Source organism: Pseudomonas sp. IT-93MI4 (genome assembly GCF_949767635.1).
Lineage (GTDB): Bacteria > Pseudomonadota > Gammaproteobacteria > Pseudomonadales > Pseudomonadaceae > Aquipseudomonas > Aquipseudomonas putida_A.
This window is the reverse complement of sequence record NZ_CATKPP010000004.1, coordinates 113687-198474: the sequence shown is the minus strand read 5'-3', so window position 1 is coordinate 198474 and position 84788 is coordinate 113687. Positions and strand designations below refer to the sequence as shown.

Here is an 84788-nt window from a genome sequence, read left to right as displayed (position 1 = left end):
CGTGTGTGTGTGTGGAGAACCGGGATTGCTCCTGTAGTTTTGATGGTGTCTGGCAGGCCGCTTTCGCGAGCAAGCCCGCTCCCACAGTTGGAATGAGTGCATTCAGGTGGGAGGTGGTCGGCTGGTAGGCCGCCATCGCTGGCAAGCCAGCTCCCACCATTTGATCGAGTGCACTCAGTCAGGGATTGGTCGACTGTGAGGCCGCTTTCGCGAGCAAGCTCGCTCCCACAGTTGGATTGCGTGCATTCAGGTGGGAATTGGTCGGCTGGTAGGCCGTCATCGCTGGCAAGCCAGCTCCCACAGGAATTTGTGGTGGGTCAGGAGGTGGGTGGGCGCAGCACCAGTGCGAACAACTCGCCATGCCCGTTCACATTGAGCTTGTGATAGAGATTGCGCCGATGCACCTTCACCGTCTCCGGCGAGATGCCCATTTGCTGGGCGATGGCCTTGCTGGAAAAGCCCTGCAGAATCAGCCGCGCGGTGTCGACTTCGCGGGTGGTCAGGCGCGCATCGAAGCGATCGAGCAGCGTTGCCAGATCCCCCGCCACCGGCTCGGTGCCGGTCCCTTGTGGCGGCAACAGCTGCACGTGTCGGCGCATCGCCGCCAACACCCAGTCGCGCACACACAGCAGACGGCCCTGCTCGGCCAGATCGAAAGCCGTCGAGCGTCCGAGTGACAGGCCAAGCACCCCGCCCTCGATGTTGATCATGAACTGCAACTCGTCCTCACCGACCACCGAGCGAAAGTAGCTCTGGTAATACTCGCTGTGCAGAAACTGGTCCGGCGCCACCGAAGCCAGGCTGTGCAGGCCGTCGGCGATGCCGGTCGAGGCGGTTTGATAGAACGGATCAAGCAGGTACATGCCAGCGGTGTAGCTGGCCAGTTCTTCCTGCTCGTCGGCGCGGCCCTTGCTGTCGAAGTCGATCAGCAATTGCGGTGCCTGCCCCGCCTTCATCAGCGCCACCAGCGCGTTGTCCAGCGGCACCAGCAGGCGCAGCGTGTCGACCAGCGCGCGCCAGAAAGCGTCCTGGCCGACGGCGGCAAACACCCGCGCCAGACTTTGATGCACCGGCAACTCCTGCAACAACGCGTCCACGCTCTACCCCTTTTGAGTAACCCATGATGGGAATGGGTCAGGCGTGCCAGCCCCGATAGGCTGAGCACTCCTGTCAATCACCGGCCTGCCGCAGGCCAGGAGTGCCGCATCATGCGTTGTCGTCGTGGCTATATCAACCGGGGCATCAACCTTGGCCTGCTCGCCTGTTTTGGCGTCGCATCCGTCGCCAGTGCCGCCGATGCGCCGAGCGTGCACGTCTACAACTGGTACGACTACATCGGCCCCACGACGTTGGCTGACTTCAAGCGCGACAGCGGCATTCAACCGGTTTACGACACCTTCGACAGCGCCGAAGTGCTCGAAGGCAAACTGCTGACCAGCCGCAGCGGTTACGACGTGGTGGTGGCGAGCAACTTCAGCCTGCCGACGCTGATCAAGGCCGGCGCCCTCGCCCAGCTGCCTCGCGATCAACTGCCGGGCTGGAACAATCTGGACAGCGATCTGCTGAGCAAACTGGCCAACAACGATCCCGGCAATCAATACGCCGTGCCTTATCTGTGGGGCACCAACGGCATCGGCTACAACGTCGACAAAGTGCGCGCCGCGCTCGGCGACAACGCGCCGCTGGATTCGTGGGATCTGGTGTTCAAGGAAGAGAACCTCGCCAAGCTCGGCCAGTGCGGGGTGGCGATGCTCGACTCGCCGTCGGAGATGCTCCCGGTGGCCCTGCACTACCTGGGATTGCCGCCCAACAGCACCAACCCCGAGGACTATCAGAAAGCCGAAGCGCTGCTGCTCAAATTGCGCCCGCACATTGCCTACTTCAACTCGTCGAAATTCATCAGTGACCTGTCCAACGGCAACATTTGTGTGGCGGTGGGCTGGTCCGGGGCGATGCTCGAAGCCAAGACCAACGCCGAGCAGGCGCACAACGGCGTGAAGATCGCCTACAGCCTGCCCAAGGAAGGCGCGCCGGTGTGGTTCGACACGCTGGTGCTGCTCAAGGACGCGCCGAACCGCGCTCAGGGTCTGGCGTTTATCGACTACCTGCTGCGCCCGGAAGTCATCGCGCCGGTCAGTGATCACCTGTCGTACCCCAACGGCAACCGCGCCGCGACGCCATTGGTGGCTGCGGCCACGCGGGATAATCCGGCGGTGTATCCGTCGGCCGCGGCGATGGCCACGTTGTACACCCTGGAACCGCTGCCCAAAGCCACCGAACGCGTGCGCACGCGGGTGTGGAGCAAGGTCAAGAACGGCCAGTAACCCCAACACATTTCCCTGTGGGAGCGAGCTTGCTCGCGAATGCGTCGGGTCAGTCAACATCTCCTTTGAATGACACACCACCTTCGCGGGCAAGCCGCGCTCCCACAGGGTTTCGCGTTCAGTCCCGCTCATTCATTTCTGCCTTTTTATAGAGAGACATCCCATGAAACCCCGTGCCCGTGACCTCAACATCCGTATCGGCCAACTGCAACCCGGCCCGCTCAACGCCATCACCGACGTCCCCGGCGTGCGCGTCGGCCACAGTAACGCGCGTGGCCGCAGCGACAGCGGACGTGACATCTGCACCGGCGTCACAGTGATCGAACCGCGCCGCGGCTCGACCAACCAGCAACCGTGCTTCGCCGGGGTGCATGTGCTCAATGGCAATGGCGATGCCACCGGCCTTGAGTGGATTCGCGAGGCCGGGCTGCTGACCAGTCCCATCGCCTTCACCAACACCCACAGCCTCGGCGTCGTGCGCGATGCGTTGATTGCGCTGGATCGCCAACAGCAACCGGACGACGGGCGCCTTTACTGGAACATGCCGGTGGTGCTGGAAACTTTCGATGGCTTGCTCAACGACATCAATGGTTTTCACGTCAAGCCCGAACATGTCGCCGAGGCGCTGAATTGCGCGCATGCCGGTGCCGTTGAAGAAGGCGCCGTCGGTGGCGGCAGCGGCATGATCTGCCATGAATTCAAGGGCGGCATCGGCAGCGCGTCACGCCGTTTGAGCAGCGCTCAGGGCGGCTGGACGGTGGGCGCGATCGTGCAGGCCAACCACGGCATTCGCAGCGAGTTGCGGGTCGACGGTTATCCGGTGGGTCGCTACATGGAGCAGGTCGATTCGCCGTTCCTGCGGGCTTCGCTGCCGCATCCGGGCATGGGTTCGATCGTGGTCTGCCTGGCCACCGACGCACCGCTGCTGCCGCATCAATGCACGCGTCTCGCGCAACGCGCCAGCCTCGGTCTGGCGCGCAGCGGCGGCGGTAACGAAGACCACAGCGGCGACATTTTCATTGCCTTCGCCACCGGCAACGAGCAGGTGCCATCCGCCGCTTACGAGGGTAAAGGCGCGCCAACCTGCGACGGTTTGCGCATGGTCAACAATGACCACATCAGCGAGCTGTTCCTGGCCGCCACCGAAGCAGTCGAAGAAGCGATCATCAACGCTCTGCTCGCCAGCGAGAGCACCGCGGGCAACGGGCATGCGGTGCAAGGGCTGGATTCAGAAACGCTGCTCGCCGCCCTCGCTAAGGCTGGCTGGCCCGGCGCCCGCTGACCTGTAGGAGCTGCGGCACGCTGCGATCTTTTGATCTTGCTTTAAAAAAATCAAAAGATCGCAGCCTTCGGCAGCTCCTGCAGGAGGTGCGACTCAGGTGAACATCTGGGCGCCGAGGTGCCGTGCCGTCTGCAGATGCTCCTGCGGATCACGCACCTCCGATTCCACCATCAGCGTCGAACTGACCACTGTCGCCCCGCTGTAATCGAAAATCCCGTGTTCGATCTGCGCCTTCATCGCCGGGCCATAACCGTGGCGTTCGTAGGCGCGTTCATCGGCCCCTGCAAGGCCGACCAGATGCACGCGCAGGCGCTGCAGCTTCTTCACATGCTTGAGGTCGCCAGCGAAATCGAACGCCCAGCCGTTGCTGAACACCCGATCAATCCAACCCTTGAGCAACGCCGGCATCGACCACCAGTACACCGGGAATACCAGCACCAGAGCGTCAGCCCGATCAATCCGTGCCTGTTCCGCCAATACGTCGGCTGGCGGCCGCGCCTCACGGTGATGCACGGCGAAATCCGCTGCGCCGAACACCGGCTGAAATCCCTCGGCGTACAGATCGGCGATTTCCCGGGTATTGGCGGGGTTGGCGCGGGTCAGGCCCTCGGCAATCTGCGTTGCCACGCTGTGGGTCAGCGAACGCGGTTCGTGATGCGCCACAACAATCAATGCGTGCATGGTCATTCTCCTGTAAGTTTGCGCTGACCAAGGGCTATATACTCTTGGTAAGTTACGAACAGTAAGTTACGTTTGGTATATAAGCGATGTCAACCATAGAAATGACCGAAGCCGATTCCCCTGCCCAGCCGCGACGTCGCCTGTCGCGCGAAGATCGCAACCGCCAGTTGCTCGACGTCGCCTGGCAGATCATTCGGGCCGAGGGCACCGATGCCCTGACCCTGGGTTATCTGGCGGACAAGGCCGGGGTGACCAAACCGGTGGTCTACGACCACTTCACCACTCGCTCGGGCTTGCTCGCGGTGCTGTATCGCGACTTCGATACTCGCCAGACTGCGGTGATGGATGCAGCGATCGACCAGTGCCCGCCAACGCTGATCGACACCGCGACGGTGATCGCCACGGCGTACGTCGATTGCGTGTTATTGCAGGGCAATGAGATTCCTGGAGTGATTGCCGCGCTGGGCAGCACGCCGGAGCTGGAAAAGATCAAGCGCGACTACGAGGCAATCTTCCTCGAAAAGTGCCGCAGTGTGCTGCAACCGCTGGCTGCTGGCGGGGAAATCACCCAGGCCGGTTTGCGCGCGATGCTCGGTGCCGCCGAGGCGTTGTCGAATGCTGCCGCCAGTGCTGAAATCAGTGCCGGGCAAGCGACGGACGAGTTGATCGCGACCATCATCGCGATGGTGGAACGGGCCGCCGCCCGTGCGACTAGCGGTACTTGAGTCAGCCTCTGCGCGTTCCCATGATGAAGGTACGCAGGCGCTTCACTCCTGAGCGACTGCGTAGGGAACGGGTGTTCTGAACCCCAAATCAAGCCTGTTCCCTGTTTCATGCGCAGCTTGAGCCTCATGGGCTCTACTTCTCCCCATCAAAGAGCCTTGAGGCTCTTTTTTTGTCCGTTTTTTGCGCTGGACTCAGGACTCAGTGCAGCGTCAGGCGCTGACGGACAAATTCTTCGACGTGACGGGTAGTTTGATCCAGATGCCGGTCGCGCTGTTTTTCGGCATCGAGCATTGCGCGCTTGCCGTTTTTCTGCAGCAGGTAGGTGTGGATCTGCTGCACTTCCAGCGAACGATAGATCGGTGTGGTGTCGATGAAACCGCGCAGGCCATTGCTGCGGTAATGCCGGGTGCTCATCAGCACCTGGGTTTCGCGCGCGCCGATCACCTCGAAACCCAGCGCCTCGAAGTACGGCACTTTGCCGACACTGCAGGTCAGCTCGGCGTGCGGATAACGGCTGACCATCTCGCCGATCATCGCTCGCGCCACGCCCTGGCGCCGATAGCCTTCGCGCACGGCCATGTAGGCGACGCTGCACGCTTCCCAATCGCCTTGCACCGGCAGGTACAAGAGGAAACCTATGACCCGCTCCGGGTCGTCCTCGGCCGTCGCCACCAGCAACTCCACCTCAGTGCCCTTCTCGCCATTCAGCGCCTCCAGATACAGATGCATCTCATAGCCGACCGCGTATTGATAGACGTTGTACAGCAGATTGCTCGGGCCAAGACCGACCGCGCTGATGTCGGTCAGGTAATCGACCACCAGTTGCAGAATCTGGCTGTTGACGCTTTCGGGGCATGGGGATTTGTAGTGGGTGATGCGTGGCATGACAACTGAACTCCGGCGGAAAACCGCGACATCATACCGTGTCCCGCCACCTGCTTTATGTAGGAGCTCGCGGTTGACCTGAAGAAAATTTCATCCTCCGTGGAGCGGATCTTTCGTCGATTTGGCGTCCAATTCTTCAGCTGCGTTCACTTTTTTCACGCAGGCCTTGAGGAGTTGTCATGAGCGTTTTGCGTTCACTGTTCAAATGGCGGCAAGCCTTGTTGCTGGTGCCGCTGACCCTGGCAGCGCTGGCCAGCACCCCGGTGTTTGCACAACCCCCGGTTTACATTCAGCAAGCCCCGCCGCCGATGCGCATGGAAGTGATGCCCGGCCCGCGCCCCGGTTATGTCTGGGATCAGGGCCATTGGCGCTGGGAAGGACGCGGCTACGTGTGGATGCCCGGTCATTGGCAACCGGTGAGGTACGGCGCGCACTGGCGACCAGGCCACTGGCAGGCGCGCGGTCCTAACTGGTACTGGGTCGAAGGCCACTGGACCCGTTGAACCCGCTCGGCAACAACAACTTATCTACCGGGAAGACCACCATGTCGCGAAACCTGAAAACCCTGCTCGCCGCCTCACTGGTCGCGATCACCCTGTCGGGCTGCATTGTCGAACCGGTACGGCCGCATCGGCCACCGCCGCCGGTGGAAGTCGTGCCGGTCATGCCAGCGCCCGGTTATCACTGGGTCGCCGGTCACTATCGTTGGGATGGACGTGAGTGGCGCTGGGCACCGGGACACTGGCGCGCCTACTGACCTGACCGGCTGGCGTCACTGCTGTGGCGCCACCACCTTGAACTTGATCGCGATGTCGTTGGACACCACAGTGTCCGCCCACTCCCCCGCCCCGAGTCCGAACTGGTCACGCTTGAGCACCAGTTCACCGTCGAAAATGCCGATCGAACTGTCCGGTTTCAGCTCGACCGGCACCTGCACCTCGCGGGTGATGCCCTTGAGGGTGAGCTGGCCGGCGATCAGATAATGATTGCCCGTGACCCGGGTAAAACGGCTGGACTCGAACACCGCCACGGGAAAGCGCTGCGTATCGAACCACGCCGGTTTCACCAGTTCGGTGTTGGCGTCGGTGCTGCCGGCGTCGATGCTGTTGAGGTCGATGTGCAATGTGGTGTGGGCGTCGGCGAGGTTGTCGCTGTCGAACTGCAGTGTCGCGTCGAACTTGCCGAAGGTGCCGTACATCAGCGAGCCCATCTGGTTGTAGGTAAAGCTGATCTGGCTGGCGGTGGTGTTGACGCGGTTATATTCAGCGGCCTGCGCCGCGCTCGTGACGCACAGGCAGGCAAACAGTGCCACAGCGGTGAATCGGGCACGCATGGGATTCTCCGGACAGGGCAAACCTTCGAGGCCTCGACTGACTTAAGCAAACAACCGGCGAATGCGCCATGTCATTTGTCTGCCGATGTGGCTCGGGCTCAGACCAGCCGCTCGATCTTCTGATGCTGCCAGACCAGTTTGTAATACAGCGTCTGCAACACCAGCATGCCCAGATACGCCACCGGGAACGCCATCCAAACGCCCTGCAAACCGTACTGACCGTCCAGCCAGTAAGCCGCCGGCAACTGCACGCCGACCACGCAGACAATCGCAATAATCACCGGCACCAGCACCGTTCCGCTGGCGCGCATGATGCCGCCGATGATCGCCTGGAAGCCGAACACCAACAGGCTCCACAGCATGATGTGCAGCAAGTGCTCAGCCATCGCCCGGGTCGAATCTTCGGTCAGGAACAGTCCCAGCAACCAGTGCGACAACAGGTAACCGAGCACAATCAAACCGCCGGTCAGGCACACGTTGATCAACAGCCCGGTGCGCAGGATCGCTGCCAGGCGTTGCAGTTGCCCGGCACCAATGGCCTGGGCGCCAAGGATCGAGGCGGTGATGGCAATCGACAGCGCCGGGAACTGTACGTAGTTGACGATCTGCGTCACCGCACCATAGGCCGCTGTCGCCTGCGAGCCGTGCTGGTTGACCAGCGCCAGAATCACCAGCTCCGACAGCGACAACACGATCATCTGCACCCCGGTCGGCAGGCCGATGCGCAGCACCTTGCCGAGAATCGCCGCGTCCAGGCGCAGTGCCGCGAAGAACTCGCGGTCCGGCGCCAGCGGATGGTCCTTGCGAATCAGCCGCCACGCCAGCCACGTCATGGCCGACAGGTTACCGGCCAGGCCGGCGAAGGCGGCACTTTGAATGCCCAACTGCGGCAGACCGAACCAGCCACGAATCAACGCCGGGGTCAGCGCCAGCCCGACCGAGGTCGACACGATCAGCGCCAACAGTGGCGACACGGTGTCGCTGACTCCGCGCAGCAATTGCGTGAACAGCACAAACACCAGCATCGACGGCAGAATCCACATCATCACATGCGCATACGCCACTGCGTCGTCCAGTACATCCGCCGGCGTTCCTAACCCTTGCAATCCCTGACGCGCAAACACGCTGCCGAGTACCGCCGCCAGCAAACCGATCAACCCCCCCAGCAACAGCGTTGCCCCGGCGATCGCCTTGACCATGTGTGCCTCGCGCGCGCCCCACGCCTGGCCGATCAACACCCCGGCGCCCGCGCCCAGGCCGATCACCAACGCGATAAAGAAAAAGATCACCGGAAACATCCCCGACACCGCCGCCAGCGCTTGCGTACCGAGCATCTGCCCAATGTAAATGCTGTTGACCGTGCCCGACATCGATTGCAGGAAGTTGGACAACACCATCGGCGCAAGGAACAGCAGGTAGGTTTGCCAGAGCGGTTTGATGGTGCTGGGGGTTTGCATTGAGGATCGTTCTCGGGGTGGGAGATGCGAGGGATATTACGCTAGATGGGCGGGATAAAGTCGGTCGACATCGCCTCTGCTCAAGGCTTAAATGTCGGCACTATTTTTTGTGGAACGCGCCTGCCCATGACTCCGTTGCGAAATGCCCTGACCTGTTCCCTGCTGGTTCTGTTCAGCCACACTGCCGGCGCCGCCGAGCCCCCTGTTTCCTCCGAATCGTTGCGTCCGTTGCTGACAACCTTGAACGAACGCCTGAACATCGGCGACCTCGTCGCCCTGACAAAATGGGACAGTGGCAAGCCGATTCAGGACAGCCCGCGCGAAGCCCAGGTCATCGCCAATGCCCGCACCCTGGCGACCGAACACCAGCTCGACCCCGAAGAAGTCGCCCAGTTGATCGCTGCACAAATGGAGGCAAACAAACTGGTGCAGTACGGATTGCTCGCGCAATGGCAGGCGGCCGGTGCGGCGCCGGACACCCCGCGACCGGATCTGGCGAAGCAGATTCGTCCGCTCCTGGACGAGCTGCAAACCCGCCTTCTGCGCCAGTACGCCGACTTCGCGCCGCATCGCCGCGACCCGAATTGCCCGGTCTGGCTGGCCAAGGCCCGGCAGGGCCTGACACACGACGCACTGCATGATCTGGCCCTGACCCGGGCCACCGGAGAACTATGCATTCGGGCGCAGAAGCTCTGAATCCGGACTTGCGGCATACATCGCTGGCGTCGATAGTCACCATCACGCCAATGAAGTTCTCATAAAAAATCCGCGGCGTAACATCAGCTCCATACCAACCCAATACACCCCGGAGCACACGATCATGAAACGCCAAACCATCCTCGGCATCGCTTTCTCGGTTCTTGCAGTCAACGCTTTTGCAGCAACACCCGTTCACACCTTGGTCGCTGAAGGCGGCTCGGACAAGTTGATTGAAAGCCGTCTGGCTGAAGGTGGTTCTGATCGTTTGCTGGAACGCCGTGTTGCCGAAGGTGGCTCGGATCGTCTGCTGGAGCGCCGTGTCGCTGAAGGTGGCTCGGATCGTCTGCTGGAGCGCCGCGTCGCTGAAGGTGGTTCGGATCGTCTGCAAGAACGCCGCGTCGCTGAAGGGGGCTCGGATCGTCTGCAAGAACGCCGTGTCGCTGAAGGTGGTTCGGATCGTCTGCAGGAACGCCGTGTCGCTGAAGGTGGCTCGGATCGTCTGCAGGAACGCCGCGTCGCTGAAGGTGGTTCGGATCGTCTGATCGAAAGCCGCAATGCATAAAACAACGGCTCTAAAGCAGTCAAAGAAGCCCGGCCTGATCAGCCGGGCTTTTGCATTTCGTCGTTTGCTGGCGTGGTTCTTTTCAACAACCCGCGTCAGAAAGGATCTTGCCTTTGTAGGGCATTGGCGAAACTTCCGACGGTGCTTATCCGAAGCGACCGACTGGCAGCCCGACGCTTAATGCGCATACCATGCGGCCACAACGTCCAAACAGAATTTGCCTGCCCATGCTCAAAGCCAGTCTGCGAAGTCACCTGACCCTCTGGTTCGCCGGTTTGTCCCTGCTGACCCTGGCGATCGTCGGCTTCTATGTCGGGCATATCGCCACCGAACAGATGAAACAGGTCAGCGGCAATTCACTGCTCAATACCGCGCGTTCTGCGGCAACGTTGCTCGGTGACCAATTACGCGAGCGCCAGCTGGAGGTCTACCTGCTCAGCCGTGCGCCGCATCTGGAACGCGGCGACCTCGACAACCCGGCGATTCTCAAATCGATGCAACTGCGCACCCAGGCCCGGGCCGAGTATGCGTGGATGGGCGTGACCGATGCCGAGGGCCATGTGCATCAAGCGGTCAATAATTTGCTGGTCGGGCAATCGGTGCAGCAACGGCCATGGTTCCAGGCTGGCCTGCGGGGTGAGTACACCGGTGACCCGCACGAAGCGGTGTTGCTGGCCAAACTGCTGCCGGGAACGCCCAACGGCGAACCGCTGCGTTTCATCGACTTCGCCGCCCCGATCCGCAACGCCGACGGCCAGGTGATTGGCGTGCTGGGCGCGCACGCGCACTGGAGCTGGGTGACGCGTATCGTCGAATCGGCAGCGTTCTCGCATAAAAATGCGTCGCCGGATATCGAAGCGCTGATCATCGATCACGACGGCAAGGTGCTGTACCCGGAAGCCCTGATGGGCCAGCAACTGGCGGTGAATGATTCGAAGTCGCCGGGCTGGTCGGTCGGCAACGGTTACCTGACCAGCATGGTCACCGTACCGACGCCTTCAAGTACGGCGTTGTCCTGGTCGATTGCCGTGCGCCAGCCACTGGACACCGCTCTGGAGCCGGCGCGCCTGCTGCTCTATAAATTGTTGCTGCTGGGTGTGGCCGCCGCCGTGGCATTCGGGCTGGTGGCGTACTATCTGGCGCAGTATCTGAGCCGGCCGATCGAGCAACTCGCGCACTCGGCCAAACAGGTGCAGAACCAACAGCCCGGCGCACACTTCCCGCTGCAGCACCCGGTGCGGGAAATCGCCCAGCTTGGGCAGTCGATCGACGCCATGACCCGGTCGCTGCTGGCCAAGGAGCGCGAACTGCAGGAAGCCAACGCCTCACTGGAGGCCACCGTCGCCCAGCGCACCGCGGCACTGATGCAGGCCAATGCCGACCTGTTGAACCTGGCGAGCCACGACGCCCTGACCGGCGTCTACAACCGTCGCCGCTTCGATGAAAAACTCAGCGAATACAGTCTGCTGTTCCGCCGCACCGGGCGACCGTTTGCCCTGCTGCTGATCGACGCCGATCACTTCAAGCGTATCAACGACACCTACGGCCACGCGATTGGCGACGACGTGTTGCAGCAATTGGCGCAGCTCATTCAGGTCAGCGTGCGCGCCACAGACTTCGTCGCCCGTTATGGCGGCGAGGAATTTGCCGTACTGCTGCCGGAAGTCGCCCAGCCTGATACTCCAGAGGTGGTCGCCGAAAAGATCCGTGTCGCCGTGGCCCAGGCGCACTTTCCCGAGATCGGACAGGTCACGGTGAGCATTGGCGTCGCGCTGGCCGACCCGGCGGACAACAGCCACACGATGCTGATCAAACGTGCCGACCAGCAGCTGTATCAGGCGAAAGCGGCGGGCCGTAATCAGGTGGCTTGATCAGCCCTCTTTGACTTCGCAAATGCCGTTGGCCTGGTTTTCCGGGCCGGCCGAGCAAAATCTTTAATTGGAGAACTGCTGCAGATACGCCAGCAAATTATCGATCTTCTCCTCGTCACTCAGCCCCCAGAAAATCATTCGTGTGCCCGGCACCACGCCCTTTGGATCTTTCAGATACGCCGTCAGCGTTTCGCGGTCCCAGGTCTTGCCCGAGTTTTTCATCGCCTCGGAATACACGTAATTGGCCGAGGTTCCGGCCGCTCGACCGATGATGCCGTTGAGTTGCGGGCCGAACCCCGGGCGCGCATCCGGGCCAACCTGGTGGCAGCCGCCGCACAGGCGCGGGAAGATCTTTTCGCCGGCCTGCGGATCGCCTGCGGCGCGGGTGGTCGAGCTGAACAGTACGGCGGTGGCGGTCAAGGCAAGCAAGAGTGCAACGGTGTTTTTCATCTAAGGTTCCGGAACGGCTTGAATCTGGCTGCGCAAGGGTAACATCTGTCCCCCAGGCCTTGTTTTACAGGTAAGCGGCAATGACCTTCCTGACGGTGGTCAAGGCCTGCCGCAACACATCCATTTCCACCGAACCCAGGGCCAGTCGAATCGCATGCGGCACATGCGCCGATACGGCGAACGGCTCGGCCGTGGTGACCGAAATCTGCTTCTGCATCAGCTCCACCACAATCTGATCGGCACGCACGTCTTCCGGCAAGGGCAGCCACAGGAAATACGAGTTCGGATGGGCGACGCATGGCAACCCTTTGAGCAACTCGGCAGCCAGTGCCTGGCGCGCCTGAGCATCGTGGCGTTTTTGCGCTTCCAGTTCGATCACGGTGCCGTCGTCGAGCCAGCCGCAGACGATCGCGGTCATCAGTCCCGGGGTGTTCCAGGTGGTTGCGCGAATCACCCGCTCCAGTGCCGGAACGTGGGCCGCAGGCGCAGCAATGAAACCGACGCGCAGGCCGGTGGCGATGTTCTTCGAAAGGCCCGAGACGTACACCGTGCGCTCAGGCGCCAGGTCGATCAGAGGACGCGGCGGGTCTTCCACCAGAAAAGCGTAGGCCGCGTCTTCGATAAGGGTCAGATCATGCCGCCGCGCGATGGCAGCCAATCCTTCGCGCTGCTCGATTGGCATCACCCAACCAAGCGGGTTATGCAGGGTCGGCATGCTGTACACCGCACGCACCGAGCGACTGCGGCAGAGCTTTTCCAGCGCGGCCAGATCCGGCCCCTGCTCGTTGACCGGGATCGCCACCACTTCCAGATGCAACGCCTCGGCCAGCACTTTGAACCCGGAATAGGTCAGCGCATCGGCGGCGATCACATCGCCGGGCTTGAGCAACGCCATCAGCGTCACCGCCAGCCCCTGCTGGGCGCCGTTGACCAGCAGCACTTGTTCGGCTTCGACGCTGACACCGCGACTGAGCAAATGGCGCGCGACCGAAGCCCGTTCGTGGGCCCGGCCGGCATGGGGCTGATAGCGCAATAACGCTTCCAGATCTCCCGACAACGCTAACTGGCGCAGTGCGGTGCGCAACAATTGCGTCTGACCGGGCAAGGACGGGTAGTTGAAATTCAGGTCGATCATGCCGACGGCCACGTCTTTCTGGTCGATGCCCTGCCCCGGCGACAACGAGGTTTCGCGCACGAAGGTGCCGCGCCCGGTTTCGCCGCTGACCAGCCCCATGGCTTCGAGTTCGGCGTACACCCGCGAGGCCGTGACCAGCGCCAGGCCTTCCTGCGTGGCCAGTTGCCGGTGCGTCGGCAGACGGGTGCCGGGCGCCAGACGTCCGGTGCGAATGTCGGCGGCGTAAGTGTCGACGAGGGTCTTGTAGCGAGAGCGGGACATGTCGGGATGTATCCATGACAATTTTTTGATTGTCCTGATTCTCGATCATAGGATTCTCTCAAAGCAACCCACAATGAGTGTGAATCGTATGGAACGGACTTCAAACGTGAGCAACACGGCACTGGAAAAAACCAGCGGCTGGATCAACGGCTTTATTGGCGTGGTGTGCTTCAGCGGCTCGCTGCCGGCGACGCGCCTGGCCGTGCTGGAGTTTGACCCGGTGTTTCTCACCGTCGCGCGCGCTGCCATTGCCGGCGTCCTGGCCGTTGCCCTGTTGTGGTTGTTCCGTGAGCGGCGACCGTCCAGAGATCAGTGGTTTTCGTTGTTGATCGTGGCATTGGGCGTCGTGCTCGGTTTCCCGCTGCTGACGGCGTTGGCATTGCAGCACGTGACATCGGCACATTCGATCGTCTTTGTCGGCTTGCTGCCATTGGCCACTGCGCTGTTTGGCGTGTTGCGCGGTGGCGAGCGTCCGCGCCCGGTATTCTGGTTCTTCTCGATCCTCGGCAGTGCTCTGGTGGTGGGGTTCGCCTTGTCTCAGGGATTGTCCGCCTCGCCCACCGGTGACCTGCTGATGCTCGCCTCGATTCTGGTCTGCGGTCTGGGTTATGCCGAAGGCGCAAAACTGTCGCGCACCCTGGGTGGCTGGCAGGTGATCTGTTGGGCGCTGGTATTGTCGCTGCCCCCGATGGCAATCGCGAGCCTGTGGCTGGCCCCACCATCCTTCAGCGGCATCAGCGTGTCGGCATGGGTCTGTCTGGGCTACGTTTCGCTGTTCAGCATGCTGATCGCGTTCGTGTTCTGGTATCGCGGTCTGGCCCAGGGCGGGATTGCCGCGGTTGGTCAACTGCAGTTGCTGCAACCGTTTTTCGGCCTGGCGCTGGCAGCGACGTTGCTGCATGAGCAAGTCAGCATCGGCATGCTGGTGGTGACGGTGGGCGTGATTCTTTGTGTGGCCGGGGCGAAGAAATTTTCCCGATAGTGATCTTTGGCATCGCCGCTGTGGGAGCGGGCTTGCTCGAAGGCGTAGTGGCAGTCGATACCGTTTCACCGACATACCACCTTCGCGAGCAAGCCGCGCCCACAACTGCACTCAGTGGTGTTCGACGCCGGCGCGTTTCAACAGCTTCTTGCAGCGCTCGGAGAGATGAAACACCTGCAGCTCCTTGCCCGCCTTTTCGTAACGCTCGCGCAGGGTCTTCAACGCGGCAATCGCCGAGTAATCGACGAAGCTCAAATGCCGGCAATCGAGGGTCACTCGTACTGGGTCATTGGCCGGGTCGAACTGGTTGAGAAACGGCGTGGTCGAGGCGAAAAACAGCGTGCCGTGCAGGCGGTAGAGTTTGCTGCCGTCGGCTTCCAGATGCTCATCGGCGTACAACTCGCGGGCCTGCTGCCAGGCGAAATTCAGCGCGGCGATGATGATCCCGCAGAGTACGGCGGTGGCCAGATCGGTGAACACGGTGATAGTGGTCACGGCGATGATCACCAGTACATCGTTGAGCGGCACTTTGTTCAACACCCGCAACGAGGCCCAGGCGAAGGTCTGCTGCGAGACCACGAACATCACCCCTACCAGTGCCGCCAGCGGAATACGCTCAATCAGCGGCGACAGAAACAGGATGAACAGCAGAATCAGCACCCCCGCCACCACCCCGGACAAACGCCCGCGGCCGCCGGAGCTGAGGTTGATCACGGTCTGGCCGATCATCGCGCAACCGCCCATGCCACCGAATGCGCCGGAGACCACGTTCGCCGCGCCCAGCGCCACGCACTCGCGATCTGGGTAGCCGCGGGTTTCGGTGATTTCGTCGGTGAGGTTCAGGGTCAGCAGGGTTTCCAGCAGACCGACCAGCGCCATCAGAATCGCGTACGGGGCGATGATGCGCAGGGTTTCCAGCGTCCACGGGATGTCCGGCAGCGCGAAGCTCGGCAGACCGCCGGCGATGTGCGCCATGTCGCCAAGGGTGCGCGTCGGCAGACCGAACAGGTAGACCAGCAGGCCCACGCCGAGGATCGCCACCAATGCCGGCGGCACCGCGCGGGTCAGGCGCGGCAGGATGTAGACGATGGCCATGGTCAGCAGCACCAGCCCGGTCATCAGGTACAGCGGCGTGCCGCTGAGCCAATGTTCACCGCTCTTGAAATGCTCCAGTTGCGCCAGTGCAATGATGATCGCCAGGCCGTTGACGAAACCGAGCATCACCGGATGCGGCACCATGCGCACCAGTTTGCCCAGGCGCAACAAGCCGAACGCCATCATGATCAAACCGCCGAGCAACACCGTCGCCAGCAAGTACTGCACGCCGTGCTGCACCACCAGCGCGACGATCACCACCGCCATCGAACCCGCCGCCCCGGAGACCATTCCCGGCCGGCCACCGAACAACGCGGTCAGCGTACAAATGATGAAGGCGCCGTACAGGCCCATCAGCGGATTGAGATGCGCCACCAGCGCGAACGCAATGCATTCGGGCAACAGGGCAAATGAGGTGGTGAGTCCGGCCAGGACATCGGCGCGCAGACGTTTCGGTTTCATGGCTTACCTGACTGAGCGGCCAACGAGGGTGACCGCGGATGTTCGCGAAAATGAGGGGTGCGGATGTTACGGAATAGTTCGGAATCGGGCCAGTGATCGCTGACACCCGTCGACGCGCGATTTATCCTGACGCGCTTCTGCCCCCATCGAGTACGACCATGACTGCATTGCTGACCGCCCGCGACGTTTGCCAGCGCTTGCGCGAGGCTGCGCTGGGCGTGCTGATGTTCAACAGATCCAAGACACCCAGTGATGCCGGACTGATCGCGGTCGATATCGAGGGCTGGCGCCTGTTGCTTGATTTTGAGGGTGGGCACTTGCATCACTGTGAACAGTGCCGCTGCCCGGATGGCCGCGAATGGCAATTCAACAGCCGTTACGGCACCGACCCGGTGAATCTGCTCAGTACCTGGGAACTGGCGCAGATCGAGAATCTGTTGAAGCTCTGAGCGCTTCACGGTGAAGTCGGTTGCTCAATGATGGCACTCTGCCCATAATTCGCCCCCCTTATTCCTCACGCAAGGAAACGCCGTGAAAAAGTCTCTGTTGTTGATCCCGATGCTGGCAGTGCTGCTGCAAGGTTGTGGCATGACCATGACCCGCTATGAGCCGAGCTTCGAAAACGTTCAGAAGCTAAAGCAGACCCCGCCCCTGCAAGCGATCAGCAATCCTCAGGTAACTGCCGAGTCTGGCGAAGGTTCGCTGACTGTGCGGGCCAACCCGGTGCGCTCGCCATCCGGCAGCATCCCGGCGCATATCCAGGACGCGATCACCGAAGAACTGCGCAAGGCCGGTCTGCTTGATCCGCAGGCTCAGCGTCAATTGAAAGTGCTGGTGGTGAAGAACAACCTGTCGGCCGGCATGGGCACGGGCGAAGGCCAACTCGCGGCACGCTTCACCCTGCTCAATGGCCAGAATGTGGTCTACGACGCGACCAAGCATGTCAGCAGCCAGTGGAGCAGCAGCTTCTTTGGTTTCATCGCGATTCCGAACGCGGTCAACGCCTATAACCCGATGCTGCGTGACTTGCTGAAAGAACTGTACAGCGATCCTCAGTTCATCCAGGCCCTGAAGTAAGGGCGAAAAAAGAGCCGCGATTGCGGCTCTTTTTTTTTCCATCAGGCCCGTGGAGTACGGGGCTCGAGTGCCGAGTATTTCAGGTTGTTGTTGTCGATCATCTGCTTGAGCAGCGCATTGACCTGACGGGCGAAGGTGTCGTTGACCGCAGCCTTCGGAGTGTTGCCCATCAGCGGAATGAACCAGATGCCGATCCAGGTACCGACCGCATCATGGTTGCTCGCGGTGGTCAGGGCCTGGCCTGTGCCGTCGACGGCTTCGAGGCTCATGGTGTACTGATCGGTGCCGTACGCCGGGATCACCCCCAGGCTGAAACCACTGATGAAGCCCAGCACCATCGAACCGGCATTCGGCGGATGGTTGTACATTTTCAGACGCAGGCTGTAGTCGCCCGGTTGCTTCTGGAACTCGTCCAGGGTGACACGGCCGAACAGGCCCGAATCGGTCAGAATCTTTTGCAGCTCAGGCTTGAGCTGGTCACGTGCCTGCGGCACTTCTACGGCCGAAGCGCTTTTCGGCTCGCCCTGATAGAAGTCGAAATCCACATACACATTGGGTTTGTTGGCGTAGCTGGCCATCGATGGCAGCTTGACCGGCGCGACTTCGTCTTTGGTGAAACTGGCACAGCCACCGAGCGCAAGCACCAGGCCCAGCGCCAGGATTTTCCCGAATTGCATGTTGTCTTCCCTATGTGAACCGAGCCAAATGATATCAAAGAGCCTCCATTGCGGAGGCCGGGCGGATTCTAGAGAGAGCGCTCGCTTGAGGAAAGACTGAATCAGAAAATTTACACAAAAATATCCGCTCAGCTTTGCCGCAAATCGAGCAGTTAGCTGGTCTCATCGCTATATAGTTTTGTATATTGCGAAACCGAATTTGCCCGAATCTGCCCATGCCTTCTATTCACACCGTGTTCCCATGAGCGCCATCCGCGTACGCAACGAGCAACTGATCCTCGCCGCCGCCAGCGAAGAGTTCGCCGCCAACGGCTTCGACGCGACCCAGACCCGCGACATCGCCGCCCGTGCCGGCGTGCCCAAGGCCAACCTGTATTACTACTTCCAGACCAAGGAAAACCTGTACTCGAAAGTCCTCCTGGGGTTTGTCGAACCGCTGCTGGAAGCCTCGGCAGCGTTGCGCGAAAGCGATGACCCGCTGATCGGCCTGCGCGCCTACATCGCCGCGCGCATCCGCATCGCCCGTGAACACCCGGCGATTGCCAAGGTATTCAGCGGCGAGCTGCTGCTCGGCGGGCGCCAGTTGCCAGACGAATGCCGCGACGTGCTGCACGCCGAAGCCCGACGCAACGTCGAGTGCCTGCGCAGCTGGATCGAGCGCGGCCTGCTGGCCCCGGTGGACCCGGAACACCTGATGCTGTTCATCTGGTCGGCAACCCGCACCTACACCAATATTGGCTGGCAAATGGGCTGCATCACCGGGCGCGCAGTGCCGCAGGATGAGGATTACGCGACGGCAGCCGAGACCATTACGCGCTTGGTGCTGGAGGGCGTCGTGGCCCCGCGGGTTGGGGCGATTCGTGGGGTTCTGTTTGCGACTTGAAGTGTGAGGGCTGCTACGCAGCCGGCGCGAGCAAGCTCGCTCGCCACAGGGAACTCATGCTGGACATGGGAATTGGTGAACACCTTCAATCATTGTGGGAGCGGGCTTGCTCGCGAAGGCGTCGGGTCAGCCAACGCATGCGTCACAGACCTACCGCTTTCGCGAGCAAGCCCGCTCCCACAGGGGATTTGTGCCGGACGTGGGAATTGGTGAACACCATCAAGCAATGTGGAAGCGGGCTTGCTCGCGAAGGCGTCGGGTCAGCCAACGCATGCGTCACAGGCCCACCGCTTTCGCGAGCAAGCTCGCTCCCACAGGGGGTTTGTGCTGGACGTGGGAATCTGTGAACACCACCAATCATTGTGGGAGCAGGCTTGCTCGCGAAGGCGTCGGGTCAGCCCACACATGCTTCACAGGCCCACCGCTTTCGCGAGCAAGCCCGCTCCCACAGGGGATTTGTGCTGGACATGGGAATTGGTGAACCCCATCAATCATTGTGGGAGCGGGCTTGCTCGCGAAGGCGTCGGATCAGCCAACACATGCGTCACAGACCTACCGCTTTCGCGAGCAAGCCCGCTCCCACAGGGGATTTGTGCTGGGCAAGGGAATCTGTGAACACCCTCAATCATTGTGGGAGCGGGCTTGCTCGCGAAGGCGTCGGGTCAGCCAACACATGCGTCACAGACTCACCGCTTTCGCGAGCAAGCCCGCTCCCACAGGGGATTTGTGCTGGACATGGGAATTGGTGAACACCTTCAATCATTGTGGGAGTGGGCTTGCTCGCGAAGGCGTCGGATCAGCCAACACATGCTTCACAGGCTCACCGCTTTCGCGAGCAAGCCCGCTCCCACAGGGGGTTTGTGCTGGGCAAGGGAATCTGTGAACACCATCAATCATTGTGGGAGCGGGCTTGCTCGCGAAGGCGTCGGGTCAGCCAACACATGCGTCACAGGCCCACCGCTTTCGCGAGCAAGCCCGCTCCCACAGGGGTATGCGCTGGTTTTAGAAAGTGATCTCGGCTGCGGGTTTGACGTCGACCCGGGCCGTCGCGCCGGTCAGGTGCGCCAGGTCCTTGTTGTGTTCGGCGATGATGTCTTCGGCGCTCATGGTGCCGTTGTCGACGGTGGAGTGAGCGTCCGCGACGAGCACCACGTCGTAGCCCAGTTCGTGCGCCCTGCGTACGGTGGCGTTGACGCAGTAGTCGGTCTGCAGGCCGCAAATGATCAGGCGTTCGAAGTCTTCGCTGGGCAGCAGTTTGCCCAGCTCGGTCTGATAGAACGAATCCGGGGTGGTTTTACCTACGCGCAGGTCTTCGGCGGTCGTCAGCAATCCGGCGGCGAGTTGCCAGCCTTCGGCCCCACGGGCCAACGGGCTGTCCCTTTCCTCATGCTGAATCAGCACCACCCGCACGCCCGCCTCACGCGCACGCGTGCTGAGCTGGTTAATGGTGTCGATCACACGGTGGATGTCGAAGCACTGATACTCGCCTGAGCAGAGAGCCTGTTGGACGTCGATGATCAGCAATGCGCTAGACATGATGGGCCTTCCTTGATCGATCCTTGAGACAGGGGGCGGAGCCAAGCCCCGCCGCCCTTTTTACGCCGCTCAATAACCCAATGACAACCCGGTATTACGCCGTGGATCGTTGGCCCCGTAGAAACGGTTGTTGCCCACCGGTTTACCGCCCAGCGACGGCGCGCCGACCAGGATCGCGGCGATGTGGTTGGCATCCTGCGGCCCGGCGAACTTGTGGCCCCAGCTCTCGAGGATCTTCTTCGTATCCGGGCTGGCGGCGAAGTCTTCGAGGTTGGTTTCTTCCGGCATCCATTGCTGGTGGAAGCGTGGCGCGTCGACCGCTTCCTGCAGGCCCATGCCGTAGTCGATGACGTTGAGCATGGTCAGCAAGGTCGCGGTGATGATGCGGCTGCCACCCGGCGTACCAACCACCATCACCACTTTGCCGTCCTTGGTGACGATGGTCGGGCTCATCGACGACAGCGGGGTTTTGCCCGGAGCGATGGCGTTGGCCTCGCCCTGCACCAGACCGTACATGTTCGGCACACCGACCTTGGAGGTGAAGTCGTCCATCTCGTCGTTGAGGATCACCCCGGTCTTGCTCGCCATCACCCCGGCGCCGAACCAGTCGTTGAGGGTGTAAGTCACCGACACCGCGTTGCCCCACTTGTCGACGATCGAATAGTGCGTGGTGTTGTTGCCCTCATGCGGGGCAACGCCGGGTTTCAGTTCGGCGGAGATCCCGGCCTTCTGCGGCTGGATCGCGTTGCGCAGCTTGGTCGCGTAGTTCTTGTCCAGCAGGTGCTCGATCGGGTTCTTCACAAAATCCGGGTCGCCCAGATAGCTGTTGCGATCCACGTAAGCGTGACGCATCGCTTCGATCTGGTAGTGCATGCCCTGGGCCGAATGGAAGCCCAGATCCTTCATCGGATAGCCTTCGAGGATGTTCATGATCTCGCAGATCACCACCCCGCCGGAGCTTGGCGGTGGCGCCGAAACCACATGGTAGCCACGGTAATCGCACTCCACCGGGGCCAGTTCGCGGGTCTTGTATTTGTCGAGGTCGGCCTGGGTGATGATGCCCTTGTTGGCCTGACTGGACGTGACGATGGCGTCGGCCACCCAGCCTTTGTAGAAACCGTCAGCACCTTTTTCGGAAATGGTGCGCAGGGTTTTCGCCAGATCCTTCTGCACCAGCTTCTGCCCGACCTGCATCGGCTCGCCGTTGTGCAGGAAGATCGAGCCGGAATCACGCATGTCCTTCTTGAACACATCGGTGGCGTAGTCCAACAGATCGACGTCGCCCTGCTCCAGCTCGAAGCCGTCTTCCGCCAGTTTGATCGCCGGAGCGATCATGTCCTTGCGCGGTTTGGTGCCGTACTTGCTCAGCGCCAGCTCCATGCCCGACACGGTGCCCGGCACTGCCACGGCGAGGTGACCACGGGTGCTCAGATCCGGGACGACGTTACCGTCCTTGTCCAGGTACATGTTGGCGGTCGCCGCCAGCGGGGCCTTTTCGCGGAAGTCGAGGAAGGTCTTGCGCCCGTCCGCCAGTTGAATGGTCATGAAACCGCCACCGCCGAGGTTGCCTGCGGCGGGATACACCACCGCCAGCGCATAGCCCACAGCGACCGCCGCATCCACCGCGTTACCGCCGTTTTTCAACACATCGACGCCTACATGCGAGGCCAGGTGTTGAGCGGTGACCACCATGCCGTTTTCGGCGGCGACCGGGGCCACGGAAGCAGCGTGGGCCATGAGGCAGCTCAGTGCCAGTGACGTCGCGATCAGCGTTTTGGCCAAAGGTTCGTACTTCATGAGTCGATCTCTTTTTTGTTTTCGGGTTCTGTGCAGAGCAGAGGGAAACGCAGCAAAAGCACCAAGCAGTATGGTCGCTATTGCGATTTGCGCCTCCCCGCTCAGGCAGTATGCTGGGCGCTCTCGCCGTACCGATCCGGAGTTCTGCCCATGTCTTACACGTTCATCACCCTGCCCTCACCGGTCGGCGAATTGAAGCTGGTGGCGAACGGCGCACGACTGGCGGCCATCCTCTGGGAAAACGACAAACCGGGCCGGGTGCGCCTCGGGCCGATGACGGAAGCACCGGACAATCCGCTGCTGCAGCGAACCGCGCAGCAGCTTGAGGAATATTTTGCCGGCAAGCGTGATCGCTTCGACCTGGAACTGGATTTTGTCGGCACCGATTTTCAGAAAAAGGTCTGGGCGGCGCTGCTGACCATCCCCTTTGGCGAGACTCGCACTTACAGCCAGATCGCCGAGCAGATCGGCAACCCGACGGCGGTGCGTGCGGTGGGCGCGGCGAACGGGCGCAACCCTATTTCGATTGTGGCGCCGTGTCATCGGGTGATCGGCGCGTCGGGGAAGTTGACCGGGTTTGCGGGTGGGCTTGAGGCCAAGGAGCGGTTGCTGACGCTGGAGGGCGGGGACTGGTCTGATGTCGGTAGAACAGGGGACCTGTTTTAACTCCGTAAATGCCATTGTGTGGCGAGGGCGCTTGCTCCCGCTCCAGTGCGCAGCACGGGCAAAAACCTGGGGCCGCTGCGCAGCCCAGCGGGAGCAAGCTCCCTCGCCACAATGGATTGGCGTTGAATCAGCTGTCGAAAAGATTATTCATCGCCGCATACTGCAACAGCATGATGGTCTTGGCATCGCAGATCTCGCCACGGTGAAATGCAGCCAGTGCTTCATCGAAGCCCCATTCGAGCACTTCCAGCTCTTCGGTTTCTTCTTCCAGGCCGCCGCCCTCGCTGACCTTCGACTTCGCGTCGTATTCGGCGATAAAAAAGTGCAGCTTCTCGGTCACCGAGCCGGGGCTCATGTAGGCCTCGAAGACCTTCTTCACCTCATGCACGCGGTAACCGGTTTCCTCTTCGGCCTCGTCGCGGATCCGCTGTTCCGGCGCCGCACCTTCCAGCAGCCCCGCCGCCACTTCGATCAACAAGCCGTCGTGGCCGTTGACGAACACCGGCAAGCGAAATTGGCGGGTCAGCACCACCGTGCGCTTTTCGCGGTTGAACAACAGAATCGCCGCGCCATTGCCACGGTCGTAGACTTCGCGAGTCTGCCGCTGCCAGTCACCGTTGTTGCGCAGATAGTCGAAGGTGATTTTCTGCAACAGATACCAGTCGTGGGACAACACCTGAGTATCGACAATGTTGACCCGCTCGGCTGTCTTGGTCATGACGCCTGTTCCTTGTGCCATCGGAAAACGCCCATAGTCGAATAATCGCGCGCACAAAAAAAGCCCGGCAATGCTGTCGGGCTTGTTTACTGGTGTTCGCGGATGGTGTCAGAGATCGACCAGGTGCCGGTCGATGCGCATGAGCACGCCTTTGATCAGGTTCATCGCACTGTCGGCGCGAAACGGCAGGTTAAGCGAAGGCTCGCAGATCTCCATTTCCATGATCATCGGCCGACCGTCATAGTCGCGGATCACATCGACCCGGCCGTAGAGCAACGGCAGCTCAAGCCCGAGCACCTCGGCAGAAGCCACCAGCGCCGATAGCGCCACCGCCTGCTCCTCGGCATCCGCCTCGCGCGGCTGGCGAAATTCGGGGGTTGGCACGTTCACCGTACCGTCCGCCATGAGCATGGCACCCTTGCGAATGGAATGGCTGAAGGTGTTATCGAAGAAGGTCAGGTCCGTCTCGCCGTAAGTGTCGATGGTGGTGATGTACGGCTGAATGATCACGTGCGAACCGCGCTTTTGCAGCGCGCGAATGTGCACCAGCGCGGCCTCGGAACCGCCGCGGACAAACCGTTTCACCCCGCGCGAATACGAGCCGATCGTCGGTTTGACGACAAATTCGTGGCTGTCGGTGTTCGCGTCGAGGAAGTCAGCCAGATAACCCTCGGGAGCGTCGTCGGGCGCCAGGAACACACTGGGAATAATCGGCACACCGCGCGCAGCAATGTCCTTCAAGTACAACTTGTTCAAGCCCCACCGGGCCACGGACGGCACGTTCAACAGGCAGGTCAGTGCATGCACCTTGTCGCACCAGGCAAAAAATTCGTCGAGGCTTTCAATGCAGTCCCACGGTGAACGGATCAATACGGCGGTATACGCCGCCCAATCGACTGACGGATCGTCCCAGAAACACACATCGACGTTGATCGACAGTTGCTTGCAGGCTTCAAGCAATGGCGGCATGTCGTAGTCAATGTGCAGGTTCGGCTTATCGGTGACGAGTGCAAGCTTAATCATGAAGAATCCTTTCTACTGAACAGTTAAAAGCAGAAAAACAGCGACGACTCACCAGGGAATCACGCGGTCCTGATGGCGGTAAGTGCCCGTGGGGCCATCGGCACCGATCAATGCCAGCGCGACACTGGTCCGCGCGCCTTCCTGCACATCGAGGTCACCGGCGCCGTCATTCATGCCGGTTTTGGTGTAACCGGGGTGCACGGCATTGACCTTGACGGGCGTGTCGCGAAGCTCGTAAGCCAGATGAACCGTCCACGAATTCACCCCGCTTTTACTGGCGCTGTAGCCCGGCAAGGATTTGAACATCGGTGAATAGGCGTAGGAATCGACGTCGGTATGGGTGGTGAGCGATGCCAGCAGACTGGATACGTTGACGATGCGTCCGGCCGCAGACTGGCGAATCAGCGGCAGACAATGCTGGGTCACCGCGACCATGCCGAACAGGTTGGTTTCAAACGTCTGGCGCCACTGTTGAAGTGGTTGTTGAGAAGGATTCAACCCGTAGGATTCGATACGGATCGCCGCGTTATTGATCAGGATATCCAGTCGGCCGAACTTCGCCTCCAGCAATTTGACCGCCGAGGCGATGCTGTCTTCATCCGTGACATCCAGCAGGCACGGGAACGCCTTCAGGCCCATGCCGACCAACTCGTCGGCCGCCTGAGCGACAGCCTGATAATTCCTGCCACTGAGCACCACCGTCACGCCCTCGGCGGCCAGTTGTCGGGCCACCTCGAAACCGATGCCACGGTTGGCACCGGTCACCAATGCAACCTTGTCAAAATCGTTCATCGTGCAACTCCAGACAACGCTCCGTCCTGCCCGCAGGAAGGACGGAACCAATACGATTCATGAAATGTTCCAGCAGCGGCCCGAACGCCCGCAGATCGGTCAGAAAGGCGTCGTGGCCGTCCGGGCAATCGAGCCGGACAAAGGTCACCTCGGCACCATCCTGCTCGAGCCCTTGAGCGATGTGCTGCTGTTGCGCAACAGGAAACAGCGTGTCGCTCTCGACGCCGACCACCAGAACCTGCTCCAGCCCGGCAGTCTGAAAACCGCCCTGCGGCGGCGTCAGACAGGCATAAAGATCAATCGCGCGGCTTAGCTGCAGATAACTGTTAGGGTCGAAATCCCGCGCGAATCGCCAGGCATTGGCCTGCAGATAATCCTCGACTTCAAAGTCGTGGATCATGCCGGCGGATTTCCCCGCCGCCTGATCGCAGCGGCTGAAACGGCGATTCAATTGCGCGCCGGAGCGATAACTCAACAGGCCGATCTTGCGGGCCAGCGTCATGCCGTGGATCGGGCGCGCATCCGGCGAATACTCGCCACCGGCCCACAGCGGATCACTGCGAATGGCTTCCCGCTGCAATGAACGCAAGGCCGTGGACACGGGAAGCGAACTGGCCGCGCCGCACAGGTTGATGTGATGCCGGACAAACCCCGGATGCCGGGTCAACAGAGCCAGCGCACACATGCCACCCATCGAAGCGCCGATCAGGCAAGTCACTTGCGCCATGCCCAGCGCTTTCACGGCCATGACGATCGTGTCGACGATGTCTTCGATGCTCAGCTCGGGAAAGCGCGACTGGTAAGGCCTGCCACTCGCCCGCTCGGTGGACAGCGGCCCCGTCGAGCCCTTGCAACCCCCCAGATAGTTGAAACAGATCACATACCAGCGGTCTGTATCGATCGGCTTGCCTGAACCGGCAAAGTCCTCCCACCAGCCCGCCTCAGGATCGCGGGCGACACTGCAGACGTGGCTGTTGGCGGACATGCCGGGCAGCACCAGGACGATGTTGTCGCGACGATCATTCAGTTGCCCGAACGTCTCATACGTCAGCCTGAAATCTTCCAGTACACCTCCACGATGCATTGGAAACGGGCGCGCGAACTCGATGTAATCTGCTGCCGGAAGAGTTTCCACCATGATGCTAATCCCTTAGAGCGCCTGCTTCGCCAAGTAACCGGTTGCCTGTTACGGCTCGAGCGACTGCAACCAGTCATCGTCGGAACCTTCGGCGATGCCGTCCATCAGGAAGGTCGAGAGATAACGTTCACCGGTATCCGGCAGCATGGCCAGCAGCACCGAACCGGCCGCTGCGGTCTCGGCAACCTTCAACGCTGCGGCGACCGAGGCGCCCGAAGAAATGCCGACGAAGATCCCCTCCTCCCTGGCCAGGCGCTGCGAAGTGTCACGTGCTTCGTACTCGTTCACGGTCAGGACTTTGTCGATGACGGTCTTGTCCATGATGGTCGGCGTGAAGTTGGGCGCGAGTCCCTGAATCTGGTGCACGCCCCAGGTGCCGCCCGACAGCAACGCAGCATTTTCCGGTTCTGCGGCAACGATCTGCACCGCAGGTCGCGCGACTCGCAGCATCTGGCCAACGCCGGTCAGTGTGCCGCTGGTGCCGAAACCGGTGACAAAGTAGTCCAGGCGTTTACCGGCAAAATCACCGAGGATTTCGGTGGCGGTGGTTTCGCGGTGATAGGAAGGGTTGGCCGGGTTTTCGAATTGTCGCGATCTGAACCAGCCAAACTTCTGCGCCAGTTCATCGGCAATCTGGTTGCCGCCGCTGCTGCCCAGGTGAGCAGGAAACAGCAGAACCTTGCCGCCATAGGCGCGAATTAGCTTGCGCCGTTCGATCGAATAACTGTCGGACATGATCGCCACAAAGTTATAGCCGCGCGCCGCGGCAACCATCGCCAACGCAATGCCGACGTTGCCGGAGGTGCATTCGGCGATCGTATCGCCAGGCTTCAACAGGCCTCTGGCTTCGGCGTCGAGAACCACCGCCAGCGCCAGCCGGTCCTTGACCGACCCACCGGGGTTGAACGATTCGACCTTCACATAAATGCTGACGTGTTCCGGGGCGAGCCTTTGCAGCTTGACGATTGGCGTACGGCCGATCGTGTCCAGAATGCTTTCATACAACGGCATGAGCGAGTTCTCCATCAAATACGAATTCAGCAGGGCCGGAGAGGTACATCGCGGACAAGTCACTCTCCCATGTCACTTCAAGGGTTCCGCCGGGCAGTTCGACATCGACCGAGCGGTCGACCCGCCCGGCCCGCGCCAGCACCGCGACCGCCGCGCAGGCACCGCTGCCGCAGGCCAGCGTCTCGCCTGCGCCGAATTCGTAGACCTTGAGTTTTATCCTGTTGCGCGATTGCAGCTGTACAAACCCGACGTTGACGTCAGGGGAGAAATACCCGGAGTTTTGCAGGGCGCTGCCGACAGCTGGAATCTCATACTGATCACGTTCGGCTTCGATCACCGCATGCGGGTTGCCCATCGATACCGCCGAACACGCCAGGTGTTGCCCGGCGAGTTCGAGTTGATAAGCCGACTGCGCCTGGTCGAAGCCGAACACCGGGATGGCGGCGGGCGAGAAATTCGGTGCGCCCATGCTGATCTGATAGTTGCCGTCCTCCATGACCCGGACCCGGTGGGTACCGGAGGGACTGTCGAGGGTGAACTCGGACGCCTCCGTCAGGCCTGCCCGAACCAGCCATGCGGCGACACACCGCGCGCCGTTGCCGCATTGCCGGGAGGACTCGCCCTGCGCCGTCCAGATATCGAACGAGGCCACGGACGATGGATTGCGCGCAGCCTTGACGCCCAGGACCATATCGGCGCCGATACCTTTATGGCGGTTAGCCAGGTACTTGCACAATTCGCGCGACGGATCCTGCGCATCACGCAGATCGAGAATGATCATGTCATTGCCCGCACCGTGCATCTTGCTGAAACGCAGCCGGGCAGCAGCAGGCGGCTTATGCATGGCACACACTCGCCTCAAGACACGCTTTGGACAGGAGCGGGTCAACGATATCGATGATGCACTGGGTTGCACGCTGTGCCGTCGCCGCATCGCAGGAGGCGTTGAACTCGGCGATTTCCAGGCCGACGATCTGCTCCAGCGGAATCGCTCCCAGGATCGCCGCGAGCTGTTGCGGCAGCAGACCGTCAGGCACTGCGTAGTCGGCGGGCACGTAGCCAGGCTCAAGAGAGTCCCAATCAATGTGCACCCAGACCTTCGATTGGCCGATCGCGCTGCGCACCGCTTCGGCGGTTGCCTGCTGCGGGGAAAGCGTGCGCACATTATTGGCGCTCAGCAGACGCTGCTCTTGCCCGTCGATGTCGCGCGCGCCGACCAGAATGACGTTCTCTGCACGCACGCCGGCACCACAGCCGCTGTCCCAGAGGCCACATAAGGCAGACACCACCATCCCGCCCAGGTAGCCCGTGTCAGTGGTCGTCGGAATATTGAAGTCACCATGGGCATCGACCCACACCAGACAAAGGTCCGGGTAATGTCTGGCAACCGCAGGTACGCTGCCCAGGCTGGCCGGGCAGGTGCCGTTGATGACCACTGTGAGTTGCTGCTCCTCTACCGCACAGGCCACGGCGCGATGCAGCGAATCGATCTGCTCACGTCCTGCCGGCAGACTGACTGTCCAGTCATCGGCCGCCGGCTCGCAGCTGCCGTCACCGATATACAGCGGCGCTACACCGTACTTTGCTTCAAGTGCCGACGCGGCCTTCAACGCGCCGATACGGGTAAATGCCGTGCGGTCTGCCACTCTGCCGTTGGATACAATCAACTTGAACATCAGGCTTCCTCTTTATTTTCATGGCTGGAATGTTTGAACGGGCAAACATCCGTGCGCTCTGCATTTTCTTCAATCAAACCGTATTGCCACCACTCTTTGGCGTCAGAGCCAAACCCGCCCAATTGCAAGGCGTGGGGCACCGAATCATATTTAAGGATGCGTTTGCGAATATTGGCGCGAACATTACGTCCGCCCACGGTATCGCCGGCAAATACATCGAAGCGTTCACGCGGATTAATGACCAACGCAAATCTCGACCCGAGGTTTCTACTCTTGCGAAGTTTGTGTGCGGGAGAACTCATATTCACAAACAATTGCATTCCCGCGAAGCACATCGACCAGAACGGTGACTCCGGGTCGACATCGACGCTGTCCGGCCACGGGCTTTCATCCAGCCAGTGCAGGCTCTGCAGCACGCCCCACCCGGCGGCCTGATACTCCTGCGCGGTACTCGCCGATATCGCATCGGTTGAAAAGAACACGATGAGCGGATAAGCGTCTTCGATTGAACCACTCCATGTTCTGGAAAGCGTTACATACTCTTTTAACCCTTCAGCCAGTTTCGCCAGCCCTTGAGCATCCAAAGTGTCGACAAATACAAACTTGATCGAAGACTTCTTGAATGCATTCTTGGAAAAGATGCAGGGAAAGTCGGACCCTGCTCCAAGTCGCTCTTCCAGTTCATTCAAGGCCTCTTTCTCCCAATCGGCCCCATGATGATTAACCTCATCCTGAGAAAGCATGACCCGATAAGAAACCTGCGCATCAAAGTTCCGCATACTCATTCCTTTATGCTGCACAACTTAGAGAGATGGCCGAGTGTGGCAACCAGCCGTCTGGCACTTTGCGCTGTCACACCTGCCACGAACTTACGTCTGGCATGACAACTTGCTTACTTGATCTGCGTCTGGAATCAGAAGACCGGCCACAGGTCCCGGGCGTTATTCGCCACTCGACGAACGCTCAGGTTGTTGACTGACCTGCTGCTGATGAATCGATGAATCCGCGCCATGGCGTCTTCGATGTCCGGCAGTGCCGGCAACGTGACCACGCGGAAATGGTCGGGCGCGGGCCAGTTGAACGCGGTTCCCTGAACCACCAGCAGCCTTTCCGACATCAGCAGCTCGAGGACAAACTTCTCGTCATCCTTGATCGGGCAAATTTTCGGATCGATCCTTGGAAACGCGTACAGCGCGCCCATCGGCTTGACGCAACTGACGCCGGGAATAGCGTTGAGCAGTTCATGCACCCGGTTGCGCTGTTCGAGCAGGCGCCCCTGAGGCAAGACCAGGTCATTGATACTCTGGTAACCCCCCAGCGCGGTCTGGATCGCATGCTGGGCCGGAACGTTGGCGCACAGGCGCATGTTCGCCAGCATGTCGATGCCTTCGATGTAGCCGGCGGCATGCTGCTTCGGCCCGGAAATCACCAGCCAGCCGGAGCGGAACCCGGCCACCCGGTACGACTTGGACAACCCGTTGAAGGTCAGGCACAGCAGGTCCGGCGCCAGCGAGGCGGTGCTGATGTGCACAGCTTCGTCGTAGAGAATCTTGTCGTAGATCTCGTCGGAGAACACCACCAGATTGTGCTGGCGCGCGATCTCCAGCATTCCCAGCAGCACGTCTCGCGGATACACCGCACCGGTGGGATTGTTGGGGTTGATGATCACCAGCGCTCGGGTGTTGGGGGTGATTTTGGCCCGTATGTCATCGAGGTCCGGCCACCAGTCCTGATGCTCGTCGCACCTGTAGTGCACCGCATTGCCCCCGCCAAGACTCACCGCGGCGGTCCACAACGGATAATCCGGAGCAGGCACCAGCACTTCGTCGCGGTTGTTCAGCAGCGCCTGCAGTGACATCACAATGAGCTCGGAGACGCCATTGCCCAGGTAGATATCGTCGACGCCGACGCCCTCGATCTGCTTCTGCTGACAGTACTGCATGACGGCCTTGCGGGCGCTGAATAAGCCTTTGGAGTCACTGTAACCTTGCGCCGTCGGCAAATTACGGATCACATCCTGGAGTATCTCGTCGGGCGCCTCGAAACCGAACGGCGCCGGATTGCCGATGTTCAGCTTGAGAATGCGCTGGCCGTCCTCCTCCATCTTTCTGGCCTGCTCCAGTGCCGGGCCACGAATGTCATAACACACACTGTTCAACTTCAGCGATTTCAGATACTGCACGACTACACATCCTTGTTTTTTTATCAGGGCCGCAGCAACAGCAAACTCAGGTCCGAGAGACTGCCTTCAACTGCTCATCCGGGGACTTCGACAGTGCCCGCGACATATTCAGGAAAACGAACAACACGACCATCGGAATGGCGATAAACAGTGCCAGGCCACGAACGCCCAGTTCGGAAAAGGAACTGACCAGCAAACCGTAACCGGCCCCCGCCGCCATCTGGAAAAAGAAAAACTGCCCGGAGGAAATACCGATATCACGACTGACACTCTTCAATAGCCCGGCCTGAGTCGCGGGAATCACCATCCCGACCGACAACAGAATGAACACCATCGGAATCAGCAGCGCCGGCAGCACACTGCCAAACACCGACAGCAGAATGCCCAGCAACATGCAACCGGCCATGCCTACCTTGCTTCCAAGCAGCAGGATCTCGTTCAACGCCCACCTGGCGCTCAATGCTCGCGCCAACGTACTGCCAATCACATAACCGACGGCGCACAGGGAGATCACCGCGCCGTAACCCAGGCTGGACATGCCCAGTTCCGTCTGCAACGCATAAGTCGAACAGGACAGGAACACGAAGTAACTCATCCACACCAGACTGATGCCGGCGGCATAAGCCAGATAATCCGCATTTTTGAAGTTGGCGGCATAAACGGCAATGATGCTGCGCCCCGTCGAATCCGATGCCCCCGGAGAGGTGTCGACCTGCCAGAAAAGCACCAATGCCGCGAGATTGAACATCCCCACGCCGCCCATCATCCAGCGCCATCCGAGCGAAGGTAACAACATGCCGCCGAGCAACGGTGCGATACACGGCGTGAGCGCTATCGCCGAGGCAAGGGTGGTGAGAATTCGCAGGCGTTTGCTTTCCGGATAATCGGATTTCACGATCAGCCTGGTGGTTACGGTCCCTACACACCCTCCGAGGGCCTGCATGAAACGCGCAACCGCAAACAGGTAAAAGGAGTCCGAGAACGCTGCAAGCAGGCACCCGGCAGCACAAATCAGCAACCCCGAAATCTGTACGCGACGGGCTCCGATACGATCGGCAAGAATCCCCGCCAATACCACGGACAACGCATACCCGATCATGTAAACAACAAACGTTTCCTGAATCGCCTCATGGGGGACTCGAAACTCCTCCGCCAGTTTTGCAACGGTGGGCGTCATCAGACCGAGTCCGAGCTGCGGCACGATTACGGCCGACAACAACGCTGCAGGTAACAGGATTCCGGGGCGGCTGGATTTCACGCAGAAAGCTCCTTGAGGTATTGATCAGTCGTCAGCAAATGCGGCAGAACCCGATCGATCTGACGTGTGATCATGGCCAGTGAACTGGTGTAGTAATGGTTACCGGCAGCCAGTTGGCCCAAGGCATAAATAGCGTCGCTGGCCTTGCCACTGCGGTCGATGACCTTGTGCGAACCGAATGACACGTGCAGGCCCCCAAACGGATGGTGCTGAGCGACGCCATTGTTGACCATCGAAGACACCAGCTCGGTACCGGTCTGCCCGACACCACCGGTTTCAGATCGAGTGGCGTTGATGACCCAGTCGGCATGACAGGCGCCTGCCTGGTAATTCAGGACGAAACCGCCACCGGGACTCAGTTCCACGCCCTTCAGGCCAGGACGAATCACGAGGTGCCCGGATTCGAGCATGTTGCGCAACTTGTTGGCCGTTGCCGGAGGCATCGGGTTGCACAGGCTCATGAAAATCGAGTGATAGTTGGCCATGTAATAACTGCGATCGCCCGCACTCAGGCTGTCCCAGGCCAGCTCGACGTAGTCGTTGGCAATATCAATCAGGATGGACAGCCACTTTTCGCCACGGGCCGATGCTTGAAGATGGCGCTCCAGGCGCTCGAACGGCAGTTGACCTGGCGCCAGTTCAGCCTTGAGCTTCTCCAGATCCACGCCTTGGGCAGTCAGTTCGAAGGTGATCAGGCCAAGCCATTTCGACCAGGAGATCATCCCCGCTTCATCACGCAGCTCTTCGATACGTTCGCGGGTGATGACCTTGTAAGTGAAGTCGTGATGCGGCATGCGCACCGCTGGCAGCAGCGCATTGCGCGACAGCATGACGATCTTGCCGCGGTGTCCCTGGGCATTCAGGGCCAGGACTGCATCGACAGCGGAGAGGCTGGAACCAATGATCGCCACCTGATCGTCGCCGCCAATCGCGGAAAACTTGGTCCACATCGGATACGGATTGCCGATGTAGTTTTGGGAGCAGGCCAACGAGAAGATATCCGCCGGCTCTGCGGTACCGATGCACAGAATCACCCGGTCGAACACTTGTTGCGGCCCGTTTTCGACACCGACGACCGCTTTGTCATCGTGCATTGTCAGGCTGGTGACCTTTTGCCCGATCACCCGAATCGGCCGCTTGAGGTCGCGCGCCAGCGCCACTTGCTCGGCAAAACAATCGGACAGGTACTCACCAAAATAGTGACGCGGCAAGAAATCAAGTTGCGCCAGTGCACTTCCATATTTATGAGTGACCCATCCTACAAAGTGCCGGGGATCGTCACTTTTCACGGACATGAATCGGGCCTGGCGATTAATCAATCCATAATCACCATCGTTTTGATAAGCGCGACCTGGACCTATTTTCTTGTCAGGCTCATAGAGGGTAATTGCAACATCCATATTTTTCAGCTTAACGTCGCGCTGCAACGCATCAATTACACTAATCGCTGTTGCACCCCCTCCGACTATCGCAATCTTTAGTTGCGGCTCGCGATGATTAGTCTTATTGAGTGTTGACAGTTTTTCAAAAGCAGTCATTGCCGACGATATCCCTATACCAATCCAGTTTCTCTTGACCCCAATGACTCGCGCGCCACCCCTCAACGCGTTAGCTTGAGCGGCGTTGAGCGTATTTGTATGCCGCGCTAAGATGAAGATCCATTAAATGGATTTTGGTGTGTACCACTATGACCAGAGGTAAGCGGCCAGTTGGCCTCGACCTAGTCTTGCCGTTCGAATTGACCGAACATTCGCTGTCCACCAAACATCAGCTTTTGTGCCGTTTCCTTGAACATCTGATCAGTTCCGGCCGGCTCCAATCCGGCGAAGCGCTGCCCTCCACGCGTACGCTTGCGCAAAGATGGGGAGTTTCCCGAGGGACCCTGGAAACTGTTTTCGATCAATTGCGCGAAGAAGGTTTCATCATTCGCAAGCGAGGTGCCGGCTCGGTAGTCTGCGCAACATTGCCGGATAATCTGATCGCCGCCGCCAGAACTAAGGAACTGCAAGTCGAACTTGATACTCACCGGTCATCCGATTCACCGGCCCCCATTACTTATTTACAGCCGTATGTACCGTTTATTGCCAGACTGGCCGATCCGGGATTGCTCGAAGAAAAAGATGTAAAGTCGTTATGCACACCTTCCGCCAAAGACCTCGCCACCGCAGTATCGGCCTCGTCACTCGGCGGTGACGAGAACTTGCGCAAGTCCATTTGCGACCATATCCAGATCTACCGGGGAATTGACTGCTCACCTCAGGACATCTTGATTACCCACGGCATCAGGCACTGTCTCGACCTCATCAGCAGATTATTGGGAAAAGAGGCCGTCGTTGCCATGGAAGATCCCGGCTATTACTGGGCCCGGCGGATATTCAATTGTTCCGGCAACACAATCATCGATATTCCAGTGGACGATGCAGGTCTGATCATTGAAGCGTTGTCACCCGCCAGTCCGGTTCAGGCCATTTATGTCACGCCCTCTCACCAGGCTCCTTTGGGTGTCTGCATGAGCATGGCACGCCGCAAGGCCCTGCTGGCCTCGGCGACCGCAGCCAATGCGATCATCATCGAGGACGACTACGACAGCGAGTACAACTATGGCAGTGCTCCCCTGCCCGCCATCAAATCAATAGATACAAACGACCGGGTGATTTTCTGCGGCAGCTTCAATAAAACCCTGTTCAGCAACTTTCGTCTGGGCTTCATGGTCATTCCCAAACATTTACAGAAGAAAGTCATCAACCTCATCGAAGACACCGGCCAGACGCCCGGCATACTGGGTCAGCTCGCACTCAACCAGTTTCTCTGCACCGGAAAATATGTACGGCATTTGCGCATCTCGCGACAGACGTATCAACATCGACGCGATTTGCTGATCTCAAAGCTGCGAGAAAACCCTGATCTGCAGATTTCCGGCGAGCAATCCGGATTACATTTTGTGCTCTGGTTACCCGCAGACATTGATGAAAGAGAATTCTGCGCACGGGCTGCCCTCTTCAATCTTTGCCTGCAACCGGTATCCGCATTCACCAGCAGTCACGCGGTCAAACCTGGCGTGCTGATTGGCTACGCGGCGCTTACCGATGCGCAGATCAATCAGGCGGCTGCCTGCTTGCTGGATCTCGTCAAGTCATTTACTCAATACACCGAGCGCGCTCCAATCGGATAAACAACCCGCTCCGCTATGACTCACACCCGAGCATTGCTTGCCTGGCCCACGCAAAAAAGCCCGGCAGCGCTACCGGGCTCTTTAATTGCTGCTAACGGGCGACGCGCGACAACGTGTCATCCGTTTCCTGTGCCGCTGTTTTCGCTCCGTGAATCAGCGGTCCATAACGCCGACTGAATTCCCAGCCATACGGCACGCGATCCTTGCTGACGCCGTTGTCCCAGTTTACCGACCAGGTCATCAGGCCCTTGATCGGCAGCCCTTTGATCGCCAGACGTTTGAGCGCATTGCCGACTGCGGTGCTGTCGATCACGTAACCGGTGGCAGCCGCATCGACGTTGGCCGGCAGGCCGATGACGAATTTGTCCGCCGGGATTTTGGTGAAGCCCCGGGTGCCGGTCACCAGACTTTCGGTCAGGTAGTAGAGGAAGTCCTCTTTCAGCGCGTCGTTGTTCTGCGCGATCCACGCACCATTGCCATTATTGGCTTCCGGCACCCAGACCCCGTCGCCGCCCTGGTTGTAGAACTGCGGCGCGATGAAGTCGTAATAGCCTTCAAGTGCCTGCAGGTAACCGACGTATTTGCCATTGGTGGTCAGGTACGGAAACTCCGGGGCCATGCTGATGATGAAGTGCTTGCCCTGGCCTGCGTAGTGATCCTTGACCAGTTTCAGCGCGGCCGGCAGCACGGTCTTGTTGGCAGCGAAATCAATCGCGCTCTGTTCAAGATCGATGTCCAGCCCATCGAAGCCGTAGGTTTCCACCAGACGGATAATCTCATTGGCCAGTGGTTGTTCCTGTCCGACCCGCAACTCGATGTGCGCATCGGCGCCACCCAGGGACAAGAGCACCGCCCGCCCCTGGCTGTTGAGCACGCCGACCTGACGCCGGAACTCGGCATCGGAGACGTTGTACGGCTTGAAGGTTGGAATCCCGCTGCCCTTCATGAACGCCACCGCGACCACGTTGTACTCCTTGGGCACCGCTTCCAGAGCGATTTCGGCGAAGCGGCCCTGACGATAGCCGTCACTTGGACCCGCCGGCCAGTTGTGCCAGAAGCCCATGAGTATTTTTTTGCCGGCGATGCTCGGCATCAGCGAGGCCGCGTCGGCCGCCTGGTTTTGCACTAGCGTGAAGTCGATATTTGACATGTTCTAATCCTTCAGAACCTGTGAGTTGAGCGTAACGCCGTTATTTGAAGTCGACGTCGAACGCCTGATAGAACGCGTTGCCGGTGTTGGCGACGATCCACATCAGCACGATGACGTGACGGCCCTTTTTGTTGGCCGGCAATTTCACCGAATGATTGACCTTGGCCTTCAATTCCCCCGGATAGTTGTAATACGGCACCTGAGTGTAGAAGTCTTCGGCGAAAGGCTGCGCCTCGAGTTGTGCACGGGAAATACGCTGTTTCGGATCCCAGCCATCCTTGGTGATCAGCCAGCGATAACCACGGGTGGTGTGTGGCGCGGTGTATTCCCACTTCACTTCCAGCGTCTGGCCCGGGGTCACACTGAGCAGTGGCCAGCTGAACGGACGATTGAGCTTTTTGCTCATTTCCTCGTCGGTGAAGTTCACGCATTCACGGGCATCGGTCTTGCCACCGCTGAGGATGTAACCGTCGGCGGGCGGCGTGACACTGTCACTGTCGCTGCCATAGGGAGCAGGAAAAGGTCCTGCCGTCAGCGCCGGGAAGTTCTTGCCGCCTTCCATTTCGTTGACCTGCCAGGCACCGAGCAATCCTTGCTCGATGGCTACCGCACCGCGGCTGGCTGGAGAGGTGACGCGACCGTGTCGCATTTGGGTTTGAGCTTGTGGTTGATTCATGTTTTTCACTCCGTTGATTTAAGAACTCTCCTGTCCGAGGAGAGGCCTTCAAGCTAACGGAGGTGGTTTTTTTGTCCATCGGCGGTTTTGTCGCAGTCAATCGGCGTCTCAAGTCAAAAACGCCGAAAATACTGGATGAGTATACAGCCTATTACGACAAGACCCACCCAACGCATGGCCAAAGGCCTACACGCCGACACTGCAAAAACTGGCATTCAGTACTCATGGCAGTTGCGCCTGGTACTCCTTTTCGTACTGGCCAGCGAGTTGTTCCTTTTGCTTGTCATCGAGCAATTTGCCGGCCATCTGGAAGAACTTCTGCTCTTCTTCCTTGAGATGGTGATGGACTTTGTCGGAGAGCTTCTTCGCCGTAGCCAGCCACGCCGGGCTGGACATCTCGGTCTCGTCCAGCTCTTCCATCATCTCGTCCATTTCATGGTGCTCGGAAATGGCGTGGCGACTGAGGTCAACACCGTTGTCGAACTCCATCAGCGGGATGTAGAAGTGGCGCTCTTCGGCGGTTTCGTGGGCCTGCAGCTCGGCTTTCAACTGTTTATAGGCTTCAACCCGCTCCGGGGTGTCGCCGCTGGTTTCGACCAGGGCTTTGGCGTAACTGCGCTGGCGGTCGTGGCTTTCGCGAAGGGCTTCGAAAATATTCATGGGGGATCCTCATCAACCGCGTTCGGAATGACGCTGTAAAAGCTAGACCCCGGCGCGACAGCCGCGGTTCCAAAGGGATGAGGAAGGACTTGGAAGACGCTCCCCGGGCAGGATAGGCTGGCGGTTCATCTCACAAGGAAGTTGCACATGACGTTGCGAATCGAGCTGTCGCAGAACCCTACGGAAGAACAGCGCAAAGCCATTCTCGAGCCTTTGATTGCGTATAACGACGCCCGGACCGGTGGTTCCACATCTGAACCTTTCGCCCTGCTGGTGCGCGATGAACACGACGCGATTCTCGGCGGTTTGTACGGCCGGGTGATCTTCCAGTGGATGTACATCGAGTTGCTGTGCGTCCCGGAACAGGGTCGCGGGCAACGCATCGGCTCGGAACTGATGGCCATGGCGGAAAATCTGGCCAAGGAGAAGAACTGCCTCGGCATCTGGCTGGACACCTTCGACTTTCAGGCGCCGGCGTTCTACGAGAAGCTGGGATTCAGCCAGTTTGGCGAGATCGTTGATTACCCGCCGGGGCATAGCAGGCACTATTTCCAGAAGCGCTTGAAGGGTTGAACCTCAAGGGCCCTTCGCGAGCAGGCTCGCTCCCACAATGGAATGCATTTCAAAAGTGGGAGCGAGCCTGCTGGCGATAACGGCAGCCGCTTCAACGCATGATCAGAGGCAGGTCGCCAACGCCGCCAACCGGCGCTTGGCAACAAAATCGTCCTTCTGCGCGTAGTAGTTGAGCACGGTTCCCGACGCATCGCTGGTCACGTCGACAAATGACTCTGCGGAACGGGTGTACACCGTCGAGCCACCCTTCTTGCCCGGTTGCAGATACGCTCCGGCGTCCACGCCAAACACTGCTTCGTCCTGCCAGCCGAACTGTACGCACTGAGCGACAACTTTCTCCGGCTTGTCCGAGGTCAGAACCTTGTACGGGGCTTTGGTGCGAGAATCGTCCATCACCGAACCCGCGCAGCCAGCCAGCAGGGTCGCGGCCAGCGCTACCATCAGAATTCGCATTGCATTCGCTCATTCAGAAAAAAGCGGACTGTATCACCGCAACAGGCAAAATCGTTCTGCTTTACTGCATTTATAGCGCGACATGCGGCAGCCGCTCCGGCACCCTAGGGTCATCAGCCTCACAAGGAACACACATGGCGCCCACCGACCAGCGACATGAACAAGCCCTGAAATTGTTTCTCGACGCGCGCCCCGAATTGCGCGAAACCCTCGATCATCTCAATCCGCTGCTGGCCCAGGCCAAGGGTGAAACCGCTGCGCAGTATCGTGAAGAACGCCTGCACGAAGCCTTCGAGGCCGAAGCGGAGAATCAAGGCCTGTTCGCCTGGGAACTGACCTTGCTCCTGACGGCCGCAACGCCCGAGGACTATCAGGCCCAGCGCATGGAGGTGCATCGCGAGGTAGCGGAAATGGCCCACATGCGCTGGGAAGATTACTGCGAATTGTATGGGCTGGAACCGTAACCGCCGCTGAAGGATATCGTCGCCGATGCTGCCCTCCACTTCGACTCACCGCGCCACTTCCGGGCATCTGCATCGGCAGAAATGGCGCGGGCGCATCGGTCTGGCGCTGGTGGCCAGCCTGTCAGTGCTGGCGGGCATGACCGACGCGATCGGCTTCATGGCCAGCGGCGATTTCGTTTCGTTCATGAGCGGCAACACCACGCGGCTGGCGGTGGCGATCAGTGACGGCGACCTCGGACTGACTTTGCGCCTGATCATCCTCGTCGTCACCTTCGTGATCGGTAATGCCTTGGGGATCGTGATCGGGCGCCTCGGTGGCCGGCGCACATTGCCCTTGTTGCTGTGCATCGCCACCCTGCTCTGTCTGGCGGCGGCCTGGCCGTATGACACGCAACTGCCGGCGTTGCTGGCGGCGATCATCGCGATGGGCATGCTCAACGCGGCGGTCGAGGAAGTGAATGGCCTGCCGGTGGGCCTGACATACGTGACCGGAGCGCTGTCGCGGTTCGGCCGTGGACTGGGGCGCTGGATGCTCGGCGAGCGGCGTAATGGCTGGCGGGTGCAACTGGTGCCGTGGAGCGGGATGTTCATCGGCGCGATACTCGGCGCAGTGCTGGAACATCATTTCGGACTTCGGGCATTGTTCGCCAGCGGCTTGCTGGCGGCGGTGCTGGGCGTGCTGTCCCTGAGCATTCCGCGGCGTTGGCAACTGGGCTATATGCCGCGCTGAAATACGATCCTGTGGGAGCGGGCTTGCTCGCGAAAGCGGTGCATCAGTCAAAGATGTGTCGAATGACCCAACGCCTTCGCGAGCAAGCCCGCTCCCACAGAGGGCATGTGCTTCACTTGGTTTCGCGGCTGCCTTCATAAAGCTTTATCATGGCCGCAGTTTTGCTGATCGAGTCCGTCATGAAGTTCGCCATCGCGCTGTTTTCCGCCGCCCATGCGCCCTCCTCGCGCCGTGCCCTGCTGTTTGCGCAGGCTGCGCTGGCCGGCGGGCATGAGATTGTCCGGCTGTTTTTTTATCAGGACGGCGTCTACAACGCCTCCGACGCGGTGGTCACCCCGCAGGACGAACTGGACCTGCCCAAACAGTGGCGCGCGTTCATCAGCGAGCAGCAACTGGACGGTGTGGTGTGTATCGCCGCCGCCCTGCGCCGTGGCGTGCTGAATGACGAAGAAGCCAAACGCTACCAGCGTGATGCCGTCGCGGTCAGCGCGCCGTGGGAGTTGTCCGGCCTCGGCCAGTTGCACGACGCGGTGCAGGACGCCGATCGACTGATCTGTTTCGGAGGCGCGTGAGATGGCCAAATCCCTGTTGATCATCAGCCGCCAGTCGCCATGGTCCGGCCCCGGCGCCCGCGAAGCGCTGGACGTCGTGCTGGCCGGCGGCGCGTTCGATCTGCCGATCGGCCTGCTGTTTCTCGATGACGGCGTGCTGCAACTGGCCGCCGGACAGAACGCCAAGGCCCTGCAACAGAAAGACCTCAGCGCCAACCTGCAGGCGCTGCCGATGTTCGGCGTTGAAGAACTGTTCTACTGCACCGACAGCGCCAGCGCCCGTGGCCTGAGCAAGCTGTCGCTGGACGAAGCGCAGCCGCTCGGCGCCAGCGAAATCACCGCCCTTATTGACCGTTACGACCAGGTGATCACCCTCTGATGTCGACTTTGCATGTGTTGTCTCATTCCCCGTTCGGCGATGATCGCCTGAGCAGTTGCCTGCGCGTGATCGGCGCTGCCGACGCCTTACTGTTATCCGGTGATGCGGTTTACGCCCTGCAACCGGGCACTGCGCCATTCGCCACGCTGAACGAGCGCCGGGTCAAGCTGTTCGCCCTCGCCGAAGACCTGCAGGCCCGTGCCATCGTTGCTACCGACTGGGCCGAAGCCATCGATTACCCGGCCTTCGTCGAACTGTCGATCCACCACGACAAGGTCAACAGTTGGCTATGAACTCGATGACTGTCGGCGCCCGCGCCATCGAACTGGATAAGGACGGCTTTCTGATCGACCTCGACGACTGGTCCCATGACGTTGCCAGCGCCCTCGCCGCCGCTGAAGACATCGAACTGACTACGGAACACTGGGAAGTCCTCGAACTGCTGCGCAGCTTTTACGCAGAATTCCAGTTGTCGCCAGCCACCCGCCCGTTGATCAAGTACACCGCACTCAAACTCGGCCCGGACAAAGGCAACAGCCTGCACCTGAACCGACTGTTCAAAGGCACCCCTGCCAAACTCGCCGCGAAACTGGCGGGCCTGCCCAAACCGACGAATTGCTTATGACCGATTTTCCAGCGTTGACCCTTGAAACGCCCGCCGAGCACCCGTTCGCGCAGTTCGTGCGGATCCTCGGCAAGGGCAAACGTGGCGCACGCGACCTGACCCGTGAAGAAGCGCGGGAAGCCATGGGCATGGTGCTCGACGACAAAGTCGAAGACACCCAGCTCGGGGCCTTTCTGATGCTGCTGCGGCACAAGGAAGAAAGCGCCGAGGAAATGGCCGGTTTCACCGAAGCCTTGCGCGAGCGCCTGTCAGCGCCAACGCTGAACGTCGATCTGGACTGGCCGACCTATGCCGGCAAGAAACGCCATCTGCCGTGGTACCTGCTGTCGGCCAAGTGCCTGGCGCAACACGGCGTGCGGATTTTCATGCACGGCGGCGGCGCGCACACCGCCGGGCGCCTGTACACCGAACAGCTGCTTGGCGAACTGAACATTCCGCTGTGCCGCACCTGGCAGCAGGTCGGCAGCGCGCTGGACAACGGTGGTCTGGCGTTCATGCCGCTGATGGACTGGGCGCCGCAGTTGCAGAAGATGATCGACCTGCGCAACACCATGGGCCTGCGCTCGCCGATTCACTCGCTGGCACGCATCCTCAATCCGCTGCGCGCCCGTTGTGGCCTGCAAAGCATTTTCCACCCGGGCTATCAGGCGGTGCATCGCGAGGCCAGCGGTCTGCTCGGCGACACGGCGATCGTGGTCAAGGGCGATGGCGGCGAAATCGAGATCAACCCGGATGCCGACAGCCATCTGTACGGCACGAAGGGCGGCGAGAGCTGGGACGAGGAATGGCCGCAACTGTCGAGCCAGCGCCACGTCAAACCGGCCACGCTGGACGTTGAACATCTGAAAGCGGTGTGGCGTGGCGAGGTGGTCGACAGCTATCCGCAAATGGCCCTGATCTCGACCATGGCCTTGGCCCTGCGCGGTCTCGGTCAAAGTCGCGAGCAAGCGTTCGAAACCGCCGAGCAATACTGGGCGGCGCGCAACAAATCGATTTAACCGATCATAGACGCCCGATCTTTGCGCTTTTTGTTCGAACTCATCGGAATAGACTCGGCTCCAACGCTTATTGGAATCAGGAGTCTTGATCATGGGTTTACTCGTCGACGGCCACTGGCAGGACAAGTGGTACGAAAGCAGCAAAGACGGCGCCTTTCAGCGCGAACAGGCGCAACGGCGCAATTGGGTCACCACTGACGGCCAGCCCGGGCCGAGCGGTGAAGGCGGTTTCGCCGCCGAAGCCGGGCGCTATCACCTTTATGTGTCGCTCGCCTGCCCGTGGGCGCACCGCACGCTGATTCTGCGCAAGCTCAAAGGTCTGGAAAGCCTGATCGACGTGTCCGTGGTCAGCTGGCTGATGCTGGAAAACGGCTGGACCTTCGACAAGGCCCTTGGCTCGACTGGCGACAAGCTCGATCACTTCGACTTCATGCACCAGCGCTACACCGCCGACACGCCGGACTACACCGGCCGTGTCACTGTGCCGGTGCTGTGGGACAAAAAGCTCAAGCGCATTGTCAGCAATGAGTCGGCGGAAATCATCCGCATGTTCAACAGCGCGTTCGATGGCCTGACCGGTAACGAACTGGACTTCTACCCGGCACCGTTACGCGGCGAGATCGATGCACTGAACGAACGGATTTATCCGGCGGTGAACAACGGCGTGTATCGCGCCGGGTTCGCCACCTCGCAACACGCCTATGAAGAGGCGTTCGATGAAGTGTTTGCCGAGCTGGATCACTTGGAACGGGTGCTGGGCGCCAATCGCTATCTGACGGGTGAATACCTGACCGAGGCCGATGTGCGACTGTTCACCACGCTGATTCGCTTCGATGCGGTGTACCACGGGCACTTCAAGTGCAATCTGCGGCGGATTGCCGATTACCCGAACCTGTCGAACTGGCTGCAAGAGCTGTATCAGTGGCCGGGGATTGGCGAGACGGTGGATTTTCAGCACATCAAAAATCACTACTACGGTAGCCACAAGACCATCAATCCGACGGGGATTGTGCCGAAGGGGCCGAAGCAGGATTTCACCATCGCTCATGATCGGGAGCGGCTGGGTGGGAAAGGAGTTTGGCGGCGGGGTTAATTGATTCGGTGTTTTTGAGGGCCTCTTCGCGAGCAAGCCCGCTCCCACATTGGATTTGTGCATGACACAGATCCAGTGTGGGAGCGGGCTTGCTCGCGAATGAGGGCAACTCGATTTTCAGACCTGCGCCTGAGCACCCTCGAACCACGCCAGTTTCTCGCGCAGCTGCACCACTTCCCCCACGATCACCAGCGTCGGCGCATGCACTTCATGCTCCGCTACCAGACGTGGCAGGTCGGCCAGCGTGCCAGTAAAGACCCGCTGATTGACCGTGGTGCCCTGCTGGATCAACGCCGCCGGGGTATCTGCAGAACGACCGTGCTTGATCAACTGCTCGCAGATCACCGGCAAGCCGACCAGGCCCATGTAGAACACCAGCGTCTGCGCCGGGGCGACGAGGTCGGCCCACGGCAGATCGGTGGAACCGTCCTTCAGGTGCCCGGTGACGAAGCGCACCGACTGCGCGTAATCGCGGTGGGTCAGCGGAATCCCGGCATACGCCGCGCAACCGCTGGCCGCCGTGATCCCCGGCACCACCTGGAACGGAATCCCGTGGGCCGCCAGCTCTTCGATTTCTTCACCACCGCGACCGAAGATGAACGGGTCACCGCCCTTCAAGCGCACCACGCGTTTGCCTGCCTTGGCCAGATCCACCAGTTGCTGGTTGATCTGATCCTGTGGCACCGCATGATCAGAGCGACGCTTGCCGACATAGACGCGCTCGGCATCGCGACGGCACAGCTCAAGAATCGCCGGAGCGACCAAGCGGTCGTACAGCACTACGTCGGCTTGCTGCATCAGGCGCAAGGCGCGGAAGGTCAGCAGATCCGGATCACCCGGCCCTGCCCCCACCAGATACACTTCGCCGGTAGTAACAGTCGCTTCGCCATCAATCTTGGCCTGCAACAGCCGCTCGGCCTCAGTGCCCTGCCCGGCCAGTTGCCGGTCGGCAATCGGGCCCTGAAACACGTCTTCCCAGAAACCACGGCGCTGCTGCACATCCGGAAACAGGTTTTTCACCTGATTGCGGAAACGCGCGGCAAGACCGGCCAGTTGGCCGTAGGTCGAAGGAATCCAGGTTTCGATCTTGGCGCGAATCAGCCGCGCCAGCACTGGCGCATCGCCGCCGCTGGACACCGCGATGATCAGCGGCGAGCGGTCAACGATTGCCGGGAAGATCACGCTGCATAGCTGCGGCGCATCGACCACGTTGACCGGCACGCAACGCCGATGGGCATCGCTGGAGACCTGCGCATTCAGCGTTTCATCGTCGGTGGCGGCAATGATCAGCCCGCAACCGTCCAGATCCGCTTCCACGTAACCACGCAGCAGACATTCGCCACCGCTGGCGCTGACCAGTTCGCGCAGTTGCGCTTCGATTTCAGGTGCGACCACCCGCAGCAGCGCACCGGCATCGGCCAGCAGGCGGGATTTGCGCAAGGCAATTTCCCCCCCACCGACCACCAACACACGACTGCCGCGCAGGTTGTGAAACAGCGGCAGATATTTCATTTAACCGATGACCTCGAGGCCACCCATGTACGGCTTCAGCACGTCCGGCACACGGATCGAACCGTCGGCCTGCTGGTAGTTTTCCAGCACCGCCACCAACGTACGACCGACCGCCAGGCCGGAACCATTCAGGGTGTGTACCAGCTCAGGCTTGCCAGTTTCCGGGTTGCGGAAACGCGCCTGCATGCGGCGGGCCTGGAAGTCGCCGCAGTTGGAGCACGACGAAATTTCGCGGTACTTGTCCTGGCTCGGAATCCACACTTCGAGGTCGTAGGTTTTCACGGCACTGAAGCCCATGTCGCCGGTGCACAGCGCCAGGGTGCGGTAAGGCAGACCCAGCAGTTGCAGGACTTTTTCGGCGTTGGCGGTCAGGCCTTCCAGCGCTTCCATCGAAGTCGACGGCTCGACGATCTGGACCATTTCAACCTTGTCGAACTGGTGCTGACGGATCATGCCGCGGGTGTCACGACCCGACGCACCGGCTTCGCTGCGGAAGCACGGGGTGTGCGCGACGAACTTGATCGGCAGCAGTTTCGAGTCGACGATTTCACCGGCCACGATGTTGGTCAGCGACACTTCGGCAGTCGGAATCAGGTACAGATCGGCTTCGCCTTCGCGAGCGATCTTGAACAGATCTTCTTCAAACTTCGGCAGCTGGCCGGTGCCTTGCAGCGCCGGGGCCTGAACCAGGTAAGGCGTGTAGGCCTCTTCGTAGCCATGCTCGTTGACGTGCAGGTTGATCATGAACTGCGCCAGGGCGCGGTGCAGACGGGCGATCGGGCCGCGCAACAGGGCGAAACGGGCGCCGGACAGCTTGGCGGCGGTTTCAAAGTCCAGCCAGCCGAACTTCTCGCCCAGTGCAACGTGGTCTTTCACTTCGAAATCGAACTGCGTCGGCGTGCCCCAGCGGCGCACTTCGACGTTGTCGTCTTCGTCTTTGCCGACCGGTACCGATTCGTGCGGCAGGTTGGGGATACCCAGCAGGATCGAGTCCAGCTCGGTCTGAATCGCGTCCAGCTCGACTTTACCGGCACTCAGCTCGCCCGCCATGCGCTCGACATCCGCCATCAGCGGCGCGATGTCTTCGCCGCGCTGCTTGGCCTGACCGATGGATTTGGAACGCGCGTTACGCTCAGCCTGCAGTGCTTCGGTGCGGGTCTGGACGGTCTTGCGCTGTTCTTCCAGCGCTTCGATGCGCGCGGTATCCAGGGCAAAGCCACGGGAAGCCAGGCGGTCCGCTACGTCCTGAAGGTTGCTACGTAACAGTTTGGAATCGAGCATGTCGGTTTCTCGTTATCAAAGTTTGGTCAGGGACAGGCCGGCCCACGTCGCGAGCAGCCCGCCGAATACGCTGATCGCCGCATAGCCCAGGGCCAGCGGCACTTGCCCGCTTTCCAGCAGGCGCACCGTATCCAGTGAAAAGGATGAAAAAGTCGTCAGCCCCCCGAGGAAGCCGACCATCAACCCGGCACGCACCTCGATCGGCACCTCCGGGCGTATCAAAAACAGGCCGTACAACACGCCAATCAGCAGACAGCCCACGATATTAACGGCCAGCGTCCCGGTATAGAAGTGCCGCGGCCAATTGGCGTTGACCCAATTGCCGGTGGCGAAGCGCAACAGGGTGCCGGCAATCCCGCCGACGGAGACCGCAACGATCAATGGAAGCACTATTTTCTCCGCTGTCTTGGGCTTAAACGGTCGAGTTGGGCGAGGTGGTTGAGCTTCTCGCCGATCTTCAATTCCAGGCCACGGGGCACCGGTTGATAGAACGGGATCGGTTCGAGCTCTTCCGGGAAATAATCTTCGCCGGCGGCATAGGCATCCGGTTCATCGTGGGCGTAGCGGTATTCGTCGCCGTAACCCAGTTGCTTCATGAGTTTGGTCGGTGCATTGCGCAAGTGCAGCGGCACTTCCAGCGAACCGTACTCGGCAGCGGCGCGCAGCGCGGTCTTGAAGCCCATGTACACCGCGTTGCTTTTCGGTGCACAGGCCAGATAGGTGATGGCCTGAGCCACCGCCAATTCGCCTTCCGGGCTGCCGAGGCGCTCCTGCACCTCCCACGCCGCCAGGCACAGGCTCAGGGCGCGCGGGTCGGCGTTGCCAATGTCTTCGCTGGCCATGCGCACCACGCGCCGCGCCAGGTACAGCGGATCGCAGCCGCCGTCGATCATCCGCGCGAACCAGTACAGCGCGCCATCGGGGTTGGAGCCGCGTACCGATTTGTGCAGCGCGGAGATCTGGTCGTAGAACGCTTCGCCGCCCTTGTCGAAGCGCCGTCGGGTATCGCCGAGCAGGCTTTGCAGCAGTTCGGTGCCCATCTCGCTGTTGTCTTCAGCCAGATCCGAGGCGTTCTCCAGCAGATTGAGCAGGCGCCGGCCATCGCCATCGGCGGCCGACAACAGCATCTGGAAGCCTTCATCGCTGAGGGTCAGGTTGCGCTTGCCCAGCCCGCGCTCTTCGGTGAGCGCGCGATGTACCAGTTTGCGCAGCGCGGTCTCGTCGAGGCTTTTCAGCACATAGACGCGGGCCCGCGACAACAGCGCGTTGTTCAATTCAAACGAAGGGTTTTCGGTGGTGGCGCCGATGAAAATCAGCGTGCCGTCTTCGACGTACGGCAGGAACGCATCCTGCTGCGATTTGTTGAAGCGGTGCACTTCATCGACGAACAGAATGGTGCGCTTGCCGTATTGGCCGGCCTGCTGTTTGGCGATTTCAACGGCCTGACGGATCTCCTTGACCCCGGCAAGCACCGCCGAGACCGTTTCGAAATGCGCATCCGAGACTTCCGCGAGCAATCGCGCCAGGGTGGTCTTACCCACGCCCGGCGGCCCCCAGAAGATCATCGAATGCAGGGCACCCTGCTCCAGCGCCTCACGCAGAGGCTTGCCGCGAGCGAGCACGTGCTCCTGACCGACGTACTCATCCAGATTGGTCGCACGCAAACGCGCGGCCAGTGGCTGGGCAATCGGTGCACTGCGAAACAGATCCATCACGTAGCGTTGAAACCTCTATTAGATCTTGAGACCGATCATTTACCCCTGTGGAAGCGGGCTTGCTCGCGAAAGCGGTGTGCCATTCGACATCGATGGCGACTGATCCACCGCCTTCGGGAGCAAGCCCCCTCCCACAAGGTTATGCGTTTATTCCTGGATAACGTCAGCACCCTTCGGGATGTCGAACTTGAACTTCGACGCCGACACCGCTTCGTTGGCCTTGACCCCGGTGAACAGGATGTTGGTGCGCTGACCAACGCTGTCGATCAGTTGCATGTCATTGACCAGGCCGTTGCGGAACGACAGGCGCAGGCTGTCGAACAGGGTGTCCTTGGTCTTCGGCTTGAGGGTGAAGTCGATCACGCCGCCCGCCTCTTTCGCGCTGATGTCAAAGCTCTGGCTGATCTTCGACACGTCACCGGACAGCAGCAGCGCCGGGGTCTGGGTCAGACGCTCGTCGAGCTTCTTGATGGTGGCCTGTTCCAGGTCCGGGTCCCACAGGGTGACCTTCTTGCCGTCGGAGACCATGGTCTGCTCGTTTGGCGCTTCGGTGTGCCAGTAGAACAGGCCAGGACGCTGCAGAACCATATCACCGCGAGTTTCCTGCAACTGCGTGCCGCTGCCGTCGAGGGTCAGCTGCGAGAAGTTCGCGGTCAGGGTTTTCGATGTTTCCAGCAATTGGGTCAGACGCGCCACGTCCTTGTCGTCGGCGTGGGCCGTGAACGTGGTCAGCGCCAGTACTGGCAACAGCATGCGGATAAGACGCATGGGAGTCCTCTTGAATACTCGTTGGGAGAGCGGCGGCACATCATTGTCCCGCCTTTTGCTTTTGCAGTCAGTCGCGAACCGGGCCCGGGGCCAGAACTTCACGCGAACCGTTGGTGTTCATTGAGGTGACGACCCCGGCCATTTCCATGGCTTCGATCATGCGCGCAGCGCGGTTGTAACCAATCTTCAGCTTGCGCTGTACCGCGGAAATCGACGCCCGGCGGCTTTCCAGGACGAACTGTACGGCTTCGTCATACAGCGCGTCGGCTTCCGGATCATCACCGTCACCACCACCGCTGCTGCCTTCGAAACCGCTGCCCGCCTCTTCGACACCGTTGAGGATGTCATCGTTGTATTCCGGTGCGCCACGCAGTTTCCAGGCTTCGACCACGCGGTGTACTTCATCGTCGGAAACGAACGCGCCGTGTACCCGGATCGGCAGGCTGGTGCCCGGTGGCATGTAGAGCATGTCACCGTGACCGAGCAGTTGTTCGGCGCCACCCTGGTCGATGATGGTCCGCGAGTCGATCTTGCTCGACACCTGGAACGCCATACGCGTCGGAATGTTGGCCTTGATCAGACCGGTGATCACGTCCACCGAAGGTCGCTGGGTCGCGAGGATCAGGTGAATACCGGCGGCACGCGCTTTCTGCGCGATACGCGCAATCAGTTCTTCAACCTTCTTGCCGACGATCATCATCATGTCGGCGAATTCGTCGACCACCACGACGATGGTCGGCAGCTTCTGCAGCAGCGGCGCTTCGTCGTGAATGCTTTCGCGCTTGTACAGCGGATCGCTCAACGGCTCGCCGGCATCCTGCGCTTCCTTGACCTTGGCGTTGAAGCCGGACAGGTTACGCACGCCCATCTTCGCCATCAGCTTGTAGCGACGTTCCATCTCGGCAACGCTCCAGCGCAGGGCGTTGGCGGCGTCCTTCATGTCGGTCACTACCGGGCACAGCAGGTGCGGAATGCCTTCGTAGATCGACAGTTCGAGCATTTTCGGGTCGATCATGATCAGTTTGGCGTCGTCCGGGCCGGATTTGAACAGGATCGACAGGATCATCGCGTTCACGCCCACCGACTTACCGGAACCAGTGGTACCGGCGACCAGCAGGTGCGGCATCTTCGCCAGGTCGGTGATGACCGGTTTGCCGCCGATGTCGTGGCCCAGGGCCAGGGTGACCGGCGACTTGAAGTTGTCGTACTCGGGGGTCGACAGCACTTCGGAGAAACGCACGATCTGCCGGTCTTCGTTGGGGATCTCGATACCGACCGTGGTCTTGCCCGGAATCACCTCGACCACCCGCACACTGGTCACGGCCAGCGAACGTGCAAGGTCTTTCGCCAGGTTGGCGATGCGGCTGACTTTGACGCCGGCTGCAGGCTGGATTTCGTAACGGGTAATCACCGGGCCCGGGTGGATCGAGTCCACGGTAACTTCGACGCCGAACTCCTTGAGCTTGATCTCCAGCAAGTGGCCGACCGCTGCCAGGGATTCCGGCGAATAATTGAGTTGTTTCTTTTCCGCAGGATCGAGGATCGAGATCGGCGGCAAGGTGCCTTCCACGGCGCTGTCGACGAACAACGGCGCCTGCTTCTCTTTCTGCACGCGCTTGCTTGGCTCGGGCGCCTTGGCCGGAGCCGGGGCGATGACCGGCGGTACCTGCTTCTCGCGATCGGACATGTGCTTGCTCAGGGCCTGCTCGCGCTCGATCAGGCGCTCCTTGACCTTGGCCTGCTCACGCTTGTCGGTGACAGTCGGGGCGACCACATCGTGGACGCGGTCATCGACTTCACGCAGTTGCGCGACCAGTTGCTTGCGCTCGGTACGGGCCGACCACCAGCGGTTGATCGCGCCCTGAAAAAGTTCGAACAGATCGAGGGTGATCTTGCCGGTGACGTCCATCACCTTGAACCACGACAGGTCGGTGAACACCGTCAGGCCAAACAGGAACAGCGCAATGAACAACAGCGTGCTGCCCTGAATATTCAGGGCATTGCGCGCCAGATCGCCGAGACTTTCGCCCAGCGCCCCGCCCGCGCCCGCCGGCAGGCCGGTGGCCGCATGAAAATGGATATGCGCCAGCGCAGCGCCGGACAGCACCAGGAACACCAGACCGATCAGGCGCCAGGAGAACAGCCAGCCGCTCCACTGCCACGGCTCGTGACGTTGACGGAAGATCTGATACGCCTTGACCGCCAGCAGCAGCGGGAAGATGTACGCGAAGTAACCCAGCACCATGAACAGGATGTCGGCGCTGTAAGAACCGGCGGGGCCGCCAAAATTCTGCACGTCGTCAATCTTGCTGTTGTGGCTCCAGCCCGGATCATCCTTGCCGTAGGTCAGCAAGGCCATCATCAGGAACAGGCACAAGGCACCGATGGCGATCAATGCACCTTCCTTGAGCCGGTAGTGCAATTGCTGGCGCCAGAGCGGAACGACTGTTTTTGGTGCTGCGGTGGATTTCTTCAAAACGCTTCTTTTCCTGCGCCCGGGGCGCGTCCATCTATTGAATGTCGATAAAAAACTGCCCAATCCAGGCAGGTAAAAAAGTGAACCGGCGCATCTGAGACTACTTTTAACACTGTGCCGCAGCTTTTATAAACACAGCCATAAACACAGCGCTCTACAAATATTCTGTAACAGCCCGGCATTGTACGGGTTTGTGCGGCTGATGCCATGCTTCAAAACCCATAGCTGAGCATAGCCAAGCGCACAAATCCTGCGGTTCAATTTGAGCATGCATTGCCTTTTGTGACAAAGGCTTATGAGGTGTATTTGATGAACGCAGCGAAGCATTCACGCCTGATCATTCTCGGTTCCGGCCCCGCCGGTTACAGCGCCGCCGTGTACGCCGCCCGCGCCAACCTCAAACCGGTGGTAATTACCGGGCTGCAGGCCGGTGGTCAGCTCACCACCACCGTCGAAGTCGACAACTGGCCTGGCGACGTCGAAGGCCTGACCGGTCCGGCGCTGATGGAGCGCATGCAAAAACACGCCGAGCGCTTTGCCACAGAGATCGTTTACGACCACATCCACACCGCCAAGTTGCAGCAGCGCCCGTTCGAACTCATTGGCGACAGCGGCACTTACACCTGCGACGCGTTGATCATCGCCACCGGCGCCTCGGCGCAGTATCTGGGCCTGCCCTCGGAAGAAGCCTTCGCCGGCAAAGGGGTTTCGGCCTGCGCGACCTGTGACGGCTTCTTCTATCGCAATCAGGTGGTCGCCGTGGTGGGCGGCGGCAATACCGCTGTCGAGGAGGCGCTGTACCTGTCGAACATCGCCAAAGAGGTGCATTTGATCCATCGCCGCGACAAATTGCGCTCGGAGAAAATCCTTCAGGACAAACTGTTCGAAAAAGCCGCCAGCGGCAATGTTCGCCTGCACTGGAACCAGAATCTGGACGAAGTGCTGGGCGATGCCAGCGGCGTGACCGGTGCGCGCCTGCGTGACAGCCACAGCGGGCAGACCCACGAACTGACACTGGCCGGCGTGTTCATCGCCATCGGCCACAAACCCAACACCGACCTGTTTCAGGGCCAATTACCAATGCGCGACGGCTACCTGCTGGTCAAGGGCGGCAGCGACGGCGACGCCACCTCCACGGAGATCCCCGGCGTCTTCGCTGCCGGCGATGTGGCCGACCACGTCTACCGCCAGGCCGTGACCTCGGCCGGCGCCGGCTGCATGGCGGCACTGGACGCGGAGAAGTATCTGGACGACATTCCTGTCATTTAACGGCACACTTTATCGCGGGCCTGATGCCCGCACTGCCCTCCCCTTCTGCAAGCCTGGACGCCATGCTGACTTGGTTACAACGCAATTCCCTGACCTTCCCGCCCCTGGAAAAGGCCATGCGCGATCCCAATGGATTGCTGGCTGCCGGTGGCGATCTGTCCGCCGATCGGCTGGTGCAGGCTTACCGGCACGGCTGTTTTCCGTGGTTCTCCGAAGGCCAGCCGATCCTCTGGTGGTCGCCGGACCCACGCACCGTGCTGTTTCCCGACGAACTGCATGTCTCGCGCAGCCTCGGCAAATTGCTGCGCAAGCAACGCTACCAGGTGACTTTCGATCAGGATTTCGACGCCGTGATCCGTGCCTGCGCCGCCCCCAGGGATTACGCCGACGGCACCTGGATCACCGAAGCCATGCAGGACGCCTACCTCGAACTGCACCGCCGCGGCTTCGCCCACTCGGTAGAGGTCTGGGATCATGGCCAACTGGTCGGCGGCCTGTATGGCCTGGCGATGGGTCAGCTGTTTTTCGGCGAATCGATGTTCAGCCGCGCCGACAACGCCTCCAAATTCGGCTTTGCCACGCTGGTGCAGCATTTGAAAGACGCTGGATTCGTTCTGATTGACTGCCAGATGCCGACCGATCATCTGCACAGCCTCGGCGCCCGCGCGATCCCCCGCCACGAATTCGCCGACTATCTGGCTCGCCACCTGGATCAACCGAGTCGTGCCACCTGGGTTTGCTGAGCGACTTTTGCGCGCGTGGCTTACACTTAATTCACCAGCTTATCCCGAGGGTTGATCATGACCGAGTTGGCGCGCTTGAAGTTCTATGCCACTCAGCCTCATTCCTGCAGTTATCTGCCCGAGGAGCAGGCGACGACGCTGTTTCTCGACCCGAGTCAGCCCATGGATGTGCACGTCTACGCAGACCTGTCGGAAATGGGTTTTCGTCGCAGCGGCGATCATCTGTATCGGCCCCATTGCCAGAATTGCAATGCGTGCGTGCCTGCACGCATCCCGGTGGCGCAGTTCCTGCCCAACCGCCAGCAGAAACGTATTTTCAAACGCAATGCCGATCTGCAGGTACGCCCGGTAAAACCGCACTTCAGCGAAGAATATTTCGATCTGTACCAGCGCTACATCGAGCAGCGCCATGCCGACGGCGACATGTACCCGCCAAGTCGTGACCAGTTCTCGACCTTTCTGGTGCGCGATCTGCCCTTCTCGCGCTTTTATGAATTTCGTCTCGACGGACGGTTACTCGCCGTCGCGGTGACCGATCTGCTGCCCAACGGCCTGTCGGCGGTCTATACCTTCTACGAACCTGACGAGGAACGCCGCAGCCTGGGGCGTTTCGCAATCCTGTGGCAAATCACCGAAAGCCAGCGCCTGGGGCTAGAGGCGGTGTATCTCGGTTACTGGATAAAGAACTGCAAAAAGATGAACTACAAGACCCAGTATCGCCCCATCGAATTGCTGATTAATCAGCGCTGGGTGATCCTGAACTAATCGCAAGCCGTAAACCCCTTGGCTTGAACCCCCTTTTTCGGGCACAATGCACGCCGCTTTTGCCTGGCGCAGTTGCACCGGGCCATTCATTGGACACCGAGGGCTTTACTGCATGTCGAAAGAAGACAGCTTCGAAATGGAAGGCACTGTCGTCGACACCCTGCCCAACACCATGTTTCGTGTGGAGTTGGAAAATGGGCACGTCGTAACCGCGCATATTTCCGGCAAGATGCGCAAGAACTACATTCGTATTCTTACCGGTGACAAAGTGCGCGTCGAGCTGACGCCCTATGACTTGAGCAAAGGGCGCATTACTTACCGCGCTCGCTAATCAAGTCAATACAAGACGCCCGGCTTTGCCGGGCGTTTTTGTTTGTCTGCGATTTGGGTTTGGGTTTGGGTTTGTGAGCATATCCGTTGCTGCGGGGGTTGCTGATTACGGTTCCGCCCTTACGGCGGGTCACTTTTTCCAAACGCCGAAAAAGTAACCAAAAAGGCTTCCCCCGGCGTACGGCACTTCGCTGAGGCTCAGTGTTCCCTCGCTACGGTGTCCATCCGGGGGCATCGCCTCCGGTTTGCTTCGCTGCACCTCCTCTCGATGGATGCGGCTTCGCCGCATGGCGCTGCGCGCCCACCCCCCTGATGGACACCTTCGCTCGGCCTGCCGAAGGGGCTGAAGATCAAAAGCCACATCAAAAGCCAAAGCCAAAGCCAAAGCCAAAGCCAAAGCAGATCAAAAGATCACAGCCTTCGGCAGTTCCTACATGGGATTGGGTGTTTTCATTTGGAGTTTGGTCGGCTGACAGGCCGCCTTCGCGAGCAAGCCCGCTCCCACAGTGGATTGGGGTAGGCAGTTGGAGATTGGCAGACTGGTCGGCCGCCATCGCTGGCAGGCCAGCTCCCACAATTGGGCCGGGTGCATCAGCAAGAGATTGGTCGGCTGTCAGGCCGCCATCGCCAGCAGGCTGGCTCCTACAATTCAGAGAGCGTGCAACCCTGCGGCGAAGCCGCCCCACTCAACACAATGAGCGTTAGCTCGAGTAAAGCTTTTGATCTCAGGGCCCGTCGGCAGGCTGAGTGGAGGGATTTATCCGGGGGTGGGAGCGCAGCGACCGTTTGGCGCAGCCAAACACAGCGAGAGGAGGTGCAGCGAAGCAAACCGTAGGCGCTGCCCCCCGGATGAATCCCGCAGCGAAGGAACCCGAGCCTAGGCGAGGGCCGAACGTCAGGGTAAAGCCTTTTTGGTTACTTTTTCGGCGTCTGGAAAAAGTGACCCGCCGTAAGGGCGGAACCCCAAGCAGCCATAACCGCAGCAACGGATATACACCCAAAAACATCAGCCAACAAAAAGGCGCCCGAAGGCGCCCTCTAAACCAACAACCAAGCAGTCAGGCCATCTCCGCCGTAGTCTCGAAGTCAAACGTCAGCTCACCATCCTTGATGTCGATGTGCACCACACCGCCATGCTCGGCCAGCTCGCCAAACAGAATCTCCTCCGCCAGCGGACGCTTGATCTTGTCCTGGATCAGACGCGCCATCGGACGTGCGCCCATCGCCGAGTCATACCCACCGGCCGCCAGCCAACTGCGCGCCGCATCGGTAACCTCCAGCAACACACGCTTGTCTTCCAGCTGCGCCTGCAGTTCGGTAAGGAACTTGTCCACCACGCTTTTGATGACCTCATGGCTGAGGCGACCAAACTGGATAATGGTGTCCAGACGGTTACGGAACTCTGGCGTGAAGCTCTTCTTGATCACTTCCATCGCATCAGACGAGTGGTCCTGATGGGTGAAACCGATCGAAGCACGCGCCGCGGTTTCGGCACCGGCGTTGGTGGTCATGATCACGATCACATTGCGGAAATCCGCCTTGCGCCCGTTGTTGTCGGTGAGCGTGCCGTGGTCCATCACCTGCAGCAGCAGGTTGAAGACTTCCGGATGCGCCTTCTCGATTTCATCGAGCAGCAATACACAGTGCGGCTGCTTGGTGATCGCTTCGGTCAACAGACCGCCCTGATCAAAGCCGACATAGCCCGGAGGCGCACCGATCAGACGCGATACGGTGTGGCGCTCCATGTACTCGGACATGTCGAAGCGCACCAGTTCGATGCCCAACGCCTTGGCCAGTTGCCGCGCGGCCTCGGTTTTACCGACACCGGTGGGGCCTGCGAACAGGAACGAACCGACTGGTTTGTCAGGCGACTTGAGGCCGGCACGGGACAGTTTGATCGCGGTCGACAGCGAATCGATCGCCGCATCCTGACCAAACACCGTCAGCTTCAGGTCGCGCTCCAGGTTACGCAGCAATTCCTTGTCGGAGCTGGTGACGTGTTTTGGCGGAATCCGCGCGATCTTCGCCACAATGTCTTCAACCTGCGGCACTTCGATACGTTTGACGCGCATCTCGACCGGTTGCAGGCGCTGGTAGGCACCCGCCTCGTCGATCACGTCGATGGCCTTGTCCGGCATATGCCGGTCATTGATGTAGCGCGATGCCAGCTCGGCAGCGGCGCGCAACGACTCATCGCTGTATTCGATGTTGTGGTGCTGTTCGAAACGCCCTTTCAGGCCGCGCAGGATACCGATGGTGTCTTCCACCGACGGTTCGACGACATCGACCTTCTGGAAGCGTCGTGCCAGCGCACGATCCTTCTCGAAGATGCCACGGAATTCCTGGAACGTGGTCGAGCCGATGCAGCGAATGTCGCCAGACGACAGCAGCGGCTTGAGCAGGTTCGAGGCATCCATTACGCCACCGGACGCAGCGCCCGCACCGATGATGGTGTGGATCTCGTCGATGAACAGGATCGCCTGCGGACGTTTTTTCAGTTCATTGAGCAGCGCCTTGAAGCGCTTCTCGAAATCACCGCGATACTTGGTGCCCGCGAGCAGAGCACCGAGATCGAGCGAATAGACGACGCTGTTGGCCAGCAGATCCGGCACCTGGTTGTCGACAATCCGCTTGGCCAGGCCTTCGGCAATCGCGGTTTTACCCACGCCTGCCTCGCCGACCAGCAACGGATTGTTCTTGCGCCGGCGCGCAAGAATCTGCGCGACACGCTCGACTTCCGATTCGCGGCCGACCAGCGGGTCGATCCGACCCTGGCGCGCGAGTTCGTTGAGATTGCTGGCATAAGCATCCAGCGGATTGCCTGAAGAAGAAGACTCACCGCCCTCGTCGTCCTGCATATCTTGTTCACCTTCAGAGTGATCGCCGTGCCCTGGCACTTTGGAAATGCCGTGGGCGATGTAATTGACGACATCAATGCGCGCAACGCTCTGCTGTTTCAGCAGGAATACGGCCTGACTCTCTTGCTCACTGAAGATTGCAACCAGCACGTTGGCGCCGGTTACTTCGCGTTTGCCCGAGCTCTGCACATGGAAGACAGCACGTTGCAGTACACGCTGGAAGCCCAGGGTTGGCTGGGTTTCGCGATCTTCGTCGTGGACGGGGATCAATGGCGTGGTGGAGTCGATGAACTCCTGCAGGTCGTGCTTGAGTTTGTCGAGGTTTGCGCCGCAGGCACGCAATACGGTGGCGGCAGCCTCATTGTCCAATAGGGCCAGCAGCAGGTGTTCGACGGTCATGAATTCATGACGCTTCGAACGAGCCTCCTTGAAGGCAAGATTGAGGGTGACTTCGAGCTCGCGGTTTAACATAGCTTCACCTCATACCCAAGTGGTCGGCGATTAACCGTCCTTCTCGATTTCACAGAGTAGCGGATGCTGGCTTTCCCTGGCGTACTGGTTGACCTGCATGGCCTTTGTCTCGGCGATGTCGCGGGTAAACACTCCACATACTGCCCGTCCTTCTGTGTGAACGGCCAGCATGACCTTGGTCGCCAGCTCGCGATTCAGGTTAAAAAACACCTCGAGCACTTCGACGACGAAATCCATCGGTGTGTAGTCATCATTGAACAAAACCACCTTGTACATCGGCGGCGCCTGTAACGCAGGCTTTGCTTCCTGAACAGCAACGCCTGCCGAATCGTCGTCGTGCTCCTGTGGATGATCCTTTTGGAGAAGCGGGCGATCCTGATTGAATGTTAGTCGAATCTGGCTGATTGCATGCATGGAAAGAAAGGTTCGTCAGTTGTGCAAATACAGTGGTGGGGGCGGCTGTACACCTTTTCAACTCCGACTGCCCGGTCACCTTGACTATCGGGAAAACGGTGTTACAACCAATAGAGCCCACAGTGGGTAAAAAAGATCCGCGGAGTCAATCCTTTTAACGGATTAGATTGCGGATGTCCTGGATGATACTCCAGCGATGGAGTCTGTTGCAGAGGGATTTGAGCATGGCTGTCGGCAAGGTCAAGTGGTTCAACAATGCCAAGGGATTCGGCTTCATCAATACCGATGCCCGCGAGGGGAAGGACGAGGATGGCAAGGACATCGATTTCTTTGCTCACTACTCCGCCATTGAAATGGACGGGTACAAAACCCTCAAAGCAGGGCAAATAGTTAAATTTGAGATCGTGCAAGGGCCAAAAGGCCTGCACGCGACAAAAATTCAGAATGTCGAGACCGCAAAAGATAGTGCCTCGACAGCCGCTCAGCACCAATCAGTGACCAGCTGAAGCAACCCGAACACCTGCCAGAAAACAAACCGCCCGGCTCGATCACTCGAGCCGGGCGGTTTCGTTGCGACTGCCACTCTTACATGTGCTTGATGATCGCCTCACCGAAGCCCGAAGAAGACACCAGCGTGGCACCTTCCATCAGACGCTCGAAGTCATAGGTCACGGTCTTGGCCTTGATGGCGCCATTGGTGCCCTTGATGATCAGGTCAGCCGCTTCGGTCCAGCCCAGATGACGCAACATCATCTCGGCCGACAGAATCACCGAACCCGGGTTGACCTGGTCCTTGCCGGCGTACTTCGGCGCGGTACCGTGGGTCGCCTCGAACATGGCCACGGTGTCGGACAGGTTGGCGCCCGGCGCGATACCGATACCGCCCACTTCCGCCGCCAGGGCGTCGGAGAGGTAGTCACCGTTGAGGTTCAGCGTGGCGATTACGTCGTACTCGGCTGGACGCAGCAGGATCTGCTGAAGCATGGCGTCGGCGATGGCGTCCTTGACGATGACTTCACGGCCGGTTTTCGGGTTCTTGAATTTCATCCATGGACCGCCATCAAGCAGCTCGGCGCCGAATTCTTCCTTCGCCACCTCGTAACCCCAGTCCTTGAAGGCACCTTCGGTGAATTTCATGATGTTGCCCTTGTGCACGATGGTCAGCGACTTGCGGTCGTTGTCCACCACGTATTGCAGGGCCTTGCGCACCAGACGTTTGGTGCCTTCCTTGGAAACAGGCTTGATGCCGATACCGCAATCCTGGTCGAAACGGATCTTGGTGACGCCCATTTCTTCTTTCAGAAACTTGATGACCTTGGTGGCCTCAGGGGAGCCGGCCTTCCATTCGATACCGGCATAAATGTCTTCGGAGTTCTCGCGGAAAATCACCATGTCGACGTCGCCAGGCTTTTTCACCGGGCTTGGCACACCTTCGAACCACACCACGGGACGCAGGCACACATACAGATCGAGTTGCTGGCGCAGGGCTACGTTGAGGGAGCGGATGCCACCACCGACCGGGGTGGTCAGCGGGCCCTTGATGGAGACCACGTAATCCTTGACGGCGTCCAGGGTTTCCTGGGGCAGCCAAGTGTCCTGGTCGTAGACCTGGGTCGCTTTTTCGCCAGCATAAACCTCCATCCAGGAAATCTTGCGCTTGCCCCCGTAGGCCTTGGCCACGGCAGCATCAACCACTTTGATCATCACCGGGCTGACGTCGACGCCAATGCCGTCACCTTCAATGAAGGGGATGATCGGGTTATCAGGAACATTGAGAGAATGGTCTGCATTGACGGTGATTTTGTCGCCGACGGCTGGAACCTGAATCTTCTTGTAACCCATGCTGAACTCCATTGTTTGGATTGAACATCTGGCTTGGTTCGAGCGTAACCCAGTTAAATCAACACGCAAACCCTCTGTTCACGGCGCGGCTACATCTGGTTTCGTACAAGCCTGAAAGCAAAGGGAAAAGCGCCAAACTCAAGCATTCGCAGCGACTCTACGCCCCACCCGCCCCTGCGACCTTTAGACCAATGGACGAGAATCGTTGCATATGAACCATCGGCAGATTGCCAGCTACCTATGTATAATGCCGCCCGCTGACCAAAGGGTCACGACGGCTGGCCTCTCTAGCACGAGACTTTCCGCCTGATTGGTCGGGTTGTTACCGCAGTCCGACTGCTTGACGCTCTACTGATGCACCCAACATCACCGCGAAGAATCTCGACATTCGGTTCATGGATGACTTTGAACGAACGCGCTTACCCGGCGCCCCTCGAGTTTCTGCGCACGCTTTAGCAAAGAAGAGAGAGTTAATCCGAATATGCCCACCCGCTCGAAGATCATCTATACCTTCACCGACGAAGCTCCAGCCCTCGCCACCTATTCCCTGCTGCCGATCATCGAGGCTTACACCGCCTCGGCCGATATCGCCGTGGAAACCCGCGATATCTCTCTTGCAGCACGCATCCTGGCCAGCTTCCCCGAGCAACTGGGCGACAAAGCCGTAGCCGACCACCTCGCCGAACTGGGCGACCTGGCCGTTACGCCTGAAGCCAACATCATCAAGCTGCCGAACATCAGTGCTTCGGTGCCTCAGCTGCAAGCAGCGATCAAAGAACTGCAAGCCCAGGGTTACAACCTGCCGGACTACCCGGAAACCGTGACCAACGACGCCGAAAAAGAAGCCAAGGCGCGTTACGACAAGGTCAAGGGCAGCGCCGTGAACCCGGTTCTGCGTGAAGGCAACTCCGACCGCCGCGCTCCGCTGTCGGTCAAGAACTACGCGCGCAAGCACCCGCACAAAATGGGCGCGTGGGCCAAAGACTCCAAGTCCCACGTCGCTCACATGAGCACCGGCGATTTCTACGGCAGCGAAAAAGCTGCCCTGATCGACGCCGCTGACGCTGTGAAAATCGAGCTGATCGCCAAAGACGGCACCGCGACCGTCCTGAAAGAAAAAACCAGCGTTCAGGCTGGCGAGATCCTCGACTGCGCCGTGATGAGCAAAAACGCCCTGCGCGCGTTCATCGCCGCTGAAATCGAAAGCGCCAAGGCCCAGGGCGTGCTGCTCTCGGTTCACCTGAAAGCGACCATGATGAAGGTCTCCGACCCGATCATGTTCGGCCAGATCGTTGCCGAGTTCTATAAAGACGCCCTGACCAAGCACGCTGACGTGCTGGCCCAGATCGGCTTCAACCTGAACAACGGCATTGGCGATCTGTACGCGCGCATCAAGGCCCTGCCGGCCGAGCAGCAAGCACAGATCGAAGCTGACATCGCAGCGGTCTACGCTGCTCGCCCATCGCTGGCGATGGTCAACTCCGACAAGGGCATCACCAACCTGCACGTGCCGAGCGACGTCATCGTCGACGCCTCGATGCCAGCGATGATCCGTGACTCCGGCAAGATGTGGGGCACCGATGGTCAGCTGCACGACACCAAGGCTGTGATCCCGGATCGTTGCTACGCAACCATCTACCAGGCTGTGATCGAAGATTGCAAAGCCAATGGCGCGTTCGATCCGACCACCATGGGCAGCGTGCCAAACGTTGGCCTGATGGCGAAGAAAGCCGAAGAGTACGGCTCGCACGACAAGACCTTCCAGATCAAGGCTGACGGCGTGGTTCGCGTTACCGACAGCAAGGGCAAGCTGCTGATGGAGCAGGCTGTTGAAGCCGGCGACATCTTCCGCATGTGCCAGACCAAAGATGCGCCGATCCAGGACTGGGTCAAACTGGCCGTCAACCGTGCTCGCGCCAGCAGCACCCCGGCGATCTTCTGGCTGGACCCGATGCGCGCCCACGACGGTGTAGTGATCGAGAAGGTTCAGGCTTACCTGAAGGATCACGACACCAGCGGCCTGGACATCCAGATCATGGCGCCGGTCGATGCCATGAAGTACACCCTGCAGCGCACCCGCGAAGGCAAGGACACCATTTCGGTGACCGGCAACGTACTGCGCGACTACCTGACCGACCTGTTCCCGATCATGGAACTGGGCACCAGCGCCAAGATGCTGTCGATCGTGCCGCTGATGAATGGCGGTGGCCTGTTCGAAACCGGCGCCGGTGGTTCGGCGCCGAAGCACGTGCAGCAACTGGTCGAAGAGAACTTCCTGCGCTGGGACTCGCTGGGCGAGTTCCTGGCGCTGGCAGCGTCCCTCGAGCATTTGGGTGTGAACTACAACAACCCGAAAGCGCTGGTTCTGTCGAAAACCCTGGATCAGGCCACCGGTCAGTTCCTCGACAACAACAAGTCGCCATCGCGCAAAGTCGGCAACATCGACAACCGCGGCAGCCACTTCTATCTGGCGATGTACTGGGCTCAGGCCCTGGCCGCCCAGACCGAAGACGCTGCACTGCAAGCGCAGTTCGCGACCCTGGCCAAAACCCTGACCGAGAACGAGGCGACCATCGTTGCCGAGCTCAACGCCGTGCAGGGCAAGCCAGTCGACATCGGCGGTTACTACCACGCCGACGCCGAGCTGATCAGCAAGGCCATGCGCCCAAGCGCAACCTTCAACGCGGCGATTGCTGCGCTGGTTTAAAGTTGTAAAGGGAACATCACAAACCCCGGCCGTGTGCCGGGGTTTGTGTTTTCAGAATTCACAAAAATCCCATGTGGGAGCGAGCCTGCTCGCGAATGCGGTTTATCATTCACCACCTTCGTTGACTGACCCACCGCTTTCGCGAGCAGGCTCGCTCCCACAGTTGACCGCGCTACCATCGAGGAAACCCTATGGAATGGCTCCCCCACATCACCGTCGCCACCATCGTCGAAGACAACGGCCGCTTCCTGATGGTCGAAGAGCACAAGGCCGGGCGTAATGTGCTCAACCAGCCGGCCGGTCATCTGGACCCGAACGAGACCCTGATCGACGCCGCCATCCGCGAAACCCTTGAGGAAACCGGCTGGGACGTCGAACCCACCGGCGTGATCGGCATTTATCTGTATACCGCGCCGAGCAACGGCGTGACGTATCAACGCGTGTGCTTCAGCGCCAAAGCGGTGAAACACCACCCCGACTATCAACTGGACGACGGCATCGTCGGCGCCAAGTGGTTGACCCGCAGCGAATTAATCGCCCAGCGCGACAACTGGCGCAGTGAACTGATCATCCGTTGCATCGACGACTATCTGGCCGGTCATCACTTCAGTCTCGAACTGATCCGCCCTTCTCTTTAGCCTTGAGGCCGTGAGCCTGCTAGAATCGCGTCCTTTTTCAAGACACTCATTGAATCCCTATGCGTGATCCAGCCCCTTCTGACACATCCAAGAAGCGCGTCATTGTCGGCATGTCCGGCGGCGTGGACTCTTCCGTTTCCGCTCTCCTGCTGATCGAGCAGGGCTTTGAAGTGGAAGGCCTGTTCATGAAGAACTGGGAAGAAGACGACGGAACGGAATACTGCACCGCCATGGACGACCTGGCGGATGCCCAGGCCGTGTGCGACAAGATCGGTATCAAGCTGCACACCGCCAACTTCGCCGCCGAGTACTGGGACAACGTGTTCGAGCACTTCCTCGCCGAATACAAGGCCGGACGCACGCCGAACCCGGACATCCTGTGCAACCGCGAGATCAAGTTCAAGGCGTTCCTCGACTACGCCATGATGCTTGGCGCCGACCTGATTGCCACCGGCCACTATGTGCGCCGTCGTGACATCGATGGCCGCACCGAACTGCTCAAGGGCCTCGACCCGAACAAGGACCAGAGCTACTTCCTGCACGCCGTCGGCGGCGAACAGATCGCCAAGACCCTGTTCCCGGTCGGTGAACTGGAAAAGCCCGAAGTTCGCGCCATTGCCGAGAAATACGAGCTGGCGACCGCCAAGAAGAAGGATTCCACCGGGATCTGCTTCATCGGCGAGCGACGTTTCAGCGACTTCCTCAAGCAATACCTGCCGGCGCAACCGGGCGAGATCAAGACCACCGAAGGCGAAGTCATCGGCCGCCACCACGGCTTGATGTACCACACCATCGGTCAGCGTCAGGGCCTGGGCATTGGCGGCCTGAAAGATGCGGGCGACGAGCCGTGGTACGTGCTGCGCAAGGATCTGGACACCAACGAGCTGATCGTCGGCCAGGGCAACAACCATCCGTGGCTGTTCTCCAGCGCCCTGCTCGCTTCGGAAATCTATTGGGTCAACCCGATCGACCTGAGCCAGCCACTGCGCCTGACCGCCAAAGTGCGTTATCGCCAGAGCGATCAGGCCTGCACCCTGGAAAAAACCGAAAACGGCTACCGCGCCGTGTTCGATGAACCGCAACGCGCGGTGACCCCGGGCCAGTCCGTGGTGTTCTACGACGGTGAAATCTGCCTCGGTGGCGGAGTGATCGAAGTTGCCGAGCCGTGGAGCGGCCAGGCATGAGCCCGACTCAGGAGCAACTGACGGCGCTGGGCGGGGTGTTTCTCGCCGCGGTGCTGGTCGACCGCATCGCCAAGACCGGCCAGACCAGCGAGGCCGGCCTGAGCTGCATGCTCGGCAGCCTGCTGGTACGCGACCCGAAGGACACACTGGATGTGTACGGCGGCGACGACCTCAATCTGCGCGAGGGTTATCGCGCATTGATCGGCGCCCTCGAGCGCGACCCGAGCACCCTGCAACGCGAACCGCTGCGCTATGCCCTGTCGATGCTCGGCCTGGAACGCCAATTGGCCAAACGTGACGACATGCTCGACACCATTGGCAAGCGCCTGCCGCAGATCCAGTCGCAGGTCGAACACTTCGGCCCGGCTCACGAAAACGTGATCGCCGCCTGCGGTGCGCTGTATCAGGACACCCTGAGCACGCTGCGCCAGCGGATTCAGGTGCATGGCGACATGCGCAACCTGCAGCAACCGAGCAACGCTTCGAAGATCCGCGCGCTGCTGCTGGCCGGCATCCGTTCGGCACGCCTGTGGCGACAGCTCGGCGGCCACCGCTGGCAGTTGGTGATCAGCCGGCGCAAGCTGCTCAAAGAGCTGTATCCGTTGATGCGCAGCGAGTAAATCGTCGCGCAATAAAAGTTTTGTAGTCTGTAGCGCGTAATACGCCGGTCAGTTGGCAACGGACCGGCGGATTTTTTCATGTATGATACGCGCCCCATTTCGTTGCCCGACTGTCCGAGAACACCCCATGCAGCTCTCTTCGCTCACTGCGGTTTCCCCTGTTGACGGCCGCTACGCCGGCAAAACCCAGGCCCTGCGCCCGATTTTCAGCGAGTACGGCCTGATCCGTGCCCGCGTCCTGGTTGAAGTGCGCTGGCTCCAGCGCCTGGCCGCCCACGCCGGTATCCCGGAAGTGCCCGCCTTCTCCGCCGAGGCCAACGCCGTTCTCAATGAACTGGCGGAAAACTTCTCGCTGGAGCACGCCGAGCGCGTCAAAGAGATCGAGCGCACCACCAACCACGACGTCAAGGCGATCGAATACCTGCTCAAGGAGCAGGCGGCCAAGCTGCCGGAGCTGGCCAAGGTCAGCGAGTTCATCCACTTTGCCTGCACCAGTGAAGACATCAACAACCTGTCCCACGCCCTGATGCTGCGCGAAGGCCGTGACGACGTGATGCTGCCGCTGATGCGCCAGACTGCCAACGCCATCCGCGAACTGGCGATCCGCTTCGCCGACGTGCCGATGCTGTCGCGCACCCACGGCCAACCGGCCTCCCCGACTACTCTGGGTAAAGAGCTGGCGAACGTGGTTTACCGTCTCGAGCGTCAGATCGCTCAAGTCGCTGCCGTGCCGCTGCTGGGCAAGATCAATGGCGCCGTAGGCAACTACAACGCGCACCTGTCGGCCTACCCGCAGATCGACTGGGAAGCCAATGCCCGCGCCTTCATCGAAGACGAACTGGGCCTGGGCTTCAACCCGTACACCACGCAGATCGAACCGCATGACTACATCGCCGAGCTGTTCGACGCGATCGCGCGCTTCAACACCATCCTGATCGACTTCGACCGTGACATCTGGGGCTACATTTCCCTGGGTTATTTCAAACAGCGCACCATCGCTGGCGAAATCGGTTCGTCGACCATGCCGCACAAGGTCAACCCGATCGACTTCGAAAACTCCGAAGGCAACCTGGGCATCGCCAATGCACTGTTCCAGCACCTGGCGAGCAAACTGCCGATCTCCCGCTGGCAGCGCGACCTGACCGACTCCACCGTACTGCGCAACCTCGGTGTGGGCTTCGCTCACAGCGTGATCGCCTACGAAGCCAGCCTCAAAGGCATCAGCAAGCTTGAGCTGAACGCTGACAAGATCGCTGCCGATCTGGACGCTTGCTGGGAAGTATTGGCCGAGCCGATCCAGACCGTGATGCGCCGCTACAACATCGAAAACCCGTACGAAAAGCTCAAAGAACTGACCCGCGGCAAGGGCATCAGCCCTGAAGCGCTGCAGACTTTCATCGACGGCCTGGACATGCCAGCCGAAGCGAAAGCCGAGCTGAAACAGCTGACCCCGGCCAACTACATCGGCAACGCTGTGGCGCAAGCCAAACGCATCTGATTCACCGCTTGACCCGTTTGAGACGCCCGGCCGCGCCGGGCGTTTTTATTCCCGTCTGAAAAATGCTTTTTTTCAATAGGTTACACATGAATCCTGATACTCCTCTTCAACTTCTGGGCGGTCTCACGGCGCGCGAATTCATGCGCGATTACTGGCAGAAAAAGCCGCTGCTGATCCGTCAGGCCATCCCTGACTTCGAAAGCCCGATCGACGCCGACGAACTGGCCGGCCTGGCCCTGGAAGAAGAGGTCGAGTCGCGCCTGGTGATCGAGCACGGCGAGCGTCCGTGGGAGCTGCGTCGTGGCCCGTTCGCCGAAGACGAATTCAGCAAGCTGCCGGAAAAAGAGTGGACCCTGCTCGTTCAGGCCGTTGATCAATTCGTCCCGGAAGTCAGCGAGCTGCTGGAAAACTTCCGCTTCCTGCCGAGCTGGCGCGTCGATGACGTGATGATCAGCTTCGCCGCCCCGGGTGGCAGCGTCGGCCCGCACTTCGACAATTACGACGTGTTCCTGCTGCAAGGCCACGGCCAGCGCAACTGGAAGATCGGCCAGATGTGCGACTCCGACAGCCCGCTGCTGCAACACGCGGATCTGCGCATCCTCGCCGAATTCCACGAGACCGAAGAATGGGTGCTGGAACCGGGCGACATGCTTTACCTGCCACCGCGCCTGGCCCACTGCGGTGTCGCCGTCGACAACTGCATGACCTACTCGGTCGGCTTCCGCGCGCCGAGCGCTTCTGAAGTACTGACCCACTTCACCGACTTCCTCAGTCAGTTCCTGACTGACGAAGAACGCTACACCGACGCCGATGCGAAACCGGTCAGCGATGATCCACATCAGATCCAGCACGATGCACTCGGTCGCCTGAAAAGCCTGCTCGCCGAGCACATGAGCGACGAACGCCTGCTGCTGACCTGGTTCGGCCAGTACATGACCGAGCCGCGCTACCCGGAACTGGTGGTCGGCCCGGAAGACGTTGAAGAAGATGACTTCCTCAATGCCCTGCAGGACGGCGCGGTGCTGATCCGCAACCCGAGCGCGCGCCTGGCCTGGTCGGAAGTCGATGACGACCTGCTGCTGTTCGCCAGCGGCCAGAGCCGTTACCTGCCGGGCAAGCTGCGCGAGCTGCTGAAGATGATCTGCGCCGCCGATGCGCTGCATGTCGACAACCTCGGCGAGTGGCTCAACGACGAAGACGGTCGCGGCCTGCTGTGCGAGCTGGTCAAACAGGGCAGCCTGGGATTTGCCGATGAATAAGATTCGCGTACGTGTCGCAGACTGGCAAAAGGACAACGCCGAGATCCGGCGCATTCGTGAAACGGTGTTCATCGCCGAACAATCGGTGCCACCCGAGCTGGAATGGGACGCCGATGACGCGACCGCCGTGCATTTTCTGGCGTTCGAAGGCGACTTTCCGATCGGCACCGCCCGCCTGCTGCCCGACGGGCACATTGGTCGGGTTTCGGTGTTGAAGGACTGGCGCGGGATGAAGGTGGGCGATGCGCTGATGCAAGCGGTCATCGCCGAAGCCGAAGCCCGCGGCCTGAAAGAGCAGATGCTCAGTGCGCAGGTACAGGCCACGGCGTTCTATGAGCGCCTGGGCTTCAGCCTGGTCAGCGAGGAATTTCTCGAAGCCGGGATTCCGCACGTCGATATGGTTCGGCATTCGGCCTGATCAACAGAGATCTTGTGATCTTTGGAGATCCTGTGGTGAGGGGATTTATCCCCGATGGACTGCGAAGCAGGCCCAAGGTTTTTTGGGGCCGCTCCGCGCCCCATCGGGGATAAATCCCCTCACCACAAAGGCTCTTGAGCCCCCCTCAAAACGCCCCGCCATTTTCCGATGCCGGGGCGTTTTGCTGTCTACGATTCAACTTGCCCCACCCCGGGCCGACAAACTGGCAATATCAAGCCTTTCGAAGCGGAGATAACGGACATGTCCCTACGCACCCTGCTCACCACCCTGCTGCTCGGTTGCAGTTTTTCGGTGATGGCAGCCACAGAAATCGTGCCTCTAAATTATCGCACCAGCGCCGACATGCTGCCGATGGCGCAAGACTTTATCGGCAAGGACGGTCAGGTCAGCGCCTATGGCAACCAACTGATCATCAAGGCCGAGCCGGACAAGATTCAGGAACTCAAAGCGCTGATTACCCAGCTCGATACTGCGCCCAAACGCCTGTTGATCACGGTTGATACCAATGAAAACAACGGTCGCGGCGATGAAGGCTACTCTGTCAACGGCGCGCAGCCGAATCAGACCCGCATTATCAGCCGCAGCACCGCCAGCCGTGACGGCGGCGTGCAGCAAGTACAGGCCACCGACGGCATGCCGGCGCTGATTCAGGTCGGCCAAAGTGTGCCGATCACCAGCAGCCAGACCAACTCCTACGGCGACTACAGCAGCCAGACCCAATACCGTAACGTCACCCAAGGCTTCTACGTGACGGCGAGCGTCACCGGCGACATCGTTCACCTGGCAATCAGTACCAACCGTGACCGCATGAGCCAGGAACGTCCCGATGTAGTGAACGTGCAAAGTACCGACACAACGGTCAGCGGACGCCTGGGCGAATGGATCACCCTCGCCGGCGTAAATCGCCAGACTCAGGCCGACAAACAGGGCCTGACCCGCAGCTACTCGACTCAAGGCCGAGATGACATGACTTTACGGGTCAAAGTCGACGCCCTGGACTAAAGCACCGAAAACTGACTGATTAGTCGTATTAGACGAAAGATGTAGTGCTTGAAAAAAAGCACTACAAAACGTTTGACGAGCCAAAAAAGCGAAGGCATGATGGCCTCGCTCCCGCTAATCAGAGGCCCTGGCAAGGGCCTTCGAAGCGACGTTCGCACCTACCCCGCGAACCGCTTCGTGTCTGTACCGCCCACAAGGTGTGTTTGACGAGGTTGCCGACTGGAACGAAGTTGTCCCGAGGGACGGAAGCGTATTTAGGTAACCCGGCTTCACGCTGTAGTCCGTATAAAGGCCCACGACGCCCGAATTCGCCCGCAGTCCGCCACTACCTGCTCACTTCCCCTCGAGCCCATCGTTCATCCCGTCGCCTACCCCGCCGAACCCGACTTGACCACCTAAGCTTCTGGTCAGCGAGCGCAGGAATTTTCCACCGCAGAACAACTTTTCATAAAGACGCGACGAGGTTTATCTCCATGGCACTGACACGCGAACAGCAAATTGCAGCCCTTGAAAAAGACTGGGCTGAAAACCCGCGCTGGAAAGGCGTGACTCGCACTTACTCCGCTGCTGACGTCGTCCGTCTGCGTGGCTCGGTTCAGCCTGAGCACACCTTTGCGAAAATGGGCGCCGAGAAGCTGTGGAACCTGGTGACCCAGGGTGCCAAGCCGTCCTTCCGCCCAGAGAAAGATTTCGTCAACTGCATGGGCGCCCTGACCGGTGGCCAGGCTGTTCAGCAGGTCAAGGCCGGTATCCAGGCGATCTACCTGTCGGGCTGGCAAGTGGCTGCGGACAACAACTCCGCAGAATCCATGTACCCGGACCAGTCGCTGTACCCGGTGGACTCGGTGCCAACCGTGGTCAAGCGCATCAACAACTCGTTCCGTCGTGCTGACCAGATCCAGTGGAAGGCCGGCAAGAACCCGGGCGACGAAGGCTACATCGACTACTTCGCGCCAATCGTGGCTGACGCTGAAGCCGGTTTCGGCGGCGTGCTGAACGCCTACGAACTGATGAAGAGCATGATCGAAGCAGGCGCCGCCGGCGTGCACTTCGAAGACCAACTGGCTTCCGTGAAGAAGTGCGGCCACATGGGCGGCAAGGTCCTGGTTCCAACTCAGGAAGCCGTACAGAAGCTGACCGCTGCTCGTCTGGCGGCTGACGTTGCCGGCACGCCGACCATCATCCTGGCGCGTACCGACGCCAACGCCGCTGACCTGCTGACTTCGGACTGCGATCCGTACGACCAGCCGTTCGTGACTGGCGAGCGTACTCAGGAAGGTTTCTACAAGGTTCGTGCCGGCCTGGATCAAGCCATCGCCCGTGGCCTGGCCTACGCACCGTACGCCGACCTGATCTGGTGCGAAACCGCCAAACCGGATCTGGAAGAAGCCCGTCGCTTCGCTGAAGCGATCAAGAAGGAATACCCGGACCAACTGCTGTCGTACAACTGCTCGCCTTCCTTCAACTGGAAGAAAAACCTGGACGACGCGACCATCGCCAAGTTCCAGCGCGAACTGTCCGCCATGGGCTACAAGCACCAGTTCATCACCCTGGCCGGCATTCACAACATGTGGCACAGCATGTTCAACCTGGCGCACGACTACGCCCGCAACGACATGACTGCCTACGTGAAGCTGCAGGAGCAGGAATTCGCTGACGCCGCCAAGGGTTACACCTTCGTGGCTCACCAGCAGGAAGTGGGCACCGGCTACTTCGACGACATGACCACCGTGATTCAGGGTGGCTCGTCCTCGGTGACCGCGCTGACCGGTTCGACCGAAGAAGAACAGTTCCACTGATTCGGCTTCGCTGAGCAAACGGCCTTTGCGGATCGTATAGAAAGCTAACCGCAAAGCCGCAAGACTGACGCCCCGACTGGTTCGGGGCGTTTTTTTGCGCGCCGATTCCCCAAACACCACAGCCCCCCCTTGTGGGAGCGGGCTTGCTCGCGAAAGCGTAGTGTCAGCTTGCACATGCGCGACTGACCCACCGCATTCGCGAGCAAGCCCGCTCCCACAGGTTTAGCGCCCGCCGCGCGACAAAACATTGATCCAGACCAGTACTCAGGTCAGAAAAATCAGCTAAAACGGGCGCCACCGCTACTTGCAGTAACAGGCATATAAGACAACTTTCTGTTTACTGCACCGCTAAACAGTTACAAAACCCCTGCAAACGATATCAATTATCATTTAGCCGCAACTATGTTCGTTACATTCCCTACAAAACATTATTTGCATAAACCCGGCTAATGCCCGCAACGCATGGGCTGCAGGGCATTGGAGGTACGCTATGTCCTTATTCCAATAAATAATTTCGCTATAGGAATTTTACTTGCCGGGTGTTTAGCCATAAAATCAGCGCGATTGATTGCTGCGACATATCGTCACTGCCTATTTCTTTATCAAGCTCAGAGACCTTTGCTCTCTGTTAAGGATTACCAGCATGCCCGAAGCGACAGGACTCATGGCCCACAACTGGGGCTTTGCCATTTTCCTTCTGGGTGTCGTCGGCCTGTGTGCCTTCATGCTTGGCGTCTCCAGCCTCCTCGGGTCAAAAGCCTGGGGCCGCAGCAAAAACGAACCGTTCGAGTCCGGCATGCTACCTACAGGTGGCGCCCGCTTGCGGCTCTCAGCCAAATTCTATCTGGTCGCGATGCTGTTCGTGATCTTCGATATCGAAGCCCTCTTTCTCTTTGCATGGTCTGTGTCCGTCCGCGAAAGCGGCTGGACCGGATTCGTCGAAGCTCTCGTTTTCATAGCAATTCTGTTGGCAGGTCTTGTCTACCTGTTCCGAGTGGGCGCCCTTGACTGGGCTCCGGAAGCTCGTCGCAAGCGGCAGGCGAAGCTGAAACAATGAGGCTTTGGCAATGCAATACAATCTCACCAGAATCGACCCCGATGCTCCTAACGAGCAGTATCCGATCGGCGAACGGGAAACCGTTTCCGATCCGTTAGAGGATCAAGTTCACAAAAACATTTTCATGGGCAAGCTCGAAGACGTGCTGAGTGGCGCGGTCAACTGGGGGCGTAAAAACTCCCTGTGGCCGTACAACTTCGGCCTTTCGTGCTGCTACGTGGAAATGACCACCGCCTTCACGGCGCCCCACGACATCGCGCGCTTTGGCGCCGAAGTTATCCGGGCATCACCGCGTCAGGCCGACTTCATGGTTATCGCCGGTACCTGCTTCATCAAGATGGCGCCGATCATTCAGCGTCTCTACGAGCAGATGCTCGAGCCTAAGTGGGTTATCTCCATGGGTTCGTGCGCCAACTCCGGTGGCATGTACGACATCTACTCCGTGGTTCAAGGGGTGGACAAGTTCCTGCCCGTGGACGTCTACGTACCTGGCTGCCCGCCTCGTCCAGAAGCATTCCTTCAAGGCTTGATGCTGTTGCAGGAATCGATTGGACAGGAGCGTCGTCCGCTTTCCTGGGTCGTTGGCGACCAAGGCGTTTATCGCGCCGACATGCCTTCGCAAAAGGAACAGCGCCGCGAACAGCGAATCGCAGTCACCAATCTGCGCAGCCCTGACGAAGTCTGATCCAGTCTGTTTCAAAGAAACGAGAAGCTGGCTTCATTCTTTACGTTGACCGAAAGCGAAAAAATAACCATGACTACAGGCAGCGCTCTGTACATCCCGCCTTATAAGGCAGACGACCAGGATGTGGTCGTCGAATTGAACAACCGTTTTGGCGCCGAAGCGTTCACCGCTCAGTCGACGCGCACCGGCATGCCGGTGCTGTGGGTGGCGCGCGCCAGACTCGTCGAAGTCCTGACCTTCCTGCGTAACCTGCCCAAGCCGTACGTCATGCTGTATGACCTGCACGGCGTGGACGAGCGTCTGCGCACCAAGCGTCAAGGGCTGCCATCGGGCGCCGACTTCACCGTGTTCTATCACCTCATGTCGCTTGAGCGTAATAGTGACGTGATGATCAAAGTCGCCTTGTCCGAAAGCGACCTGAGCTTGCCGACCGTCACCAGCATCTGGCCGAACGCCAACTGGTACGAGCGTGAAGTCTGGGACATGTACGGCATCGACTTCAAAGGCCACCCGCACCTGTCGCGCATCATGATGCCGCCGACCTGGGAAGGTCACCCGCTGCGCAAGGACTTCCCGGCGCGCGCCACCGAATTCGATCCGTTCAGCCTCAACCTCGCCAAGCAGCAGCTTGAGGAAGAAGCCGCGCGCTTCCGTCCTGAAGACTGGGGCATGAAGCGTTCCGGGGCCAACGAGGACTACATGTTCCTCAACCTCGGTCCGAACCACCCTTCGGCGCACGGTGCGTTCCGCATCATTCTGCAACTCGATGGCGAAGAGATCGTCGACTGCGTACCAGACATCGGTTACCACCACCGTGGTGCCGAGAAGATGGCCGAGCGTCAGTCCTGGCACAGTTTCATCCCGTACACCGACCGTATCGACTACCTCGGCGGCGTGATGAACAACCTGCCGTACGTGCTCTCGGTCGAAAAGCTGGCCGGTATCAAGGTGCCAGAGAAGGTCGACGTCATCCGCATCATGATGGCCGAGTTCTTCCGGATCACCAGTCACCTGCTGTTCCTGGGTACCTACATCCAGGACGTCGGCGCCATGACCCCGGTGTTCTTCACCTTCACCGACCGCCAGAAGGCGTACACGGTGATCGAAGCCATCACCGGTTTCCGCCTGCACCCGGCCTGGTACCGCATCGGTGGCGTCGCCCACGACCTGCCGCGCGGCTGGGACAAACTGGTGAAAGACTTCGTTGAATGGCTGCCGAAGCGCCTCGACGAATACACCAAGGCTGCCCTGCAGAACAGCATCCTCAAAGGCCGGACCATCGGCGTCGCGCAGTACAACACCAAAGAAGCCCTGGAATGGGGTGTCACCGGTGCCGGCCTGCGTTCGACCGGTTGCGACTTCGACCTGCGCAAAGCGCGTCCATACTCCGGCTACGAGAACTTCGAATTCGAAGTACCGCTGGCCGCCAATGGCGATGCCTACGATCGCTGCATGGTCCGCGTCGAGGAGATGCGCCAGAGCATCAAGATCATCGACCAGTGCATGCGCAACATGCCGGAAGGCCCGTACAAGGCGGATCACCCGCTGACCACGCCGCCGCCGAAAGAGCGCACGCTGCAGCACATCGAAACCCTGATTACGCACTTCCTGCAAGTTTCGTGGGGCCCGGTCATGCCGGCCAACGAATCCTTCCAGATGATCGAAGCGACCAAGGGCATCAACAGTTATTACCTGACGAGCGACGGCGGCACCATGAGCTACCGTACCCGGATCCGTACTCCGAGCTTCCCGCACCTGCAACAGATCCCTTCGGTGATCAAAGGCAGCATGGTCGCGGACTTGATTGCGTACCTGGGTAGTATCGACTTCGTTATGGCCGACGTGGACCGCTAAGCATGAACAGCACGCTTATCCAGACAGACCGTTTCACCTTGAGTGAAACCGAGCGCTCGGCCATCGAGCACGAGCTGCATCACTACGAAGACCCGCGCGCGGCGTCGATCGAAGCCCTGAAGATCGTTCAGAAAGAACGCGGCTGGGTGCCGGATGGCGCCCTGTACGCGATCGGCGAGATCCTCGGCATCCCGGCCAGCGACGTTGAAGGCGTGGCGACGTTCTACAGCCAGATCTTCCGTCAGCCGGTCGGCCGTCACATCATTCGCGTCTGCGACAGCATGGTCTGCTACATCGGCGGCCACGAGTCGGTGGTCAGCGAAATCCAGAACAATCTGGGCATCGGCCTGGGTCAGACCACCGCCGACGGTCGTTTCACCCTGCTGCCTGTCTGCTGCCTCGGCAACTGCGACAAGGCACCGGCACTGATGATCGACGACGACACCTTTGGCGACGTGCAGCCTGCCGGCGTGGCCAAACTGCTCGAGGGCTACGTATGACCCTGACATCTTTCGGTCCCGCCAACCGCATCAAGCGTTCGGCCGAGACTCACCCGCTGACCTGGCGTCTGCGTGACGACGGCGAAGCCGTGTGGCTCGACGAATACCAGGCCAAGAACGGTTACGCCGCTGCGCGCAAGGCCTTCGCCGACATGGCTCAGGACGACATCGTCCAGACCGTGAAAGACGCCGGTCTGAAAGGTCGCGGCGGTGCAGGCTTCCCCACTGGCGTGAAGTGGGGCCTGATGCCCAAGGACGAATCCATCAACATCCGCTACCTGCTGTGCAACGCGGACGAGATGGAGCCGAACACCTGGAAAGACCGCATGCTGATGGAGCAACTGCCCCATCTGCTGATCGAAGGCATGTTGATCAGTGCCCGCGCACTGAAAACCTACCGTGGCTACATCTTCCTGCGTGGCGAGTACACCACCGCCGCCAAGCACCTCAACCGTGCCGTGGAAGAAGCCAAGGCTGCAGGCCTGCTGGGTAAAAACATTCTGGGCAGCGGTTTCGATTTCGAACTGTTCGTCCACACCGGCGCCGGGCGTTACATCTGCGGTGAAGAAACCGCACTGATCAACTCCCTCGAAGGCCGCCGCGCCAACCCGCGCTCCAAGCCGCCCTTCCCTGCCGCCGTCGGCGTGTGGGGCAAGCCGACCTGCGTGAACAACGTGGAAACCCTGTGCAACGTGCCGGCGATCATTGCCGACGGCGTTGACTGGTACAAATCGTTGGCCCGCGAAGGCAGCGAAGACATGGGCACCAAACTCATGGGCTTCTCCGGCAAGGTCAAGAATCCGGGTCTGTGGGAGCTGCCATTCGGCGTCACCGGGCGCGAACTGTTCGAAGACTACGCTGGCGGCATGCGCGACGGTTACAAGCTCAAGGCCTGGCAGCCAGGTGGTGCCGGTACCGGTTTCCTCCTGCCAGAACACCTCGACGCGCAAATGTATGCCGGCGGCATCGCCAAAGTGGGCACCCGGATGGGTACCGGCCTGGCCATGGCGGTGGACGACAGCGTCAACATGGTTTCCTTGCTGCGCAATATGGAGCAGTTCTTCGCTCGCGAATCCTGCGGCTTCTGCACCCCGTGCCGTGATGGCCTGCCATGGAGCGTCAAGCTCTTGATGGCCATCGAAGAAGGCCGCGGTCAGCCAGGCGACATCGAGACCCTGCTGGGTCTGGTCGGCTTCCTCGGCCCAGGCAAGACCTTCTGTGCTCACGCACCGGGTGCCGTGGAGCCGTTGGGGAGTGCCATCAAATATTTCCGTCCAGAGTTCGAAGCCGGTATCGCGCCTGCAAGCGCCGCCGTCCCGCCTCTGGCAAGGCCGATCGTAATCGGCGCGTAAACGCTTAAAAAGGCGAAGGGTCCGTGCCCTTCGCCTTTCGTCCGATGACGCCTTTCGGGGCTGACTGGATTCGGACGGATAACAAGATTCCATTAGCCACGCCCGCTGACACCGGGCCAACGAAGACCTTTGAACCATGGCCACTATCCACGTAGACGGCAAAGCGCTCGAAGTCGACGGGGCAGACAACCTGTTACAGGCATGTCTGTCGCTGGGCCTCGACATCCCTTATTTCTGCTGGCACCCCGCGCTTGGTAGCGTCGGGGCCTGCCGCCAGTGCGCGGTCAAGCAGTACACCGACGAGAACGACACCCGTGGTCGCATCGTCATGTCCTGCATGACCCCTGCCACCGACAACACCTGGATCTCCATCGACGATGAAGAATCCAAGGCGTTCCGCGCCAGTGTTGTCGAATGGCTGATGACCAACCACCCGCACGACTGCCCTGTGTGCGAAGAAGGCGGTCACTGCCACCTGCAAGACATGACGGTGATGACCGGCCACAACGAGCGCCGTTATCGCTTCACCAAACGCACCCACCAGAACCAGCAACTGGGCCCGTTCATTTCCCACGAAATGAACCGCTGCATCGCCTGCTATCGCTGCGTGCGTTTCTACAAGGACTACGCCGGCGGCACCGACCTCGGTGTGTTCGGCGCCCACGACAACGTGTACTTCGGTCGCGTTGAAGACGGCACCCTCGAAAGCGAGTTCTCCGGCAACCTCACCGAGGTCTGCCCGACCGGTGTGTTCACCGACAAGACTCACTCCGAGCGCTACAACCGTAAATGGGACATGCAGTTCTCGCCGAGCATCTGCCATGGCTGCTCCAGCGGCTGCAACATCTCCCCGGGCGAGCGTTACGGCGAACTGCGTCGCATCGAAAACCGTTTCAACGGTTCGGTGAACCAGTACTTCCTGTGCGACCGCGGGCGTTTCGGTTATGGCTACGTCAACCGCACCGACCGTCCACGTCAGCCACTGCTGGCCGACGGCACCAAGCTGGGCCTGGATCAGGCGCTGGACAAGGCAGCCGATCTGCTGCGCGGGCGCAATATCGTCGGTATCGGTTCGCCACGCGCCAGCCTCGAAAGCAACTACGCGCTGCGTGAACTGGTCGGCGCCGAGCACTTCTATTCCGGTATCGAAGCCTCCGAACTGGAGCGCATCCGTCTGGTCCTGAAAGTGCTCAAAGACAGCCCGTTGCCCGTGCCGAACATGCGCGACATCGAAGACCACGACGCCGTGTTCGTCCTCGGTGAAGACCTGACCCAGACCGCCGCCCGTATGGCGCTGTCCCTGCGTCAGTCGGTCAAGGGCAAAGCTGAAGACATGGCCGAAGCCATGCGCGTTCAGCCGTGGCTCGACGCCGCGGTGAAGAACATCGGTCAGCACGAACTGAACCCGCTGTTCATCGCCAGCCTGGCGGAAACCAAGCTCGACGACATCGCCGAAGAATGCGTTCACGCCGCTCCGGATGATCTGGCGCGCATCGGTTTCGCCGTGGCTCACGCGCTGGATGCCAGCGCACCGGCCGTTGAAGGTCTGGACGCCGAAGCACTGGAACTGGCTCAGCGTATCGCTGACGCCCTGCTCGCGGCCAAACGTCCGCTGATCATCGCCGGTACTTCGCTGGGCTCCAAAGCCTTGATCGAAGCCGCTGCGAACATCGCCAAAGCCCTGAAGCTGCGCGAGAAGAACGGTTCGATCAGCCTGATCGTGCCGGAAGCCAACAGCCTTGGCCTGGCCATGCTCGGTGGCGAATCGGTCGACGCGGCGCTGCAAGCCGTGATCGATGGCAAAGCCGACGCCATCGTCGTGCTGGAAAACGATCTGTACACCCGCACCTCGAAAGCCAAGGTCGATGCCGCACTGAACGCTGCGAAAGTAGTGATCGTTGCCGACCACCAGAAAACCGCCACCACCGACCGCGCGCAACTGGTGCTGCCAGCGGCGAGCTTCGCTGAAGGCGACGGTACGCTGGTCAGCCAGGAAGGCCGCGCCCAGCGCTTCTTCCAGGTTTTCGATCCGCAGTACATGGATGCGAGCATCCTGGTTCACGAAGGCTGGCGCTGGCTGCACGCCCTGCGCTCGACCCTGCTGAACCAGCCGATCGACTGGACGCAACTCGACCACGTCACCGCTGCCGTGGCATCGAGCACCGAGCAACTGGCGCGTATCGTCGATGCCGCGCCGTCTGCCGCGTTCCGCATCAAGGGTCTGAAACTGGCGCGTGAGCCGCTGCGTTATTCCGGTCGCACCGCGATGCGCGCCGACATCAGCGTTCACGAACCGCGCACCCCGCAAGACAAAGACACCGCGTTCGCCTTCTCCATGGAAGGTTACTCGGGCTCGGCCGAACCGCGTCAGCAAGTGCCGTTCGCCTGGTCGCCGGGCTGGAACTCGCCGCAAGCCTGGAACAAGTTCCAGGACGAAGTCGGTGGTCACCTGCGTGCTGGCGACCCGGGCACCCGCCTGATCGAAAGCTCCGGTGATTCGCTGAACTGGTTCGCTGCTGCTCCGCGCGCATTCAACCCGGCGCCGGGCACCTGGCAGGCCGTGCCGTTCTACCACCTGTTCGGCAGCGACGAAAACTCGTCGAAAGCCGCACCGGTACAGGAACGCATCCCGGCTCCGTACGTGGCGCTGGCCAAATCCGAAGCGGATCGCCTGGGCGTCAACGACGGTGCTCTGCTGAGCCTGAATGTGGCCGGCCAGACCCTGCGTCTGCCGCTGCGCATCAATGAAGAACTGGGCGCTGGTCTGGTGGCCTTGCCTGCGGGCATCGCCGGCATTCCACCGGCATTCGCCGGCCTGTCCGTCGACGGTCTGCAGGAGGCAGCGCAATGACCTGGTTCACCCCTGAAGTGATCGATGTGATCCTGACGGTCATCAAAGCCATCGTGATTCTGCTGGCCGTTGTGGTCGCGGGCGCGTTGCTCAGCTTTGTCGAACGTCGCCTGCTGGGCTGGTGGCAGGACCGTTACGGTCCGAACCGCGTTGGCCCGTTCGGCATGTTCCAGATCGCCGCCGACATGCTGAAGATGTTCTTCAAGGAAGACTGGACCCCGCCGTTTGCCGACAAGGTGATCTTCACCCTGGCACCGGTGGTGGCCATGTCCGCCCTGCTGATCGCGTTCGCGATCATCCCGATCACCCCGACCTGGGGCGTCGCGGATCTGAACATCGGCCTGCTGTTCTTCTTCGCCATGGCTGGTCTGTCGGTCTACGCGGTGCTGTTCGCCGGCTGGTCGAGCAACAACAAGTTCGCCCTGCTCGGCAGCTTGCGTGCCTCGGCGCAGACCGTGTCCTACGAAGTGTTCATGGGCCTGGCCCTGATGGGCATCGTGGTGCAGGTCGGCTCGTTCAACATGCGCGACATCGTCGAGTACCAGGCGCAGAACCTGTGGTTCATCATTCCGCAGTTCTTCGGCTTCTGTACCTTCTTCATCGCAGGCGTCGCCGTGACTCACCGTCACCCGTTCGACCAGCCGGAAGCGGAACAGGAACTGGCCGACGGTTACCACATTGAATACGCCGGTATGAAATGGGGCATGTTCTTCGTCGGTGAATACATCGGCATCATCCTGATCTCGGCGCTGCTGGTCACCCTGTTCTTCGGTGGCTGGCACGGTCCGTTCGGCATCCTGCCGCAACTGTCCTTCGTCTGGTTCGCACTGAAGACCGCGTTCTTCATCATGCTGTTCATCCTGCTGCGCGCTTCCATCCCGCGTCCGCGTTATGACCAGGTGATGGATTTCAGCTGGAAATTCTGCCTGCCACTGACCCTGATCAATTTGCTGATAACCGCTGCGGTTGTGTTGTGGAACACACCTGCGGTTGCGGTTCAGTGAGGATTTGACCCATGTTCAAATATATTGGCGACATCGTTAAGGGTACCGGTACCCAGTTGCGCAGCCTGGTCATGGTCTTCGGCCATGGCTTCCGCAAGCGCGACACCCTGCAATACCCGGAAGAGCCGGTCTACCTGCCACCACGCTACCGTGGTCGCATCGTCCTGACCCGTGACCCCGATGGCGAAGAGCGTTGCGTAGCCTGCAACCTGTGCGCCGTGGCTTGCCCGGTAGGTTGCATCTCGCTGCAGAAAGCTGAAACCGAAGACGGTCGCTGGTACCCGGACTTCTTCCGTATCAACTTCTCGCGCTGCATTTTCTGCGGTCTCTGCGAGGAAGCCTGTCCGACCACCGCAATCCAGCTGACTCCGGATTTCGAGATGGCCGAGTTCAAACGTCAGGACCTGGTGTACGAGAAAGAAGATCTTTTGATCTCCGGCCCCGGCAAAAACCCTGATTACAACTTCTATCGTGTTGCAGGTATGGCAATCGCTGGCAAGCCGAAAGGCTCTGCACAGAACGAAGCCGAACCGATCAACGTGAAGAGCTTGCTGCCTTAAGGAAGAACGATGGAATTCGCTTTCTATTTCGCATCGGGTATCGCGGTGGTGTCCACGCTACGTGTGGTCACCAACACCAACCCTGTGCACGCCCTGCTCTACCTGATCATCTCGTTGATCGCCGTGGCCATGACCTTCTTCGCCCTCGGCGCACCGTTCGCCGGCGTGCTGGAAGTGATCGCCTACGCCGGCGCCATCATGGTGCTGTTCGTGTTCGTGGTGATGATGCTGAACCTGGGTCCCGCCTCGGTTCAGCAGGAACGCACCTGGCTCAAGCCCGGCATCTGGGCGGGGCCGGTGATTCTCGCCGCCCTGCTGCTGGCCGAACTGCTGTATGTGCTGTTCGCTCACCAGAGCGGTCAGGCCATCGGCCACACCACCGTCGATGCAAAAGCCGTGGGCGTCAGCCTGTTCGGTCCGTATCTGCTGGTGGTCGAACTCGCCTCGATGCTGCTGCTCGCTGCAGCCGTCACGGCGTTCCATTTGGGCCGTAACGAGGCGAAGGAGTAAGACATGCCTGCTATCCCTCTCGAACATGGATTGGCCGTTGCCGGCATCCTGTTCTGCCTTGGTCTGGTCGGCCTGATGGTCCGCCGCAACATTTTGTTCGTGTTGATGAGTCTGGAAGTGATGATGAACGCCTCTGCCCTGGCCTTCATCGTTGCGGGCGCCCGCTGGGCGCAACCGGATGGACAGATCATGTTCATCCTGGTGATCAGCCTGGCAGCCGCCGAGGCCAGTATTGGCCTGGCGATCCTGCTGCAACTGTATCGCCGCTTCCACACGCTCGATATCGACGCTGCCAGTGAGATGCGCGGATGAACCTAATCTTTCTGACTTTTGTATTCCCTCTGATCGGTTTCCTGCTGCTGTCGTTCTCCCGTGGACGCTGGTCGGAAAACCTCTCGGCGCTGATCGGCGTGGGTTCCATCGGCCTGTCGGCGATTGTCGCCGCCTACGTCATCTGGCAATTCAACGTCGCGCCGCCCGAAGGCGGTCACTACACCCTGGTGCTGTGGAAGTGGATGGCGGTCGAAGGCTTCAAGCCTGACTTCGCCCTCTACATCGATGGCCTGTCGATCACCATGCTCGGCGTGGTGGTGGGCGTAGGCTTCTTGATCCACCTGTTCGCGTCCTGGTACATGCGCGGCGAAGCGGGTTACTCGCGCTTCTTCTCGTACACCAACCTGTTTATCGCCAGCATGCTGTTCCTGGTACTCGGCGATAACCTGTTATTCCTGTACTTCGGCTGGGAAGGCGTGGGCCTGTGCTCGTACCTGTTGATCGGTTTCTACTACAGCAACCGCAACAACGGTAACGCCGCACTCAAGGCCTTCATCGTGACCCGGATCGGCGACGTGTTCATGGCCATCGGCCTGTTCATCCTGTTCCAGCAAGTGGGCACGCTGAACATCCAGGAACTGCTGGTGCTGGCACCGCAGAAATTCCAGGTCGGCGACTTCTGGATCACCCTGGCGACCCTGATGCTGCTGGGTGGTGCGGTCGGTAAATCGGCGCAACTGCCACTGCAAACCTGGCTCGCGGACGCGATGGCGGGCCCGACCCCGGTGTCGGCACTGATCCACGCTGCAACCATGGTAACTGCCGGTGTCTACCTGATCGCCCGTACCCACGGTCTGTTCACCCTGGCGCCGGAAATCCTCCACCTGGTCGGCATCGTTGGCGGTGTGACGCTGGTTCTCGCAGGTTTCGCCGCACTGGTACAAACCGACATCAAACGTATCCTCGCCTACTCGACCATGAGCCAGATCGGCTACATGTTCCTGGCGCTGGGCGTGGGTGCCTGGGATGGCGCGATTTTCCACCTGATGACCCACGCCTTCTTCAAGGCCCTGCTGTTCCTTGCTTCCGGTGCGGTGATCGTTGCCTGCCACCACGAGCAGAACATCTTCAAGATGGGCGGTCTGTGGAAAAAACTGCCACTGGCCTACGCCAGCTTCATCGTCGGTGGTGCTGCACTGGCCGCCCTGCCACTGGTCACCGCAGGCTTCTACTCCAAGGACGAAATCCTTTGGGAAGCGTTCGCCAGCGGCAACCACGGTCTGCTTTACGCAGGTCTGGTCGGCGCGTTCATGACTTCGCTGTACACCTTCCGCCTGATCTTCATCACGTTCCACGGTGAAGCCAAGACTGAAGCCCACGCCGGTCACGGCATCTCGCACTGGCTGCCACTGTCGGTGCTGATCGTGCTGTCGACTTTCGTCGGCGCCATGATCGTCCCACCGCTGCACGGCGTACTGCCGGAAAGCGTTGGCCATGCCGGTGGCGAAGCCAAGCACAGTCTGGAAATCGCCTCGGGCGCCATCGCCCTGGCCGGTATCCTGCTGGCGGCCCTGCTGTTCCTCGGCAAGCGTCGCTTCGTGACGGCGATCGCCAACAGCGGCATCGGGCGTTTCCTTTCGGCCTGGTGGTTCGCTGCCTGGGGCTTCGACTGGATCTACGACAAACTGTTCGTCAAGCCGTACCTTGCGATCAGCCATGTACTGCGCAGAGACCCGCTCGACCAGACCATCGGTCTGATCCCGCGTATGGCCAAAGGCGGTCACACCGCCCTGAGCCGCACCGAGACCGGTCAACTGCGTTGGTATGCCGCCTCGATGGCTGCTGGTGCCGTGCTGGTAATCGGCGCCATCGTGCTGGTAGCGGTCTGATATGAACCTTGCGAATTTGCGAAAGGAAACGAGCCCGTCATGATTCTGCCTTGGCTAATCCTGATCCCCTTCATCGGCGGCCTGCTGTGCTGGATGGGTGAGCGCTTCGGCGCTACCCTCCCCCGCTGGATTGCGCTGTTGACCATGACCCTGGAACTCGCCCTCGGCCTCTGGCTGTGGGCCCACGGTGACTATTCATTTGCTCCGGCGCCTGGCGCCGATCCGACCTGGGCGCTCGAGTTCAAGCACGTCTGGATCCAGCGCTTCGGCATCAACGTGCACCTGGCCCTCGACGGCCTGTCGCTGTTGATGATCCTGCTGACCGGTCTGCTGGGTATTCTCTCGGTACTCTGCTCGTGGAAAGAGATTCAACGTCACGTTGGCTTCTTCCACCTGAACCTGATGTGGATCCTGGGCGGCGTTGTCGGCGTGTTCCTCGCCCTCGACCTGTTCATGTTCTTCTTCTTCTGGGAAATGATGCTGGTGCCGATGTACTTCCT

The 84788-nt window shown here is 60.2% G+C and carries 82 protein-coding genes and 2 pseudogenes (1 of these 84 cut by a window edge); 49 read left to right on the top strand and 35 right to left on the bottom strand.

Features of this window, described 5'->3' with window-relative positions:
* Nucleotides 1-317: 317 nt before the first annotated feature.
* Nucleotides 318-1097 (bottom strand): helix-turn-helix transcriptional regulator, encoded by a 780-nt coding sequence (locus tag ACM6I7_RS04180; protein ID WP_414888006.1) that lies wholly within the window; start codon nucleotides 1095-1097, stop codon nucleotides 318-320.
* Between the two features lie 111 nt (nucleotides 1098-1208).
* Here ACM6I7_RS04180 and ACM6I7_RS04175 point away from each other — a divergent pair, with 111 nt between their 5' ends.
* Both ACM6I7_RS04175 and ACM6I7_RS04170 read left to right on the top strand, forming a co-directional pair.
* Nucleotides 1209-2324 (top strand): polyamine ABC transporter substrate-binding protein, encoded by a 1116-nt coding sequence (locus tag ACM6I7_RS04175; protein WP_247268641.1) that lies wholly within the window; start codon nucleotides 1209-1211, stop codon nucleotides 2322-2324.
* A gap of 163 nt (nucleotides 2325-2487) precedes the next feature.
* On the top strand, nucleotides 2488-3606 hold the full coding sequence (locus ACM6I7_RS04170; RefSeq protein WP_414888005.1) for a P1 family peptidase: 1119 nt from the start codon (nucleotides 2488-2490) through the stop codon (nucleotides 3604-3606).
* Nucleotides 3607-3699: 93 nt separating this feature from the next.
* On the opposite strand, the gene ACM6I7_RS04165 is transcribed toward ACM6I7_RS04170, so the two are convergent.
* Complete coding sequence (locus tag ACM6I7_RS04165; RefSeq protein ID WP_414888004.1) at nucleotides 3700-4287, bottom strand: NAD(P)H-dependent oxidoreductase; 588 nt, start codon at nucleotides 4285-4287, stop codon at nucleotides 3700-3702.
* Between the two features lie 86 nt (nucleotides 4288-4373).
* On the opposite strand from ACM6I7_RS04165, the gene ACM6I7_RS04160 reads away from it, so the two are divergent.
* On the top strand, nucleotides 4374-5012 hold the full coding sequence (locus ACM6I7_RS04160) for a TetR/AcrR family transcriptional regulator (protein ID WP_414888003.1): 639 nt from the start codon (nucleotides 4374-4376) through the stop codon (nucleotides 5010-5012).
* Nucleotides 5013-5211: 199 nt separating this feature from the next.
* Here the strand turns inward: ACM6I7_RS04160 and ACM6I7_RS04155 are convergent, their stop codons facing one another.
* Complete coding sequence (locus ACM6I7_RS04155; protein WP_336841358.1) at nucleotides 5212-5898, bottom strand: GNAT family N-acetyltransferase; 687 nt, start codon at nucleotides 5896-5898, stop codon at nucleotides 5212-5214.
* Between the two features lie 179 nt (nucleotides 5899-6077).
* On the opposite strand from ACM6I7_RS04155, the gene ACM6I7_RS04150 reads away from it, so the two are divergent.
* Nucleotides 6078-6401, top strand: a complete 324-nt coding sequence (locus ACM6I7_RS04150; protein ID WP_333989085.1) for a YXWGXW repeat-containing protein — start codon at nucleotides 6078-6080, stop codon at nucleotides 6399-6401.
* A 41-nt stretch (nucleotides 6402-6442) separates the two neighbouring features.
* Nucleotides 6443-6655, top strand: a complete 213-nt coding sequence (locus ACM6I7_RS04145) for a YXWGXW repeat-containing protein (protein WP_027614713.1) — start codon at nucleotides 6443-6445, stop codon at nucleotides 6653-6655.
* A gap of 15 nt (nucleotides 6656-6670) precedes the next feature.
* Here ACM6I7_RS04145 and ACM6I7_RS04140 read toward each other — a convergent pair whose 3' ends face one another.
* Together ACM6I7_RS04140 and ACM6I7_RS04135 are read right to left on the bottom strand one after the other, a co-directional pair.
* Nucleotides 6671-7231, bottom strand: a complete 561-nt coding sequence (locus ACM6I7_RS04140; RefSeq protein ID WP_414888002.1) for a YceI family protein — start codon at nucleotides 7229-7231, stop codon at nucleotides 6671-6673.
* A 98-nt stretch (nucleotides 7232-7329) separates the two neighbouring features.
* The gene (locus tag ACM6I7_RS04135; RefSeq protein WP_414888001.1) at nucleotides 7330-8688 is read right to left on the bottom strand and encodes an MATE family efflux transporter; all 1359 of its coding nucleotides are present in this window, start codon (nucleotides 8686-8688) and stop codon (nucleotides 7330-7332) included.
* 126 nt (nucleotides 8689-8814) lie between these two features.
* On the opposite strand from ACM6I7_RS04135, the gene ACM6I7_RS04130 reads away from it, so the two are divergent.
* From ACM6I7_RS04130 to ACM6I7_RS04120, 3 genes are all read left to right on the top strand, one after another.
* Nucleotides 8815-9384 (top strand): chorismate mutase, encoded by a 570-nt coding sequence (locus ACM6I7_RS04130; protein WP_414888000.1) that lies wholly within the window; start codon nucleotides 8815-8817, stop codon nucleotides 9382-9384.
* A gap of 124 nt (nucleotides 9385-9508) precedes the next feature.
* Nucleotides 9509-9949, top strand: coding sequence for a phage infection protein (locus tag ACM6I7_RS04125; RefSeq protein WP_097088061.1), 441 nt, complete (start codon nucleotides 9509-9511; stop codon nucleotides 9947-9949).
* Nucleotides 9950-10176: 227 nt separating this feature from the next.
* The gene (locus ACM6I7_RS04120) at nucleotides 10177-11820 is read left to right on the top strand and encodes a diguanylate cyclase (protein ID WP_414887999.1); all 1644 of its coding nucleotides are present in this window, start codon (nucleotides 10177-10179) and stop codon (nucleotides 11818-11820) included.
* A 63-nt stretch (nucleotides 11821-11883) separates the two neighbouring features.
* Here ACM6I7_RS04120 and ACM6I7_RS04115 read toward each other — a convergent pair whose 3' ends face one another.
* Nucleotides 11884-12270 (bottom strand): c-type cytochrome, encoded by a 387-nt coding sequence (locus tag ACM6I7_RS04115; protein WP_027614707.1) that lies wholly within the window; start codon nucleotides 12268-12270, stop codon nucleotides 11884-11886.
* A gap of 64 nt (nucleotides 12271-12334) precedes the next feature.
* Nucleotides 12335-13666 carry a PLP-dependent aminotransferase family protein gene (locus tag ACM6I7_RS04110; RefSeq protein ID WP_414887998.1) on the bottom strand — a complete coding sequence of 444 codons (1332 nt, stop codon included), beginning with the start codon at nucleotides 13664-13666 and terminating at the stop codon, nucleotides 12335-12337.
* Nucleotides 13667-13754: 88 nt separating this feature from the next.
* On the opposite strand from ACM6I7_RS04110, the gene ACM6I7_RS04105 reads away from it, so the two are divergent.
* Nucleotides 13755-14648, top strand: a complete 894-nt coding sequence (locus ACM6I7_RS04105; protein ID WP_414887997.1) for a DMT family transporter — start codon at nucleotides 13755-13757, stop codon at nucleotides 14646-14648.
* A 111-nt stretch (nucleotides 14649-14759) separates the two neighbouring features.
* Here the strand turns inward: ACM6I7_RS04105 and ACM6I7_RS04100 are convergent, their stop codons facing one another.
* Entirely contained in the window at nucleotides 14760-16205 is a 1446-nt protein-coding gene (locus ACM6I7_RS04100) for a SulP family inorganic anion transporter (protein ID WP_027614704.1), read from the bottom strand.
* A gap of 158 nt (nucleotides 16206-16363) precedes the next feature.
* On the opposite strand from ACM6I7_RS04100, the gene ACM6I7_RS04095 reads away from it, so the two are divergent.
* Together ACM6I7_RS04095 and ACM6I7_RS04090 are read left to right on the top strand one after the other, a co-directional pair.
* A complete protein-coding gene (locus ACM6I7_RS04095; RefSeq protein WP_027614703.1) occupies nucleotides 16364-16654 on the top strand; it encodes a hypothetical protein in 291 nt (96 codons plus the stop codon).
* Between the two features lie 82 nt (nucleotides 16655-16736).
* Nucleotides 16737-17282, top strand: a complete 546-nt coding sequence (locus ACM6I7_RS04090; protein ID WP_027614702.1) for a hypothetical protein — start codon at nucleotides 16737-16739, stop codon at nucleotides 17280-17282.
* Between the two features lie 41 nt (nucleotides 17283-17323).
* On the opposite strand, the gene ACM6I7_RS04085 is transcribed toward ACM6I7_RS04090, so the two are convergent.
* Nucleotides 17324-17959 (bottom strand): hypothetical protein, encoded by a 636-nt coding sequence (locus ACM6I7_RS04085; RefSeq protein ID WP_098968177.1) that lies wholly within the window; start codon nucleotides 17957-17959, stop codon nucleotides 17324-17326.
* 241 nt (nucleotides 17960-18200) lie between these two features.
* Between ACM6I7_RS04085 and ACM6I7_RS04080 the strand changes: the two genes are divergently transcribed.
* Entirely contained in the window at nucleotides 18201-18842 is a 642-nt protein-coding gene (locus tag ACM6I7_RS04080) for a TetR/AcrR family transcriptional regulator (protein WP_414887996.1), read from the top strand.
* Between the two features lie 1002 nt (nucleotides 18843-19844).
* Here the strand turns inward: ACM6I7_RS04080 and ACM6I7_RS04075 are convergent.
* Nucleotides 19845-20378 (bottom strand): cysteine hydrolase family protein, encoded by a 534-nt coding sequence (locus tag ACM6I7_RS04075; protein WP_097088075.1) that lies wholly within the window; start codon nucleotides 20376-20378, stop codon nucleotides 19845-19847.
* Nucleotides 20379-20447: 69 nt separating this feature from the next.
* Nucleotides 20448-22175 (bottom strand): gamma-glutamyltransferase, encoded by a 1728-nt coding sequence (gene ggt, locus ACM6I7_RS04070; protein ID WP_115990164.1) that lies wholly within the window; start codon nucleotides 22173-22175, stop codon nucleotides 20448-20450.
* 150 nt (nucleotides 22176-22325) lie between these two features.
* Between ggt and ACM6I7_RS04065 the strand changes: the two genes are divergently transcribed.
* Complete coding sequence (locus tag ACM6I7_RS04065; RefSeq protein WP_414887995.1) at nucleotides 22326-22841, top strand: methylated-DNA--[protein]-cysteine S-methyltransferase; 516 nt, start codon at nucleotides 22326-22328, stop codon at nucleotides 22839-22841.
* Nucleotides 22842-22968: 127 nt separating this feature from the next.
* Here ACM6I7_RS04065 and ACM6I7_RS04060 read toward each other — a convergent pair whose 3' ends face one another.
* From ACM6I7_RS04060 to ACM6I7_RS04010, 11 genes and pseudogenes are all read right to left on the bottom strand, one after another.
* Nucleotides 22969-23559 (bottom strand): NUDIX domain-containing protein, encoded by a 591-nt coding sequence (locus tag ACM6I7_RS04060; RefSeq protein ID WP_103369457.1) that lies wholly within the window; start codon nucleotides 23557-23559, stop codon nucleotides 22969-22971.
* A 108-nt stretch (nucleotides 23560-23667) separates the two neighbouring features.
* Nucleotides 23668-24582 carry an ATP-grasp domain-containing protein gene (locus ACM6I7_RS04055; RefSeq protein ID WP_414887994.1) on the bottom strand — a complete coding sequence of 305 codons (915 nt, stop codon included), beginning with the start codon at nucleotides 24580-24582 and terminating at the stop codon, nucleotides 23668-23670.
* Between the two features lie 48 nt (nucleotides 24583-24630).
* Nucleotides 24631-25374 carry an SDR family oxidoreductase gene (locus ACM6I7_RS04050; RefSeq protein ID WP_027614694.1) on the bottom strand — a complete coding sequence of 248 codons (744 nt, stop codon included), beginning with the start codon at nucleotides 25372-25374 and terminating at the stop codon, nucleotides 24631-24633.
* Nucleotides 25361-26512, bottom strand: coding sequence for a homoserine O-acetyltransferase MetX (metX, locus tag ACM6I7_RS04045; RefSeq protein WP_414887993.1), 1152 nt, complete (start codon nucleotides 26510-26512; stop codon nucleotides 25361-25363). Before metX ends, ACM6I7_RS04050 begins: the two co-directional genes overlap by 14 nt.
* Before the next feature lie 48 nt (nucleotides 26513-26560).
* Nucleotides 26561-27523 (bottom strand): cysteine synthase A, encoded by a 963-nt coding sequence (gene cysK / locus ACM6I7_RS04040; protein ID WP_414887992.1) that lies wholly within the window; start codon nucleotides 27521-27523, stop codon nucleotides 26561-26563.
* Nucleotides 27510-28367, bottom strand: a complete 858-nt coding sequence (dapF, locus tag ACM6I7_RS04035; RefSeq protein WP_167797070.1) for a diaminopimelate epimerase — start codon at nucleotides 28365-28367, stop codon at nucleotides 27510-27512. The genes cysK and dapF overlap by 14 nt, the downstream gene beginning before the upstream one ends.
* Nucleotides 28360-29199, bottom strand: coding sequence for an arginase family protein (locus tag ACM6I7_RS04030; RefSeq protein ID WP_049827968.1), 840 nt, complete (start codon nucleotides 29197-29199; stop codon nucleotides 28360-28362). The genes dapF and ACM6I7_RS04030 overlap by 8 nt, the downstream gene beginning before the upstream one ends.
* Nucleotides 29199-29978, bottom strand: a complete 780-nt coding sequence (locus tag ACM6I7_RS04025; RefSeq protein WP_049827967.1) for a YqcI/YcgG family protein — start codon at nucleotides 29976-29978, stop codon at nucleotides 29199-29201. The genes ACM6I7_RS04030 and ACM6I7_RS04025 overlap by 1 nt, the downstream gene beginning before the upstream one ends.
* A gap of 209 nt (nucleotides 29979-30187) precedes the next feature.
* Nucleotides 30188-31381, bottom strand: a pseudogene (locus tag ACM6I7_RS04020) (pyridoxal phosphate-dependent aminotransferase); the annotation flags it as partial.
* Between the two features lie 46 nt (nucleotides 31382-31427).
* Nucleotides 31428-32639: an MFS transporter gene (locus ACM6I7_RS04015; protein ID WP_414887991.1), complete on the bottom strand. Its 1212-nt coding sequence runs from the start codon at nucleotides 32637-32639 to the stop codon at nucleotides 31428-31430.
* Entirely contained in the window at nucleotides 32636-34177 is a 1542-nt protein-coding gene (locus tag ACM6I7_RS04010; RefSeq protein ID WP_081730309.1) for an FAD/NAD(P)-binding protein, read from the bottom strand. Before ACM6I7_RS04010 ends, ACM6I7_RS04015 begins: the two co-directional genes overlap by 4 nt.
* Before the next feature lie 188 nt (nucleotides 34178-34365).
* On the opposite strand from ACM6I7_RS04010, the gene ACM6I7_RS04005 reads away from it, so the two are divergent.
* Nucleotides 34366-35811: a PLP-dependent aminotransferase family protein gene (locus ACM6I7_RS04005; protein ID WP_414887990.1), complete on the top strand. Its 1446-nt coding sequence runs from the start codon at nucleotides 34366-34368 to the stop codon at nucleotides 35809-35811.
* 127 nt (nucleotides 35812-35938) lie between these two features.
* Here the strand turns inward: ACM6I7_RS04005 and ACM6I7_RS04000 are convergent.
* The 3 genes and pseudogenes from ACM6I7_RS04000 to ACM6I7_RS03990 all read right to left on the bottom strand — a co-directional run.
* Nucleotides 35939-36961, bottom strand: a pseudogene (locus ACM6I7_RS04000) (chitinase); the annotation flags it as partial.
* Nucleotides 36962-37001: 40 nt separating this feature from the next.
* Nucleotides 37002-37637: a lytic polysaccharide monooxygenase auxiliary activity family 9 protein gene (locus ACM6I7_RS03995; RefSeq protein ID WP_414887989.1), complete on the bottom strand. Its 636-nt coding sequence runs from the start codon at nucleotides 37635-37637 to the stop codon at nucleotides 37002-37004.
* A gap of 222 nt (nucleotides 37638-37859) precedes the next feature.
* Nucleotides 37860-38297, bottom strand: a complete 438-nt coding sequence (locus ACM6I7_RS03990; protein ID WP_027614687.1) for a hemerythrin domain-containing protein — start codon at nucleotides 38295-38297, stop codon at nucleotides 37860-37862.
* 147 nt (nucleotides 38298-38444) lie between these two features.
* Between ACM6I7_RS03990 and ACM6I7_RS03985 the strand changes: the two genes are divergently transcribed.
* The gene (locus ACM6I7_RS03985) at nucleotides 38445-38870 is read left to right on the top strand and encodes a GNAT family N-acetyltransferase (protein ID WP_027614686.1); all 426 of its coding nucleotides are present in this window, start codon (nucleotides 38445-38447) and stop codon (nucleotides 38868-38870) included.
* Nucleotides 38871-38972: 102 nt separating this feature from the next.
* Here ACM6I7_RS03985 and ACM6I7_RS03980 read toward each other — a convergent pair whose 3' ends face one another.
* The gene (locus ACM6I7_RS03980; protein WP_097088098.1) at nucleotides 38973-39323 is read right to left on the bottom strand and encodes a hypothetical protein; all 351 of its coding nucleotides are present in this window, start codon (nucleotides 39321-39323) and stop codon (nucleotides 38973-38975) included.
* Between the two features lie 134 nt (nucleotides 39324-39457).
* Between ACM6I7_RS03980 and ACM6I7_RS03975 the strand changes: the two genes are divergently transcribed.
* The 8 genes from ACM6I7_RS03975 to ACM6I7_RS03940 all read left to right on the top strand — a co-directional run bounded on the left by ACM6I7_RS03975 (nucleotide 39458) and on the right by ACM6I7_RS03940 (nucleotide 44163).
* Nucleotides 39458-39787 (top strand): DUF6388 family protein, encoded by a 330-nt coding sequence (locus ACM6I7_RS03975; RefSeq protein WP_027614684.1) that lies wholly within the window; start codon nucleotides 39458-39460, stop codon nucleotides 39785-39787.
* A 25-nt stretch (nucleotides 39788-39812) separates the two neighbouring features.
* Complete coding sequence (locus tag ACM6I7_RS03970; RefSeq protein WP_027614683.1) at nucleotides 39813-40517, top strand: YoaK family protein; 705 nt, start codon at nucleotides 39813-39815, stop codon at nucleotides 40515-40517.
* Between the two features lie 179 nt (nucleotides 40518-40696).
* Nucleotides 40697-41089 carry a sulfurtransferase complex subunit TusD gene (gene tusD / locus ACM6I7_RS03965; RefSeq protein ID WP_027614682.1) on the top strand — a complete coding sequence of 131 codons (393 nt, stop codon included), beginning with the start codon at nucleotides 40697-40699 and terminating at the stop codon, nucleotides 41087-41089.
* A 1-nt stretch (nucleotide 41090) separates the two neighbouring features.
* Nucleotides 41091-41447, top strand: coding sequence for a sulfurtransferase complex subunit TusC (gene tusC, locus ACM6I7_RS03960; RefSeq protein WP_414887988.1), 357 nt, complete (start codon nucleotides 41091-41093; stop codon nucleotides 41445-41447).
* Entirely contained in the window at nucleotides 41447-41740 is a 294-nt protein-coding gene (tusB, locus tag ACM6I7_RS03955) for a sulfurtransferase complex subunit TusB (RefSeq protein WP_414887987.1), read from the top strand. The genes tusC and tusB overlap by 1 nt, the downstream gene beginning before the upstream one ends.
* Nucleotides 41737-42072 carry a TusE/DsrC/DsvC family sulfur relay protein gene (locus tag ACM6I7_RS03950; RefSeq protein WP_414887986.1) on the top strand — a complete coding sequence of 112 codons (336 nt, stop codon included), beginning with the start codon at nucleotides 41737-41739 and terminating at the stop codon, nucleotides 42070-42072. Before tusB ends, ACM6I7_RS03950 begins: the two co-directional genes overlap by 4 nt.
* Nucleotides 42069-43070: a glycosyl transferase family protein gene (locus tag ACM6I7_RS03945; protein WP_414887985.1), complete on the top strand. Its 1002-nt coding sequence runs from the start codon at nucleotides 42069-42071 to the stop codon at nucleotides 43068-43070. Before ACM6I7_RS03950 ends, ACM6I7_RS03945 begins: the two co-directional genes overlap by 4 nt.
* 91 nt (nucleotides 43071-43161) lie before the next feature.
* Nucleotides 43162-44163, top strand: a complete 1002-nt coding sequence (locus ACM6I7_RS03940) for a glutathione S-transferase family protein (RefSeq protein ID WP_414887984.1) — start codon at nucleotides 43162-43164, stop codon at nucleotides 44161-44163.
* A 117-nt stretch (nucleotides 44164-44280) separates the two neighbouring features.
* Here ACM6I7_RS03940 and cysG read toward each other — a convergent pair whose 3' ends face one another.
* The 6 genes from cysG to ACM6I7_RS03910 all read right to left on the bottom strand — a co-directional run bounded on the left by cysG (nucleotide 44281) and on the right by ACM6I7_RS03910 (nucleotide 51915).
* The gene (gene cysG / locus ACM6I7_RS03935; RefSeq protein ID WP_027614676.1) at nucleotides 44281-45675 is read right to left on the bottom strand and encodes a siroheme synthase CysG; all 1395 of its coding nucleotides are present in this window, start codon (nucleotides 45673-45675) and stop codon (nucleotides 44281-44283) included.
* A complete protein-coding gene (gene serS / locus ACM6I7_RS03930) occupies nucleotides 45676-46956 on the bottom strand; it encodes a serine--tRNA ligase (protein WP_003223852.1) in 1281 nt (426 codons plus the stop codon).
* A gap of 15 nt (nucleotides 46957-46971) precedes the next feature.
* Nucleotides 46972-47346, bottom strand: a complete 375-nt coding sequence (gene crcB, locus ACM6I7_RS03925; protein ID WP_414887983.1) for a fluoride efflux transporter CrcB — start codon at nucleotides 47344-47346, stop codon at nucleotides 46972-46974.
* Nucleotides 47346-48668: a replication-associated recombination protein A gene (locus ACM6I7_RS03920; protein ID WP_003223849.1), complete on the bottom strand. Its 1323-nt coding sequence runs from the start codon at nucleotides 48666-48668 to the stop codon at nucleotides 47346-47348. Before ACM6I7_RS03920 ends, crcB begins: the two co-directional genes overlap by 1 nt.
* Before the next feature lie 150 nt (nucleotides 48669-48818).
* Nucleotides 48819-49439, bottom strand: a complete 621-nt coding sequence (gene lolA, locus ACM6I7_RS03915) for an outer membrane lipoprotein chaperone LolA (protein WP_098968157.1) — start codon at nucleotides 49437-49439, stop codon at nucleotides 48819-48821.
* Nucleotides 49440-49506: 67 nt separating this feature from the next.
* Entirely contained in the window at nucleotides 49507-51915 is a 2409-nt protein-coding gene (locus ACM6I7_RS03910; protein WP_115985561.1) for a DNA translocase FtsK, read from the bottom strand.
* Nucleotides 51916-52224: 309 nt separating this feature from the next.
* Between ACM6I7_RS03910 and trxB the strand changes: the two genes are divergently transcribed.
* From trxB to infA, 4 genes are all read left to right on the top strand, one after another.
* Nucleotides 52225-53184: a thioredoxin-disulfide reductase gene (gene trxB, locus ACM6I7_RS03905; protein WP_097088110.1), complete on the top strand. Its 960-nt coding sequence runs from the start codon at nucleotides 52225-52227 to the stop codon at nucleotides 53182-53184.
* Between the two features lie 62 nt (nucleotides 53185-53246).
* On the top strand, nucleotides 53247-53927 hold the full coding sequence (gene aat, locus ACM6I7_RS03900; protein ID WP_096795635.1) for a leucyl/phenylalanyl-tRNA--protein transferase: 681 nt from the start codon (nucleotides 53247-53249) through the stop codon (nucleotides 53925-53927).
* Nucleotides 53928-53984: 57 nt separating this feature from the next.
* Nucleotides 53985-54692 (top strand): arginyltransferase, encoded by a 708-nt coding sequence (locus ACM6I7_RS03895; RefSeq protein WP_027614671.1) that lies wholly within the window; start codon nucleotides 53985-53987, stop codon nucleotides 54690-54692.
* Between the two features lie 112 nt (nucleotides 54693-54804).
* On the top strand, nucleotides 54805-55023 hold the full coding sequence (infA, locus tag ACM6I7_RS03890; protein WP_002553999.1) for a translation initiation factor IF-1: 219 nt from the start codon (nucleotides 54805-54807) through the stop codon (nucleotides 55021-55023).
* Between the two features lie 1057 nt (nucleotides 55024-56080).
* On the opposite strand, the gene clpA is transcribed toward infA, so the two are convergent.
* Entirely contained in the window at nucleotides 56081-58351 is a 2271-nt protein-coding gene (gene clpA, locus ACM6I7_RS03885; protein ID WP_007964841.1) for an ATP-dependent Clp protease ATP-binding subunit ClpA, read from the bottom strand.
* Between the two features lie 30 nt (nucleotides 58352-58381).
* Nucleotides 58382-58765, bottom strand: a complete 384-nt coding sequence (gene clpS / locus ACM6I7_RS03880; RefSeq protein WP_098968154.1) for an ATP-dependent Clp protease adapter ClpS — start codon at nucleotides 58763-58765, stop codon at nucleotides 58382-58384.
* Between the two features lie 224 nt (nucleotides 58766-58989).
* Here clpS and ACM6I7_RS03875 point away from each other — a divergent pair, with 224 nt between their 5' ends.
* Nucleotides 58990-59271, top strand: coding sequence for a cold shock domain-containing protein (locus ACM6I7_RS03875; RefSeq protein WP_027614669.1), 282 nt, complete (start codon nucleotides 58990-58992; stop codon nucleotides 59269-59271).
* 79 nt (nucleotides 59272-59350) lie between these two features.
* Here the strand turns inward: ACM6I7_RS03875 and icd are convergent, their stop codons facing one another.
* Nucleotides 59351-60607, bottom strand: a complete 1257-nt coding sequence (gene icd / locus ACM6I7_RS03870) for an NADP-dependent isocitrate dehydrogenase (RefSeq protein WP_003223831.1) — start codon at nucleotides 60605-60607, stop codon at nucleotides 59351-59353.
* A gap of 481 nt (nucleotides 60608-61088) precedes the next feature.
* On the opposite strand from icd, the gene ACM6I7_RS03865 reads away from it, so the two are divergent.
* The 21 genes from ACM6I7_RS03865 to nuoM all read left to right on the top strand — a co-directional run.
* Nucleotides 61089-63314, top strand: coding sequence for an NADP-dependent isocitrate dehydrogenase (locus ACM6I7_RS03865; protein ID WP_414887982.1), 2226 nt, complete (start codon nucleotides 61089-61091; stop codon nucleotides 63312-63314).
* Nucleotides 63315-63505: 191 nt separating this feature from the next.
* Entirely contained in the window at nucleotides 63506-63952 is a 447-nt protein-coding gene (locus tag ACM6I7_RS03860) for an NUDIX hydrolase (RefSeq protein ID WP_007964846.1), read from the top strand.
* Between the two features lie 59 nt (nucleotides 63953-64011).
* Nucleotides 64012-65136, top strand: a complete 1125-nt coding sequence (gene mnmA, locus ACM6I7_RS03855; protein ID WP_285373666.1) for a tRNA 2-thiouridine(34) synthase MnmA — start codon at nucleotides 64012-64014, stop codon at nucleotides 65134-65136.
* Nucleotides 65133-65756, top strand: a complete 624-nt coding sequence (gene hflD / locus ACM6I7_RS03850; protein ID WP_003223824.1) for a high frequency lysogenization protein HflD — start codon at nucleotides 65133-65135, stop codon at nucleotides 65754-65756. Before mnmA ends, hflD begins: the two co-directional genes overlap by 4 nt.
* Nucleotides 65757-65883: 127 nt before the next feature.
* Entirely contained in the window at nucleotides 65884-67254 is a 1371-nt protein-coding gene (purB, locus tag ACM6I7_RS03845; protein ID WP_027614666.1) for an adenylosuccinate lyase, read from the top strand.
* An 86-nt stretch (nucleotides 67255-67340) separates the two neighbouring features.
* The gene (locus ACM6I7_RS03840; protein ID WP_414887981.1) at nucleotides 67341-68513 is read left to right on the top strand and encodes a JmjC domain-containing protein; all 1173 of its coding nucleotides are present in this window, start codon (nucleotides 67341-67343) and stop codon (nucleotides 68511-68513) included.
* A complete protein-coding gene (locus ACM6I7_RS03835) occupies nucleotides 68506-68931 on the top strand; it encodes a GNAT family N-acetyltransferase (RefSeq protein WP_007964849.1) in 426 nt (141 codons plus the stop codon). Before ACM6I7_RS03840 ends, ACM6I7_RS03835 begins: the two co-directional genes overlap by 8 nt.
* A gap of 261 nt (nucleotides 68932-69192) precedes the next feature.
* Nucleotides 69193-69954 (top strand): secretin N-terminal domain-containing protein, encoded by a 762-nt coding sequence (locus ACM6I7_RS03830; RefSeq protein WP_096795640.1) that lies wholly within the window; start codon nucleotides 69193-69195, stop codon nucleotides 69952-69954.
* Nucleotides 69955-70427: 473 nt separating this feature from the next.
* On the top strand, nucleotides 70428-71753 hold the full coding sequence (gene aceA / locus ACM6I7_RS03825; protein WP_003223815.1) for an isocitrate lyase: 1326 nt from the start codon (nucleotides 70428-70430) through the stop codon (nucleotides 71751-71753).
* Nucleotides 71754-72396: 643 nt separating this feature from the next.
* On the top strand, nucleotides 72397-72810 hold the full coding sequence (locus tag ACM6I7_RS03820) for an NADH-quinone oxidoreductase subunit A (RefSeq protein ID WP_003223812.1): 414 nt from the start codon (nucleotides 72397-72399) through the stop codon (nucleotides 72808-72810).
* Between the two features lie 10 nt (nucleotides 72811-72820).
* The gene (locus tag ACM6I7_RS03815) at nucleotides 72821-73495 is read left to right on the top strand and encodes a NuoB/complex I 20 kDa subunit family protein (protein ID WP_003223809.1); all 675 of its coding nucleotides are present in this window, start codon (nucleotides 72821-72823) and stop codon (nucleotides 73493-73495) included.
* 69 nt (nucleotides 73496-73564) lie between these two features.
* The gene (gene nuoC, locus ACM6I7_RS03810) at nucleotides 73565-75349 is read left to right on the top strand and encodes an NADH-quinone oxidoreductase subunit C/D (RefSeq protein ID WP_027614664.1); all 1785 of its coding nucleotides are present in this window, start codon (nucleotides 73565-73567) and stop codon (nucleotides 75347-75349) included.
* A 2-nt stretch (nucleotides 75350-75351) separates the two neighbouring features.
* Nucleotides 75352-75849, top strand: a complete 498-nt coding sequence (nuoE, locus tag ACM6I7_RS03805) for an NADH-quinone oxidoreductase subunit NuoE (RefSeq protein ID WP_003223804.1) — start codon at nucleotides 75352-75354, stop codon at nucleotides 75847-75849.
* Nucleotides 75846-77201 carry an NADH-quinone oxidoreductase subunit NuoF gene (gene nuoF, locus ACM6I7_RS03800; protein ID WP_041073222.1) on the top strand — a complete coding sequence of 452 codons (1356 nt, stop codon included), beginning with the start codon at nucleotides 75846-75848 and terminating at the stop codon, nucleotides 77199-77201. The genes nuoE and nuoF overlap by 4 nt, the downstream gene beginning before the upstream one ends.
* 136 nt (nucleotides 77202-77337) lie before the next feature.
* On the top strand, nucleotides 77338-80052 hold the full coding sequence (nuoG, locus tag ACM6I7_RS03795; RefSeq protein WP_414887980.1) for an NADH-quinone oxidoreductase subunit NuoG: 2715 nt from the start codon (nucleotides 77338-77340) through the stop codon (nucleotides 80050-80052).
* Nucleotides 80049-81056 (top strand): NADH-quinone oxidoreductase subunit NuoH, encoded by a 1008-nt coding sequence (nuoH, locus tag ACM6I7_RS03790; RefSeq protein ID WP_007964859.1) that lies wholly within the window; start codon nucleotides 80049-80051, stop codon nucleotides 81054-81056. The genes nuoG and nuoH overlap by 4 nt, the downstream gene beginning before the upstream one ends.
* An 11-nt stretch (nucleotides 81057-81067) precedes the next feature.
* Nucleotides 81068-81616 carry an NADH-quinone oxidoreductase subunit NuoI gene (gene nuoI, locus ACM6I7_RS03785; protein WP_003223795.1) on the top strand — a complete coding sequence of 183 codons (549 nt, stop codon included), beginning with the start codon at nucleotides 81068-81070 and terminating at the stop codon, nucleotides 81614-81616.
* Between the two features lie 9 nt (nucleotides 81617-81625).
* On the top strand, nucleotides 81626-82126 hold the full coding sequence (gene nuoJ, locus ACM6I7_RS03780) for an NADH-quinone oxidoreductase subunit J (protein ID WP_003223793.1): 501 nt from the start codon (nucleotides 81626-81628) through the stop codon (nucleotides 82124-82126).
* A 3-nt stretch (nucleotides 82127-82129) separates the two neighbouring features.
* Entirely contained in the window at nucleotides 82130-82438 is a 309-nt protein-coding gene (gene nuoK / locus ACM6I7_RS03775) for an NADH-quinone oxidoreductase subunit NuoK (RefSeq protein ID WP_003180046.1), read from the top strand.
* Nucleotides 82435-84288 (top strand): NADH-quinone oxidoreductase subunit L, encoded by a 1854-nt coding sequence (nuoL, locus tag ACM6I7_RS03770; protein ID WP_007964862.1) that lies wholly within the window; start codon nucleotides 82435-82437, stop codon nucleotides 84286-84288. Before nuoK ends, nuoL begins: the two co-directional genes overlap by 4 nt.
* Before the next feature lie 39 nt (nucleotides 84289-84327).
* Nucleotides 84328-84788, top strand: partial view of an NADH-quinone oxidoreductase subunit M gene (nuoM, locus tag ACM6I7_RS03765; protein WP_027614661.1) — the beginning only. It continues 1072 nt past the right edge of the window; 461 of the gene's 1533 nt are visible here — the first part of the coding sequence; the start codon lies at nucleotides 84328-84330; its stop codon lies off the right edge, out of view.

Excerpts from the sequence above, each read along its gene's own strand:
- ACM6I7_RS04175 (WP_247268641.1), top strand. The coding sequence starts at position 1,209 with ATGCGTTGTCGTCGTGGCTATATCAACCGGGGCATCAACCTTGGCCTG.
- ACM6I7_RS04170 (WP_414888005.1), top strand. The coding sequence starts at position 2,488 with ATGAAACCCCGTGCCCGTGACCTCAACATCCGTATCGGCCAACTGCAA.
- ACM6I7_RS04165 (WP_414888004.1), bottom strand. The coding sequence starts at position 4,287 with ATGCACGCATTGATTGTTGTGGCGCATCACGAACCGCGTTCGCTGACC.
- ACM6I7_RS04160 (WP_414888003.1), top strand. The coding sequence starts at position 4,374 with ATGTCAACCATAGAAATGACCGAAGCCGATTCCCCTGCCCAGCCGCGA.
- ACM6I7_RS04155 (WP_336841358.1), bottom strand. The coding sequence starts at position 5,898 with ATGCCACGCATCACCCACTACAAATCCCCATGCCCCGAAAGCGTCAAC.
- ACM6I7_RS04150 (WP_333989085.1), top strand. The coding sequence starts at position 6,078 with ATGAGCGTTTTGCGTTCACTGTTCAAATGGCGGCAAGCCTTGTTGCTG.
- ACM6I7_RS04145 (WP_027614713.1), top strand. The coding sequence starts at position 6,443 with ATGTCGCGAAACCTGAAAACCCTGCTCGCCGCCTCACTGGTCGCGATC.
- ACM6I7_RS04140 (WP_414888002.1), bottom strand. The coding sequence starts at position 7,231 with ATGCGTGCCCGATTCACCGCTGTGGCACTGTTTGCCTGCCTGTGCGTC.
- ACM6I7_RS04135 (WP_414888001.1), bottom strand. The coding sequence starts at position 8,688 with ATGCAAACCCCCAGCACCATCAAACCGCTCTGGCAAACCTACCTGCTG.
- ACM6I7_RS04130 (WP_414888000.1), top strand. The coding sequence starts at position 8,815 with ATGACTCCGTTGCGAAATGCCCTGACCTGTTCCCTGCTGGTTCTGTTC.
- ACM6I7_RS04125 (WP_097088061.1), top strand. The coding sequence starts at position 9,509 with ATGAAACGCCAAACCATCCTCGGCATCGCTTTCTCGGTTCTTGCAGTC.
- ACM6I7_RS04120 (WP_414887999.1), top strand. The coding sequence starts at position 10,177 with ATGCTCAAAGCCAGTCTGCGAAGTCACCTGACCCTCTGGTTCGCCGGT.
- ACM6I7_RS04115 (WP_027614707.1), bottom strand. The coding sequence starts at position 12,270 with ATGAAAAACACCGTTGCACTCTTGCTTGCCTTGACCGCCACCGCCGTA.
- ACM6I7_RS04110 (WP_414887998.1), bottom strand. The coding sequence starts at position 13,666 with ATGTCCCGCTCTCGCTACAAGACCCTCGTCGACACTTACGCCGCCGAC.
- ACM6I7_RS04105 (WP_414887997.1), top strand. The coding sequence starts at position 13,755 with ATGGAACGGACTTCAAACGTGAGCAACACGGCACTGGAAAAAACCAGC.
- ACM6I7_RS04100 (WP_027614704.1), bottom strand. The coding sequence starts at position 16,205 with ATGAAACCGAAACGTCTGCGCGCCGATGTCCTGGCCGGACTCACCACC.
- ACM6I7_RS04095 (WP_027614703.1), top strand. The coding sequence starts at position 16,364 with ATGACTGCATTGCTGACCGCCCGCGACGTTTGCCAGCGCTTGCGCGAG.
- ACM6I7_RS04085 (WP_098968177.1), bottom strand. The coding sequence starts at position 17,959 with ATGCAATTCGGGAAAATCCTGGCGCTGGGCCTGGTGCTTGCGCTCGGT.
- ACM6I7_RS04080 (WP_414887996.1), top strand. The coding sequence starts at position 18,201 with ATGAGCGCCATCCGCGTACGCAACGAGCAACTGATCCTCGCCGCCGCC.
- ACM6I7_RS04075 (WP_097088075.1), bottom strand. The coding sequence starts at position 20,378 with ATGTCTAGCGCATTGCTGATCATCGACGTCCAACAGGCTCTCTGCTCA.
- ggt (WP_115990164.1), bottom strand. The coding sequence starts at position 22,175 with ATGAAGTACGAACCTTTGGCCAAAACGCTGATCGCGACGTCACTGGCA.
- ACM6I7_RS04065 (WP_414887995.1), top strand. The coding sequence starts at position 22,326 with ATGTCTTACACGTTCATCACCCTGCCCTCACCGGTCGGCGAATTGAAG.
- ACM6I7_RS04060 (WP_103369457.1), bottom strand. The coding sequence starts at position 23,559 with ATGACCAAGACAGCCGAGCGGGTCAACATTGTCGATACTCAGGTGTTG.
- ACM6I7_RS04055 (WP_414887994.1), bottom strand. The coding sequence starts at position 24,582 with ATGATTAAGCTTGCACTCGTCACCGATAAGCCGAACCTGCACATTGAC.
- ACM6I7_RS04050 (WP_027614694.1), bottom strand. The coding sequence starts at position 25,374 with ATGAACGATTTTGACAAGGTTGCATTGGTGACCGGTGCCAACCGTGGC.
- metX (WP_414887993.1), bottom strand. The coding sequence starts at position 26,512 with ATGGTGGAAACTCTTCCGGCAGCAGATTACATCGAGTTCGCGCGCCCG.
- cysK (WP_414887992.1), bottom strand. The coding sequence starts at position 27,523 with ATGCCGTTGTATGAAAGCATTCTGGACACGATCGGCCGTACGCCAATC.
- dapF (WP_167797070.1), bottom strand. The coding sequence starts at position 28,367 with ATGCATAAGCCGCCTGCTGCTGCCCGGCTGCGTTTCAGCAAGATGCAC.
- ACM6I7_RS04030 (WP_049827968.1), bottom strand. The coding sequence starts at position 29,199 with ATGTTCAAGTTGATTGTATCCAACGGCAGAGTGGCAGACCGCACGGCA.
- ACM6I7_RS04025 (WP_049827967.1), bottom strand. The coding sequence starts at position 29,978 with ATGCGGAACTTTGATGCGCAGGTTTCTTATCGGGTCATGCTTTCTCAG.
- ACM6I7_RS04010 (WP_081730309.1), bottom strand. The coding sequence starts at position 34,177 with ATGACTGCTTTTGAAAAACTGTCAACACTCAATAAGACTAATCATCGC.
- ACM6I7_RS03995 (WP_414887989.1), bottom strand. The coding sequence starts at position 37,637 with ATGAATCAACCACAAGCTCAAACCCAAATGCGACACGGTCGCGTCACC.
- ACM6I7_RS03990 (WP_027614687.1), bottom strand. The coding sequence starts at position 38,297 with ATGAATATTTTCGAAGCCCTTCGCGAAAGCCACGACCGCCAGCGCAGT.
- ACM6I7_RS03985 (WP_027614686.1), top strand. The coding sequence starts at position 38,445 with ATGACGTTGCGAATCGAGCTGTCGCAGAACCCTACGGAAGAACAGCGC.
- ACM6I7_RS03980 (WP_097088098.1), bottom strand. The coding sequence starts at position 39,323 with ATGCGAATTCTGATGGTAGCGCTGGCCGCGACCCTGCTGGCTGGCTGC.
- ACM6I7_RS03975 (WP_027614684.1), top strand. The coding sequence starts at position 39,458 with ATGGCGCCCACCGACCAGCGACATGAACAAGCCCTGAAATTGTTTCTC.
- ACM6I7_RS03970 (WP_027614683.1), top strand. The coding sequence starts at position 39,813 with ATGCTGCCCTCCACTTCGACTCACCGCGCCACTTCCGGGCATCTGCAT.
- tusD (WP_027614682.1), top strand. The coding sequence starts at position 40,697 with ATGAAGTTCGCCATCGCGCTGTTTTCCGCCGCCCATGCGCCCTCCTCG.
- tusC (WP_414887988.1), top strand. The coding sequence starts at position 41,091 with ATGGCCAAATCCCTGTTGATCATCAGCCGCCAGTCGCCATGGTCCGGC.
- tusB (WP_414887987.1), top strand. The coding sequence starts at position 41,447 with ATGTCGACTTTGCATGTGTTGTCTCATTCCCCGTTCGGCGATGATCGC.
- ACM6I7_RS03950 (WP_414887986.1), top strand. The coding sequence starts at position 41,737 with ATGAACTCGATGACTGTCGGCGCCCGCGCCATCGAACTGGATAAGGAC.
- ACM6I7_RS03945 (WP_414887985.1), top strand. The coding sequence starts at position 42,069 with ATGACCGATTTTCCAGCGTTGACCCTTGAAACGCCCGCCGAGCACCCG.
- ACM6I7_RS03940 (WP_414887984.1), top strand. The coding sequence starts at position 43,162 with ATGGGTTTACTCGTCGACGGCCACTGGCAGGACAAGTGGTACGAAAGC.
- cysG (WP_027614676.1), bottom strand. The coding sequence starts at position 45,675 with ATGAAATATCTGCCGCTGTTTCACAACCTGCGCGGCAGTCGTGTGTTG.
- serS (WP_003223852.1), bottom strand. The coding sequence starts at position 46,956 with ATGCTCGATTCCAAACTGTTACGTAGCAACCTTCAGGACGTAGCGGAC.
- ACM6I7_RS03920 (WP_003223849.1), bottom strand. The coding sequence starts at position 48,668 with ATGGATCTGTTTCGCAGTGCACCGATTGCCCAGCCACTGGCCGCGCGT.
- lolA (WP_098968157.1), bottom strand. The coding sequence starts at position 49,439 with ATGCGTCTTATCCGCATGCTGTTGCCAGTACTGGCGCTGACCACGTTC.
- trxB (WP_097088110.1), top strand. The coding sequence starts at position 52,225 with ATGAACGCAGCGAAGCATTCACGCCTGATCATTCTCGGTTCCGGCCCC.
- aat (WP_096795635.1), top strand. The coding sequence starts at position 53,247 with ATGCTGACTTGGTTACAACGCAATTCCCTGACCTTCCCGCCCCTGGAA.
- ACM6I7_RS03895 (WP_027614671.1), top strand. The coding sequence starts at position 53,985 with ATGACCGAGTTGGCGCGCTTGAAGTTCTATGCCACTCAGCCTCATTCC.
- infA (WP_002553999.1), top strand. The coding sequence starts at position 54,805 with ATGTCGAAAGAAGACAGCTTCGAAATGGAAGGCACTGTCGTCGACACC.
- clpA (WP_007964841.1), bottom strand. The coding sequence starts at position 58,351 with ATGTTAAACCGCGAGCTCGAAGTCACCCTCAATCTTGCCTTCAAGGAG.
- clpS (WP_098968154.1), bottom strand. The coding sequence starts at position 58,765 with ATGCATGCAATCAGCCAGATTCGACTAACATTCAATCAGGATCGCCCG.
- ACM6I7_RS03875 (WP_027614669.1), top strand. The coding sequence starts at position 58,990 with ATGGCTGTCGGCAAGGTCAAGTGGTTCAACAATGCCAAGGGATTCGGC.
- icd (WP_003223831.1), bottom strand. The coding sequence starts at position 60,607 with ATGGGTTACAAGAAGATTCAGGTTCCAGCCGTCGGCGACAAAATCACC.
- ACM6I7_RS03865 (WP_414887982.1), top strand. The coding sequence starts at position 61,089 with ATGCCCACCCGCTCGAAGATCATCTATACCTTCACCGACGAAGCTCCA.
- ACM6I7_RS03860 (WP_007964846.1), top strand. The coding sequence starts at position 63,506 with ATGGAATGGCTCCCCCACATCACCGTCGCCACCATCGTCGAAGACAAC.
- mnmA (WP_285373666.1), top strand. The coding sequence starts at position 64,012 with ATGCGTGATCCAGCCCCTTCTGACACATCCAAGAAGCGCGTCATTGTC.
- hflD (WP_003223824.1), top strand. The coding sequence starts at position 65,133 with ATGAGCCCGACTCAGGAGCAACTGACGGCGCTGGGCGGGGTGTTTCTC.
- purB (WP_027614666.1), top strand. The coding sequence starts at position 65,884 with ATGCAGCTCTCTTCGCTCACTGCGGTTTCCCCTGTTGACGGCCGCTAC.
- ACM6I7_RS03840 (WP_414887981.1), top strand. The coding sequence starts at position 67,341 with ATGAATCCTGATACTCCTCTTCAACTTCTGGGCGGTCTCACGGCGCGC.
- ACM6I7_RS03835 (WP_007964849.1), top strand. The coding sequence starts at position 68,506 with ATGAATAAGATTCGCGTACGTGTCGCAGACTGGCAAAAGGACAACGCC.
- ACM6I7_RS03830 (WP_096795640.1), top strand. The coding sequence starts at position 69,193 with ATGTCCCTACGCACCCTGCTCACCACCCTGCTGCTCGGTTGCAGTTTT.
- aceA (WP_003223815.1), top strand. The coding sequence starts at position 70,428 with ATGGCACTGACACGCGAACAGCAAATTGCAGCCCTTGAAAAAGACTGG.
- ACM6I7_RS03820 (WP_003223812.1), top strand. The coding sequence starts at position 72,397 with ATGCCCGAAGCGACAGGACTCATGGCCCACAACTGGGGCTTTGCCATT.
- ACM6I7_RS03815 (WP_003223809.1), top strand. The coding sequence starts at position 72,821 with ATGCAATACAATCTCACCAGAATCGACCCCGATGCTCCTAACGAGCAG.
- nuoC (WP_027614664.1), top strand. The coding sequence starts at position 73,565 with ATGACTACAGGCAGCGCTCTGTACATCCCGCCTTATAAGGCAGACGAC.
- nuoE (WP_003223804.1), top strand. The coding sequence starts at position 75,352 with ATGAACAGCACGCTTATCCAGACAGACCGTTTCACCTTGAGTGAAACC.
- nuoF (WP_041073222.1), top strand. The coding sequence starts at position 75,846 with ATGACCCTGACATCTTTCGGTCCCGCCAACCGCATCAAGCGTTCGGCC.
- nuoG (WP_414887980.1), top strand. The coding sequence starts at position 77,338 with ATGGCCACTATCCACGTAGACGGCAAAGCGCTCGAAGTCGACGGGGCA.
- nuoH (WP_007964859.1), top strand. The coding sequence starts at position 80,049 with ATGACCTGGTTCACCCCTGAAGTGATCGATGTGATCCTGACGGTCATC.
- nuoI (WP_003223795.1), top strand. The coding sequence starts at position 81,068 with ATGTTCAAATATATTGGCGACATCGTTAAGGGTACCGGTACCCAGTTG.
- nuoJ (WP_003223793.1), top strand. The coding sequence starts at position 81,626 with ATGGAATTCGCTTTCTATTTCGCATCGGGTATCGCGGTGGTGTCCACG.
- nuoK (WP_003180046.1), top strand. The coding sequence starts at position 82,130 with ATGCCTGCTATCCCTCTCGAACATGGATTGGCCGTTGCCGGCATCCTG.
- nuoL (WP_007964862.1), top strand. The coding sequence starts at position 82,435 with ATGAACCTAATCTTTCTGACTTTTGTATTCCCTCTGATCGGTTTCCTG.